The 115,343-nt window shown below is 57.9% G+C and carries 107 protein-coding genes, 2 tRNA genes and 1 pseudogene (2 of these 110 cut by a window edge); 47 read left to right on the forward strand and 63 right to left on the reverse strand.

Translation table 11 applies throughout. The features are described from left to right. Window positions 1–75, forward strand: the 3' end of a protein-coding gene (gene moaB / locus ACQZ63_RS04125; protein WP_113555491.1) for a molybdenum cofactor biosynthesis protein B. Its footprint begins 471 nt before the window's first position; the window shows 75 of its 546 coding nt (coding positions 472–546); its start codon lies beyond the left edge, outside the window; the stop codon is at window positions 73–75. A 44-nt stretch (window positions 76–119) separates the two neighbouring features. Here moaB and ACQZ63_RS04130 read toward each other — a convergent pair whose 3' ends face one another. From ACQZ63_RS04130 to ACQZ63_RS04150, 5 genes are all read right to left on the reverse strand, one after another. Beyond that, on the reverse strand, window positions 120–998 hold the full coding sequence (locus ACQZ63_RS04130) for a dienelactone hydrolase family protein (protein WP_065661349.1): 879 nt from the start codon (window positions 996–998) through the stop codon (window positions 120–122). A 110-nt stretch (window positions 999–1,108) separates the two neighbouring features. Beyond that, window positions 1,109–2,137 (reverse strand): alcohol dehydrogenase AdhP, encoded by a 1,029-nt coding sequence (gene adhP, locus ACQZ63_RS04135; RefSeq protein ID WP_003515167.1) that lies wholly within the window; start codon window positions 2,135–2,137, stop codon window positions 1,109–1,111. 149 nt (window positions 2,138–2,286) lie between these two features. Beyond that, window positions 2,287–2,688 (reverse strand): MAPEG family protein, encoded by a 402-nt coding sequence (locus ACQZ63_RS04140; RefSeq protein WP_003515166.1) that lies wholly within the window; start codon window positions 2,686–2,688, stop codon window positions 2,287–2,289. A gap of 114 nt (window positions 2,689–2,802) precedes the next feature. Then, window positions 2,803–4,308 (reverse strand): IMP dehydrogenase, encoded by a 1,506-nt coding sequence (guaB, locus tag ACQZ63_RS04145; protein ID WP_003515165.1) that lies wholly within the window; start codon window positions 4,306–4,308, stop codon window positions 2,803–2,805. 284 nt (window positions 4,309–4,592) lie between these two features. Beyond that, a complete protein-coding gene (locus ACQZ63_RS04150; RefSeq protein WP_025592523.1) occupies window positions 4,593–5,594 on the reverse strand; it encodes an MBL fold metallo-hydrolase in 1,002 nt (333 codons plus the stop codon). A gap of 193 nt (window positions 5,595–5,787) precedes the next feature. Between ACQZ63_RS04150 and ACQZ63_RS04155 the strand changes: the two genes are divergently transcribed. After that, window positions 5,788–7,185, forward strand: a complete 1,398-nt coding sequence (locus ACQZ63_RS04155) for an MDR family MFS transporter (protein WP_003515163.1) — start codon at window positions 5,788–5,790, stop codon at window positions 7,183–7,185. Here the strand turns inward: ACQZ63_RS04155 and ACQZ63_RS04160 are convergent, their stop codons facing one another. The 3 genes from ACQZ63_RS04160 to ACQZ63_RS04170 form a co-directional block, all read right to left on the reverse strand. Continuing rightward, window positions 7,186–7,926, reverse strand: coding sequence for an RlmE family RNA methyltransferase (locus tag ACQZ63_RS04160; RefSeq protein WP_003515161.1), 741 nt, complete (start codon window positions 7,924–7,926; stop codon window positions 7,186–7,188). Next, window positions 7,923–9,554, reverse strand: coding sequence for a Ppx/GppA phosphatase family protein (locus tag ACQZ63_RS04165; RefSeq protein ID WP_162763581.1), 1,632 nt, complete (start codon window positions 9,552–9,554; stop codon window positions 7,923–7,925). The genes ACQZ63_RS04160 and ACQZ63_RS04165 overlap by 4 nt, the downstream gene beginning before the upstream one ends. A gap of 166 nt (window positions 9,555–9,720) precedes the next feature. Further along, window positions 9,721–9,797 (reverse strand) — tRNA-His (locus ACQZ63_RS04170). A gap of 361 nt (window positions 9,798–10,158) precedes the next feature. Between ACQZ63_RS04170 and ACQZ63_RS04175 the strand changes: the two genes are divergently transcribed. Continuing rightward, on the forward strand, window positions 10,159–13,905 hold the full coding sequence (locus ACQZ63_RS04175; RefSeq protein WP_448799089.1) for an ATP-binding protein: 3,747 nt from the start codon (window positions 10,159–10,161) through the stop codon (window positions 13,903–13,905). A gap of 85 nt (window positions 13,906–13,990) precedes the next feature. Beyond that, window positions 13,991–15,649: an ABC transporter permease gene (locus tag ACQZ63_RS04180; RefSeq protein ID WP_162763582.1), complete on the forward strand. Its 1,659-nt coding sequence runs from the start codon at window positions 13,991–13,993 to the stop codon at window positions 15,647–15,649. 311 nt (window positions 15,650–15,960) lie between these two features. Here the strand turns inward: ACQZ63_RS04180 and ACQZ63_RS04185 are convergent, their stop codons facing one another. The 5 genes from ACQZ63_RS04185 to ACQZ63_RS04205 all read right to left on the reverse strand — a co-directional run bounded on the left by ACQZ63_RS04185 (window position 15,961) and on the right by ACQZ63_RS04205 (window position 21,699). Beyond that, window positions 15,961–16,773, reverse strand: a complete 813-nt coding sequence (locus ACQZ63_RS04185; protein ID WP_003515157.1) for an ABC transporter permease — start codon at window positions 16,771–16,773, stop codon at window positions 15,961–15,963. Between the two features lie 4 nt (window positions 16,774–16,777). Then, window positions 16,778–17,686 carry an ABC transporter permease subunit gene (locus ACQZ63_RS04190; protein WP_003515156.1) on the reverse strand — a complete coding sequence of 303 codons (909 nt, stop codon included), beginning with the start codon at window positions 17,684–17,686 and terminating at the stop codon, window positions 16,778–16,780. An 11-nt stretch (window positions 17,687–17,697) separates the two neighbouring features. Then, window positions 17,698–18,855 carry an ABC transporter ATP-binding protein gene (locus tag ACQZ63_RS04195; protein WP_013635505.1) on the reverse strand — a complete coding sequence of 386 codons (1,158 nt, stop codon included), beginning with the start codon at window positions 18,853–18,855 and terminating at the stop codon, window positions 17,698–17,700. Window positions 18,856–19,034: 179 nt separating this feature from the next. Then, the gene (locus ACQZ63_RS04200; protein WP_113555493.1) at window positions 19,035–20,132 is read right to left on the reverse strand and encodes a polyamine ABC transporter substrate-binding protein; all 1,098 of its coding nucleotides are present in this window, start codon (window positions 20,130–20,132) and stop codon (window positions 19,035–19,037) included. 151 nt (window positions 20,133–20,283) lie between these two features. Beyond that, window positions 20,284–21,699, reverse strand: a complete 1,416-nt coding sequence (locus ACQZ63_RS04205; RefSeq protein ID WP_448799090.1) for a helix-turn-helix domain-containing protein — start codon at window positions 21,697–21,699, stop codon at window positions 20,284–20,286. 254 nt (window positions 21,700–21,953) lie between these two features. On the opposite strand from ACQZ63_RS04205, the gene aceA reads away from it, so the two are divergent. Next, window positions 21,954–23,243 (forward strand): isocitrate lyase, encoded by a 1,290-nt coding sequence (gene aceA / locus ACQZ63_RS04210; RefSeq protein ID WP_111782803.1) that lies wholly within the window; start codon window positions 21,954–21,956, stop codon window positions 23,241–23,243. Between the two features lie 83 nt (window positions 23,244–23,326). Continuing rightward, window positions 23,327–23,584 (forward strand): SMc00767 family acetate metabolism repressor, encoded by a 258-nt coding sequence (locus ACQZ63_RS04215; RefSeq protein WP_003515151.1) that lies wholly within the window; start codon window positions 23,327–23,329, stop codon window positions 23,582–23,584. Between the two features lie 6 nt (window positions 23,585–23,590). On the opposite strand, the gene ACQZ63_RS04220 is transcribed toward ACQZ63_RS04215, so the two are convergent. Then, entirely contained in the window at window positions 23,591–24,463 is an 873-nt protein-coding gene (locus ACQZ63_RS04220) for a LysR family transcriptional regulator (RefSeq protein ID WP_003515150.1), read from the reverse strand. Window positions 24,464–24,546: 83 nt separating this feature from the next. Here ACQZ63_RS04220 and ACQZ63_RS04225 point away from each other — a divergent pair, with 83 nt between their 5' ends. Then, the gene (locus ACQZ63_RS04225) at window positions 24,547–24,894 is read left to right on the forward strand and encodes a hypothetical protein (protein ID WP_003515148.1); all 348 of its coding nucleotides are present in this window, start codon (window positions 24,547–24,549) and stop codon (window positions 24,892–24,894) included. Window positions 24,895–25,003: 109 nt separating this feature from the next. Here ACQZ63_RS04225 and ACQZ63_RS04230 read toward each other — a convergent pair whose 3' ends face one another. Beyond that, window positions 25,004–26,185 (reverse strand): BaiN/RdsA family NAD(P)/FAD-dependent oxidoreductase, encoded by a 1,182-nt coding sequence (locus tag ACQZ63_RS04230; RefSeq protein ID WP_111800669.1) that lies wholly within the window; start codon window positions 26,183–26,185, stop codon window positions 25,004–25,006. A gap of 129 nt (window positions 26,186–26,314) precedes the next feature. Between ACQZ63_RS04230 and ACQZ63_RS04235 the strand changes: the two genes are divergently transcribed. The 7 genes from ACQZ63_RS04235 (at window position 26,315) to ACQZ63_RS04265 (ending at window position 35,250) form a co-directional block, all read left to right on the forward strand. Beyond that, window positions 26,315–27,751 (forward strand): glutamine synthetase family protein, encoded by a 1,437-nt coding sequence (locus ACQZ63_RS04235; RefSeq protein WP_013635499.1) that lies wholly within the window; start codon window positions 26,315–26,317, stop codon window positions 27,749–27,751. Window positions 27,752–27,761: 10 nt separating this feature from the next. Beyond that, the gene (locus ACQZ63_RS04240; RefSeq protein WP_003515145.1) at window positions 27,762–29,048 is read left to right on the forward strand and encodes an NAD(P)/FAD-dependent oxidoreductase; all 1,287 of its coding nucleotides are present in this window, start codon (window positions 27,762–27,764) and stop codon (window positions 29,046–29,048) included. Window positions 29,049–29,074: 26 nt separating this feature from the next. Beyond that, window positions 29,075–29,425 (forward strand): hypothetical protein, encoded by a 351-nt coding sequence (locus ACQZ63_RS04245; protein WP_113555495.1) that lies wholly within the window; start codon window positions 29,075–29,077, stop codon window positions 29,423–29,425. A gap of 137 nt (window positions 29,426–29,562) precedes the next feature. Further along, window positions 29,563–31,038, forward strand: coding sequence for a glucose-6-phosphate dehydrogenase (zwf, locus tag ACQZ63_RS04250; protein ID WP_038489859.1), 1,476 nt, complete (start codon window positions 29,563–29,565; stop codon window positions 31,036–31,038). 10 nt (window positions 31,039–31,048) lie between these two features. Next, window positions 31,049–31,747: a 6-phosphogluconolactonase gene (gene pgl / locus ACQZ63_RS04255; protein WP_019564290.1), complete on the forward strand. Its 699-nt coding sequence runs from the start codon at window positions 31,049–31,051 to the stop codon at window positions 31,745–31,747. A gap of 123 nt (window positions 31,748–31,870) precedes the next feature. Beyond that, complete coding sequence (gene edd, locus ACQZ63_RS04260; protein WP_003515140.1) at window positions 31,871–33,691, forward strand: phosphogluconate dehydratase; 1,821 nt, start codon at window positions 31,871–31,873, stop codon at window positions 33,689–33,691. A 194-nt stretch (window positions 33,692–33,885) separates the two neighbouring features. Beyond that, entirely contained in the window at window positions 33,886–35,250 is a 1,365-nt protein-coding gene (locus tag ACQZ63_RS04265; protein WP_113555496.1) for a bifunctional metallophosphatase/5'-nucleotidase, read from the forward strand. A gap of 21 nt (window positions 35,251–35,271) precedes the next feature. On the opposite strand, the gene ACQZ63_RS04270 is transcribed toward ACQZ63_RS04265, so the two are convergent. The 6 genes from ACQZ63_RS04270 to ACQZ63_RS04295 form a co-directional block, all read right to left on the reverse strand. Next, entirely contained in the window at window positions 35,272–35,628 is a 357-nt protein-coding gene (locus ACQZ63_RS04270; RefSeq protein ID WP_034501827.1) for a hypothetical protein, read from the reverse strand. Window positions 35,629–35,881: 253 nt separating this feature from the next. Further along, window positions 35,882–36,970, reverse strand: coding sequence for a sn-glycerol-3-phosphate ABC transporter ATP-binding protein UgpC (locus tag ACQZ63_RS04275; protein WP_113555497.1), 1,089 nt, complete (start codon window positions 36,968–36,970; stop codon window positions 35,882–35,884). A 21-nt stretch (window positions 36,971–36,991) separates the two neighbouring features. Further along, window positions 36,992–38,647 (reverse strand): beta-galactosidase BglA, encoded by a 1,656-nt coding sequence (gene bglA / locus ACQZ63_RS04280; protein ID WP_113555498.1) that lies wholly within the window; start codon window positions 38,645–38,647, stop codon window positions 36,992–36,994. A gap of 36 nt (window positions 38,648–38,683) precedes the next feature. After that, window positions 38,684–39,844: a carbohydrate ABC transporter permease gene (locus ACQZ63_RS04285; RefSeq protein ID WP_065703830.1), complete on the reverse strand. Its 1,161-nt coding sequence runs from the start codon at window positions 39,842–39,844 to the stop codon at window positions 38,684–38,686. A gap of 1 nt (window position 39,845) precedes the next feature. Beyond that, a complete protein-coding gene (locus tag ACQZ63_RS04290) occupies window positions 39,846–40,859 on the reverse strand; it encodes a carbohydrate ABC transporter permease (RefSeq protein ID WP_003515131.1) in 1,014 nt (337 codons plus the stop codon). Window positions 40,860–40,965: 106 nt separating this feature from the next. Beyond that, window positions 40,966–42,327, reverse strand: coding sequence for an ABC transporter substrate-binding protein (locus ACQZ63_RS04295; protein WP_080799378.1), 1,362 nt, complete (start codon window positions 42,325–42,327; stop codon window positions 40,966–40,968). 275 nt (window positions 42,328–42,602) lie between these two features. On the opposite strand from ACQZ63_RS04295, the gene ACQZ63_RS04300 reads away from it, so the two are divergent. Further along, a complete protein-coding gene (locus ACQZ63_RS04300; RefSeq protein ID WP_013635488.1) occupies window positions 42,603–43,628 on the forward strand; it encodes a LacI family DNA-binding transcriptional regulator in 1,026 nt (341 codons plus the stop codon). 9 nt (window positions 43,629–43,637) lie between these two features. Here the strand turns inward: ACQZ63_RS04300 and folD are convergent, their stop codons facing one another. From folD to motA, 29 genes are all read right to left on the reverse strand, one after another. Continuing rightward, window positions 43,638–44,537 (reverse strand): bifunctional methylenetetrahydrofolate dehydrogenase/methenyltetrahydrofolate cyclohydrolase FolD, encoded by a 900-nt coding sequence (gene folD, locus ACQZ63_RS04305; protein WP_003515126.1) that lies wholly within the window; start codon window positions 44,535–44,537, stop codon window positions 43,638–43,640. A 77-nt stretch (window positions 44,538–44,614) separates the two neighbouring features. Continuing rightward, window positions 44,615–46,390 (reverse strand): GumC domain-containing protein, encoded by a 1,776-nt coding sequence (locus ACQZ63_RS04310; protein WP_113555499.1) that lies wholly within the window; start codon window positions 46,388–46,390, stop codon window positions 44,615–44,617. A 113-nt stretch (window positions 46,391–46,503) separates the two neighbouring features. Further along, window positions 46,504–47,178, reverse strand: coding sequence for a WecB/TagA/CpsF family glycosyltransferase (locus tag ACQZ63_RS04315; RefSeq protein ID WP_019564297.1), 675 nt, complete (start codon window positions 47,176–47,178; stop codon window positions 46,504–46,506). 177 nt (window positions 47,179–47,355) lie between these two features. After that, complete coding sequence (locus tag ACQZ63_RS04320; RefSeq protein ID WP_003515123.1) at window positions 47,356–47,892, reverse strand: hypothetical protein; 537 nt, start codon at window positions 47,890–47,892, stop codon at window positions 47,356–47,358. Then, a complete protein-coding gene (locus ACQZ63_RS04325) occupies window positions 47,892–48,260 on the reverse strand; it encodes a hypothetical protein (protein WP_003515122.1) in 369 nt (122 codons plus the stop codon). Before ACQZ63_RS04325 ends, ACQZ63_RS04320 begins: the two co-directional genes overlap by 1 nt. A 29-nt stretch (window positions 48,261–48,289) precedes the next feature. After that, window positions 48,290–48,847, reverse strand: a complete 558-nt coding sequence (locus tag ACQZ63_RS04330; RefSeq protein WP_003515121.1) for a rod-binding protein — start codon at window positions 48,845–48,847, stop codon at window positions 48,290–48,292. Window positions 48,848–48,962: 115 nt separating this feature from the next. Further along, on the reverse strand, window positions 48,963–49,382 hold the full coding sequence (locus ACQZ63_RS04335; RefSeq protein ID WP_003515120.1) for a hypothetical protein: 420 nt from the start codon (window positions 49,380–49,382) through the stop codon (window positions 48,963–48,965). 15 nt (window positions 49,383–49,397) lie between these two features. Then, window positions 49,398–50,153: a flagellar biosynthetic protein FliR gene (gene fliR / locus ACQZ63_RS04340; RefSeq protein WP_003515118.1), complete on the reverse strand. Its 756-nt coding sequence runs from the start codon at window positions 50,151–50,153 to the stop codon at window positions 49,398–49,400. Next, the gene (flhA, locus tag ACQZ63_RS04345) at window positions 50,150–52,237 is read right to left on the reverse strand and encodes a flagellar biosynthesis protein FlhA (RefSeq protein ID WP_003515116.1); all 2,088 of its coding nucleotides are present in this window, start codon (window positions 52,235–52,237) and stop codon (window positions 50,150–50,152) included. Before flhA ends, fliR begins: the two co-directional genes overlap by 4 nt. Before the next feature lie 159 nt (window positions 52,238–52,396). Further along, on the reverse strand, window positions 52,397–52,663 hold the full coding sequence (locus tag ACQZ63_RS04350; RefSeq protein WP_003515115.1) for a flagellar biosynthetic protein FliQ: 267 nt from the start codon (window positions 52,661–52,663) through the stop codon (window positions 52,397–52,399). Between the two features lie 49 nt (window positions 52,664–52,712). Then, on the reverse strand, window positions 52,713–53,183 hold the full coding sequence (gene flgD, locus ACQZ63_RS04355) for a flagellar hook assembly protein FlgD (protein ID WP_003515114.1): 471 nt from the start codon (window positions 53,181–53,183) through the stop codon (window positions 52,713–52,715). After that, complete coding sequence (gene flbT, locus ACQZ63_RS04360; protein ID WP_097171503.1) at window positions 53,174–53,623, reverse strand: flagellar biosynthesis repressor FlbT; 450 nt, start codon at window positions 53,621–53,623, stop codon at window positions 53,174–53,176. The genes flgD and flbT overlap by 10 nt, the downstream gene beginning before the upstream one ends. After that, a complete protein-coding gene (flaF, locus tag ACQZ63_RS04365; RefSeq protein WP_003515112.1) occupies window positions 53,620–53,964 on the reverse strand; it encodes a flagellar biosynthesis regulator FlaF in 345 nt (114 codons plus the stop codon). Before flaF ends, flbT begins: the two co-directional genes overlap by 4 nt. Window positions 53,965–53,998: 34 nt before the next feature. Next, entirely contained in the window at window positions 53,999–55,102 is a 1,104-nt protein-coding gene (locus tag ACQZ63_RS04370; protein ID WP_003515111.1) for a flagellar hook-associated family protein, read from the reverse strand. 3 nt (window positions 55,103–55,105) lie between these two features. Next, window positions 55,106–56,584, reverse strand: coding sequence for a flagellar hook-associated protein FlgK (gene flgK, locus ACQZ63_RS04375; protein ID WP_003515109.1), 1,479 nt, complete (start codon window positions 56,582–56,584; stop codon window positions 55,106–55,108). A 22-nt stretch (window positions 56,585–56,606) separates the two neighbouring features. After that, on the reverse strand, window positions 56,607–57,887 hold the full coding sequence (locus ACQZ63_RS04380; protein WP_003515108.1) for a flagellar hook protein FlgE: 1,281 nt from the start codon (window positions 57,885–57,887) through the stop codon (window positions 56,607–56,609). A gap of 104 nt (window positions 57,888–57,991) precedes the next feature. Then, a complete protein-coding gene (gene rem / locus ACQZ63_RS04385) occupies window positions 57,992–58,663 on the reverse strand; it encodes a transcriptional activator Rem (protein ID WP_003515107.1) in 672 nt (223 codons plus the stop codon). A gap of 282 nt (window positions 58,664–58,945) precedes the next feature. Continuing rightward, complete coding sequence (locus ACQZ63_RS04390; protein WP_448799091.1) at window positions 58,946–59,524, reverse strand: lytic transglycosylase domain-containing protein; 579 nt, start codon at window positions 59,522–59,524, stop codon at window positions 58,946–58,948. Then, entirely contained in the window at window positions 59,460–60,815 is a 1,356-nt protein-coding gene (gene fliK, locus ACQZ63_RS04395; RefSeq protein ID WP_113555500.1) for a flagellar hook-length control protein FliK, read from the reverse strand. The genes ACQZ63_RS04390 and fliK overlap by 65 nt, the downstream gene beginning before the upstream one ends. Continuing rightward, on the reverse strand, window positions 60,812–62,089 hold the full coding sequence (gene motC / locus ACQZ63_RS04400; protein ID WP_113555501.1) for a chemotaxis protein MotC: 1,278 nt from the start codon (window positions 62,087–62,089) through the stop codon (window positions 60,812–60,814). The genes fliK and motC overlap by 4 nt, the downstream gene beginning before the upstream one ends. Continuing rightward, window positions 62,086–63,369: a MotB family protein gene (locus ACQZ63_RS04405; protein ID WP_113555502.1), complete on the reverse strand. Its 1,284-nt coding sequence runs from the start codon at window positions 63,367–63,369 to the stop codon at window positions 62,086–62,088. Before ACQZ63_RS04405 ends, motC begins: the two co-directional genes overlap by 4 nt. Further along, the gene (locus ACQZ63_RS04410; RefSeq protein ID WP_019564304.1) at window positions 63,366–64,016 is read right to left on the reverse strand and encodes a hypothetical protein; all 651 of its coding nucleotides are present in this window, start codon (window positions 64,014–64,016) and stop codon (window positions 63,366–63,368) included. Before ACQZ63_RS04410 ends, ACQZ63_RS04405 begins: the two co-directional genes overlap by 4 nt. Before the next feature lie 251 nt (window positions 64,017–64,267). Beyond that, complete coding sequence (locus ACQZ63_RS04415) at window positions 64,268–65,560, reverse strand: flagellin N-terminal helical domain-containing protein (protein WP_019564305.1); 1,293 nt, start codon at window positions 65,558–65,560, stop codon at window positions 64,268–64,270. Window positions 65,561–65,866: 306 nt separating this feature from the next. After that, on the reverse strand, window positions 65,867–66,304 hold the full coding sequence (locus ACQZ63_RS04420) for a hypothetical protein (RefSeq protein WP_113555503.1): 438 nt from the start codon (window positions 66,302–66,304) through the stop codon (window positions 65,867–65,869). Window positions 66,305–66,309: 5 nt separating this feature from the next. Continuing rightward, window positions 66,310–67,392 (reverse strand): flagellar biosynthesis protein FlhB, encoded by a 1,083-nt coding sequence (flhB, locus tag ACQZ63_RS04425; protein ID WP_003515096.1) that lies wholly within the window; start codon window positions 67,390–67,392, stop codon window positions 66,310–66,312. Window positions 67,393–67,518: 126 nt separating this feature from the next. Next, window positions 67,519–68,562 (reverse strand): flagellar motor switch protein FliG, encoded by a 1,044-nt coding sequence (gene fliG / locus ACQZ63_RS04430; protein WP_003515095.1) that lies wholly within the window; start codon window positions 68,560–68,562, stop codon window positions 67,519–67,521. Between the two features lie 27 nt (window positions 68,563–68,589). Then, a complete protein-coding gene (gene fliN / locus ACQZ63_RS04435) occupies window positions 68,590–69,129 on the reverse strand; it encodes a flagellar motor switch protein FliN (RefSeq protein ID WP_003515093.1) in 540 nt (179 codons plus the stop codon). A gap of 64 nt (window positions 69,130–69,193) precedes the next feature. Then, entirely contained in the window at window positions 69,194–70,153 is a 960-nt protein-coding gene (locus ACQZ63_RS04440; RefSeq protein WP_162763583.1) for a FliM/FliN family flagellar motor switch protein, read from the reverse strand. Then, complete coding sequence (motA, locus tag ACQZ63_RS04445) at window positions 70,150–71,022, reverse strand: flagellar motor stator protein MotA (protein ID WP_003515090.1); 873 nt, start codon at window positions 71,020–71,022, stop codon at window positions 70,150–70,152. Before motA ends, ACQZ63_RS04440 begins: the two co-directional genes overlap by 4 nt. Before the next feature lie 184 nt (window positions 71,023–71,206). On the opposite strand from motA, the gene ACQZ63_RS04450 reads away from it, so the two are divergent. The 21 genes and pseudogenes from ACQZ63_RS04450 (at window position 71,207) to ACQZ63_RS04550 (ending at window position 91,612) form a co-directional block, all read left to right on the forward strand. Then, a complete protein-coding gene (locus ACQZ63_RS04450; RefSeq protein WP_003515087.1) occupies window positions 71,207–71,986 on the forward strand; it encodes a DUF1217 domain-containing protein in 780 nt (259 codons plus the stop codon). A gap of 1 nt (window position 71,987) precedes the next feature. Beyond that, window positions 71,988–72,722, forward strand: a complete 735-nt coding sequence (gene flgF, locus ACQZ63_RS04455; RefSeq protein WP_111790171.1) for a flagellar basal-body rod protein FlgF — start codon at window positions 71,988–71,990, stop codon at window positions 72,720–72,722. An 11-nt stretch (window positions 72,723–72,733) separates the two neighbouring features. Continuing rightward, complete coding sequence (fliI, locus tag ACQZ63_RS04460) at window positions 72,734–74,140, forward strand: flagellar protein export ATPase FliI (protein WP_003515084.1); 1,407 nt, start codon at window positions 72,734–72,736, stop codon at window positions 74,138–74,140. Window positions 74,141–74,143: 3 nt separating this feature from the next. Continuing rightward, window positions 74,144–74,716, forward strand: coding sequence for a hypothetical protein (locus tag ACQZ63_RS04465; RefSeq protein ID WP_013635475.1), 573 nt, complete (start codon window positions 74,144–74,146; stop codon window positions 74,714–74,716). 238 nt (window positions 74,717–74,954) lie between these two features. Then, window positions 74,955–75,347 (forward strand): flagellar basal body rod protein FlgB, encoded by a 393-nt coding sequence (flgB, locus tag ACQZ63_RS04470; protein ID WP_003515082.1) that lies wholly within the window; start codon window positions 74,955–74,957, stop codon window positions 75,345–75,347. Window positions 75,348–75,350: 3 nt separating this feature from the next. Then, complete coding sequence (gene flgC / locus ACQZ63_RS04475; protein WP_003515081.1) at window positions 75,351–75,770, forward strand: flagellar basal body rod protein FlgC; 420 nt, start codon at window positions 75,351–75,353, stop codon at window positions 75,768–75,770. Further along, window positions 75,767–76,102, forward strand: a complete 336-nt coding sequence (locus ACQZ63_RS04480) for a flagellar hook-basal body complex protein FliE (RefSeq protein WP_003515080.1) — start codon at window positions 75,767–75,769, stop codon at window positions 76,100–76,102. The genes flgC and ACQZ63_RS04480 overlap by 4 nt, the downstream gene beginning before the upstream one ends. Window positions 76,103–76,224: 122 nt before the next feature. Further along, window positions 76,225–77,013 (forward strand): flagellar basal-body rod protein FlgG, encoded by a 789-nt coding sequence (gene flgG / locus ACQZ63_RS04485; RefSeq protein WP_003515079.1) that lies wholly within the window; start codon window positions 76,225–76,227, stop codon window positions 77,011–77,013. A 20-nt stretch (window positions 77,014–77,033) separates the two neighbouring features. Then, window positions 77,034–77,522: a flagellar basal body P-ring formation chaperone FlgA gene (gene flgA / locus ACQZ63_RS04490; RefSeq protein WP_013635474.1), complete on the forward strand. Its 489-nt coding sequence runs from the start codon at window positions 77,034–77,036 to the stop codon at window positions 77,520–77,522. Continuing rightward, window positions 77,519–78,640, forward strand: a complete 1,122-nt coding sequence (locus ACQZ63_RS04495) for a flagellar basal body P-ring protein FlgI (protein WP_003515077.1) — start codon at window positions 77,519–77,521, stop codon at window positions 78,638–78,640. Before flgA ends, ACQZ63_RS04495 begins: the two co-directional genes overlap by 4 nt. Next, window positions 78,637–79,173: a MotE family protein gene (locus ACQZ63_RS04500; protein ID WP_003515063.1), complete on the forward strand. Its 537-nt coding sequence runs from the start codon at window positions 78,637–78,639 to the stop codon at window positions 79,171–79,173. The genes ACQZ63_RS04495 and ACQZ63_RS04500 overlap by 4 nt, the downstream gene beginning before the upstream one ends. Further along, window positions 79,170–79,886, forward strand: coding sequence for a flagellar basal body L-ring protein FlgH (gene flgH / locus ACQZ63_RS04505; protein WP_003515062.1), 717 nt, complete (start codon window positions 79,170–79,172; stop codon window positions 79,884–79,886). The genes ACQZ63_RS04500 and flgH overlap by 4 nt, the downstream gene beginning before the upstream one ends. A 28-nt stretch (window positions 79,887–79,914) precedes the next feature. After that, entirely contained in the window at window positions 79,915–80,415 is a 501-nt protein-coding gene (locus tag ACQZ63_RS04510) for a flagellar basal body-associated FliL family protein (protein ID WP_013635471.1), read from the forward strand. Further along, window positions 80,412–81,149 carry a flagellar type III secretion system pore protein FliP gene (gene fliP / locus ACQZ63_RS04515; protein ID WP_003515060.1) on the forward strand — a complete coding sequence of 246 codons (738 nt, stop codon included), beginning with the start codon at window positions 80,412–80,414 and terminating at the stop codon, window positions 81,147–81,149. The genes ACQZ63_RS04510 and fliP overlap by 4 nt, the downstream gene beginning before the upstream one ends. Window positions 81,150–81,522: 373 nt before the next feature. Next, complete coding sequence (locus ACQZ63_RS04520; RefSeq protein ID WP_080799401.1) at window positions 81,523–82,755, forward strand: flagellin N-terminal helical domain-containing protein; 1,233 nt, start codon at window positions 81,523–81,525, stop codon at window positions 82,753–82,755. Window positions 82,756–83,153: 398 nt separating this feature from the next. Then, the gene (locus tag ACQZ63_RS04525) at window positions 83,154–84,386 is read left to right on the forward strand and encodes a flagellin N-terminal helical domain-containing protein (RefSeq protein WP_080799404.1); all 1,233 of its coding nucleotides are present in this window, start codon (window positions 83,154–83,156) and stop codon (window positions 84,384–84,386) included. A gap of 254 nt (window positions 84,387–84,640) precedes the next feature. Continuing rightward, complete coding sequence (locus tag ACQZ63_RS04530; protein ID WP_080799407.1) at window positions 84,641–85,876, forward strand: flagellin N-terminal helical domain-containing protein; 1,236 nt, start codon at window positions 84,641–84,643, stop codon at window positions 85,874–85,876. 397 nt (window positions 85,877–86,273) lie between these two features. Further along, a complete protein-coding gene (locus ACQZ63_RS04535) occupies window positions 86,274–88,076 on the forward strand; it encodes a hypothetical protein (protein ID WP_448799092.1) in 1,803 nt (600 codons plus the stop codon). 89 nt (window positions 88,077–88,165) lie between these two features. Next, a pseudogene (locus tag ACQZ63_RS04540) lies at window positions 88,166–88,297 on the forward strand (transposase); the annotation flags it as partial. A gap of 352 nt (window positions 88,298–88,649) precedes the next feature. Beyond that, window positions 88,650–89,525 (forward strand): HamA C-terminal domain-containing protein, encoded by an 876-nt coding sequence (locus ACQZ63_RS04545; RefSeq protein WP_162763584.1) that lies wholly within the window; start codon window positions 88,650–88,652, stop codon window positions 89,523–89,525. Next, the gene (locus ACQZ63_RS04550) at window positions 89,522–91,612 is read left to right on the forward strand and encodes a DEAD/DEAH box helicase (RefSeq protein ID WP_162763585.1); all 2,091 of its coding nucleotides are present in this window, start codon (window positions 89,522–89,524) and stop codon (window positions 91,610–91,612) included. Before ACQZ63_RS04545 ends, ACQZ63_RS04550 begins: the two co-directional genes overlap by 4 nt. Window positions 91,613–91,732: 120 nt before the next feature. Here the strand turns inward: ACQZ63_RS04550 and ACQZ63_RS04555 are convergent, their stop codons facing one another. From ACQZ63_RS04555 to ACQZ63_RS04595, 9 genes are all read right to left on the reverse strand, one after another. Next, on the reverse strand, window positions 91,733–92,356 hold the full coding sequence (locus ACQZ63_RS04555) for a recombinase family protein (RefSeq protein ID WP_113555508.1): 624 nt from the start codon (window positions 92,354–92,356) through the stop codon (window positions 91,733–91,735). 121 nt (window positions 92,357–92,477) lie between these two features. Next, window positions 92,478–92,840, reverse strand: coding sequence for a MarR family winged helix-turn-helix transcriptional regulator (locus ACQZ63_RS04560; protein ID WP_162763586.1), 363 nt, complete (start codon window positions 92,838–92,840; stop codon window positions 92,478–92,480). A gap of 330 nt (window positions 92,841–93,170) precedes the next feature. Continuing rightward, window positions 93,171–93,476 carry a hypothetical protein gene (locus tag ACQZ63_RS04565; protein ID WP_113555510.1) on the reverse strand — a complete coding sequence of 102 codons (306 nt, stop codon included), beginning with the start codon at window positions 93,474–93,476 and terminating at the stop codon, window positions 93,171–93,173. A 44-nt stretch (window positions 93,477–93,520) separates the two neighbouring features. Continuing rightward, the gene (locus ACQZ63_RS04570; protein WP_113555511.1) at window positions 93,521–94,120 is read right to left on the reverse strand and encodes a virion core protein, T7 gp14 family; all 600 of its coding nucleotides are present in this window, start codon (window positions 94,118–94,120) and stop codon (window positions 93,521–93,523) included. Beyond that, window positions 94,113–94,586 (reverse strand): hypothetical protein, encoded by a 474-nt coding sequence (locus ACQZ63_RS04575; protein ID WP_162763587.1) that lies wholly within the window; start codon window positions 94,584–94,586, stop codon window positions 94,113–94,115. The genes ACQZ63_RS04570 and ACQZ63_RS04575 overlap by 8 nt, the downstream gene beginning before the upstream one ends. An 833-nt stretch (window positions 94,587–95,419) precedes the next feature. Beyond that, window positions 95,420–95,890 (reverse strand): hypothetical protein, encoded by a 471-nt coding sequence (locus ACQZ63_RS04580; RefSeq protein WP_162763588.1) that lies wholly within the window; start codon window positions 95,888–95,890, stop codon window positions 95,420–95,422. An 878-nt stretch (window positions 95,891–96,768) separates the two neighbouring features. After that, window positions 96,769–97,938 (reverse strand): SH3 domain-containing protein, encoded by a 1,170-nt coding sequence (locus tag ACQZ63_RS04585; protein ID WP_113555514.1) that lies wholly within the window; start codon window positions 97,936–97,938, stop codon window positions 96,769–96,771. A 111-nt stretch (window positions 97,939–98,049) separates the two neighbouring features. Beyond that, window positions 98,050–99,750 (reverse strand): DUF6538 domain-containing protein, encoded by a 1,701-nt coding sequence (locus tag ACQZ63_RS04590; protein ID WP_448799094.1) that lies wholly within the window; start codon window positions 99,748–99,750, stop codon window positions 98,050–98,052. Window positions 99,751–99,835: 85 nt separating this feature from the next. Then, window positions 99,836–99,910, reverse strand: a tRNA-Thr gene (locus ACQZ63_RS04595). A gap of 155 nt (window positions 99,911–100,065) precedes the next feature. On the opposite strand from ACQZ63_RS04595, the gene ACQZ63_RS04600 reads away from it, so the two are divergent. The 10 genes from ACQZ63_RS04600 (at window position 100,066) to ACQZ63_RS04645 (ending at window position 106,969) form a co-directional block, all read left to right on the forward strand. Further along, entirely contained in the window at window positions 100,066–100,332 is a 267-nt protein-coding gene (locus ACQZ63_RS04600) for a hypothetical protein (RefSeq protein WP_013635467.1), read from the forward strand. A 102-nt stretch (window positions 100,333–100,434) separates the two neighbouring features. Next, window positions 100,435–101,727 carry a UDP-N-acetylglucosamine 1-carboxyvinyltransferase gene (gene murA / locus ACQZ63_RS04605; protein ID WP_013635466.1) on the forward strand — a complete coding sequence of 431 codons (1,293 nt, stop codon included), beginning with the start codon at window positions 100,435–100,437 and terminating at the stop codon, window positions 101,725–101,727. 115 nt (window positions 101,728–101,842) lie between these two features. Beyond that, window positions 101,843–102,283 carry a DUF2948 family protein gene (locus ACQZ63_RS04610; RefSeq protein WP_038489814.1) on the forward strand — a complete coding sequence of 147 codons (441 nt, stop codon included), beginning with the start codon at window positions 101,843–101,845 and terminating at the stop codon, window positions 102,281–102,283. A 131-nt stretch (window positions 102,284–102,414) separates the two neighbouring features. After that, the gene (gene hisD, locus ACQZ63_RS04615) at window positions 102,415–103,713 is read left to right on the forward strand and encodes a histidinol dehydrogenase (RefSeq protein WP_065658353.1); all 1,299 of its coding nucleotides are present in this window, start codon (window positions 102,415–102,417) and stop codon (window positions 103,711–103,713) included. A 3-nt stretch (window positions 103,714–103,716) separates the two neighbouring features. Then, window positions 103,717–104,190 (forward strand): UPF0262 family protein, encoded by a 474-nt coding sequence (locus ACQZ63_RS04620; RefSeq protein ID WP_003515052.1) that lies wholly within the window; start codon window positions 103,717–103,719, stop codon window positions 104,188–104,190. Between the two features lie 2 nt (window positions 104,191–104,192). Next, complete coding sequence (locus ACQZ63_RS04625) at window positions 104,193–104,681, forward strand: arsenate-mycothiol transferase ArsC (protein ID WP_013635463.1); 489 nt, start codon at window positions 104,193–104,195, stop codon at window positions 104,679–104,681. 210 nt (window positions 104,682–104,891) lie between these two features. After that, window positions 104,892–105,110 (forward strand): translation initiation factor IF-1, encoded by a 219-nt coding sequence (gene infA / locus ACQZ63_RS04630; protein ID WP_003493814.1) that lies wholly within the window; start codon window positions 104,892–104,894, stop codon window positions 105,108–105,110. A gap of 34 nt (window positions 105,111–105,144) precedes the next feature. Beyond that, a complete protein-coding gene (locus ACQZ63_RS04635; protein ID WP_113555517.1) occupies window positions 105,145–105,768 on the forward strand; it encodes a Maf-like protein in 624 nt (207 codons plus the stop codon). Window positions 105,769–105,771: 3 nt separating this feature from the next. Then, the gene (yacG, locus tag ACQZ63_RS04640) at window positions 105,772–105,999 is read left to right on the forward strand and encodes a DNA gyrase inhibitor YacG (RefSeq protein WP_013635461.1); all 228 of its coding nucleotides are present in this window, start codon (window positions 105,772–105,774) and stop codon (window positions 105,997–105,999) included. Window positions 106,000–106,147: 148 nt separating this feature from the next. Further along, entirely contained in the window at window positions 106,148–106,969 is an 822-nt protein-coding gene (locus ACQZ63_RS04645) for a DUF6030 family protein (RefSeq protein WP_113157263.1), read from the forward strand. Between the two features lie 27 nt (window positions 106,970–106,996). On the opposite strand, the gene galE is transcribed toward ACQZ63_RS04645, so the two are convergent. From galE to mscL, 3 genes are all read right to left on the reverse strand, one after another. Further along, window positions 106,997–108,028, reverse strand: a complete 1,032-nt coding sequence (galE, locus tag ACQZ63_RS04650; protein ID WP_113555518.1) for a UDP-glucose 4-epimerase GalE — start codon at window positions 108,026–108,028, stop codon at window positions 106,997–106,999. 326 nt (window positions 108,029–108,354) lie between these two features. Beyond that, window positions 108,355–109,521, reverse strand: coding sequence for a pyridoxal phosphate-dependent aminotransferase (locus tag ACQZ63_RS04655; protein WP_113555519.1), 1,167 nt, complete (start codon window positions 109,519–109,521; stop codon window positions 108,355–108,357). A gap of 152 nt (window positions 109,522–109,673) precedes the next feature. Beyond that, window positions 109,674–110,102 (reverse strand): large conductance mechanosensitive channel protein MscL, encoded by a 429-nt coding sequence (gene mscL, locus ACQZ63_RS04660; RefSeq protein ID WP_003515034.1) that lies wholly within the window; start codon window positions 110,100–110,102, stop codon window positions 109,674–109,676. Window positions 110,103–110,318: 216 nt separating this feature from the next. On the opposite strand from mscL, the gene ACQZ63_RS04665 reads away from it, so the two are divergent. Beyond that, window positions 110,319–113,828: a hybrid sensor histidine kinase/response regulator gene (locus ACQZ63_RS04665; protein ID WP_113555520.1), complete on the forward strand. Its 3,510-nt coding sequence runs from the start codon at window positions 110,319–110,321 to the stop codon at window positions 113,826–113,828. A gap of 55 nt (window positions 113,829–113,883) precedes the next feature. Here ACQZ63_RS04665 and ACQZ63_RS04670 read toward each other — a convergent pair whose 3' ends face one another. Further along, a protein-coding gene (locus ACQZ63_RS04670; protein ID WP_025592442.1) for a methyl-accepting chemotaxis protein crosses the window boundary here: on the reverse strand, window positions 113,884–115,343 show its 3' portion. It continues 388 nt past the right edge of the window; the window shows 1,460 of its 1,848 coding nt (coding positions 389–1,848); its start codon lies off the right edge, out of view — the gene reads right to left on this strand; its stop codon occupies window positions 113,884–113,886.

Genomic DNA, 115,343 nt, shown 5'->3' on the forward strand with positions numbered 1-115,343 from the left:
CACCTGCCCTGCAATTTCGTTGAGATCATGCCCCGGCTTGATGAGCATTTGAAACGCGGGGCTGGCGGCGTCTAGAGCGGGATTTCAGGGGTTGTCCGCCACAGCGGACCAAAACCCCATCACGCCAGATATTTTTTGAAGAACTCCGTCGTCCGGCCCCAGGCGAGATCGGCCGCGGCCTTGTCGTATCGCGCCGAGGATGTATCGTTGTTGAAGGCGTGGTTGACGCCGTCGTAAACGAAGATTTCGAAGGTCTTGCCGTTTTCCTCCAGCGCCTTTTTATACGCGTCGATACCGGCATTGATGCGCTCATCCAGACCGGCATACTGTAACAGCAGGGGCGCCTTGATAGCAGGCACATCGGCCGCCGGCGGTTGCTGGCCGTAATAGGCAACACCGGCATTCAGGCCTGCCGATTTGGTGGCGAACCGGTTGACCAGCCCGCCGCCCCAGCAGAAACCGACCGCACCAACCTTGCCGTTCGCACCCTGCCTTGCAGCGAGCCACACCCGACCGGCTTCGGCATTGGCGACTGTTGCGTCCATATCGAGGCCGCTGAACATCTCCCGTGCCTTATCCTCGTCCGAAGGCGTGCCGCCCTGCGGCGACAGAAAATCAACCGCAAGCGCCCTGAACCCCGCAAGCGCCACGCGTCTTGCCACATCGCGGATATGGTCGTTCAGGCCCCGGTTTTCATGGATGACGATGACCGAGCCAATGGGGCCGGAAACCGATTTCGGCGTGACGAGATAGCCCTTCATCTCGCCACCGGGGGCGGGATAGGTCACCTCTTCCGCAACGATACCCGCATCATCAGGCGCGACGATTGCCGCACGGGCGCTGTTGGCCGAAAGAAGCGGCGCGATTGCGGCAGCAGCTGCGCCGGACCCGGCAAGCAGGCTGAGCTTTTCCATGAATTTGCGGCGATCGAGGCTGAGATGGGTATATTCATCGTAAGCGTCGATCATGGCCTGCGTAATCTTCGGCTTGTCGTCCATCGCTCTCTTCTCCCTGAACGCGCAGATGCACAGGGAGGATAGCGCAGATCGTCGCCCGGTGAACAAGCGGCGGCACACTTTTGCGTGAGCGCCGCCGCTGGTCATCTGTCTCAGGCGGCAAGGTCCACGACGATACGGCCGTCGATCTTGCCCTCTTCCATGCGACGGAAGATGTCGTTGATGTTTTCGAGTTTGTCCCAGGAGAAGTGAGCGGCTACCTTGCCTTCACCAGCGAAGGAAAGCGCCTCCTCCAGATCCTGCCGCGTGCCGACGATGGAGCCACGCACCGTGATGCGCTTCAGCACCGTTTCGAAAACCGGAATGGAGATGAAGCCCGGCGGCAGGCCAACAAGTGCCATCGTGCCCTTGGAGCGCAGGAAACCGTAGGCCTGCTCCATGGCTTTGGGCGAAACCGCCGTCACGAGCGCGCCGTGGACGCCGCCGGTCGCCTTCTGCACCTGTTCCACCGCATCCGGCGCCCGACCGTTGACGGTGAAATCCGCGCCCAGCTTTTTCGCAAGCTCCAGCTTGTCGTCATAAATATCGGCGGCAACGACATGCATGCCCATGGCCTTGGCATATTGCACGGCCATATGACCAAGCCCGCCAATGCCCGATATGACCACCCATTCGCCGGGCCTCACTTCGGTTTCCTTGAGACCCTTGTAGACGGTGACACCGGCGCAGAGCACGGGTGCAGCGGGGCCGAATTCCAGATTGTCGGGAAGTCGGCCAACGAATTTCGGATCGGCAAGCCCGTATTCCGCAAAGCTGCCATTGACGGAATAACCCGAGTTCTTCTGACTTGGGCAAAGAGTTTCCCAGCCGGTACGGCACGGAATGCAACATCCGCAGGCGGTATAAAGCCACGGCGTGCCGGCGCGGTCGCCTTCCTTGATGCCGGTCACGCCAGCGCCGATCTTGGCGACGTAGCCGACGCCTTCATGGCCGGGGATGAATGGTGGATTGGGTTTGACCGGCCAATCGCCCGTTGCGGCGTGCAGGTCCGTGTGGCAAATGCCGGTCGCCTTGTAATTGATGAGAATTTCACCCGGGCCGGGATCCGGTATCGCCACTTCCTCGATGGTCAGCGGTTTGCCAAATGCGCGGACAACCGCGGCCTTCATTGTTTTAGCCATGACATACTCCCTAATCTCTGCTCGCCTGAAATTGTCGACGGCGAGGCAGAGACTACCGGGGATGGGGCGTCACGGAATTGACCCATCGCAAATCGCAGCATTTTAGAGGCGCGATTGTCTCACTTATGAAGCAACCTTACGGTGCCATCTCACTCCAGCGCCAACCAGATGGCGAGCCAGCCCCAGAGGCAGACGAGAAGCGCGAAACCAATCGCGAACAATGGCGCACGATAACGCAGACGGTTGCTGGTGACGTGAACGAAGGAGTGCGCATAACGGGAAATCACGAACAGCCAGGCCAGAACGACGGTAACGATATTGTCCGCGTCGGTAATATAAAGCAGCAGGCAGACGGGGTGGAAGAGAACCGGAAGCTCGAACTGGTTGGCAATGTTTCGGTTGACCAGATAGCTTTCGCGCCCTTCCTGTCCCGTATCGCGATATCTGAGCGCGGTATCACGGTCCGTCAGCGTGTATTTTTTGCGGCGGTAAAGCAGTAGGGCGTAAAGAACGAACACGAGAAATGCATGGGCTATCATCGGCCAGAACATTGCGGTCGTTGGTGACATGCTTTCTCCTCCAATCACAATAACGCTCCCCGATCCGGCATGAATCGGGGAGCGCCAAATACTGAGACTATGTTGTTGCGGATTCGGCTCGAAAGATCAAACCGCGCCGGGGTAGTTCGGGCTTTCGCGGGTGATCGTCACGTCATGGGCGTGGCTTTCGCGCAAGCCCGCGCTGGAAATGCGCACGAACGTGGCGCGCTCCTGGAATTCCTTGATCGTGCCGCCGCCGACATAACCCATGGCAGCCTTCAGGCCACCGGCCAGCTGGTGCAGGACGCCGGAGACCGGACCCTTATAGGGAACCTGACCTTCGATACCTTCCGGAACGAGCTTCAGCGTGTCGCGCACTTCCGCCTGGAAATAACGGTCGGCGGAGCCGCGCGCCATGGCGCCAACGGAACCCATGCCGCGATAGGCCTTGAAGGAACGGCCCTGATAGAGGAACACTTCGCCCGGGCTTTCATCCGTGCCGGCCAAAAGCGAGCCGATCATGACGGCGGAGGCGCCGGCGGCAATAGCCTTCGCCAGATCGCCCGAGAACTTGATGCCGCCATCGGCGATGACAGGAATATCTGCAGCATTGGCCACTTCGACCGAGGCCATGATCGCAGCAAGCTGCGGAACGCCAACGCCGGCGACGATACGGGTGGTGCAGATGGAACCGGGGCCGATACCGACTTTGACGCCATCGGCGCCGGCATCGATCAGTGCCTTGGTGCCGTCAGCGGTCGCAACATTGCCGGCGATGATGCGAACGGAGTTCGACATCTTCTTGACCACCGAAACGGCATCGAGCACGCGCTGCGAATGGCCATGCGCGGTATCGACGACCAGAAGGTCAACACCGGCATCGATGAGGCGTTCTGCGCGCTCGATGGCATCGGCACCGACGCTGATGGCGGCAGCGGCGCGAAGACGGCCCTGCGCATCCTTGGTGGCGTTGGGGTTGAGCTGCGACTTCTCCATATCCTTGACGGTGATGAGGCCGACGCAATTGCCCTTTCCATCCACCACCAGCAGCTTTTCAATGCGGTGCTTGTGCAACAGACGGCGCGCTTCCTGCTGATCGACGCTGCTTTCCTTGACCGTAACAAGGTTTTCGCGGGTCATCAGTTCATAGATCTTCTGCTGCGGATCGGATGCGAAACGCACGTCGCGGTTTGTCAGAATGCCGACGAGACGGCCATTCTTGTGGCCGCCTGCACCGCCGTTTTCAACCACCGGAATGCCGGAAATGCCGTGCGCCTTCATCAAAGCCTGTGCTTCTGCCAGCGTGGCATCCGGGCCGATGGTGACCGGGTTGACGACCATGCCGCTCTCGAACTTCTTTACCTGCCGGACTTCTTCGGCCTGTTCGATGGGGGTAAGGTTGCGGTGGATGACGCCGATGCCGCCGGCCTGCGCCATGGCGATCGCAAGGCGGCCTTCCGTGACTGTGTCCATGGCGGAAGAGAGGATCGGCAGGTTGAGATCGATATCACGGGCAATGCGGGTGGCGATATTCGTCTGTCCCGGCATAACCTCGGAATGTCCGGGTTGCAGCAACACATCGTCAAATGTGAGAGCGTCCAAACCAGTGGGTGTTTGAATGATGCGTGCCATGACCAAATTCCTTCATAATGAAAATGCGTGGCCGTCCCGGAACGAAAAGTTCACCCCGGCGCCCTGCAAGGATTGCTTGGAAGTTGGCGAGGGCTGGTAACACGTTCATGACAGGAAGGAAATAGAAAAAACCCGGAATGACCTTCCGGGCTTATTCTGTTGCTGCGTTGCAGCAGGCGTTAAAGAGCGTCCTGTGGATCCCTGTTCCGCACGACGCGCTTTAACTGCTTGTTTTTACGCATGTCGTTATCGCAAAACCGCTTAACGCTTTTGCGCGATATGCATCAGATGTCGAACTGGTAGGACTTCGGCACGAAACGGTACCCCGTATCCAGCTTTTCCGCGTAACCGACAGCCGGGAAAGGCATGTGATAGCCGAGGAACGGCAGCCGGTCCGTGGCGATCATGTCGTAGACCTTCTTGCGGGTTGCAGCGGCGGCCGCCTTGTCCATGTCGAACTTCACTTCCCAATCCGGCTTTTGCAGCGACAGGACGAAATGGTTGGCCGTATCAGCCGTCAGGATCAGCTGCTTGCCTTCCGATTCGACACGGAAGATCATGTGGCCCGGCGAATGGCCAAACGCCGCAATGCCGGTGATGCCGGAAACCACGTCAGCGCCGTCGCCGATGAAGGTCGCCTTTTCCGCCAGCGGTTTGACGTTGGCGATGACGCCCTTCTGGCCGCCTTCGGCAGGCGTGCCAACCCGCTTCTCGTCCGTCCAGAAATCATATTCCGCCTGGCCGAAAACATAACGCGCCTTGGGGAAGGCCGGCGCGCCCTTTTCCATCAATCCGCCAATGTGGTCTCCGTGCATATGGGTCAGCACCACCACGGTCACGTCGTCAGGAGAGTAACCGGCAGCCGCCATGCCTTCGATAAGACGGCCATTACCAGCGCCACGGCCGGACTCGCCGAAACCCGTGTCGAACAGCACGAGGTCCGTGCCGGTATTTACGAGAACCGGCGAGAAGGAATTGACGAATTGCTCCTTAGGCAGAAAATTGTCTTCCAGCAGCTTGCCGACGGTTTCCGCCGACTGATCGGTGCCGAAGGTCTCGCCCGGATTGGGCGCGGCGCGCGCGCCGTCTTTCACGACAAGCACTTCGAAATTACCAAGCTTGAAGCGATTGGTTTCAGGCGGCATGGCGTGTTTAATCTCCATGGAAGTTTGCGGCTGGTTCGTCTGCGCCGTTGCGGTGCGCGCCATCAGAAGCGGCGCGCCGAGAACGCTTGCTCCCGCCACACCGATAAGGCCGCGTCTGCTCATGCTCAAGGATTGAGTCATCATTTTTCTCCCGATTCTCGCCAATGTCACTTTGCCCAACGGACAATAGAGCGAGAAAGTTGCAAGAAAACCGGCCTCACGCAGGTTTGATCGGAACTTCAGAAATTGATAATTAACGTGTTGGCAAGTCGGCCCATCAGGCGTAGGAGGAACTGCGATACCATTGTCGCAGCGGAGAGCCGCAGGCAGCCTCATGAACCGCATCATTCCCCTGATCCTGGCAGTCGCTCTCTTCATGGAGCAGATGGACTCCACCGTCATCGCCACATCGCTTCCGGCCATCGCGGCCGATCTCCACGTGGGTCCGATCACGCTCAAGCTCGCACTGACGGCCTATATGGTGTCGCTGGCGATTTTCATTCCGATCAGCGGCTGGATGGCCGACAAATACGGCGCGAAGAAAATCTTCCGTTTCGCCATCGGCGTCTTCGTCGTCGGTTCGATCTGCTGCGCAGTCTCGTCATCGGTATTCGAATTCGTCGTTTCGCGCTTCCTGCAAGGCATGGGCGGGGCTATGATGACGCCTGTCGGCCGCCTCGTCCTCCTGCGGACGACGCAACGCAGCGAGCTGGTTTCCGCCATGGCGCTTTTGACGATACCGGCGCTTGTCGGGCCTCTGACCGGCCCGCCGATCGGCGGCTTCATCACCACCTATTTTTCATGGCACTGGATTTTCCTCATCAACGTGCCCATCGGCGTCATCGGCATCTGGCTGTCGACGATCTTCCTGCCGGAAATCGAGACCACCAATCCGCCACCGATGGACGGCAAGGGTTTCGTGTTATCCGGTCTTGCAGCATCGGGCGTGGTTTTCGGCGTGTCGGTAGTCAGCCTTCCGGCACTGCCGCCCGCCATCGGCATCGCCTCGACGGTCATCGGTTTCATCTGCGGCTTTCTTTATGTGCGCCACGCGGCAAACCACCCTGCCCCCATTCTGGATTTCCGCATTTTCCGCAACCCGACATTCCGGGCGGCCACCGTTGGCGGCACCGCCTTCCGCATTTCCACGGGCGCCATTCCCTTCCTGATGCCGTTGATGTTGCAGATCGGTTTCGGGCTCAACCCGTTTCAGTCAGGCATGATCACCTTTGCCGGGGCAATCGGCGCGATCACCACGAAATTCATGGCCAAGCGGGTCTTTGCCGCAACGGGGTTCAGATCAACGCTGATCGGAGCCGGCATCGTCGGAGCCTTCACGACGCTCGCCAACAGCTTCTTCACGCCGGAAACGCCTTACCCACTTATCATGATCTGCCTGGTCACGGCGGGCTTTGCCCGTTCCTTCTTCTTTACCGGATCCAACGCGCTCAGCTATTCCGATATAGACGACAGCCAGGCAAGTCAGGCAACTTCGATGGCATCCGTGCTGCAACAGATCAGCCTTGCGCTCGGCGTGGCTTTCGCAGCCGCCATCCTGGAAGTCAGCAGCATGTTATCCGGCTCGCATCTGCAGCTCGCCGATTTCCACGTTGCCTTCACCATCGTGGCGCTCGTTTCGCTGTTTGCAATCGTGCCGATCATCCGCATGGACGCGCAAGCGGGCGCGGCCGTTTCCGGCCACCGCGGCAAGGTCTCGCAACCGGCAGAGTGATTAGTCTTCGTCCGCCTCATCCACGTGCATAACGGACTGCGTTTCGGCTGTCCGGCCCTTGAAATGCTTGGCGAGCAGGAACATTTCGACCGATTCCGAGCGCGAGGACGCCGGCTTGATATGCAGGACCTGCTTGAAGTTCTTCTTCAGCATGTCGAGCAATGCCTTTTCCGTGCCGCCCTGGAAGGTCTTGGCGAGGAAATGGCCGCCTTCCGCCAGCACCTGAACCGCGAAATCGGCCGCGACTTCGCAAAGATGCATGGTGCGGATGTGGTCCGTCTTCTGGTGGCCCGTGGTTGGTGCCGCCATGTCGGACAGTACCAGATCCGGCGTGCCGCCAACGGCCTCCATCAACTGGTCCGGTGCGGTCGGATCGAGGAAGTCGAGCTGCAGGATCTTCACGCCGGGGATGGGATCGATTTCGAGAAAATCGATAGCGGCGACGCGGATATCATCCTCCGTGGAATCGGTAACCTTAGAAGCGATCTGCGACCAGCTTCCGGGTGCCGCACCAAGGTCGATGATGCGGGTGGCGCCCTTCAGGATTTGGTGCTTGTCGTTGATTTCCAGAAGCTTGAAGGCGGCGCGGGCGCGATAGCCTTCAAGCTTTGCGCGCTGCACATAGGGGTCGTTGATATGACGTTCCAGCCAGCGGCGCGATGAGGCCTTGAGCTTGGTCTTCTTGACCTTCTGACCGATCTTTCGGCCGGTGCGATTGGTGCTTGTGGGCGCCTTGCTCATGTCAAACCTTCCGTTCTGTCCTGCCGTGCCATCTGCATGCGCCTTATCCGGTTACGCCGCCATGCGCCGTCATCCGCCATCATATCCGTCAACAGGCCTTCGCGCAGCCCGCGATCGGCCACACGCATGCGCCGCGCCGGCCAGCGACGGCGAATGGCCTCGAGGATGGCGCAGCCGGCCAGAACCAGATCGGCCCTGTCAGGACCGATGCAGGCATTGGCGGCGCGGCCGGCAAAATCCCATGCCAGAAGCTTGTCCTGCATCGCCGTCACCTCGGTATCTGAAAGCCAGAGGCCATCCACCTTGCGGCGATCGTAGCGCGGCAGGTCGAGGTGAACGCCCGCAAGCGTCGTCACCGTACCCGAGGTTCCGATCAGGTGAAAATCCTCGTGATGCGCAAGCGGCGCCAGAGGCGGGCACTGGAAGGCATCCAGCAGCCCTTCGACTTCCCGCACCATGGCGGCAAACACATCCGGCGTCACATCGCGGCCGCCATGGCGTTCCGAGAGGGTAACAACGCCGACCGGCAACGATGTCCAGTGGGTGATGTGGTTGGCGAGCCGGTTGGAACGGTTTTCGCCGACCTTGATGACCGCGATTTCCGACGATCCACCGCCTATATCGAACAGCACCACCGAACGGGCTTCACGCCCGACCAGGGAGGCGCAACCCGAAACGGCGAGACGCGCTTCCGTCTCGCGGCTGATGATCTCAAGCTTGAGCCCGGTTTCCCGGGTAACCCGCTCCAGAAACTCCTCGCCATTGGTTGCTGCCCGGCAAGCTTCGGTGGCGATGAGGCGCATACGCCTGATCGGGCGTCCAGCAAGTTTCGAGGAGCAGACCTTGAGAGCCTCCACCGCGCGATCCATGGCATCGTCTGAAAGACGGCCGGTCGATACCAGCCCCTCGCCCAGCCGGACGATGCGCGAAAAGGCATCGACGACCCGGAACTGGCCGGGCCGTGTCGGCTGCGCGATCAGCAGTCGGCAATTATTGGTTCCGAGATCGAGCGCCGCATACATGTCCGTTGCGAATTCGGAGCCATGCTCGTGATGGCGGGCGCCGTGACGGGCGGACATTTCGGATTGTTGCCGGTGCGGTTCCTGAGCCGTCCCATTGGCGCGACCGTTCTGCTTACCGACATGTCGGGGCGCATGGGAGGGAACCAGCGGGCGACCCTGCGGATCGCGGCTGCGCGGATCACGGTGAGCCCGCTTGCGGTTACGCGACTTGCGACCACCGGCAGGCGGCACGGAGGATGGATTGGTGGCATCCGTTGCGACGACAGCCTCTGGCTGTTCACTGGCAGCAGGCGGCGTCTGATGGGAGGTGCCTTTGCCACGGGAACGCCGACGCCGCTTTCTTTTGCGCGGTTCGGCATCCGGCTCGAGAGCCGATACATAGGGGGAACCGGCCGGAACATCCGCGGCAACATCATGCAACAGCACAGCAACGTCACGGGGTTTACCGTCACGCCTGTTTTTCTTGCCACGACGGGATCGCTTCGCTTTCCCTTTGTTTGCCACCGACGCCCCTTGTTCCGACGGCTTTGGGCCGTTTCCGGGGTCGATCACTGTCTTGTCCATTTCGCCGCGCACAAGCGTAGACGCTATGCTGCTGGCTTTCATAAGGTTTCGTTGGGCGGACAATACCAGCGCAAGAGATTTTAGCCAAATGGTTTTTGGAAGGGAGGAAACCGCACAGTCGACGCGCAGCAAAGACATGCGTTTGCGATAACCCAAATCGGGTTTGAAATCGCTGCAATGATTTTCAGGAATTTTAGGAAATTGGAGATGGTACGGTTGGGGGGTCTCGAACCTCCGACCTCAGGTGCCACAAACCTGCGCTCTAACCAACTGAGCTACAACCGCACATCAAACGCCGAACCGGCGCCACGGGGGGTGACATAAAAGGTGTTTTCGCTATTTGCAAGTCCTTCAGCGAATTTTGCGAAAAAAGGCTTGGAAAGGCAAGCCGTTTTCATGGCGCCAGAGCTGGCAACAGTCGATAGCCGGGTATACCGCTTGCAATCTGGAACGGGGCCAGAACGGGTCTCGCCGGGCCTGTTCATGTTAACTCTATTTGGCGATTCATTCAGGCGGCGGTGGACCGCGCCGCCCTGTGAAGTTATTTAAAATTCTGTTAACGTGGTGCCTCAGCGGGTTTACGTTTCAGCTTCATGAGGAAGCCGAAAGCCTCGCAAGGTCCGGTAGTGCCAGAATAGGTTTCGACATGCCCGCCGTCCAGTATCCCTTTATCGATATCGCAGTGCATGAACGGGTGCGCGAAGGTTTCGGGCGCGGCGAGGCGATGGCTTTGTTCTCGCTCGATCTTCAGAGCGCGCTCTGGGCCAATGGGCGCGGTGCAGCGCTGTTCGGCACGCCGATGGTCTATGATTTTCTGGAACAGGGGCCCAAACGGCAGGACGTGACCTTCCGGCAGCTGGCCGCGACGGCGGCGCGTCTTTCGAAGACCGGCGACAGCCTGTCGTTTACCATTCGTATCAATGCGGGCTTCCGCAGCCTTGCCGTTACCGCCAAGGCGGAAATCATCGAGGCCGAACCGGGCCAGCCTGCTATTCTGTTTTCCGCCCTCACCGATCAGACCGCACCTGACACGGCGGAATGCGCAAGGCGCATGATTGAAGGCTTTGACGATCCCGATATCCATATCGCTGTCATCAATGGCGATAACGAGGTCGTTGCCGCTTCGGCCAAGTTTGCGTCGCTCGGCATCACGCCGCATACGGCAAAGACGCTGGTTAGGATGGCCGCAGGTCAGGCTGGCCACCTCGTCAAACGGCCCGTGCCGACCGGCAAGGGTTACATGCCCGCCGCCGCCGGCCAGATCACGACATCGCCAGAACTCAATCTGTTGTTCGTGGTCGAAACCGCGCTCGGGACACTCGATCCCGTTAACGGCTTTGCCGAAGACAAGCCGCAAGAAGCACCGGCCGCCGCCCAACCGGCTTTGCCGGTTGCCGAGACCGCGCCTGTTGCCGCAACGGCCGCCTCGTTCGATTCCGTGCTCGACGCCGTCGCCGGGATAGAAGATGTGGAGGACGTGCCGGAACTGCCTTCCGACGTCGAAGACGAAGTGACGGTGGAACAGGATGAGGAAACCGTCCTGCCATTGCTTGCAGCAGAAGAAGAAACGGATGCTCCGGCGGATGTCCCGCTGGAGGATGCCGATACGGCTGCGAATGCGGCTATGACGGACGATATTGCCGATCTCTTCGAACTGGATGCGGATGAGGCAGAGGTTCCGGCAGCTGGTCAGGCTTCCAGCGAAGACCATACCGAACAGGCCCCGGACGTGGAGCGCGCAGAGGCGGAAGATGAGGTCGCTGAAACAATAGCGGCGCAGGACGCTGCACCCGTTGAAGAGGATCTCCCGGCGGTCGTGGAACCGACCGACGAACCCCGGCCTTTTGTCTTCAACGCCGGTGCGCGTGCATCCCGTTTCGTCTGGAAAATCGATGCCGAGGGCCGCTTCAGCTCGATCTCGCACGAATTTGCGGAGGCTGTGGGCGCGAAGGCGGCAGCTGTCGAAGGCATGAGTTTTGCCGATGTGGCGGCACTGTTCAATCTCGATCCGGAAGGCAAGATTCGCGAGCTTCTCGGCCGCCGTGATACCTGGTCTGGCAAGACGATCTATTGGCCGGTTGAAGGCACGTCTCTCATGGTGCCGATCGATCTCGCCGCCCTTCCCACCTATACGCGCTCGCGCGAATTTGACGGTTTCCGTGGTTTCGGCATCGTGCGGCTGGCCGATGCCGCAGAGGATCCGCACGCTACCGGCCTCACCTTCCTGCACGGCGAAGACACCCTTCAAACTGAGGTTTTGCCGCAGCCGGCTGCCGAGGATGAAGACGAGGAATTGCTGGCTTTTCTCGATGAGCTCGATGAGGAAACCCCGGCCGCTGAAGATGCGCCAGCCGAGATTTCGGACGAAGAGCGGCCCCACGATTACAGCCCGCCGGAATTCGAAGTGCCGGCCTTGGAAATCGTACCGACCCCGAAACCAGAGCCGGAGCCAACCTACTCCGACAAGGTCGTCCATCTGGAAGAGCGCCGCTGGCGCTCCCGCGAGGGCCTGACCGCAGGCGAGCAGGCCGCCTTCCGCGAAATCGGCCGGACGCTGGCACCCGTAGATGCCGTTTCAGACGAAGGCCCGAAGGCGGAAGAAGACGCTCCTTCTACCGATCCCGATGCACAGCATATCCAAGACGATATCGACGCGGTAACGCAGGTGGACCTGCCGCCCGTGCTGGAAGAAGACGTTAATGTCGCAGAACCGGCTGAGGAAGACGATCTCTTCGCGGACTATGTTCGCGGCGAACGTCCTGCGGCCACTAACAAGCCTGCCGATGAAATCCAGATCGAAGAAAAGACAGTCGCCTTCACCGAGGTGGTACCGGCGGCCGATATCGCCGCTGCGATGGTTAGCCCACCGCTGCGCCCCGCCGATGCGCTGAGCGCCGAAACGCTGGACCAGATGCCCGTGGCACTGCTGGTGCATGCCGGTGACAGGCTGATCCATGCCAATCCGGATTTCCTGCGGCTGACGGGCTACGGCTCTCTTGATGAATTGGACGAGGTCGGTGGACTGGAAGCCCTGCTGCAACGGCAGGAGCTTGAGGATATGCCTGATAACGAAGGCGGCATGGTCGTCGTCAGCGCCGAAAATGACATCATTCCGGTCAAGGCACGGCTGCAGTCCATCCGCTGGGAAGACACCAAGGCGCTGATGCTGTCGCTGGTTCCGCTGGAAGAAAAGCAGGCACCGGTTACGGCAGCCAACGAGAATACGTCAGCGGCCGAAACCGCGAATGCCGACACAGGCAGCGTTTCCGTATTGCAGGGCGAAGTCGAAGAACTGCATTCCATTCTGGAAACGGCAACGGATGGCGTGGTGCTTTTGGGAGACGACGGCGAAATCCGTTCGCTCAATCGCTCCGCCAGTGCGTTATTCAACTACGACAATGGCGAAATCGCAGGAAAGCCCTTCGTTACCCTGTTTGCGCATGAGAGCCAGCGCGCGGTGCTGGACTATCTTTCCGGCCTTGCCAATAACGGTGTCGCCAGCGTGCTGAACGATGGCCGCGAGGTGATTGGCCGCGAGGCATCCGGCGGTTTTCTGCCGCTGTTCATGACGATCGGGCGGCTCAAATCCTCGCACGGCTATTGCGTGGTCATCCGTGACATCACCCAGTGGAAGCGCACGGAAGAAGAGTTACGCAACGCCAAGCGCGCGGCGGAAACCGCCAATGCGCACAAGACCGATTTTCTTGCGCGTGTCAGCCACGAAATCCGCACGCCTCTCAACGCCATCATCGGCTTTGCGGACATGATGGCGACCGAGCGTTTCGGGCCGATCGGTCATCCGCGTTATGTGGAATATTCCAATGATATCGGACGTTCGGGCCGGCATGTGCTCGATATCGTCAACGACCTCCTGGACATCTCCAAGATCGAAGCCGGGCAGATGGATGTCGATTTCATCGCGGTTCCGCTGAACGAGACGGTGGCCGAGGCGGTCTCGCTGGTGCAACCGCAGGCCAACAATCAGCGTGTCATCATCCGCACGGCGCTTTCGCAATCCGTTCCACAGATCGTTGCCGACCTGCGCTCTATCAAGCAGATCGTGCTCAACATCCTGTCGAACGCCATCCGCTTCACGCCATCAGGCGGCCAGATCGTGGTTTCCACCGCCTATGAGGCCAATGGCAGCGTCGCGCTGCGTATCCGCGACACCGGCATCGGCATGACCCGGGCTGAGCTGGAACAGGCCATGAAGCCGTTCCGGCAGGTGGCGTCATCGGGCAAGCGCGTGCGCGGCGATGGCACCGGGCTCGGCCTTCCCTTGACCAAGGCGATGGTGGACGCCAACCGTGCGAACTTCTCCATCACCTCGACACCGAACGAGGGAACGCTGGTGGAAATTACCTTTCCGTCGCAGCGGGTTCTTGCCAACTGAGGCCATGCGGGCGTAGCAATGCGGAAACCGCCGGCTAAACGGACAGCCGGTTGAGGCTTTCGCAGGACATCAGGCTGGCATTTCCATGACGGTTTCCATTCCGGCAACAAGACGCGTTTCATTGTTGCCCATCACGGCGATCATCGTTGCAGCCATCGCCGCCATGCCTGTTCTGGCGGTCTTCTGGCTGGCGCTGACCGGCAGCACGGAAGGATGGCAACACCTTCTAGCCAATGTTCTGCCGCGCGCCGGGTTGCGCACCTTCCTGCTGCTGGCGATGACGGCCGCAACGACGGCATTGTTCGGCATTGTCTGCGCCTGGCTCGTCACCACATTCGAATTCCCTTTGCGGCGGGTATTATCGGCGGCACTTGTCCTGCCGCTCGCCATCCCCTCGTATCTGGCAGCCTATGCTTTCGGCGAGTTCCTCGATTTCACCGGCCCGGTACAAAGCGCCCTTCGCGCCGCCTTCGGCTATCACAGCATCCGCGACTACTGGTTTCCGGACGTACGCTCGCTTGGCGGCGCCGTGGTGGTTCTGAGTTCGGTGCTTTACCCTTATGTCTATCTCTCGGCCCGCGCCGCCTTTTCCATGCAGGGACGGTTTGCGGCCGAAGCTGCGCGGACACTTGGTGCGAAACCGCTTGGCGTATTCTTTTCCGTTCAATTGCCGATGGCGCGGCCGGCGATCGCTATCGGTCTTTCGCTGGTTCTGATGGAAACGCTGAACGATATTGGCGCTGTCGAATATCTCGGTGTCCAGACGCTGACTTTCACGATTTACGAGACCTGGCTCAATCGCGGCAATCTTGCCAATGCGACACAGATCGCCGCCGTCATTCTGCTCATCGTTGGTGCGTTGATCTTCATCGAACGCAATGCCCGCGAAAAACAGCGCTTTGCCGCTCCAAAAGCCACGACCATGGCGCAACGCCACCGGTTGAAAAGCCTTCGCGGCTGGCGGCGCTGGTCTGCAAGCCTCTTCTGCATCGTTCCCGTGGCGAGTGGTTTCCTCATTCCCGTCATCGTTCTTGGCGGTTACGCCGCAAAAAGGCTGGATGCGCTGTTTGCGCCGAAGCTGCTGAAAGCACTCGGTCACAGTCTCGAGGTCTCGCTTTCCGCCGCCTTCGTCACCCTGATTGCGGCTTTCGTATTTTCCTATGCCATCCGCACCGAGCGCTCGCGCACGTCAAAGGTGGCCGCGCGACTTGGCTCCATGGGATATGGCGTGCCGGGAACGGTGCTCGCCATCGGCGTGCTCATTCCCCTGGCCGGTCTCGACAATCACGTCGACGGGTTTGTCCGCTCCCACTTCGGATTTTCGAGCGGCCTGCTGCTGTCAGGCACTGCCTTTGCCATCATCTACGCCCATTCGGTGCGCTTCATGACCATGGCGGAGGGAACGCTTGATGCCGGGTTCCAGAAGCTCTCGCCGCATATTGACATGGCCTCGCGAACGCTTGGGCGCAACCGGTTGCAGACACTGTTCAAGGTGCTGTTGCCGAATATGCGGCCTGCGGCGCTGACAGCCTTTCTTTTGGTACTGATCGAATCCATGAAGGAGCTGCCGGCGACGATCCTGCTGCGGCCCTTGGGCTTCAACACGCTCGCCACGCTGGTCTATGAAGACGCGTCCCGCTCAAGGGTGCAGGATGCCGCCGTGCCGGCGATCATCATCATCATTGCCGGGCTTATCCCCGTGCTTCTCGTGTCGAAATCGATGGATCATCCGGAAAACCGCTGAAGGCAACCCGCATGGCGACAAAAAGAAAGGCGGCCTCTCGGCCGCCTGTATTAGTTGTGCTTTTTTAACGAGAGAAAGGGGGACAACCTCGCCATATGGAAATTATCAATCCCGGCTATCTAAAGTTTGACAGCCCTGCGTTGGGATTTACTTTCCGCCAACTCCTATTAACAAGCGGTTAAAACCAAAATCGATCAATTACCGACGATAATTCCTATTTTGAGACCGTAAAAGTCAAAAACTAAATTACAGGTTTCTAATTTTATCGACGCCTCAACAGTAACGCGTAGAAATCGGAGAGGAATATTCGATCAGTTGCGCGCGGCTGCGTGTTCGTCCTTCATCCGCTGGAGTTCCGTGCGTTTGGAGGCGATGGAAGCGACAATCACGCCGATTGTGACAAGCCCGATAAGGATCGTGCAGATGGCGTTGATCTCAGGTGTGACACCGAGACGAACCTGCGAATAAATCTTGATCGGCAGCGTCGTCGCACCTGGACCAGTGGCGAAACTTGCGATCACGAGATCATCGAGCGACAGCGTAAACGCCAGCATCCAGCCGGCGATGACGGCCGGGAAGATCAGCGGCAGGGTAATTTTGAAGAAGGTCTTGACCGGCGGGCAACCGAGATCGAGCGCTGCTTCCTCGAGGCTGCGATCAAAGGTCAACAGACGCGACTGCACGACGATTGCCACATAACACATGGTGAAGGTGGTGTGGGCGATGACTACCGTCCAGAAGCCGCGATCCACCCCAACAGCCACGAACAGCAAAAGCAGCGACAGACCGGTAATGACCTCCGGCATGACGAGCGGCGCATAGATCATGCCCGAAAACAGCACGCGTCCCGGAAAGCGCGCAAAGCGCGTCAGAGACAGCGCCGCCAGCGTTCCGAGGATGGTGCCGATGGTGGCGCTCAAAATACCGACACGAAGCGTCACCCAGGCTGCATCCATCAGCCCCTGGTTCGACCACATGGACTTGTACCATTGCAGCGAAAATCCGCCCCAGACGGTGACCAGCTTAGAGGCATTGAAGGAATAAACGATCAGGATGATGATCGGGATATAGAGAAAGGCAAAACCGAGGGTCAGGACGGTGATGTCGAATTTTCCGCGTTTCATGGCCTCACCCGACTTTCTTCTGCTGGTTCTGGAAGATGGCGATGGGCACCACCAGCAACAGTAGAAGCAGCACCGCAACGGCGGATGCCAGGGGCCAGTCGCGGTTGCCGAAGAATTCCGTCCAGAGCGTCTTGCCGATCATCAGCGTCTGCGCACCGCCAAGCAGATCGGGAATGACGAATTCGCCGGTTATCGGGATGAAACAGATCATCGACCCGGCCACCACGCCCGGAAGCGACAGCGGGAAGGTAATCTTCCAGAAGGCTTTCCAGGGCGGGCAACCCAGATCGGCCGCCGCTTCCAGAAGCGTATTGTCGAATTTTTCCAGCGCCGAATAAAGCGGCAGCACCATGAACGGCAGATAGGAATAGACGATGCCGATGAAGATCGCCGTCTCGGTGCGGAAGATATTGACCTGCTGGTCCGGCCCCAGAAAACCGAGCCATTGGAACAGCACCGTCAGCAGACCTTCGGGCTTCAGAATACCAATCCAGGCGTAAACGCGGATCAGGAACGAGGTCCAGAACGGCAGGATGACCAGCATCACCAGCGTGGGGCGGATGGATGACGGCGAACGCGCCATGGCAAGAGCCATGGGATAACCGATCAGCAACAGCAGGAAGGTGGAGATGAATGCGATGCGCAGCGACGAGAGATAGGCGTCGATGTAGAGCGGGTCTTCCGTCAGAAACAGGTAGTTTTCGAAATCCAGCTGCGAGAAGAATGCGCCAAGCTTCGAAAACCCTTCGAAGACTGGCGTATAGGGCGGCATGGATATCGCCGTATCCGAAAGCGATATTTTGAAAATGATAAAAAAGGGCGCTGCGAAAAACAGCATCAGCCAGAAATAGGGAACGGCGACGACCAGCCATCGCCAGGGACTTTGCCGGTTTTCAGGAGTGGTGATCGCCATAAAAGCCTCCCTCAGTGCGTTAGCACAAGACCGGAATCCTGTTTCCAGTTCAACCACACCATATCGCCGAAGGTGATCGGGCGATCCACGAGACGCGAGACATTCGCCTGCGCTGCACGGATGACACGGCCATCGGCAAGCTTGACGATGAACACCGAGAAGTCACCGAGATAGCCGATATCCCAGACTTCGCCATAAGCGGAATTGACGGCGCTGTCGGTGGGTTGATCGAGCGAGATGCGGACCTTTTCCGGGCGGATGGCGAAAGCCACCCGGCTTCCGGTGACAGCGGCACATTCCTGCTCCACGGCAACTGTCAGCCCGTCGCAATCGAGTGTCACCAGTCCCGGCTTGCCGATATCGGACGCGTTAGTGACGACGTTGGCGTCGAAAATATTGATGTCGCCGATGAAATCCGCCACGTAACGGCTGTTCGGCGCCTCGTAGATCTCGGCAGGCGTTGCCACCTGCACCACAATGCCCTTGTCCATGACCGCGATCCGGTCCGACACCGTCATTGCCTCTTCCTGGTCATGGGTGACGATCAGGAAGGTGAGGCCGAGATTGGTCTGGATGTCCATCAGCTCGAATTGGGTTTCCTCGCGCAGCTTCTTGTCGAGTGCACCGAGCGGTTCATCCAGCAAAAGCACCTTCGGCCGCTTGGCAAGCGAGCGGGCAAGCGCCACGCGCTGCCGCTGGCCGCCCGAAAGCTGGCTCGGCTTGCGCTTGGCAAACTCGCTGAGCTTGACGAGCCGCAGCATTTCCTCGACCCGCGAGGATATTTCTGCCTTGGGCAGACCGTCCTGCTCCAGACCGAAGGCAATGTTCTTCTCCACCGACATATGCGGGAAAAGGGCGTAGGACTGAAACATCATATTGGTCGGGCGCTTGTAGGGCGGCACGCCGGAAATATCCTTGCCCTGAAGGAGAATACGCCCATTGGTCGGTTCCTCGAAACCGGCCAGCATGCGCATCAGCGTGGTCTTGCCGCAGCCGGAAGGACCGAGCAGCGAAAAGAACTCCCGTTCGTAAATATCGAGCGTCAGATTATCGACGGCGACGAAATCGCCAAACCGCTTGGTGACGTTTTCAAACCGGATGAAGGGAACCGCATCGGGATTGTCCCAAGGGCTAAATTTGCGTTTGACCGGCCCCAGAGTTTTCGCCATTCACCCTACCCTCAAATCCCGTTGATTTTGTAGATTTGAGCATCGGATTTCCCGAAAACCGCGTCACACTTTTCGGTCCGATGCCATGAGGCGGGCAGCGCCGGCAGGTTGCGTGACCTGCCGGCAAGGTATCAGAGAAACAGGCCCGCCGGCCGTTTCTCAACCAGCGCGCGGAGCTATCAGCTACCGGTCTTTATCTGCGTCCAGACACGGTTCAAGACGCGCTGTTCCTTCGGTCCGTAGGGTGAGATGGTGAAGAGCTTCTTCATCGTCTCGGCATTGGGGTAGACCGCCGGGTTCTTGGCAACCGACGGATCCATCAGCGCCTGCGAGGCAAGGTTGCCGTTCGCATACTGAACATAGTTGGACGCCTTGGCGATGACTTCCGGGCGCATCAGGTAATTTATGAAAGTGTGAGCTTCCTCGACATTCTTGGCATCCGCCGGGATGGCAAGGTTGTCGAACCACATATAGGTGCCTTCCTTCGGGATGACGTAGTTCACCTCGACGCCGTTCTTGGCTTCTTCGGCACGCTTTTTCGCCTGAAGAATGTCACCCGACCAGCCGATCGTGATGCAGCTGTCGCCATTTGCCAGCTCGTCGATATAGGCGGAGGAGTTGAAGGTCTTCACAAAGGGACGGATCTTCGAATAGACGGCACCGCCCGCTTCCAGATCGGCCGTTTCCTTGCTGTCCGGGTTCTTGCCGAGGTAATTCATCGCGATGGCGAAGGTCTCGTCCGATGCATCGAGAATATTGATGCCACAGGATTTCAGCTTTTCGGCATTTTCCGGCTTGAAGAGAATATCCCAGCTGTCGACCGGAACATCACCGAGAGCCGCCTTCACCTTGGCGACGTTATAGCCGATACCTGTTGTGCCCCACATGTAGTTCACGGCATACTCGTTACCGGGGTCGTATTTCGCCAGACGCTCGGAGACATCCGGCCACATGTTCTTCAGATTCGGCAACTTGGACTTGTCGAGTTTCTGGAAAACACCGGCATTGATCTGGCGGGCAAGGAAGGGGCCAGTCGGCACCACCACGTCGTAGCCGGAGCTGCCGGCCAGAAGCTTCGTTTCCACGAGTTCGTTGCTGTCGAATACATCGTAAACGACCTTGATGCCGGTTTCCTTGTTGAAATCGGTAAGGATCGATTCGTCGATATAATCCGACCAGTTAAAGACGTGAACGACCTTCTCCTGGGCCATTGCCGAGCCTGCAGCAACGAGCGCCGTCGTGAGAGCCAAAGTGAAACGGAGCGAACGGTTTTTCATGATTTCTCCTGTTAACGCATCCTCGTGACGGAAGCGTGATCCCCTTTTTTAGTGAGACTAGAAAGGAAAACAAAAGGGAGCAAGCGGGAAATGTGCAGCACAGCATTTTCAACCGAATGTGTTCCACCGGAAAAAAAGTGATGCGAAACCTCTACTGGAAGTCGAAAACACTAAGACCGGTCACCATTTCGTCCAGGCCGAGCGGCCTCGTCAGCGGGGCCTCCGCCCGCGACAGACAGCCCTGCCTTTCACACAGCCGGCACGAGGGACCAATGGCAATGGTCGGCCCACCTGCGCCGGCAGCTCCATAAACCGTCTCCCCGGCCTGGGCGAGATCGCAGCCCAGAAGCACGGCCGTTCGCCGCACCCTTTCGCCGAAACCGGCCTGCGGGCCTTCAAGCGTGCGCGACACAGTCAGGAAGGCGTCACCGTCAGGCATCTCCACCGGCTCCACCAGCACCTGCCCCGGCTGGGCAAAAGCTGCGTGGATATTAAGACGCGGACAGAGGCCGCCAAACCGTGCCCTCGGGAAACCACCGGCGCCCGCAAGACGGAAACGGTTGCCGGCATTGTCAGTCTCCATCAAAAAGAACGGGATTGCCGCAGCCGTCGGCCTTTGTAGGCTGACGAGCCTGTTGGCGGCCTGCTCGAACGACACATTGAAGCGTGATCGCAGGACATCGAGATCGTATTTCGCGCGCTGGGCGGCACTCAAAAACGCACCATAGGGCATCATCAGGGCATGGGCGGCATAACGCGCCAGCTCGAAGCGGGCGATGCGCCGTGCCTCCTCCCCCTTCAGGCCAAGCGTCTCCAGCTCAGCGCCAATCTCCTCTCGAAGCGCCAGAAGACAGGTTTCCATCGCCATTTCCCTGAGCTGATCCGGCTGCGACAGGCGCTCGGACAAAAACAGCCGCATGGAATGGCGGTCATAACGCCGCCGCAGATTGGGCATGGCATGGACCGGCAGAGTTCTGACCACGATACCGTGGTTTTTCTGAAGCCATGCGCGAAGGCCCGCGGCGAGATCTTCGCCCGCCGACAATTGCTTGTGGAGTTCTTCTGCCGCCGCATCGATGGAATGGACATAGGCCGGCCGGTTTTCAAAGACGTGCCGCACCTCGTCTATCGGCAGGCGGGTGGAGGAAAGCGCCGTCTCATGTCCTTCGCGCGCCAGAAGATCCGAGAGGTCGGAAAGGCGCTGCGCCTGTTCCCGATACGCCCTGTACAGCTTGACGACGCCACTTGCCGCATTGGGCGCGGCATCTGCCACCTCGATCAGCTCCTGCGGCGACGGCACCTCGCCCACCAAGAGCGGATCGGCGAAGACCTCTCGCAATTGCCCGGCGGAACCGGCACTCTCGCCTTGCAGGTCGTCCAGACCCACCTTGTAGACTGAAGCGAGCTTCAAGAGCAGCTGCACGGTCAGCGGCCGCTGATTGCGCTCGATGAGATTGAGGTAGGAAGGCGAGATTGCCAGCGCCTCGGCCATGGCCGTTTGCGTCAGGGCCAGACCATTGCGAATACGACGTACGCGCGGGCCAGCAAAAATCTTGTTTTCCGACACAGCCTCAACCTCACATCGAAAGACTCATACAAGTCTGTTACAAAATCGCCGGGCATGAGGCTTTTACAAAATTTACAATTTTACAGCTCCACCCTGTCATTCACACTACAGCATAACCTCTTTCAAGTCACTGTTTTTATGTTTCTTCTGGCGCTCAAACTCATGAAAATGTAAATGTAGTCACATCGAAATGCGCTTCACACAGTTGAAGACAGCACGTTTCTGAAACTGCATTTGTAATGGGAGAGAGAAGTATGACGGATTTTTACAAACTTGTTCCGGGCGCACCGCGGGGACGCTTCGACGGCATTGAGCGCACTTATACCGCCGCCGACGTGGAGCGGTTGCGCGGCTCCGTTGAAATCCGCCATTCGCTGGCCGAGATGGGTGCCAACCGGCTGTGGAAGCTGATCAACGAAGAGAATTTCATCAATGCGCTCGGCGCGCTTTCCGGCAACCAGGCCATGCAGATGGTTCGCGCCGGGCTGAAGGCGATCTATCTTTCCGGCTGGCAGGTTGCGGCAGATGCCAACACGGCCTCCGCCATGTATCCGGACCAATCGCTCTACCCCGCCAATGCGGCGCCAGAGCTTGCAAAGCGCATCAACCGCACCTTGCAACGGGCAGACCAGATCGAGACGGCAGAGGGCAAGGGCCTTTCGGTCGACACGTGGTTCGCGCCGATCGTTGCCGATGCGGAAGCAGGTTTCGGGGGACCGCTCAACGCCTTCGAGATCATGAAGGCATTCATCGAGGCCGGTGCAGCCGGTGTTCACTATGAAGACCAGCTGGCATCTGAAAAGAAGTGTGGCCATCTCGGCGGCAAAGTTCTGATCCCCACGGCCGCGCATATTCGCAACCTGACGGCGGCACGACTTGCAGCCGACGTCATGGGCGTGCCGACGCTGGTCATCGCCCGCACCGATGCGGAGGCAGCCAAGCTTTTGACCTCTGACATTGACGAGCGCGACCAGCCCTTCGTCGACTACGATGCCGGCCGCACCGTAGAGGGCTTCTATCAGGTGAAGAACGGTCTTGAACCCTGCATCGCCCGTGCGGTGGCCTATGCGCCCTATTGCGATCTGATCTGGTGCGAGACCTCCAAGCCAGATCTCGAGCAGGCGCGCAGGTTTGCCGAGGGCGTGCACAAGGTGCACCCCGGCAAGAAGCTGGCTTACAATTGCTCGCCGTCGTTCAACTGGAAAAAGCACCTCGACGACGCGACGATTGCCAAGTTCCAGCGCGAACTCGGGGCGATGGGCTACAAGTTCCAGTTCATCACGCTGGCCGGCTTCCACCAGCTGAATTACGGCATGTTCGAACTGGCGCGCGGCTACAAGGAGCGGCAGATGGCGGCCTATTCCGAGCTTCAGGAAGCGGAATTCGCGGCCGAGGTTAACGGCTACACCGCCACCAAACACCAGCGCGAAGTCGGCACCGGCTACTTCGACGCCGTGTCGCTGGCAATCTCGGGCGGCACGTCTTCGACCACCGCCATGAAGGAATCCACCGAGCACGACCAGTTCCGCCCGGCGGCGGAATAAACTGGAAAACTGCCCTTCCCTTGAACGGGAAGGGCTTGCAAATCGCATCAAGAACCCCAACCAATAAAGAGAGGAGAAATGCCATGAATGCCCATAACCCCATCAAGACCCACGTCAAGGAACGCGCCGAGGAGCAGTCCTCCGCCATGACGCAGGATCAACAGGTCGCCATCCGCATGCTGGCCAACGATCTGCACCGCCTCAACCAGGCCGTCATGAAGGCAGTTGAGGCCGGTGTTTCCGTTGAACTCGTCCGCTCAGCCCGCCATCACGGCGGGGGCGGCAACTGGGGCGATCTCCTGATCCCGGTCATCGTCGCGCAGGGAAGTGCTGCGGCGTGACACCGCTCATGCCGGACGGCTTTTTCGTCCGGCGTACAAATCGGAATGTCGCTTGATGAGACGCGTCATCCGGTCCGCCACCGTCCGTATATCGCGGCGGTGGCGATCGTCATTGTTCATGACGATCCACTGATTGTGACGAAGCGCTTCGATTTCGTCACCCTCACGCATCAGCCCCGCATCGGCATCGCCCACGAAACACGGCAGCACGGCAACCCCTGCCCCGGCCAGCGTGAGATCGAGCAGTGCCGTTGGCCTGTTGACGGTCACCACGATATTGTCCCGCCGGTTTTCATGCGGCCAGCGCAGGTAGGCGGAAATGGCGTTTTCTTCCGCCACCGCCAACCACCGGTCTGAAACGGAGCTGGCGGCGTTGCGCAACCTGTAGGGCGCATAGGCCACCTCCCCCGTCTTGATGGCAGCGAGGTTGCGTTCCTCGGGCTCGAAAGCGCGAATGCCGATGTCGTTTTCACGGTGCGCCAAAGACGCCCTTTGTTCGGCGATGAAAAGATCGATGCGGAAATCGTCGCGATCCGTGCAGATGGCGGAGAAATTTACTGCAAGCAGCCAGGCATTCCAGGTGCCGACGGCAATGCGCACGACGGAAGAGGCCGACGACGCCTTTTGCCATCCCTCGATATCCTTTGCCGCGTTTTCCATCGCCTGAAGGCGGTCAAACAGCGCGCGGCCATCCGGTGTCAGCGCGTATCCCGTCTGGCTGCGCTGGAACAGCGCCTTGCCGATACGTTCCTCCAGTTCGACCATGCGTCGCCCGATAGTCGCAGGGCTCAAACCCGTCAGCGCCGCAGCACCCGTCAGGCCGCCGCTGCGTGACACATCGAGGAAAAGTTGGTATGAATCCCAAGTGACGTTTTTCATTTATGAAAAACGTAGCGCATTTTCTTGCGCAGATAAATCAAAAAACGGCGTGCATCATGGCCCTCCGCAACATGGAGAGTGACATGCACGTATTTTATTCAGCATTGGCCATCATCGAAAACCAGACTCCGCGCACGCGGCGGGAAGCCATCCGGCAGGAAGAGAAATTCTATGCCGATATGGCCGAGGCATCCTGGCCGTGGCGGCTGTTTATCGCGGTTGCTGCAAGGGCGAAAGCGAAGAGCCTGACCTTAATAAAAAAGGGCGATCAGGGCAGCCACGGCACCGGCTGCGATTGCAGTCAGGCGAAAGGCCAACTGCCTGCTCTCGCTTTCGGCGCGGGCGATGGCAATGGCGCGAGGGCGGCGATGTGCGGATCTGTTCATGCGCGGGCTCCTGACGAAAAACTCAACCGACCCATGCCCTGTTAAGAGCCTCCAGCATGACATCATGTACAGCGGAACCACAACGAGATTCGGCTTTGCTGGCATTCTGTCAGGATGACCCGTGCCCATTAACAAGGTGTTAATACGAGCGGTTTCAGGCGAATTCACCTGCTGCCTGACCGGAGGCCCAGGCCCACTGGAAATTATAACCGCCCAGCCAGCCGGTCACGTCAACACATTCGCCGATGAAATAGAGGCCCGCCACGGTTTTCGCTGCCATGCTGCGGGAATCGAGGCCGGTCGTATCCACGCCGCCAAGAGTGACTTCCGCCGTGCGATATCCCTCGGAACCGGCTGGCTTGATCTGCCAGTCCTGCACCTCATTTGCCAAGGTCGCCAGAGCCTTGTCTGACATATCGGCAAGGTTGCCGGTCAGCCCCGATTTTTCCACGACATGCTGCGCGAGCCGTTTCGGCAGGATTTCCGCAAGAGCGGTCTGGGCCGACTGGCGGCCGTTCTTCTGTTTCGCTTCCTTTAGCAAGGCGACGATATCGCGCGCAGGCTCCAGTTTCAGGCGGATCGTATCGCCCTCCCGCCAATAGGAGGAGATTTGCAGGATTGAGGGGCCGCTCAGGCCCCGATGGGTAAACAGCAGTGCTTCGTTGAAAGCCGTTTTGCCATGGGAAATTTCGGCTGGCACGGCAACACCGGCAAGGGGGCTCAGCTTTTCCAGTGCCGCAGGATCAAGCGTCAGCGGCACGAGGCCGGGGCGCGTCTCGATGAGCGACAGGCCAAATTGCTCGGCGATCTGGTAGGCAAAACCGGTCGCACCCATTTTCGGGATCGACTTGCCGCCCGTTGCGACCACAAGGCTTTCCGCCTCGATGACGCCGCCGGAGGTCGTCACGCGAAACCGGCCGCCATCATGGGCGACATCAGAAACGGCGGTTTCGAGCCTCAATTTCACCTTTGCAGCCTGCATTTCGCCAAGCAGCATGCGGATGATGTCCTTGGCGCTATCGTCGCAGAAGAGCTGCCCAAGCGTCTTTTCATGCCAGGCGATACGATGTTTTTCGACCAGAGCGATGAAATCGCGCGGCGTGTAACGGGCAAGTGCGGATTTGGCGAAATGCGGGTTGGCGGAGAGATAATTCTTCGGCCCGGCGTGGATGTTGGTGAAATTACAGCGGCCGCCGCCGGAGATGCGGATTTTCTCGCCCGGCGCCTTGGCATGGTCGAGGATAATAACGGAGCGGCCGCGCTGGCCGGCACGGATGGCGCACATCATGCCGGCAGCCCCCGCCCCCAAAATCAGCACGTCACATTTGTCTGCCATAGTTGTTTTCCGTTTGCTTCTCCCTTTCCTCTTTTCGAAGTGTCGCCGGTTGTCAATGGCGCTTTCCCCCTCGCCAATTGCCAAACTCCGGTTATGATGGCGCCAGTCGAAACACAGACCCGGTGATACATGCCCCCGAAGAAAACCATGCTCCGCCCGAAGAAACAGGCAACCATGGCAAAGAAACCTCCCCTCGACCTTTCCTCTACCCGTGGCGTTTCCTCCTGGCGCGAAGCTTCGCAATGGTTGAGGGCGCGCGGTATCGAGGATATTGAATGCATAACACCCGATCTTGCCGGGGTTGCGCGTGGCAAGATGATGCCGACGGCGAAATTTACGGGCGACACCTCGCTTGCCCTGCCCTCCGCCCTCTATCGCCACACGATCTCGGGCGAATATCCGGATGAGACGGCAAACTTCCGCTATGAGCCGCGCGACAGCGACCTGAAGCTTGTGCCTGATCTTTCCACGCTGTCCGTGGTGCCATGGGAAAGCGACCCGACCGCGCAGGTGATCTGCGATGTCGTGGATGCCGAGGGTAATTTCGTTCCCTATACGCCGCGCAACGTGCTGAAAAACGTGCTTTCGCTTTACACGGAAAAAGGCTGGAAGCCGGTCGTCGCGCCGGAAATCGAGTTCTACCTCGTCGCCATGAATGACGACCCTGACTATCCGCTGCATCCGCCCAAGGGCCGCTCCGGACGCTCCATCGTCGGTGGGCAGAGCTATTCCATCGCCGGCATCAACGAGTTCGACGAACTGATCGACGATATCTATCACTTCTCCGAAAAACAGGGCCTCGAGATCGATACCCTGATCCACGAGGAAGGCCCGGCCCAGCTGGAAATCAACCTGCGCCATGGCGATCCGATCGAACTTGCCGACCAGGTGTTCCTGTTCAAGCGCACGATCCGTGAGGCAGCATTGAAGCATGGCATCTACGCCACCTTCATGGCCAAGCCCATGCAGGGTCAGCCGGGTTCGGCCATGCATATCCATCAGTCGGTGGTGGAGATCGACAGCGGCCGCAATATCTTCTCCAACAAGGACGGCGGCCCGTCCAAGGAGTTCTTCGCCTTCGTCGGCGGCATGCAGCGTTATGTTCCGAACGCGCTGGTGATGCTTGCTCCTTACGTGAATTCCTATCGACGCCTGACGCCTGACATGGCTTGCCCGGTCAACAATGCCTGGGGTTACGACAATCGCACGACGGCTTTCCGCGTGCCGATTTCCAGCCCGCAGGCAAGGCGTGTCGAAAACCGCCTGCCGAGTTCGGATGCCAATCCCTATCTCGCGCTTGCCGCCTCGCTTGCCTGCGGCTGGCTCGGCATCGTCAACAATATCGAGCCGACCGAACCGACCGCTGATACGGCCAATGAAGGCTCCATCGACCTGCCGCGCGGGCTGCTGGAAGCCGTGGCGCTGCTGGAAGGCGAAGAACAGTTCGAGCGGGTGTTCGGCCATGAATTCGTCGGCCTTTATGCGGGCCTGAAGCGCGGGGAATTCGAGACATTCATGCAGGTCATCAGCCCATGGGAGCGGGAATTCCTGCTTCTCAACGTGTGAGGTCTGAAGCATGACGTGGCAAAGCCCGATAGCGCCGGGGATTTCCTGGTATCAGGCAAGCGCCCAGGAGCGGCCGCAATATCCGGCGCTCGACGGGTCGAAAGCAGTGGACGTCGCGGTCGTCGGCGGCGGCTATACCGGGCTTCAGGCCGCCTTTAATCTTGCCGCCAACGGTGTCTCCGTCGCCTTGATCGAGGCGCATCGTTTCGGCGACGGCGCATCAGGCCGCAACGGCGGGCAATTCGGCACCGGGCAGCGCTCGTTTCCCGACGAGATGGAAGACGAGATCGGCTTCGAGCAGTCCAAGGTACTGTTCGATATCGCCGAGGATGCCAAGCACTACGTCCTCAACTTCGCCCGCGATCACGGCATCGACATGGAGTATCTGCCGGGGCAGCTCTATGTTGCGCACAAGGCTGCTTACGAAGACGATTACCGCAAAAGCGTCGATGCGATGAACAATCGCTACGGCTATCCGCATATTTCCTACATGGAGCGGGCGGACGCACGCAGACGTGTCGGCTCCAGCCATTATTTCGGCGGCACACGCGATACCGGCACCGGCCATATCCATCCGCTGAAGCTACTGGTCGGGCTTGCGAAAGCCGCAAAAGAGGCGGGCGCCGGCATCCATGAAATGACGCCCGCCAAATCCATACGCCAGGCGGGCGGCAAGACCATCATCGAAACGCCCTCCGGCACGCTGACCGCAACGCGGGTGCTGATTGCGACCAATGCCTATATCGGCAATCTGGAACCGGTGACGGCGGCCCATATCATGCCCATCCGCTCCTTCATCGGCGCGACCGCACCGCTTGACGCTTATCCCGACATTATTCCCGGCAAGGAAGCCGTGGCCGATTCCCGTTTCGTGGTGCGCTATTTCCGCAAGACGGTCGACAACCGGCTGCTGTTCGGCGGGCGCGAGGCCTATACGGCCGATACGCCGCGCGACATTTCCAGCCATATTCGCCGGCAGATCGCGGAAATCTATCCCGAACTCGGAAATGTCGAGATCACCCATTCCTGGGGCGGCTCCGTCGGCATCACCCTGCCAAGGCGGGTGTTCGTGCGGGAAGTCATGCCAGGGGTCACTTCCATCGGCGGTTATTCCGGACACGGGGTGATGCTGTCGAACTATTGCGGCAAGCTCTATGCCGATCTCGTTCTCGGCAGACAGGATATGCTGGCGCCATTCGCGCGGTTGAAGGTTCCGTCGTTCCCCGGCGGTGCATCGCTGCGGGCACCGCTGCTTTTCCTGGCGCTCTCATGGTACGCGTTGCGAGACAGGTTTTAGGAAATCCGCCCACCTCTGGAGATCTGATGGAAAGACCTAGCGACAGGCTTGTTACGATTGCGACCGGTTACGGGATGGCGGAAACCGCCGTGACGTGTTCGTTTCTGCGCGCCTATGGCATCCACACCACCGTGCCCTCGGCCCATATCGTTTCCGTGAACTGGCATTTGACGGTCGCTTTCGGAGGCATGGAAATCCGGGTGCCGGAGTGGCAGCGGCATGAGGCAAGACTGCTGCTGGACAGTATAGATGCCTCGTACAAGGTCGATGAGCCATCACCGCGATCATGGATGGGGAAAATCGCAGCAATCGTCGTTTTTTTCTTTTTTTCCGTTCCGCCGCCGGCCAAAGGCTTGTTCAAGAACCCTGCTTTCTAGCCGGCATCACTCAATGACAATGGGTACGGGTTTTCGACCCGTGAAACCAAAATTCATAATTTCACATAACTGAGACTGGCATTTTTAAATCGATTAGATTATGGATGCCCCAACCCTTGAAGATCGAGAGTATCGATATGAGCAGTCAGATCATTCCTGTTGAAGCTTTTGATTGTGTCGTTTTCGGCGGCACAGGCGATTTGGCAGAGCGCAAGCTTTTGCCGGCCCTTTATCACCGTCAGGTCGAAGGCCAGTTCACGGAGCCGACCCGTATCATCGGCGCGTCGCGTTCGGTCATGAGCCATGAGGAATATCGCAAATTCGCGCAGGACGCGCTGAAGGAGCATCTGAAGGCGGGCGAATATGATGATGCGCAGGTTGCGCTGTTCCTCAACCGGCTTTTCTACGTTCCCGTCGACGCAAAATCCGGCAACGGATGGGACGTGTTGAAGAAGCTGCTCGATGAGGGCAAGGAGCGCATACGCGCCTTCTATCTCGCTGTTGCGCCCGGCATTTTCGGCGATATCGCCGACAAGATCCGCGAACACAAGCTTATCACCCGCTCGACCCGCATCGTCGTTGAAAAGCCGATCGGCCGCGACCTTGCCTCGGCGCAGGAACTCAACGACACCATCGGCCATGTCTTCAAGGAAGAACAGATCTTCCGCATCGACCACTATCTCGGCAAGGAGACGGTGCAGAACCTGATGGCACTGCGTTTTGCCAACGCGCTTTACGAGCCGCTTTGGAATTCCGCCCATATCGACCACGTGCAGATCACGGTCGCAGAAGCTGTCGGCCTTGAGGGTCGCGCCGGATATTACGATACGGCCGGTGCGTTGCGCGACATGGTGCAGAACCACATTCTGCAATTGCTTTGCCTCGTTGCCATGGAGCCGCCCGCTTCCATGAACGCGGAAGCTGTGCGTGACGAAAAGCTCAAGGTCCTGCGCTCGCTGAAGCCGATCAACACCACCAATGTCGAAAAGCTGACGGTTCGCGGCCAGTACCGCGCCGGCGCTTCCGCAGGCGGCCCGGTGAAAGGTTATCTGGAGGAACTGGAGGGCGGCGTTTCCAACACGGAAACCTTCGTCGCCATCAAGGCCGAAATCGCCAACTGGCGCTGGGCCGGCGTTCCTTTCTACATTCGCACGGGAAAACGCCTTGCGACCCGCGTTTCGGAAATCGTCGTCACGTTCAAGCAGATCCCGCATTCGATCTTCGACGATGCGGCCGGCAAGATCGAAGCCAACAAGCTGGTCATTCGCCTCCAACCGGACGAAGGCGTCAAGCAGTCGCTGCTCATCAAGGATCCCGGTCCGGGCGGCATGCGTCTGCGTCAGGTTTCGCTGGACATGAGCTTTGCCGAAGCCTTCAATGTGCGCAGCCCCGATGCCTATGAGCGGCTTTTGATGGATACCATCCGCTCCAACCAGACACTCTTCATGCGCCGCGACGAAGTGGAAGCGGCATGGGACTGGGTCGATCCGATCCTCAAGAGCTGGGAAGAGCTGGGACAGGGCGTACAGGGTTATACTGCCGGAACCTGGGGTCCGAGCGGCTCGATCGCACTGATCGAGCGCGACGGCCGCACCTGGCACGACGCTGACTGAGGGCGCGGGTATGAGCGAAACAATCCATGTCTTCGACACAGCCGCTGAACTGGCGAAAACCCTGGCGGCGGATGTCGCCGCGCGTCTCGACGCGGCAACGAAAGAATACGGAACGGCAAGCATCGCCGTTTCGGGCGGTTCAACGCCCAAGCTGTTCTTCCAGGCGCTTTCCCATCATGATCTCGACTGGAGCAACATCAGCGTGACGCTGGTGGACGAACGGTTCGTGCCGCCGGAGAGCGAGCGCTCGAACCACCGGCTGGTCAGCGAGAACCTGTTGCAGGACAAGGCGAAGGCGGCCTATTTCGTGCCGCTGTTCCAGCCCGCGGCCTCGCCTGAGGATGCAGCGACGCTTGCGACCGTCAAGACCGAAGCGATCTGCGATCCTTTCGATGTCGTCGTGCTGGGCATGGGAACGGATGGGCATACGGCATCGTTCTTTCCCGGTGGCGACAATCTCTACGAAGCGCTCGACCTTGACGAACCGCGCGGCGTTTTGACCATGGCGGCGGAAACCGCGGGGGAAGAACGGTTGACGTTCAACTTCTCCAGCCTTCACGATGCAGGTTTTCTGGTGCTCCACATCGAAGGTGCAGCAAAAAAGGCGACGCTTGAAAAAGCACAGTCGGGCGAGGATGAGGACGAAATGCCGATCCGCGCCGTGCTGAACCGGGCAGAAACCGCCCTGGATATTTACTGGGCGCCATAACTGGATGCGGTTGCCGCGCAAGCGGCCCCGCGACAGCGCCCGACGACACAAGACGAAAACACGATAACCGGTCCTTCATCTCCCGGAACGCCGGTTCTCGACCAACGAACAGGATGAACGCTCATGTCCGCCGATTCCCGCATTCAGGCCATTACCGCCCGCATCGTCGAACGCTCCAAGCCTTACCGCGAGACCTATCTAGAGCGGCTGCGGCTGCAGGTTTCGAAGGGCGTTCATCGCTCCACTCTCTCCTGCGGTAACCTCGCGCATGGATTTGCTGTCTGTTCCCCCGCCGACAAGGACCTCCTTGCCGGCGACCGGGTTGGTAATCTCGGCATCATCACCGCCTATAACGACATGCTGTCGGCGCACCAGCCCTACGAGACCTTTCCGGCAATCATCCGCGAGGCCGCAGCGCAAGCCGGCGGCGTGGCGCAGGTCGCGGGTGCCGTGCCTGCCATGTGCGACGGCGTAACCCAGGGCCAGCCGGGCATGGAGCTCTCGCTATTCTCCCGTGATGCCATCGCCATGGCTGCCGGCATCGGCCTGTCGCATAACATGTTCGACGCCGCCGTCTATCTCGGTGTCTGCGACAAGATCGTTCCCGGCCTCGTCATCGCAGCGCTTTCCTTCGGTCACCTGCCCTCCATCTTCATCCCCGCCGGGCCTATGACCACCGGCCTGCCGAACGACGAGAAATCCCGTATTCGCCAGCTTTATGCAGAGGGCAAGGTTGGGCGCGCCGAGCTGCTGGAGGCGGAGTCCAAATCCTATCATGGTCCCGGCACCTGCACTTTCTACGGCACGGCAAATTCCAACCAGATGCTGATGGAGATCATGGGTTTCCACATGCCCGGCTCTTCCTTCATCAATCCCGGCACGCCGCTGCGCGACGCGCTGACACGCGAGGCCGCCAAGCGGGCGCTCGCCATCACCGCGCAGGGCAACGAGTTCACGCCTGCGGGCGAAATGATCGATGAGCGCTCGATCGTCAACGGCGTCGTCGGCCTGCACGCGACGGGCGGCTCGACCAACCACACCATGCACCTGATCGCCATGGCGCGCGCAGCCGGCATCATCCTCACCTGGCAGGATATTTCCGACCTGTCGGATACCGTGCCGCTGCTCGCCCGCGTTTATCCCAACGGTCTTGCGGATGTGAACCATTTCCACGCCGCAGGCGGCATGGGCTTCCTCATCAAGCAGCTTTTGAAACAGGGCTTCGTGCATGACGATGTCCGCACCGTCTTCGGACAGGGGCTCGAAGCCTACACCGTGGATGCAAAGCTTGACGAAAACGGCGCAGTGACCCGCGAGCCTTCTCCCGAGCAGAGCCACGACCCGAAGGTTCTCGCCAGCATTGAAACGCCGTTCCAGCCGACCGGCGGTCTGAAAATGCTGACCGGCAATCTCGGCAAATCGGTCATCAAGATCTCCGCCGTCAAGCCCGAACGCCATATCATCGAGGCGCCCGCGATCGTCTTCAACGACCAGCAGGAGCTTCAGGATGCCTTCAAGGACGGCAAGCTCAACCGCGATTTCATCGCTGTCGTCCGCTTCCAGGGCCCGAAGGCCAACGGCATGCCGGAACTGCACCGCCTGACACCGCCACTTGGCGTACTGCAGGATCGCGGCTTCAAGGTGGCGCTGGTGACGGACGGACGCATGTCCGGCGCTTCCGGCAAGGTGCCGGCCGCCATCCATGTCACGCCGGAAGCTTCCGAATGCGGCCCGATCTCGCTCATCCGCGATGGCGACATCATCCGTCTCGACGCCATTTCCGGAACGCTTGAAGTGCTTGTTCCAGCCGCAGAGCTAGCAAAGCGCGAACCGGCGCGCGCCGACCTTTCCGCCAACGAATGGGGCATGGGCCGCGAACTTTTCGCCCCGTTCCGCCGTAATGTCGGCCCTGCCGACCAGGGCGCCAGCGTTCTGTTCCATTGATCGTCCGGAGGCGAAGGCCGGATTCGGCCTCGCCTCCGCACCCTCTTGGCATGACCCGCATAACCCGCGCTGAAAACCGCTTTATTTCCCGTCTCTTAAACGCCAAACTTGTCATGCGGCTGTGATGATCGCCCTATAGGGGCTTCTCAGCCAGCCGCGGGACGATGACGCATTTCAAGATGATGGGGCCAGACATGACGATTTTCTCAAGCAAACGCCGTGACGTGCTGAAGCTTATGGCTGGCACCGCCATACTGCCGCTGATGGCGGTGGCAACGCCGGCGGAGGCGCAGGATGTGGCCCTGCGTGCAATCGTGATTGCCGACCTGCATTCGGCCTATGAGCGCATCGGGCAGCTCCTAGCGGCCATAGAAATGCGCATCGCGGCTGACAAGGCACCCCACATTATTCTTCTGAACGGCGACCTGTTCGAAACCGGCAATGCGGTGGCGACACGGTCGTCCGGCGAAATCGAGTGGACGTTCCTCTCGGCGCTCGCCAGGCTCGCGCCCACCGTCATCAATATCGGCAACCATGAACCGGATATCGATAACGACCTCGCCAATTTCGTCCGTCGTGCCCGCGCGCTCGGCATCACCGTGCTGTCCAACATCATCGACAAGCGCAGCGGCGCACCCTATGCACCGGCCAGTGTGGAGGTAAGTGTGGGCGGACGGCCGGTCGTCGTTGCGGGCCTTGCCACCAACGCGATCAATACCTATCCGAAGGCGACGCGTGAGATGCTGGATGTTCCGCAGCCTGTGGAATGGGCCAAGGCGAATCTGCCTGCAATCGTCAAGCCGGAGGCGATCAACATCGTTCTCAGCCACGCCGGTGTCGTTGCCGACCGCGATATCCTGCCGTTGCTGACCGATGGCACCCTGCTGGTCGGCGGCCACGATCACCTGAACTTCGTGCATGAACAGGGTGCGACGCGCTATGTCCACACGGGCTCGTGGTGCACATCCATGGCCATTGGGACGATCGAAGCTTCTGGCAAGGCGCCGACGATCGAGACCGTCGCCATTGACAGCGACGCCCCCTCCTCCCCGGCGCTCAAAGGCCTGATCGAACAGACACTCGACAAACATCTGACGGCAGAAGAGAAGGCGGTTGTCGGCAAAACGGAAAAGGCGATGACAGTTGACGAGGCCGGACGCCGTGTGGCGCAACTGATCGCCGCAAAAACCGGCGCGGATGTCGGCTTCATAGGCCACACCTCCTTCGGCGCTGGTTTGCCAAAGGGTGATATCCGCCGCTACGATTTCAACGCCTCGCTGCGTTTCGACGGCAAGCTGATGGTGACGGAAGTGGATGGCGAAACGCTTGCGCAAATCCTCAAGCGCTGCAATCAGGACGGCGACATTCCGCTTGCTGACCGCACCGGCGATTATCTTTACGCCATGCCGGAAAAACCGGTCACAAGAGAGCGATACAAACTGGTCTGCAACGACTGGTCCGCCACCAACCAGAAATCCTATTTCGGCCGCAGCGATCTTGCCTTTGCGGAAGTGCCGGATGTGAAGCTGAAGCAGACGGTTCTGGGTGGGCTTTCCTGAAGCCGGAGATTCTCCAGCCCCTCAGAAAGACCGGATATCGAGCTTCCGGTCCTTATGCGCCGGATGCGTGCTGAACACGAAAATGCGGTCGAGTTCCTTTTGCGTCAACATGCGCAGAAAACGAACGTGGATGGTGTTGTTGGCGTTGACGCGCAACATAACGCAGCCGATCTTGGTGATGCGGGCGTCGGGAATATCCAGATAGAACTGGTTCGGAAGATTGTATTTCGTCAGCAGTGCCAGCACTGCCTCGGTCTGGGAAATGCGAATGACGTCGCAACGGCGAGCGGCCATATGCATGACGGCCTTCTCGGTATATTCGATGCGCGCCGCATTCATGGTGTCTTCCATGCGAAACCGGCCTTCGCGGTCGTACATGAAGGATTCTTCCTTGGTCAGGTAACTGTTCTTGATAACACCCGCACTGTTCTGCACGCCCTGACCTCCATGCTCTTTCTACGTCTCCGAGATTAAAACGTAGTCTTTAACAATTCATATCAGCGTCACCTTAAACAGACCGAAGACGGAACATTTTTGGCATTTTTCCACAGCGGCAAAATATCATGAAAAAACCCCGGAACGGGACGTTCCGGGGCATGTTTCCTGAAGCTCGCGGCCATTGTTTCCGCAACTATCTGCGGTAGTTCTTGCCCTCGGCATCAAAGAGGTGGAGCTTTGCCTGCGGTGCCGCAAAACGCAGGGTCTGACCCTTGGCGACGGATACGATGCCCGGCACCTTGACGATGATCGGCTCCTGCCCCTTGGGCGCTTCGAGATAAAGCAGGGTCACTTCACCGAGAGCCTCGACAATCGCGACTTTTCCCTCGAAAAGATAATCGTCGCCGGTGACGATGCTCAAATCCTCCGGCCGGACACCGAAGCTCGCGGCCTTGCCCTGCTCGGTTGCAGGCGTGGGAACGACGATCTTCAGCGTCTTGCCTCCGGCAAGTTCGATCGAAGTCCGCTCTCCGGTTACGGCAATTTTTGCCGCAATGATGTTCATGGCGGGCGAGCCGATGAACCGCGCCACGAAGAGGTTGGCGGGGTTTTCATAAAGTTCCAGCGGCGGGCCGACCTGTTCCACACGACCCGCATTCAAAACGACGATACGGTCGGCCAGCGTCATCGCCTCCACCTGATCGTGGGTGACGTAGATCATCGTCGTGTCTGCCATCTGCTCATTGAGCTTGGCGATCTCGATGCGGGTTGCCACGCGCAGCGCGGCATCGAGGTTCGACAGGGGTTCGTCGAACAGGAACACCTTGGGATTGCGGCAAATGGCACGGCCGATGGCGACGCGCTGGCGCTGGCCGCCAGAAAGAGCCTTGGGCAAACGCTCCAGATATTGCGTCAGCTGCAGGATTTCGGCAGCGGCGCGGACGCGGCGGTCGATCTCCTCCTTATTTTCCTTGGCGATCTTCATGCCGAAGGCCATGTTGTCGTAAACAGTCATATGCGGATAAAGCGCATAGGACTGGAACACCATGGCAATGCCGCGACGCGAGGGCGGGATTTCATTGACCAGCTGGCCGTCGATAAACATCTCACCGCCGGTGATTTCCTCCAGACCCGCAATCATGCGCAGCAACGTCGATTTCCCGCAGCCGGACGGCCCGACGAAAACGATGAATTCGCCCTGTTCGATCTCCAGATCGATGCCGTGCAGGACTTTTACCTGCCCGTATGATTTGCGGATATCCTTGAGAACGAGACTTGTCATGGGTTGTTCCTCCCTGCTCTATCAGGCGTAACGGGCGAAGAAAGCGCCCCATGCCGGAAGTTCTACGCTTCTGCCGTCCACACCGTTTGCAAAGCCGTGGCCTTCGAGAACCTCCCAGTTCCCTTCCGGCAGCGTCGCCTTTGCCGGTGTCGCGGACAGATTGAAGAGGCACAGAACGGTTTCGTTGCCGAGCGTGCGGGTGTAGCTCAGCACGTCGCCCTCCACTGGCTGGAATTCGATGCCGCCCTTGGCAAAAGCGGGATGCTTTTTGCGGAAGGAAAGGAAGCGGCGGTAATGCTCCAGCACGGATGCCTCATTGCCCTGCTGGGCGCTGACGGCACGCTGCTTGTGTTCGGCCGGAATGGGCAGCCAGGTCTTGTCCGAGGTCGAGAAGCCGGCCTGCGCATGTCCCGCATCCCACACCATCGGTGTGCGGCAACCGTCGCGGCCCTTAAATTCCGGCCAGAACTGGATGCCGTAGGGGTCCTGCAAATCCTCAAAAGCAATATCGGCTTCAGTAAGGCCCAGCTCTTCACCCTCATAGATGCAGACGGAGCCGCGCTGCGTCATCAACAACGCCGAGAGCACCTTGGCGAAAGCGTCCTTATCCTCGACATGCTCGCCCCAGCGGCTGACATGGCGAACGACATCGTGGTTGGAGAAAGCCCAGCAGGCCCAGCCTTCCGGCGCCGCCCTGGCAAAATCCGCCTGCACATCGGCAACACGCTGTGGCGTGAGCGCATCCGGCGCCAGGAATTCGAAGGCGTAGCACATCTGCATCTTGTCGTCGCCGGAGGTGTATTCACCGACGATTTCGAGTCCGCGCTGGCTGTCGCCGACTTCTCCGACGGCGGCGATATCCGGAAACTCGTCCAGCACGGCGCGGAAGCGTTTCAGGAAAGCGATGTTTTCGGGGCGGTTCTTGTCGTAGAGATGTTCCTGGAAATTGTAGGGATTGACCGCAGGTGCCGTGGAGGCGTTGCGGCGCTCCGGCGCCAGCGCCGGGTTGTCGCGCAATTCCAGATCATGGAAATAGAAGTTGATGGTATCGAGGCGGAAACCATCGACGCCGCGCTTCAGCCAGAAGCGGGTGATATTGAGCAGTTCTTCCTGAACTTCCGGATTATGCAGGTTCAGATCCGGCTGCGAGGTCAGGAAGTTGTGCATGTAATATTGCATGCGGGTGGGGTCCCACTGCCAGCCGGAGCCGCCGAAGATCGACAGCCAGTTGTTGGGCGGCGTGCCATCCGGCTTGCTGTCCGACCAGACATACCAGTCCGATTTCGGATTGTTGCGGCTGGCGCGGCTTTCCACGAACCACGGATGCTGGTCAGACGTGTGCGACATGACGAGGTCGATCATGACGCGGATGCCCAGACGGTGCGCTTCCGCGATCAACCCGTCGAAATCGGCAAGCGTGCCGAACATCGGATCGACATCGACATAATTCGAGACGTCATAACCGAAATCCTTCATTGGCGAGGTGAAGAAGGGCGAAATCCAGATTGCGTCGGCACCGAGACCGGCAATATGCGCCAACCGGTCGGTGATGCCCTTGAGATCGCCGATGCCGTCGCCATTGGAGTCCTGATAGGAGCGCGGGTAGATCTGATAGATCACGGCGCCGCGCCACCAATCCTTGTTGGGCGTCAAAGCGGAAATCACCGGAGCGGTCATAGTCTCATCCTGTCTGGTATGGGCGTTCATGGATAATCAGCCTCCCTTGACGGAGCCTGAGAGCAGGCCACGCACGAGATAACGTTGAAGGGCAAAGAAAACGCCGAGCGGCACGACAATGGTAACGAAGGCCGAGGCGGTGAGGATTTCCCAGTTGCCGCCGCGCGAACCGAGCAGCGCGTTTAGCGCACCGGTCAGCACCAGCTCATCCTTCTGCGTGCCGAGAAAGACCATGGCGACAAGCAGGTCGTTCCAGGTCCACAGGAACTGGAAGATGGCGAAGGAGGCGAGCGCCGGGAAGGACAGCGGCAGGATGATCTTGACGAAGATTTCGAAATCGCTCGCGCCGTCGACACGCGCACTTTCGATGATCTCTTTCGGCAGGCCGGAAATGTAGTTGCGCAACAGGTAGATGGCGAGCGGCAGACCGAAGGCGGTGTGCGCCAGCCAGATGCCGGCATAGGTCTTGGACGGTACGCCGAAGATATTGCCGATTTCGTTGTAGAGTTTCAGGAGCGGTATCAGCGACATCTGCAACGGTACGACGATCAGGCCAACCACCATCGCAATCAGAAAATTGCGGCCGGAAAAGCTCATCCATGACAGCGCATAGGCGGCAAAGGCGGCGATGAGGATAGGGATGACGGTTGCCGGAACGGCGACTGTCAGCGAGTTGACGAAGGACTGGCCGATGCCTTCCGAGGTCAGGACGGTTCGATAATTGTCGAGTGTGAAGACCGGCGGTGTCGCGACGGAAATATAGACGCGCTTGCCGCGAGAGCCCTCGAAGCTTGAGGCCTTGCTGTATTCATAGGTGCCATCGGTGTTGACGAGCAGCGTTTCCCCGTCGCCGATATCTGCCGCTTCACCGGCTTTGAAGGCCGTCGGCTCCTGCACGCGAACGCCGAAGGCTGCAACCTTGCCCCCCTGTCCGGTTTCAAAAACATTACCTGATATGACGTAGCGGTTCCCGTCCTGCTTCTGCACGGCAGCGTCGGCAAGGCGAACCGCCGCGGTCTGCTCGGAACTGGAAAAGGCCGTCCACCAGCCCGACACGGTGATCTGGTCCTTGTCGCGCAGGGAACTTACGAGAATACCGAGTGTGGGCAGAAGCCAGAGAAGCACGACGACCAGCACGCTGGCATGGACGATGAGGCGCGGCAGGCCGACGCGGCGCAGACGTTTTACGATATCCATCTCAGCGGCCCTCCATCTCACGGTTCGCCTGGCGGATGTTCCAGACCATGATCGGGGTGACGGCCGCCATGATGACGAGCGCTATGACCGCACTTCGGCCACTGTCACCACCGCCGCGGAACATCCAGTCGAACATGAGGTTGGCGAGAACCATGGTGTTCCACTGACCGTTGGTCATGGTCAGCACGATGTCGAAAACCTTGAGAACGAGAATGGTGATCGTCGTCCAGACGACGGCGATAGTGCCCCAGATTTGCGGGACCATGATCTTCCAGAAGATCTGCCAGCCATTGGCGCCATCGATGACGGCCGCTTCGATTGTCTCTTCCGGAATGCCGCGCAGCGCTGCCGACAGGATGACCATGGCAAAGCCGGTCTGAATCCAGATGAGGATGACCATCAGGAAAAAGTTGTTCCAGAAGGGCATGGAAATCCACACCTCCGGGCTGCCGCCGAAAAACTCGACGACGGCGTTGAGGAGGCCGATCTGCACCTGACCTTCAGCGCGATACTCGTAAATGAATTTCCAGATGACGGAGGCACCGACGAAGGAGATCGCCATCGGCATGAAGACGATGGATTTGGCGATGTTGCCCCACCAGATGCGGTCGGTCATGACGGCAATAACGAGGCCGAAGAAGGTGCAGGCGGCCGGCACCACGGCCAGCCAGAGGATGTTGTTGAAGATCGATTGCCTGAAGCCGGCATCGAAAAATGCCCAGCGATAATTGGCAAGACCTACGAATTCGGCGCCGGTCCGGTCATAGAACGAGAGGATGAGCGTCGCGATGACGGGATAGACCAAATAGACGAGAAGAAGGAGAAGAGCGGGGCCGATGAACAGCCAGGGCCTGACCGACGCGCGGCGGTTGAGGTTGCGGGATGCCTGCAACACGTCTCCCGAGCGGACGGGAAAGATTACCTGCAACAGTTTGTCGGATAGCCAATAATAGGCAGCGCAGGCAAAAACGCCGGCCACCATGACGCCGATGGCAGAAACGAGTTGTTGAGCCATGTTCCCTCCCTTGATCCTCTCCGCGCCGCGCTGATTTTATGCGGTCGACGGCCGTTCCGTTGGCAAAGGCCCGGCGGCATCACCGCCGGGCCAAGCTCTGTTGAGGTTACTTCAGGCCGTCCCAGGCCTTCTGGATATCGGCAGCGACCTGATCGGCCGACTTGCCGCCGACGAAATCGATCATGCCGGTCCAGAATGCACCCGCGCCGATCTTGCCCGGCATCAGGTCGGAACCGTCAAAGCCGAAGGTGGTCGCGGAGGTGAGGATTTCACCCTGACGCTTCATCTGCTCATTGGCATAGGTATCGACATTCACACCCTTATACGGCGTCAGGAAGCTGGACTGTGCCATCCAGACTTCATGGGCGATCGGGGTTTTCAGGAAATCGACGAAAGCCTTGGCGGCGGGCGCTTCCTTGGTGATGGTGACGAGCGTGCCGGCGCCCAGAACCGGCTTGCCGAGTTCAGGCTTTGCGGCATAGGTCGGCATATAGAAGAAATCCACATCCGTTCCGACCTTGGTACCATCAGGGAAGAAGGACGGCACGAAGGACGCTTGATGATGGAGGTAGCACTTCGGCGGAATGTCGAAGAGACCCTTCGGGCTGTCGCGGAAGTCGGTGGAGGCCACAGCCGCAACGCCGCCGCTGACATATTTTTCGTTCTTGGCGAATTTGCCGAATTCATTGATTGCCGCAACTACGGCCGGATCGGTGAACTTCACCTCGTTCGTCGTCCATTTCTGATAGACGTCGAGCGGCTGCGTGCGCAGCATCAGGTCTTCCACCCAGTCCGTTGCCGGCCAGCCGGTCGCACCGCCGGAACCGAGGCCGATGCACCAGGGTGTGCCGCCATCGGCAACGATCTGGTCCGTCAGCTTGAACAGGTCTTCCATGCTCTCGGGCACTTTATAGCCCGCTTCCTCGAAGTTCTCAGGTACGTACCAGACGAGCGACTTCACGTCGGCCTTGAAGGGAAATGCAAAGTAAGCCTTGTTGCCGTCCTTGCCCCTGTAGCTGCCGAGATCAACCCAGGACTGGCCAGCGCCGTAATTGTCCTTGACCCAGCTTGCGGTCTCATCGCCGAGCGGAACCAGAAAACCCTTGGCGGCGAGATCGGCCAGAAGACCGGGCTGCGGTAGGATGGCGATGTTGGGCGGAGAACCCGCCTGCGTATCGATGACGATCTGCTGCTCGTAGTTTTCCGAGGAGGAATAGCGGACGTTCACGCCGGTCGCGTCGGAGAAATAGGCCAGCACCGTCTGGAACAGCGCCTCGTCCTCACCGCGCCAGGGCCCGAAAATCGTCAGCGTCTGACCTTTCAGGTCGGCATGGGCCGCCTTGAAGTCTTCGTAGCTTTTCCAGTTGAACTTGGCATCCTGACCGGGCGCGAATTTCAGATCGGCGGCAAAGGCCGAACCCGACAGCAGCACTATAGAAGCCGCCGTCGCCAAAAAGGTCTTCTGCATGTGATTTACCTCCCATCACATAAAAGGCTCAAAGCATCTCCCATAAATCAAAGCGCTTTGGCTGCCTATTCATCTCATTGTCATTGAGAAGGAGTCAAGAGGCTCTTTCGCTGGACATGCCGCATTGTCGTATGAATAGTCATACTTACTTAGAAAGGCGGCTATCGTTTTCGATTGAGAAAACCGGCAGGGACTGGTAAAAAACTAAAGCGCTTTGGGAGTTAGAGGAGAGGCTTTTGCCATTTCCGATGCGCGCGCATGGAGGAAAAACAAACATGAACCTGAAACAGTTGTCGCAACTGCTGGGGATTTCTCAGACAACCGTCAGCAGAGCGCTCAACGGATATCCCGAGGTGAGCGCAGAGACGCGCCGCCGCGTCATGGAAGCCGCCGAAAAGACCGGATATCGCCCGAATGCTGCGGCGCAACGGTTGGCGACCGGCAAGGTCGGCTCCATCGGACTGGTCATGCCGGTTGGCGAGCACCACCGCTCGGATGTGCATTTCGGCGAATTCCTGAGCGGTCTAGGCGAAGAAGCGGCTCGCAGCGGATTTCACCTCGTCATCACGCCCACGGAGCCGGAAAAGGAACGGGAAGCCCTGCGGGGGCTGGCGGCGAGCGGCAGCGTCGATGGCATCTACCTCGCCTATATGAAGAAGAACGACGCCCGCATCGCCATGATGCAATCGCTTTCCCTGCCCTTCCTCGTCCATGGCCGCTCCATCGGCGTGGAAGAGGATTATCCCTTTCTCGACGTGGACAATGAGGCCGCATTTCGCGATGCGACCCAGCTGCTGCTTCAGCTTGGCCACAAGCGGATCGGGCTTCTTAACGGGCCGGAGGGCTACGACTTCACCTTCCGCCGCTGTCTCGGGGTGGAAAAGGCGCTGACGGCAAATGGGCTGACATTGCGCCCGGAACACACAAGACACAGCAGCATGACCGATGAGGAGGGTTATCTCGGCATGGAAGCGCTGTTGTCACAGCCGGAAAGACCAACCGCCATTGTATGCGCGAGTACCGCATTGGCACTCGGCGTGATCCGCTCTCTCAACCAGCGCGGCTTGAAACCGGGCAAGGATATTTCGCTGATTGCCCATGACGATGTGTTGCCGCTGTTGAAGCCCGACAATTTCTCGGTGCCTCTCACCACCACCCGCTCATCCTTGCGGGCGGCGGGGGTGCGTGTCGGGCAGCGCCTGATCAACCGGATCAAGCTTAACCAGACCGAACCTCATCAGGAACTCTGGAAGGCGGAACTTGTCGTCCGCGCCTCCACAGGACCGGCTCCGAAAGAGTAACTACCGATTTCAGAACTTCGGTGCGGTCTTTCCAAGCGCGCGATAGGCGGCGATGACGGTGTTGGCCATCAGCATGGCAATCGTCATCGGGCCTACGCCGCCCGGAACGGGGGTGATGGCAGCGGCGACTGCGCTTGCCTCATCATAGGCGACGTCACCGACCAGCTTCGATTTGCCTTCACCCTTTTCCGGAGCGGGAATGCGGTTGATGCCGACATCGATGACGGTCGCGCCGGGCTTTACCCAATCGCCCTTGACCATTGCCGCGCGACCCACCGCCGCCACGAGAATATCGGCCGTCTTGCAGACGGTGGCGAGATCCTTGGTGCGCGAATGCGCCATCGTCACCGTGGCATTGGCATTCAGGAGAAGCTGGCCCATCGGCTTGCCGAAGAGGTTGGAGCGGCCGATGACCACGGCGTTCAGGCCGGAAAGATCTTCGCCGTGAATGCTGCGCACCAGAAGCATGGCGCCGGCTGGCGTGCAGGAGATGAGGCCGGTTGCGAGATCGCCGGTCGCCAGCTTGCCGGCGTTCAGCACGCTCAGGCCATCGACATCCTTCTCGGGCAGGATCGACTGGATGATCTCATCGGAATTGAAGTGTTTCGGCAAAGGAAGCTGTACCAGAATGCCGTGGATGGAGGGATCGGCGTTCAGTTCGCCGACCAACTTCAGAAGCTGATCTTGAGTTGTTTCTTCCGGCAGCGTGTGCTGAACGGAATTGAAACCGCATTGCTTGGCTGTCTTGCTTTTGGAATTCACGTAAGCGTGGCTGGCCGGATCGTTGCCGACGATGACAACCGCCAGACCGGGCTTCACACCCTGTTCCGCCTCAAGCGTTTCTGCCGATTTGCGGACCGCCTCCGTTACCGAAGCCGCCTTTGCCTTTCCGTCAATCACAACTGCCATGCGTCCTGCTCCTGCTGGATTACGTTGGCCCCGTATGGTGCCGACTTTGCAGGAATGCAAGCAAAAATGCAGCTTCGTCAGGCAGTTTTGCGGTAGTCGTCGCGATGCTCGGCGTAATCGGCGAGGCGCTCCCTCAAGAGCGCCAACTCGCGTCTCAATTCCGCCAATTCCTCGGCTTCGGCCTGCTCGTGATCGAAATGCCCGGCAAGGGCTTCACTGAGCAAGGGCGGCAGCTCCGGTGTCGTCTGGGGGGTATTCCTGACGGTGCGGTTGCCCATCAGAACCTGCCGCACACGCTCGTCCAGCGGAATGTCATCGGTATCGAATCCGCTATCGTTCGCCGCCCCGGCGTAATAGTCCGCGAACTCAGCCTCCGGCTCGAATTCGCTATCCGCGGCCAGTTCTTCAAGATCATCGAACACATCCGGCTCGATCGGCTCGAACTCGGGAAACTGCCCCGATTGCTCAGGCGCTTTTTCGGAGGGCAGAACGTGCGCATCATCAAGGACGAGTGCCTCCTCCTCGTCATGGCGACGGTAGCTCAGGAGATACAGGCTGCCCAACAGGCCGAGCAACGCGCCACCGCCTGCCAGCATAGCGGCTTGTGTGAGGTCGCGCGACAATTCGCCCGGTCCTGCCTTCCTGGTGAGGCGGGTCTCAACGGCGGTTGTGGTGGATGAGGACATGTCCCGACGCTCGCTCGCCTCAAGGTAGGCATTTCGCGCCGTTTCCAGTTCACCCTGCAATCTGGAGAATTCACCGGGCGTGACACCAAGGCTGCTCAGGCGGTCGAGATGTTTCGTTCGTTCGGCGTTCGCGGTTGCAACTTCCTGTGCGACGCGCTTCTCATCGGCGCGCAAGCCATCGACCAGCTGACGCAATGCGGGAGCGACAAGCGCCTGCACGGCGTCTACGGCATTCTGGGCGGCGATGCGGCGGGGATGTTTCGGGCCGTAATCGACCGAGACGCCTGAAAGCGCCATGCTGGCACTTGCATGTCTTTGCCTGATGTCCTCAAGCACAGAGAAAGCAGCGCCTGACGGCAGGGGCTTTGACAATACGTCATTCGGCTTGAGGCCGGTGGCCACCGCCAGATCCGTCTGAAGCGACTGCTGCTGCTGGGTCGTCCCCGCAAGGCTGTCATTGAGGTCGCGCAATTGCTGCTCGAGTTGCTGCACTTCCGCCAGGACGGCCTCGCCGTGGCGCATCTGGAAACCGTTCAAGGCGGCTTCCGCCTCGTCCAACCGGGTGCGCGCCCGCTCCGTCTCGCGCATGGCGGGCGTCATGGTGCCGGCCTTGCCATCCGCCATGACACGCATCGAAAGATAATCCGTAAGCCGCATCGCGGTTTCCGGCGTCGCTGCCTTCGAGGTTACAATCAGCGTGTTTTCATCTGGCGTCAGTTCCAGACGTATCGCCTCGCCCACAGCACCGTTCAATGCTTCACGCGGGGAAAGCGAACGGGTATCCGCCCCGGTCAAAAGGTCGAAAAGCAGGCCAAGTTCGCCCTGATTGCGAACGCCGACCATGTCGGCGGGCTTCAATTTGAGGTCGCCCGTTATACGGTCCAGACCGGACGGAGAAAGCAGGGTGCGGCGGGCCATGGCAAGAAAGCGTGCCGCATCGGGTGCATCGTAGCCGGCCTGGGTAACCTCGACATGCGCCTGCGAAACATATCCGCGAAAACCGGAATCGATGAGCAGCAGCGGAAGTGCAGCCCCCACAACGGTGGCGGCGGCTACGCAACCGGCTGTCAGAAGCCGCAGACAATGTTTGCGAAATTGCGACGCAGGCACGGCAACACCATCCTCATCAGGGCGCGTCGCCATCATATCGGGACTGTGATCAACCATCTGAAGCCGTCTGCCACGCTCGGCGCCGCCCGCAACAGGCGGCTTTCAAAACCTTACGGGAGGTTAAAGGATCGTGGCAAACAAATGGTTAACGCGGGCCTTGCCGACCCGCCTCAGCCCTTGCCGAGCGCGATGTGCCAGGGCTCGGCGCAAAGGCTGTAAAGCCAGCTCATATGCAGCTTGCGAAAGATTTCGGGCATGCCAGCCACTTCGGACGCCAGCACCTTGAACAGGGGACCGACCGCGATGACGAGACGCGCATCGTCGCGATTGATGCTGCGATGCAGCCATTTCTCCTGGTTTTCCGCAAGCATGCCCGCCAGCACGACATCCACCTTCACGCCCGAAGTATCCCGATTCAGCATCACGAAATCATGCCAGGGCGCATGTGCGCGCAGCTTGGCGAGGACCTCTCCGACCTGTGCTGCATCATCCCCCGCAACGCCGATACGTTTCGGCACCGCCATATAGGTCAGAAGTGCCATGACGAAGGCAACGCCATCGATGGTCTCGGGCAGAGGCTTGCCGTTTTCGGCCCGTGCGGCGGCATTCATACCCCTGCCCTGCGGCAGAAGCAGACAGCTTTCCAGAATCTGCCTGTAAGCAATGTCCTTGAGGGACAGCCTGGCATTCTGGATGGTAAGAAACGAGAGCATCGTGTGGCCGTCACAAGCCGAAGCCTGGCCGCTGACCATTTCCAGCGCCCCGTTCCAGTCCAGATCACAGACGCGCAGTCCGTGAATATTCCGTTGCGATCCCGTCCGCGCAAAATCTGCTGCGAAATTCATGCCAGCCCCCGAATGCCACATCCACCGCCGCCAATCCGGCGCATGGTTTGCGGGACAGCAGCTCATGGATCTGTTTATACAGATGCTGGTTGAATTTACCCTGAAGGCAACCGATCGAATATTCCGGAAAATAGAAAGGGGCGATTAACCAGACCGGTGGCCTGCACCGCGCCGCCGTCAGTGGCTTGGGGCCGCTTCTTTTCCGGTGTCGACTTTCTCGCCTTCGACAAGCTTCACCGACCGGGGCGAGCCGTTGCCCTTTTGCTCGCGAATATCGGCCTTCGACAGATAATCGAGCTGCTCGATCAGGACGTCCCCGACCACCTCGTCGCCGAGTTTCTTGTTCAGCCCCTCTCGGATGCGCTGCTTGAAGACATCAGGGTCAAAGGTGGAGATATTGGCGATGTTGACCATGGAAGAACCCGCCAGAAGCGTGAAGAGTTCGTCGGTCATCAATTGCGTTGCGGGCAGTTCGATCTTCGCCATCTTGTCCTTGTCGACACGCAAGGAAATGCGGCTGAGGAAATAACCGTTCACACCACCGTCATTGATGACGGGGATGGTGATGCTTTCGCCTTTGACCAGTTGCAGACTTGCCTTTTTCGCCCCCGCCTCATCTCCCGACGAGGGGGCCGTCGCCATCTGGACGGAGAAATACACCGCGCCGAGCGTGACGGCGCAAACCCAGACGCCGGTGAGAAGAAGCTTCAACATCAGGAGGCTGCGCCGTACATGAACTGTTCCTGGGAATAGGTGCCGTCCGTATCGGCTTCCTGGATCGCGGTCTTGAGAAGATCCGCAACAGCGCGAACCGCATTCAGATGCGCCTCGACGCGGCTGGCATTGGTCGCGAGCTTGGACTTGATGCCCTGCACCTGATCGAGATGTCCGGCGGCGATTTCCTCATGGGGCGTATCGCGGAACAACATCGTCAACTCATAGAGGCAACGGCTTTTATGGGCATTGGAGACTTTGAAATCGAACTGGGGGTCCTTACCGATATTGTCATTCTCATTGTCGATGATCATTTCAAGACGGCCGAGAACGGATTTGATGCGGTGGTCGTTCGACATAAGGTCCATGCTTGTCTCCTCGTTATGATTTATCATGCTCAAGCCTCGTCCGTTTTATCATTGGAAACGCCGAGGACCTGCCTTTCGAACTCCGCCACCATCCGAATTGCAGCATTATGGTCTTTGTCATTCATGGATACGTCGGTAATGCCTTTGCTCTCGGCTTTCCGCAACGCATCCTTGTAGGCCTGTTCTGCAATGCCAACGCCGCCATTTCTGGAGATCGTGTCGGCAAACTGTTCCGCCATCATGCTTTTCCAGATCTCGCCGGCGTTGCCCTTGCCGTAGACCTCCTCGCTGTCTTTCGGCAGCATGTTGGCAACGAAGGTCTGAAGCACGGAAGCCTCATACTTGCGATATGTTTCCGGAACTTCGGTACGGGCAGAGCGGATGTTGGTATTGCCGAGACCTGCCTTCGAGGTGGCGCTGTCAAGCATATCAATGGCAGCGCCAAAGCCCTTGCCCGAATCGGCAAGGCTCGTCGCAGCGAAAGCCGCCTTGTTCGCCTTCAATTTTTCCTGGGCGACCTGCACTTCCTGAGGGTCCGCAGCGCGAACCACATCCATCACCAGATCGCTTATAACCGATATCGCCACGTCCAGAACTCCCGAGCTGACGAACGGGCGGCATTAAAACCGGGGCGTTCGCTCAATCAAGAAACACCGCTGAATACGTCTCTCTGGACGCCCAACGATGCAACAACGGGACAGACTATGGATCGCCAACCTTGCTGGAGGCTGGTGTCCGGGATGCGTTCGTGATTTCTAACAGATCATAGATTGCATTGTCGTCGGCCTCACGATCCTCGAGATCGCGCGCGAGGTGCATCCTGTCCTCCAGCCGGTCGGCCTTGGTCTTTTCCTTCAGCACCTTGTTTTCCTGCAATTGCTGCACGCCGGAGAGCTGACGGTCCTTGACGACAAGGCGGCCGTAACGATCCGAATAGTGCCTGGAGAACGTCTGGTGGACCGGCTCCATGGAACTCATCGCTTCAAGCACGTTCTCCATGGATTGCGCCACTTCGGCACGCACGCGGGTGGTGTCGGCCAGTTCCACCTCGGCCATTTTCTCCATGTGGCGCTGGACCGTTACCAGGCGCTTGAGTTTGGCCGAACGCTTGTCCGAAGCCATGGCGTTTTCTCCAGATCAGAAGCCGATGAAGACCGGGCCGAAACCATCCACGAATTGCCGGATGAGGGCCGCGATCGACAGGTAAAGCATGAAAATACCGCCCGCGAGAACGAAAGGCGTCGATATGAAGTAGACCGGGATTTGCGGCGCCAGCTTGTTGATGAGGCCGACCGCAACGTTGAACATCAGACCGTAAATTACAAAGGGGCTGGCAAGCCGCAGCATGATGGAAAAGGAGGCGCGCAGCGTGTCTGTCAGGGTTATCAGCATCTTCTGGCCGCTGATGAGCGCGCCGACCGGTGTCGTTGCGTAGGAATCGACCAGCGCCCGCAGGACGATATGGTGGAAATCCAGGATGAACAGCACCATGAGCCCACCGAAGGTGATGAAGTTCGATATCTGGTTTTCCTGCACGTCTTCAACGGCATCCGCTCCGCCGGGAGCGCTAAGCCCGATGGATGCGCCGATGAGCGCGCCCGTGAACTGGAAGCCGAGCGTGTAAAACCGCGCGATCAGCCCGTACATCGCGCCAATGACGATCTCGGTGAAGATGAGGCCGACAACGGCGCCCTGGCTTGCGCCGGAGACTTTCGGATAGATCGTATCCCACAGTACCGGCAGAAGCGCCATGGACACCGCAACGCACAGGAGAATGCGTATCTGCGGCGAGATGCGCGAACTGGAAAAGCCCGGCATGGTCATGAAGCAGGCGCCGATACGGCAAATTGCAAGGAACAATGCGATAATTGTCCCTTGCGGGTCGGTTATCATGAAATGGCGCCCAGAATCTTGATCTCCAGCCCCTTGGCCAGTTCCACATGCGAGAGAACCGGCAGGGTCGCAAAGAGTCGTTCGATGATCATGCGCACATAGGACCGTGTTTCCGGCGACGTGACAAGGACAAAGGGTAGTCCGCGATCCATGAATTCACGGATAACTTTCGATGCCTGCTCGGAAAATTCCTCGAGATGGCGGGGATCGATATCGAATTCGACGATTTCGCCCTTTTGATCGCGCTTGAGCGCCTGATGGAAGACCATGTCCCATTTGTTGCCGAGGCGAAGCACACGCAATACGCCATTGTCGGCAAGATCGCCGCAGAGCTGCTGCGACATGCGCACCCGTACATGTTCGACGATCTGCTCGGTCTTGCGCACATGCGGGGCAAGTTCGGCGACCGCTTCCAGAATGAGATGCAGGTTGCGGATCGACACACGTTCGGCGAGCAGCAGTTTCAGCACGGCCTGCAGGCCGGAATAGGACATGTGCGACGAGCAAATTTCGTCGGCAAGCTTCTTGTATTCCGGGTCCAGCCTGTCGATGAGGATCTTGACGTCCTTGTAGGACAGCAATTGCGGCAGATTGTTGCGAATGACTTCGCTCAGATGCGTCAGCACCACAGAGACATTGTCGATCGGGTGGAAACCTTCGCGCTTCAAATCCTCGGTGAATGTCTCGAGAATGGAAACGGCCGGCATGCCGAAGGCGGGTTCGCGGATTTCGTCGCCCGGAATGCTCGGCTTGCGCCCTGCCCCCGTTACGACAAGAACATCGCCAACGCGCAGATTGCTCGACGCGATCGTCGTGCCATGGACACGGATCTGGTAGGCCTTTTCCGGGATCATGATGTCGTCGGAGACCTTGATCTCCGGCACGACGAAGCCGTATTGGGTCGCGAATTTCTTGCGCATCTTGCCGACACGGAAAGCCAGTTCCTGATGCGCACCGAGGAGGCGGGTCGAAACCTGCTTGCCGAGGGCAAGTTCGATTTCGGACGTCTTGAGGACCTGCTTGACGGAGTCCTTTTCCGCTTCGTTGGTCTGGAGAACCTTGTCTTCCTCTTCCTGACGGCGCTGCGCACTTTCCGCTTCGACCTGGCGCGGAATATACCAGCTGCCGAAGGCCATGATGCCGCCCAAAAGCGTGAAGGGCAGGAAGGGCAATCCCGGCATGACGGCAAGAAGCCCCATCAGCATGGCTGCGACCATCAAGGCACGCGGATATCCGCTCAGCTGATTGATGACGGCCTGATCCGTCGATCCCGAGGTGCCGCCGCGCGACACCAGAAGGCCGGCCGCCAGCGACACGATAAGGGCCGGGATCTGCGAAACGATACCGTCGCCGACCGAAAGCTTTACGAAAACATCGGCAGCCTCGCCGATCGGCATGCCGTGGCGGAAGTAACCGATGATGATGCCGCCGAAAATATTGATCGCGGTGATGATCAGGCCGGCGATCGCATCGCCGCGTACGAATTTGGAAGCACCGTCCATCGAACCGAAGAACGAGCTTTCCTCTTCCAGCTCGCGGCGACGGCGTTGCGCTTCCTTTTCATCGATGATGCCGGCGGACAAATCGGCATCGATCGACATCTGCTTGCCGGGAATGGCATCCAGCGTGAAGCGCGCGCCGACTTCGGCGATACGGGTGGCACCCTTGGTGATAACGATGAAGTTGACGGTGATCAGGATCAGAAAGACGATCAAACCGATCACGAAGTCGCCCGACATGACGAGGCTGGAGAAGCCCGCAATCACGCCGCCCGCCGCCGTCGGCCCCTCGTTGCCGTGCGAAAGGATGACACGCGTCGTCGCGATGTTCAGCGACAGGCGAATCATGGTCGCGATCAACAGCACGGTTGGAAAAGACGAGAAATCCAGCGGACGCTGGATCCAGAGCGCCACCATGAGGATGAGGACCGAAAGTGCTATGGAAAAGGCCAGACCGACATCCACCAGAACAACCGGAATGGGCAGGAACAGCACGCAGAGGATCGACACGATGCCCAATGCGAAACCGACATCCCGCATGCTCGGGCTTACCTTGGGCAAGGAAATGACTGGTGGTTGCGCCATAAAATCGTCCTGTCTCTTCATGAGAAGGGCGACGGAAAAGCCGCCGCACGGTTCCGCGGCACCGGTTTTCTAAAATCGCTGACGCAATTCAGCCCGATGCTTCAGCCTATCCCTAGTCGCTGAAGCTTGCGCGAGGATGGCATCCAGACGGGACGGGCGTCAGAAGCCCGACTGAACCCGCGAAAAAACTAGATTGGAAAAAAGGGCGATCTGCGCGCCCACGAACGGGGCGGCAACGCCGAGAACGATCATGATCGTTACGATTTTAGGGACAAAGGTCAGCGTCATTTCCTGAACCTGGGTCAGGGCCTGGATGAAGGCGATGGCGACACCAACGATCATGGCCGCGAGAACGGCGGGACCGGCCGCGACGAGAACCGTCCAGACTGCCGCCTGCATGATATCAAGCGCATCGGCCTCGTTCATCGTCGCATCCTTTATTCCGGAAAGGCGGCATCATGCCGCCTCTTCAATGTCAGGAACCTGCAGGCACGTCCGAATCGGTGCCGCTATCAGGTGTAGTCGCGATCGGACCGTTCGAGAAGGTCACACCGGCCTGCAGCAGCACTTTGTCACCAGCTTCTGTGATGGCGACGACGCCGTCCGAATAGACTTCGACTTCCTTTACCACGCCGGTGACCTTGTCGTCGGCGCTCTTGACCGTTTTGCCAACCAGGTCGGAAGCGCGCGTCAGGGCTTCGGCCTGCAGCATGCTCTTCAGATGGGTGTTGGTCTTGATCGTCTGCTCAACCTGCGAGAAGCTCGCAAGCTGCGACATCTGCTGGCCGGCATCCATCGGGCTGGTCGGATCCTGGTTTTTCATCTGGGCGATGAGAAGCTTCAGGAAGCTGTCGTAGTTAAGCGAGGCCGCGCTTTTGTCGTTGCTGCTCGCCCCGGCATTTGCCCAGGGATTAGAGGCTGCCGACGTGACTGCATCTACCGCCATGGTGCGATCTCCTTGCGAATCTGCTCGATCGTTGCGGGGGTCATTTCCTGATTGTTGAGGATCTTTTCCTCGGTCGGGTACAGGCCACGAATGGCCTTCAGCGCTTCGAAAGCCTTACCCGAGGCAACCAGACCGTCGATACGCTTGAGTTCGGCCAGAATCTCATCATGCTGGAAGCAATTCAGCAGCATGCTCACGGATTTGCGGAACAGGTTCGTCGACTGTTCGCGTCCTTCCGGGTTGATGAGGATCATCTGGGCGATGAAATAAAGCTGTCTGAGCGGCGTCGTCGCCTGCTCCGGCTGCAGGACGTGGTTTTCAAGCAGGAACGTGACATCGTTCAGGAATTCGAGGGCCACCTTGCGATCCACCCGCAAAACCGCGCCGTTGATGAAAATCTTTTCGCCCGATTTCAGCGAGATTCGAAGTGTACTTTTCATTTCAGTCCATCCCTGATGATGGTTGTCACGTCAATTATACCCTGGAAATTCGTCGACTGACGTTTCCGGATCAGTTCGCACTCTTTCAAAATCCAGATCGCGATCGAAATCAGATTTGCCCTGAGTTCCATGGCCAGCTGGTTTTCGGGCTGCTTGAGGTCCTCAATGAAGCGGATCCAGACCCGTCGAGTGTAAAAAAGCGCTTCGATCGTGTGGCGCTGGGAAGAGGAATCCTTTGCCTCCACCAGTAGATCGATCGATTTTGTCAACGCCTGCCGCTCGCGATCCTTCGCGTCTGCGACACCATCCTCCATGATTTCGGCGTAGGAAAACTGGTACATTCATGTATCCTTTATCTGCCGCCACCCCTGTTCATCAGAGGTAGTTTACCAGACTCATTTTTTGCAGACGCGACGTAAGGCTGTAGGCAATTTCAATCTGCTGCTGGAGCAGATCCAGGCGTGTCTTCACCTCGTAGGTATCGATCCCCTCGATATCCAGCAGATGAGTCTCGATGATCTTTTTCTGGGCGGCGAGCGAGTCGTTCGCTTTCGAAACACGGCTTTCGGAAAGGCCGAGCTGGCTCTGCTGCTGGTTCAAACCACTAATGACCGTGCCTATATTGGTCACCGACCTGGTCGCCACCAGTTCGCGAACGTCGCTTGGGACCTTGTCATCAAGGAACGTCATCGCCGTCATTGCTGTCATCGCGAAATAACGCATGCCCTGCGAGTTGCTGTTGGTCGATGTCTCGACCACCTCGTTCTGGCTGATGCGGCTCGTCATGTTCGTGTCGCTCGCCTTCGACCCATAGGTCGTCCAGAAATCGTAATTCTGGCCGGCCGTCAGATCGCTGTGCGGTGGGTTCGTAACCGGCGTAGTACCGTTGAACACGCCTTCGATACGGGTCATGAACGCCGCGGCCTGATCTTTGGACAGGTCGGCAATGTTACCGACCGCAGGTGTCTGTGCCGCCATGAACGCGTTCAGCTCAACCTCATAGGCTGCCTTCAGCGTCGATCCTTCGGCAAAGTAGTCATCGATAGGCTTCACATCCGTATTGATGCCGGAAAACAGAAATTCGCCACTGACTGCCGTATTGGCAAAACCGGTGAAGGTGTTGAACGCATTCGAAATGGTTTTGGCGACCGTTGCCAGCGTTGGTGCTGCGCTGCTGGTATTCGGAACAAGAACCTTCTGAATTTCCTGGGCGGCCTTTGCCATGCCATCAAGTGCCGCCTGAGAGGACTTGAGGCGCTGCGTGGCGATGGAATTGACGCTGACGAGCGAAGAGAGACGATCGACATCGCGATTAAGGTCAAGACTGCGGGCCGTGTTGGCACCCAGCGTCACGCCCAGGTCCGCATGTTTGCCCGTGGTCAGCTCGGTATTGAGGTTCGTCATCTCAAGCTGGGCCTTGAGGATGGTGCTGCGCATGCTGTTCTGCATCGCCAGCGATGAAATGAAGGACGTTTTCATCTATTACCTCACCATATCCATCAGCGACTTGAGCATGTCGTCGATGGTGGTCACCAGCTTCGTGGCGGCCTTGTAGGATTGCTCGATATCCATGAGCAGCGAAAGCTCCTCATCCAGGCTGACGGCAGTATTGTTCGAATAGGAGGTGGCGGAGCGCTCATAGAGCGCGCTTTTCGCTTCGTTTGCCGAAGTTGCGCCGGATCGTTCCTGTTCGAGCCACCCCACCGAGTTGGTGCCGTATTTCAGGATGCTTGTATTCGTATCGATACGTGTCGACGCGGCAAAATTCATGGGCGCGTCAAAAGCAGTGACATAGCTGTCGATCAGTGCGGAAAACCCGGTTCCGCCTGAAGTTGTGCTGTTGATTACATAAGCGGTACCGTTGATACCGCCGTCGCGCAACAATTCCGGGTTTCCACCTTTGGAAATAATTAACGCAGGGTTGACGGTAATGCTCGCAGCGAGCCCGGGAGAGACAACACCGCTTGCCGGAATGGTTGTGGCCGCAGGGGAGCCGTAGGTGAAGAGGCCTGGCATCTTCGGCAGCGTGCTGGTGGGGCTGGCCGGCTTTTCCGCAAACATGGTGATGAGGCCGCGCGCAATTTCGTCGAGCTGGCTCTGCATGGTTGGCGCCAGGTCGTCACGAACCTGCATCAGACCCTGAAGCGAACCTTCCGCTGTCGTGTTGCTGCCGCTGCTCGCCTTGATCGCGACGCCATCAACGTAGATCGCGTTCCCCGTGACCGTCGCGTCGTAGCCCGGCTGCGCCTTGAAAGTAACCTTGCGCGGCACGACTTCGAACAGGGTCGCGCCATCCGCCGTGTAGAGCGCCACGTCGTTGTTTTCACGATTGACGACATTGATCCCGATGATGGACGAAATGTCCTTCAGCAGCGTCTCGCGCTGGTCGAGAGCATCACTTGGATTGCCGCCGATCGCGGTCTGCGCCTTGACCTCGTTGTTGGCTTCCTCGAATTTCGCGAGCAGGCCGTTCAGCTTGTCGACCTGAAGGGACATTTCCTTGTCGGCACGCAGGCGCATCGCCTGCAACTCGGACGAAGCCTTGTTCAGGGAATTGGCGACGTCCACGGCTGATGTAACCGCAGTCGCAGCAAGCGCGGAATCGCTCGGCTTTGAGGCGTAACCGTCAAGGCTCTTCAGCAGTTCCTTCATATAGGTGGCAGGCGAACTCTCGTAATCGTTGCCGCCGAAAAGGCTTTTCATCTCCTCGAGCCCGGTCAGAACGGTTTTCTGGCCGGAAGCGAGGGATGCACTGGAGATCGTCTGCCTCAGGAGGCTCTCATTCTGGGCACGGCCGTTGGCGACAATACTTGCACCTGACATGGTCGTGCCGAGAATGGCGGTTCGCTTGACGTAGTTCGCATTACCCACATTGGCAATGTTTTTCGAAGTAACGTCCGTCTGCTTACCTGTATTGTTGAAGATCGACTGCGCAGTATTCATTGCTGACGTGAGCGACATTCATTTGTCCTCGTGAGAATTACTATCTCTTCAGATTGATCAGGACATCCATCAAATCCGACCCGGTCTGGAAGACTTTCGAATTCGCTGTATAGATACGCTGGGATTCAATCATATCGGTGAGTTCGCTGGCGATATCGACGTTCGAGCCCTCAAGTGCACCCTTCTGGATGTAACCGAAGCTGCCCGTCTGCGGGAAACCGATGGTGACGACGCCCGACTCGTTGCTCGGCAGATAAACGTTGCCGTTCTGAGGGGAGAGGTTGTCGACGCTCGGCACCGTGGCAACCGCCAGCTGGTAGATGTTGCGGCGGCCACCATCCTGATAGACTGCAGTCACTACGCCGTCCTTGCCGATTTCCACGTCCTTGATCTGGCTCGGGCCGTTACCGTTCAGGATCGCGGTGCCGGGCGTGAACTTCGTCGAGAACTGCGACATGTCGGACAGGTCGATACTTATTGCCTGCGGGACGCCGCTGACCGTGTCGTTGATGGTGATCGACTTTTGAGAGGTAGGTGTGAGCTTATTGGTCGCCGGGTCGAATGCCAGCGTGACTGATTCCTTGACAAGGTTCGCTGCTGGGGTCGCCGTGTAAGGGAAGCCGCCATTGGTCGACTGGTCCTGACGATAGACTGCCACTTCCCAGGTATTGGCGCCGGTCTTGGTGTAATAGAAATCGTAGAGAACCTTCGCGCCACCGCTGTCGTACGCCGTCAACGATGTCTTGTTACCGATCGTCGATGTTGCAAGGTTGTCGCTCGGACGCGAGCCCGCCGCAACAGCGGCTTCATCGCGATTGAGGTTGGCCGGGAAGCTGCCCTGCGTGGAGGGCGATGCTGTCAGGCCGAAATTATTGACGTTGACGGCCTCAAGGCCGGTAAAGCCGTTGACGACGGCAGCTGGCGCATTTGCCCCGTAGGGGTAACCCATCAGCTGGAAGCCCGCTGCGTTTTCCAGGTAGCCTTCCGCATTCTTCACGAACGAGCCGGCACGTGTGAGATAAGGCGTGCCGCCACCATCCTGAACCACGAAGAAACCGTTGCCCTGAATGGCAAGATCGGTGCTCGACGTGGTGTAGGACAGGTTGCCCTGCTCTGAAATGCTGTAGCGAACGTTGGACTGCACGCCGCCGGAGGCATAGCTGCCCGACGAAGAGGGCAGAACGAGCGAGGAGAACGACGTCGATGCGCGCTTGTAGCCGGTGGTGCTTGCGTTAGCGATGTTGTCGCCAACGGTTCCCAGCTTGTTAGCCTGTGCATTCATGCCGGACACACCGGTTCGCATAGTGCCGAAAATACTCATTCAAAAACCCTCGTGGTCATCTTCAGGGAGAAGGTAAAGCGTTTGGCTTGCGTGAAGCTGTCTGAAATACCGCGTTTGAAAAAGACTACGCGGATGAATGAATATTATTGCCAATCAATGCTGTAACCGAGGAAACGCTTGGAATCGACCGGATCGTAGCCGAGCTTCTTGCGAAGCTTCTTGCGAAGCTTGCTGATGTGGCTTTCCACGACGTTCTCTTCGACGTCATCATCGAAGATGCCGTAGATGGCATTGAAAATCTGCGCCTTGGAAACGCGGCGTCCGCGATTGGCAATCAAATATTCAAGGATGCGGCGCTCGCGCCGCGGCAAGGCAAAGACCTCGCCACCGACTTCGGGATCACGACCGTCGGAGAAAACCCGGATCGGTCCCGCATCGGTGAAATTCGAGATAACCTGCAGGCGGCGACGGATCGCCGCCGCACGCGCAAGGATTTCACGGGGGTGAACCGGCTTGCGCACGACATCGTCGACGCCGCTGTCGAACAGCGCCAGCGTCGATTCCAGCGATGGCTGGTCGCTGACCGCGATCACCGGTGCCGTCGTGCGATCCCTGATCGCCTTCGGCAAGGAGAAGCTCCGGTCGCCCTGACCGATCAGGAATGCCTCTACGGCCGCCAGATCGCTGTCCGCTGCCGTCGAGACCCACTCCCCGAATTCGACCGGATCGAAACCGGTCGAGGGGATGCCCTCACGCCCAAATAGAGAAGTATAGCCGTCTTTAACGAGCTCGCGCTCATCAACCACTACGATCATTCGTCCGCCTCCGAATCAGTGTGGTGTTTTCCAATGCGGCATTGGTACGAATCGGGGGATTCAGCGACAACTGTAGGAAATCATCGATAGTTATTAATAATTGATTAACCATTTTGTGCCGATTTGATCTATATATAGTGGTTGTTAACCATATACGGTACAAAATTTTTGTGTAAAAATTTCAAAAATCCGAAAAAATCGCTTGCGGCGCCTTTTTTAGGGCTTTCTCTCGCCACATTTCAAATTGCGAGTCCTTGACCGCATAAAAACAATCGATGGTTGTTATCCGTCGCAGAAATTTTTCGCGTTGGCGGTCCATTTTCCGTAGCCCGTCGCCACCAGATTGGCGATCACCCGGCAGACATATTTCTTTTGAGCCGGGTCGTTGTTGGGCCCGGCATGATAGCGGGCGACCGCCATGGTCCAGGTTTCGTGCCTGTTGTGGAGATTGCGCAGGAACATGGCGGCATATTCGACATTGCGGCGCGGATCGAACATTTCACGCGCGGATGTGAAGTTTTCGCCATGGAAATAGTGGTTTATCTGCATGCATCCGAGGTCGATCAGCTTGGCGCCGTTGCGCTTTGCCGTCTCGAAAGTGGTCAATGCCTCCTCGGTGGAGGAGGCAAATACCGGTTTTCCCTCAATATTCATGGCGTTGGGGTCAAGCCGACCCTTGCGACCTGTCTCGGTCAGGCCGACAGAATAGAGAATTCCCTCCGGCACGCCGTATTTCCGGGCGGCGGACTGAATTTCCCTTTCACAGACACCTGACGTTGCCGAAGCGGAGGCGTTTTCAGAGGTAAACGCCGTTGTCAGCAGAAGTGCGGGCAGAGCCAAGAGCGCTATCCATGCCTTCATTATGCACCCCCAAATTATCACCATTGCCCTGCCGTCCGCCCCGTGTGCCGGACTCGTCACGGTTGCGCCCTGCGGCGGCCTGTTGGCCCTGCTGCTGCGCCTGCTGATTTTGCTGATTGTTGGCTTGTGTGCCCGTTTGGTCACTCTTGTCAGAAGAAGCAATGCTGATCGTGATGTTATCGACCGTCAGACCCTGCGCCTTGAGGCCCTCGAGGATGCTCTTGCTGTCCTGCTGAAGCTTTTTGTAGGCGGCCACGTTCTCCACCGTCATGTGAACGGCAAGCTCATCGCCGGCAAGACGCAACGACATCGTCACCGATCCCAGCTCGATCGGCGTCATGTGCAGCTTCAGCGTATGGACGACTTTGCCGGTGCTGCTCTGGGCCGCCTCATTGGACAGCGACGAGCCGGGCTGCATGGCGCTAACCCATTCAGAATCATTGGCGATGAGGCCGGTCAGAGCCGAGGCGTTGGATGAAGGTGCCAGACCAATGAACCGCCGCGAATCGAGAACGGTAATCGTCTCGGTCGCCTTGCCACTGCTTTCCCGGGCATCGAACTCGACGCGGCCATCCCGCTGAACCGTACTCATATCGAGAGCGCGGGCCGTGCCGGAACGAGGAGATGCGAAGCGGAATGCCGAGGCGTCGCCTTCAGTGCCCGATCCGGATCCGGCTTCGTTTCCGGCAAGCTCGGTCCGTGCGTGCATGTCCTTCGCCAGAGGCTCAGCCTTGCCCCTGACAGTTTCGACCTTTTCGGATTTGACATCGGCCTTGCCGGCAATCGCCTGCGCAATTTCCTCAAGGGGCGTCTTGGCTGTCACGATTTCGCCGACATTGGCCGTGAGCGTCTGGAGCTCTGCCAGCTTCGGATCGATTGCATCCGCCGCCGTCTGGCTCTCCTTGTCGGCGTCCTTGACCTTCTTGCCAGGTTTGCCGTTTTCAGGCGATGTATGCGCCGTCTTAATCGCATTCTGAAGTTCCGCCAGCGCCTCGTGACCATGGCCTTCTCCGGAATGGTCCTTGACGATCACGTTCAGGAAGCTCGGGGGCCGCTTGACCGGCACATCCGTCTTTTCCGCATCGTCATCCGGTTGAGCATGCTGCTCCTCAGCCGATCCCGCTTCCTGCTGATGACGCGAATGCGGTGCCTGCGGCGGGCGCTCTTCCCTGACCGTCGCGAGAGTGTCGCCGAAACTTCCGCCTTTGGCGTCGTCCCTCACACTGGCGCTGCCAGCGCGCGGATCGTTATATGGCGCATTCACTATCGCGTTGATGGTTGCGTCGATCATGGTGCCCCCTCGCCTTTCTTCAAAAGGCTGTCGATTTCATCGAGCTTACTGCGGCCGCTCGTCACGAGTTGCCGGACGTTCTCGCCCTCATCCTCAGCCTTGTGGTTTTCAACTCTCCATATGCCCTTGGTCTCTGCACTGGCCGCCTCATTCGCGGGCGCGCCCGACCCGGCCCCCTGCCCTGCCGTGACACCGGGATCGGCGCCAGGCTGCGGGGAAGGCGGACGAACCACCTGGTCGGCGATTGCCCTTGCCGCGTCCCGCAGGGCCCTGTCGCGATCCGAAAGCTGGGCCTCGGGAATTTGCCCGATTGTTTCAATCGCGCTCACCACATCGGGCGTGCCGATATTGGAAAGGCTTTCATAGAGATTTGCCTGAACTTGCGGCTGGTCCGGCATATCCGGCGACAGCGCTTTCGCCTTCAACGCCGCCATGCGCGCCAGCGAATCCTTGCCGCTGATCGCCGCGAGACGGGACAGGCGCAGATAAGCTTCCTTCTGCCTCTCCGCGTCCATCATGGCGAATGTTTCCTCTATCGTGTCGTGCCCGATGGAATCGACACGTTTGACCACAAGTGAGACCAGAAGGTCCGCGAACTGGCTGGCATAGGGCGAATGCAGGAACCGCCGCGCGTAACGCTGTGCATATTCAACGCCACGTCCGGCATCGCCGTCTTCAACGGCGATAGCAAGCGAGCGGCGGAGTGCAGCCTCCTCCACGATGGTACCGGGCGCTTCGAGCCGGGCTATGTCATAGAAACCGAGGGCAGCCACCGGATCGCGGGGGATCGTCACATTGCCGCCGATCAGTGCAAGATAGGCGCCAATTCTCGTGCCGCGATACTCGGGCACCATGGCCGCGATGCTCTGGGCGACCAGCGTTCCCTTGCCGGACAGATATTTGCGCAGAATATCGGCGACGCGGCTGTCGAAATTGCCGTCAACATCCCGCGCGACGAGAAATTCGAGCGTGGCCGGATTGCCGCCGCTCATCGCGTAGACAAGCGCCGCATCGACATTGCGCGGATCCTTGAAGATCGCCGAAGGTGCGCTCTTCAGCCGCTCGTCGATCGTCTGGAGTAGAAACCGCTGCATTTCGGTTGCCGAATGGTCTCCCATGGTGACCGAATCCTGCACGAACTGCAGGGAGCGCAACATGGCATAGGGCATGAGGTTGTCTTGCGATTGCGCAAAAACCTTCGCCGGTTCGGCACCGAGACCACACAGTGTCGCCGCAAGAAAAACCCAACGTTTCGAGGATTTCGTCACACTCACCCCCGATCGGCCTCAAGCAGGATTTCGATACGGCGGTTCGCATTCGCCAGCGGGTCTGCCGGCACCTGCAATCTGCGGTCGGCAAAACCCGAAACCTGTTTCACCCGCTCTTCCGACAGGCCGCCGCGAACCAGCATGTAATAGGCGCTATGCGCGCGGTCCATGGAAAGCCGCCAATTGTCATTGGCCTCACCCTTGAACTGGCGTCCATCGGTATGGCCGCGGATCACCACGCTGCCGCCACGCTCCTGAAGCAACTTGCCGATCTTCTCCATGGCCAGAACCATTTCGCCGCGGGGCACAGCCGATCCGACATTGAACATCGGCGTTTCCGTCTGGTCGGAAATGGTCAACAGCAATCCGCCTTCGGCGGGCGTCACCACCAGACCTTCGGCGAGCTTGCCGCTGATGCCGGATATCTGCTTCTCGATCTCTTGGCGCAGCTCTTTGGCCTCTTCCTTCTGCGCAGCAGTACCTTGCTGCTGCTCCGGCTGAGGCTGCGTAAGTGCTGCCTGCTCGGCGGCACCCGGCCGCTGCTGCGGCACAACGGCGGCGACTTCCATGGCCTTGCCGTGATCTGAACCATCGGCTGGCTGCTGAGACGATTTAGCCGCAACCGCTTCATTATCCTTGGCAGCGTCCTGCTGCTTGTTCTCGGCAGATTGCTGCTGTTCGACCGGATTTTGCTGCTGGTCCGCACGTGTGATCTTCACCTGCTGGGTCCAGAAATCGGGATCGAAGGGATCGCGGTAAGCCTCACCGCCGCTCGCACCCGTCGCCGGGCCGGAATCGGCAGCACCACCTTCGCCCTTGGCGCTGACATTGGCCTGTTGCCCGACCTGCTGGGCAATTTCCGCCAGAACGGAATAGGGATTCTCGAAAAAGTCCGCTTCGGAGAAGTTCGACTGCTCCCCGGTCTGCGAGGTCAGGTCTTCACCTGTCGCAGCGGCCGAACCCTGGGTGACCTTTTCCGCCTTTATGTTGGACTGGTCTTTCTTCTCGACGCCCTCTTCCTTGTCCACGGGTTTTTCCAGCCCCTTGGACGAGGGTTTCTCATCGGACAGCTTTATCGGATTGAAATAGCTGGCGACCGAGGCCTTGGTTTCCTCGTTTGCGGCATTGACCAGCCACATGACGAGGAAGAACGCCATCATGGCCGTCATGAAGTCGGCGTAAGCGATCTTCCACGCGCCGCCATGGGCGCCATCGTGCCCGCCCTTGTGGCGTTTGACGATGATGATCTCGTTCTTGCCGTGGTGGTGATTTTCGCCTTCACTCATTTCATCACCTTGCGAAGACTGGACGCCCAGGCGGACATGCGCGTGACGAACACGCTTTCACCCAACTCAACGGAGAGATCGATATCTGCCGTCTCGGTAAATTTCATCGTCTCTTCTTCAAAGCCCGGCTGCGTCTTCAGCTGCTCAAACAAATCTTTCGGGCCTTTCACGACAAGGGTCACGGCCTCGCCATCCGGCATGGAAGCACGAACGACATCCGCAAGCGCCGAAACCGCCTTCAGCGACAGCTCTTCGGTCAGAACCGGGGCAAGGATATTGGCGGTCTGTTCGCTGAGATTGGTGGCGATCGCATCGATGCCTTCACGCAGTCTCAGCGACAGGAAAACGGCAATTTCTTCCAGATAGACGGAACGTAAGCCTTCGAGTTCTGCGGCATGAGCGGCAAGAAGCTCCTCGCGCTCGGCCTGCATTTTCTCCGTGATCTCGCGGGTCGCATCCTCGTGACCACGGGCATAGGCGGCCTGTTTTTCGCTTTCGACGTCGAGCGGCTCGAATTCATCGAAACCGGACGCAATATCGCCAAAACCGGAAATGCCGTCGACATCCGCCAACGGTTCGCCGAACGTGAGTCCCGCGGGCTGCACGTCACCGAAATCCTTGAGATATCTTGCAATGGATGCGCTCATGCCCGCCCCCGGCAAAAGAGGCCAAAGGGGCGAGACATGTTTCGTTGCCTGCGATCAAAGCCGTTTGGCGGCACCACCGTCATCCTTGCTACCCTGCCCGTCTCTTCAATTGTTTCCGGCCGGATCACGCCATGCGAACCACCCGATATTGCCCCGACGTTAGGTGTTCAAACTTGTGCGAGGATGAAGGCGGGCCCCGTTTTCAGAAACCTTGCAACCAACTCCCCCGAACCCGCCGGACCGACGCCGGTTTACTTGAAGAGCTGAAGGATGTTCTGCGCGTTGGCATTGGCGATCGAAAGCGCCTGGATGCCGAGCTGCTGCTGTGTCTGCAGAGCCTTCAGCCTGGTCGATTCCTCGTTCATATCCGCATCCACGAGACGGCCGATACCCTTGTCGATCACGTCCATCAGGCTCGAGACGAAGTTTTCCTGCATGTTGATGCGGCTCTGTAGTGAGCCGAGGCTGGAGGCCGTACTGGTCATGGCTTCGAGCTGCTTGTCGACAAAACTCATCATCACATCGATGGCATCGGAAGCGGTGTAGTTCGTGGTGCCACCGGAAAAACCGCTCATGGCTGCCGCCACGACATCGAGATTGTCGAGATCGAGCGTGGAGACGGAAAGACCGAGGGATCTGGCAACGGAGGTCGGCGCACCGGTCGTGTCATAGAACCAATCGTTGCTGCCTGTGTCCCGATAGGCCGCCGCGACGGTGGTGGTGCCGCTCGAAGGGTTGGTCGCCGTCACCTTGACCCAGGTATTCTCGGACAAACGAAGATAATTCACCGTTCCGTTGCTGTAGACGCTCGGGTCGGCATTCGTATCCGGCGTCGCCGCATTCAGCGTGCCGATTTCCGCGTCCGTCAATTTCTTGACGACGTAACCCGCATTGGTGGTCACGCCGGCTGTCGTCGATGTTTGGGTGATCTGTTGTTCCGTCTTCGCGACAAAAACGGCGCTCTTGTCGAGAATACCGAGTTTTCCGCCGCTGAGGTCGAAAAGCACGGCACTGCCGTCCAGCACATAGTCAACCGTGGTGACGCCGACATTGCCCGAACCGGTGCGCGTGAAGGACGCGACGACCTTTTTGGTGATGGGTTCTACAACCGGCGGCGTGCCACCATTGCTGATGCTGGCCTGCAGCCAGTTCTCGCCGGAGAAGGAGGCAGATTCCGACGTGCTCTTCAGCTGTTCCTGAAGCTGCTTGATTTCGTCCTGGATCTTGCCGCGGTCAGCCCCGACGCCATAGGCGGCGACAAGCTTTTCCTTGATTTTCTTGACGACCTCGATCGAGTTCGCAAGGGCGTCATAGGCCGTATCAACCTTGGCGGCGCCCAGTCCCAATGCATCCTGCACGGCCGAGAGCGCTGCATTGTCGGAGCGCATGGTTGTGGAGATAGACCAGTAGGCGGCATTGTCCGCCGCCGTTTCGACACGGTAGCCGGACGACACACGCGCCTGCGTCGTCTCGAGATTCTTGTCGATCATGCGCAAGGTTTGCAGCGCGGCCATCGCCGCCGCATTGGTCAAAATGCTGGTCATTGGGTCCACCCAATTGGTACTGTCAGGAAAAATCCGGCGCTGCGCCGAAAACGAGCAGAGGCATCATGCGCATCAGCGATGGTAAAAAGAGCCACCGCGACCTGCCGTTCGTTAACAAATCGTTAATTCGATAGGTACCAAACAACAACGCTGATTTGCAAGGCGTTCCTTGCCTTCACAGGCCGGTTTTGCATAAACCGACACGCTTCAGGCAAGGTCGGGTGAAAAAGTGCCCGAATCAAGCCATCGCGCCCGCGAATTCGGAAGGCGCAATGGATAATATATGAAAATGTCCGCTGGACTGGTTCAGGCAGCTTCGCCCTGGCGGGTCGACACGAATCGGGCAGCCGTCAGGCTCTGACGGAGAAATTCGGTGTTCTCGTCCGGATTTTCCGAAGGGTTCTGAAACGAAACATGATTGATCTCGACCGCAGCATGCTCGTTGGCCAGAATCAATTGCGCATAAACCGTCGCGCCGTGCGGTTTCAGTTCGAGATCGAGGACGATCTCCGGCGCCCCTTCCCATTCGAGCCTGTATTCGCCACCGGCACCGAAATTGATCGTGCCCGGATGATAATAAAGCTCCGCGGCCGACGAGACGAGGTCGGCAATGCTGCCGTAGCACTCGAATCTGAGCAATGAAATCAGGTCGGCCGGATCGAGCAGGCGCAGTTCGGTGGCGATCGGGTTGATCGCCTCTGCGACGATCATTTCCCGCTTTTCAGAATAGGCGGATTTTTTCATTGGTTTTATTGAACCCGTATTTTCGATGACTTCATGGCGTAAACCCGATGAACGAGCTCAGCTACAGCCTTGTAAAAAGCTGGTGGAATCACACTATCGATCGAGACTTGCGCAAACATGGAGCGTGCGAGCGGCGGATCTTCAAAAACGGGGATATTATTTTTTTCCGCAATCTCGCGGATTTTCAATGCGATAAGGTCCTGACCCTTGGCAACGACGACAGGCGCGTCGCCTTCTTCGCGAACGTAACGCAACGCCACTGCAAAGTGTGTCGGGTTGGCAATCACCAGTGTCGCGCGCGGCACATTGTCGATCATGCGGCGGCGGGCGCGGTCACGGGCGACCGAACGCTGACGGGCTTTGACCACCGGGTCGCCCTGCGATTGCTTGTACTCTTCCTTCACCTCATGCTTCGTCATTTTCAGCTGGCTGAACCAGTGGTGGCGCGTCCACAAAAGGTCTACGGCGGCAAGCAGCGCGGTCGAAAAGAGAATCACGACCATCATCTTTTTGGTGAGCTCGACAACCCTGACGAAAATAACCTGCGGGTCGGAGAACATCAGGTCGATGAGACTGTAGAAATCGCCGCGCAGAGACAGGAACATGATGATCGAAACGATCAAGATCTTGAACAGCGATTTGCCGAATTCCACAAATCCCTGCTTGCTATAGATGCGGCCGAACCCCTTTGCGGGCGAGATGCGCGACCATTGCGGACGCACCCTCTCAAGCACCGGCGACGGCAGGTTCTGGAAAAACGAGGAGGCAAGGCCGAAGACGATGAACATGATCATGGCCGGCATGAGCAGATAGGCCATGGACGTGCCGAGGAAATAAAGCAGCGACAGGGCATCCGGCCTGGTGCTGAGGTTCCATTGTTCGGGCTGGCCGAACAGGTCCTTCAGCGTTACGCCGAGGCGACCGGCGCCGTCGGGCAAAAAGAAAACCAGATAGCAGTAAAAGGCGAGCGACGAAGCAAAGATCGGCACCTCGCGGGAAAAGGGAAGATTGCCCTTTTCCGCCGCATCACGGAGTTTTTTCTCCGTTGGGTCTTCTGTTTTACTGTCCTTGTCCTGATCGTCTGCCAAGGCACGTTCCCGGGATAAAAAAAGGCCCGCCGATCGCGGCAGGCCGTCATTCCGAAACTAGCGCCCGAGACCGGCCATCGCAATGGCCGGCATTACCTGTAAGGCGGGTTATCAACCGGCTTCCGCTCAGGCTGCTGCGGATTGTTCCTCTGTGGAGGCTTCCTTCAGCTGAATCTGACCGGAATTGGCCAGCCGGATCGCTTCCTGCGCCACGGCGCGCCGTGCAATCGCCACTTCGCGGGTGTTGATGGAAGCCTGCGGCACGGCGAGGTCCGATTCGATCATGCGGCGCTGGCGCGGGCTGATGCTGGACAGCACACATTCCTTGATTTCCATGGTTGCGCCACGCAGCGCCATGGTGAGAACGTCCGCCGAGACATCGTTGAGCAGCAGGACGCGGCTGCGCTGCGGCATGAACATGAGATCGTCGAAGAGGAAGATCTTCGGCTTGACCTTGTTGGCAGCTTCCTTGCTGAGCGTTTCGAGCGAGCTGAGCAGCGTATCGACCTGCGGCTTTTCCATTTCGTTCATCAGGTCGGCAACCTTCGTGGAGCCGCCCGCATTGCGCTCTGCTTCGATCTCGTTGATGAGGTTTACCACACGCTTCTCGATGATCTGGGCAGCCGTGGGGCTGACTTCCTTCATGTTCACCGTGCGGTTCATGATATCGGCGCGCTGCTCTTCGGGAATGGTCAGAAGGACCTTGGCACCGAAGGACGAGGGCAGCATGGAGAGGATATAGGCGATGGTCTGGGGATGCTCGCGCAGCAGGAACTTGCCGACGAATTCCGGCTCCGCTTCCTGCAGGCGATCCCAGATCGACGCTTCATAGGCCTGGAAGGCTGCACGACGGCCGAGAAGGCTGTCCACCTCCTCGGGTGTCAGGCCCTCTTCGAGAATGCTTTCGATCGCCTTGGCATTGTCCATCAGACCCGTTCCTTCCGTGAACAGGTCTTCGAACTCCGCCACGATCTGGGCGAGTTCGTCAGGGGGAATGACACGCAGCGTCTGGGCCGAGGAAATGATCATCTGCAATTCGTGCTGCGTGAAAAATTTCAGCAGCTTGCCGGCGACGCCCTTGCCCATGGCAAGAAGCACCGCGGCCGCCTTGTCGGCCTGAGACAACGGCTTCCCTGCCAGCGGGTTACCGAAATCCTCGAAGTCCATCATGGTCTTTCCTCTCCGTCCCCACAGGGATCAGGCTTTTCTCGTACTCATTACTTCAATCAATTTTACGCCGAAGCGCGTATCGTCGTCTTCAAGTACCGTTATTTCACCGCGCGCAATACGGCGGCCATTCACCATGATCTCGACCGGTTCACCGATCTTGCGGTCAAGCGCGATCGTTGCACCCTCTTCAAGGCTCATCAGACCCGAGACGAGCATGCGGCTGGTGCCGAGAACGATCTGGACATCGATCGGGATATCCATGATCAGGTCCATATTGTCGGACAGGCCACTGCCGAGCGGCGCCTTGATGCCCGCGACCTGTGGGGTGGCCGCGAAATCGTTCATAGCAAAATCGCCCGCTCCGCCACCGAAGGCGGAAAGGTCGCTGTCGGCGGAAGCGTCGTCAACGCTCCCGAAATCCCCAAAGTCGCCAAAGTCGGACAGCGAACCTTCCGCATCCGTCTTGAGGACGCCACGCAGATCGCCGATAGCCTGGTCGAGCTCACCGCCATCTTCAAGCGACGGCAGCGCCATATCATCGGTCACAGGTGTTTTCTTCGTAGCCATGCGCTGATTATTCCCTTTGAAACTTGCGTCAGCCTGCCCAGAACCCAAAAAAGGTGGACAGGTTTTAACCCATCAGATGTCGCAAGATCTCGTCGTCCGTGCTGACATTGTTCTTTACCCGAACCATGTAGCGGTCGCCGGACTTGCCGAATTCACAATTATAGAGCTTGGAGCCGTTGGCGCTGACCTCGACGCCGATGTCGTCCTGCTTCAGATCCTGAAACGGAATGACGTCGCCGGCCACCAGCCTGGAGATCGTCCGCAGGGTCAAGGTTTCGAGCTTGATCCGCGCCTCAAGCGTTACCTGCGATCTCTTCACCTGCTCAGAGATCAAATCCACCCATTCCGCCTGCTTCTTCAGCGCCTGGGCTGAAGCCTTGGGAGCGGCGATGGAGGTCTTGAGCAGGGGCCGCTGCGGCACGATCAGCGCGAATTCCGAAGAAACCTTGCCGATGGCGATCTTCATGCGGACTGTCACGCCGTAGAGGCCGGCGATCATCTCCTCGAAGGCGCTTTTTCCATTGGCCGTAAAGGGCGGGTCGATCGTCGCCTCGAAACCGCCCGGCGCGTTGACGCCCGACCGCAGGACACCCCCGATGCGCCCGAGAACCATGGCCGCCAGGTCGAGTTCGATGTGGGACAGGTTGCGCTCGTCCGGCTCGCCGATGGTGTCGGCGGCGGCGCCCAGCATGCGCTCCATGAGCGCGATGACGAAGCCGTTGCCGACCGCCATCATGAAATTGGGGCACCAGTTGCGCAGAGAACAATCCGCAACCGAGAAATTGCCGCCGATATTGGCGATGAGATCGGTCATCAGCCCCGATTCGGAGCCGATATATTCGACGTCTATCGCAATGCCGGTCTCGCTGTGAAAGATATCAGGCAGGAATTCGCTGTAGAGATGGCCGATATCGGAACCGACCTTCGCGATTGTCTTGCGGTCGGAAAGCCCGCCGGTAAGTTTCGCGAGCAGCGACGTGTCGATGACGGGTGCTCTTTGCTGTGCAGCTTTAGCCATGGTCATGCCGCCTTGTTTTCGCCGCCGGGGTTCATCATCTCCTGTTCAACGGCGTCGATGGACGGCCGCTCGTAGTTGGAGATGGTCTTGCGCCCGTATTCAAGCGCGACCTGCGGCACCGAGCCGTTCATGTAGGCGATCAGCGTCTGCTTGACGATGATGTAGAGGCGGTGCTGCTTGGTGCGGACGATCTTGACCTGCGAAGCGAGCGGGTTGCAGATCGAATAGGACAGGATGATGCCGAGCATGGTGCCCACCAGTGCGGCGCCGATGAGGCCGCCCAGCACTTCCGGTGATTCGTTGATCTTGCCCATGGCCTTGATGACGCCGAGAACCGCCGCGACGATACCGATGGCGGGGAAGGAATCGCCCATGGTGGTGATCGCGTGGTAAGGTTTCAGCTTGTCGTGCAGGATGGTCTCGATTTCCTCGTCCATCAGTGCTTCGATTTCGTGGCTGCGCGCGTTGCCGATGATGATGAGGCGGACGTAGTCACAGATGAACGACGTCAGCTCCTTGTTTTTCAGCACCGAGGGTGCGCTCTGGAAGATCGAGGATTCTTCCGGATTGTCGATATGCGCCTCGATCTCGTTGCGCGATTTCGTGCGCAGGTCGCGCATCAGCGAATAAAGTACGCCGAGTACGTCGAGATAGTTGCGCTCCTTCGGGACCGAGTGCTTGAAGGCCTCGCCGAGCGCCTTGCCCGAATCCTTCACGACCTTCATCGGGTTTGCCATGATGAAGCCGCCGAGGCCGGCACCGCCGATAATCAACAATTCGAACGGCTGAACCAGCACGTCCAGATGGCCGCCCATCGCCATGTAGCCGCCGATGATGCAGCCGAAGGTGATTATAAGTCCAATTACAATATTCATTGATCGACCACGCCCGAACAGTGTTCCATGCCGCCATCTCTAGAAAATGTGGCTTGCGTGAACCTGTCCGCGGAGCCTCTGTCCCTCGTCACTGCAGCCAGTTTCGCACAAGCAACATCCGGCATTATCCCGACAAAGGCGGACGTGCGCCTTGGTATCGGGATCAAACGAGAGCGGCGGTTCAGTGACTTCCACCTACACCAGCTACAGACTGATCAGTCAGGACATCGGCAAATCGCTTGAGCGTGTGTCGAAGCAACCCGACGTGGCGCGCGAAACCGAATATTACCGGTCGAAGATCGGCAGCGTGAAATCCGTCGACGACTTCATGGCCGATACCCGTCTTTACAATTATGCGCTGAAAGCTAACGGCCTCGAGGATATGGCGTATGCGAAAGCCTTCATCCGCAAGGTGTTGACCGAAGGCACGGCTGACAAGAACGCCTTCGCCAACAAGCTTTCCGACAGCCGCTATTCGGACCTTGCGAAATCGCTCGACTTTGCAAGTCTCGGTGCAGCGGCAACTGCGACCGAAGCGGCCCAGTCCGGCATCATCAGCAAATACACCCGCCAGACGCTGGAGCAGGAGGCGGGCGGCGACAATAACGGTGTTCGGCTTGCTCTTTACTTCGAGCGCAAGGCACCAACGATCAAATCGGGTCTCGATTTTCTAGCCGACGACGCGCTCGCGCAGGTGTTCCGCACCGCCTACAACCTGCCTGACGAAATTGCGGCAGGAAGCGTCGAAAAACAGGCCGCGCTCATCGAAAAATCCATCAATATCAAGGATCTGCAAAATCCTGAAAAGGTCGGCAAGCTGCTCGAGCGTTTCACCATCATGTGGGAAATGCAAAATCCCTCCACGACCTATGATCCTCTGGCCGTTTTCGGCTCCTCCAGCGGCTACGGCATTTCCCCGGACCTGCTGATCTCCATCAACTCCCTGAAACTCGGAGGCAAATGATATGCAATCCGGACTATACGTCGCCCTTTCCTCGCAGATTGCGCTGGAGCGTCGTCTCACCACCATTTCCGACAATATGGCGAATGCGAACACGGTGGGTTTCCGCGGTTCCGAAGTGAAATTCGACGAAATGGTCGCCAAGAACCACAATGACATGAATGCCAAGGTGGCGTTCGTATCGCAGGGTAACGACTATCTCTCCACCCGTCAGGGCGCCTTCGAACAGACTGGCAATAGTTTCGATTTCGCCATCAAGGGCGATGCCTGGTTCGCGATGGACACGCCAGACGGCCAGATTCTGAGCCGCGACGGGCGTTTCACCATGCGCCCGGACGGCGCGCTCATCTCCTCAAGCGGTTATCCGGTTCTCGACGCCGGCGGCGGTCCCATCCAGCTCAATGCGAATGGAGGCCCGATCACCGTCAGTCTCGATGGCGCTATCAGGCAGAACGACAACATCGTCGCCACGCTCGGCATCTTCCAGGCGGATTTCTCGAAAGGCTTCCTGCGTCATCCCAATAGCGGCGTGAAGCCCGTGGCCCCGCCGACGCCGGTCGTCAACAATCACGAGGTCGGCGTCGTTCAGGGTTATCTAGAGCAGTCGAACGTCAACGGCATTTCCCAGATGACGCAGCTCATCCAGGTCAACCGGGCCTTCGAGAGCATTTCGTCGTTGATGCGCGATAGCGAATCCACTTTCGGCGATGCCATCAAGACGCTTGGCGGCGCACGTTAAGGAACTGAGCGATGACAATGCCGGAATCCACGCTCACGGTCGAGGCGATTTCACCGAAGCTCGCCCAGCTGGCCAGCCTTGCCGGACACTATGCCGATCCGGAGTTTTCGGTGGCGCCGGGCGGCCATGTCCGCACCATCGCCGCCGGACACTACACGGTTTCCGGCCTGTCGCGGCATGTGAGGCTGGGCGAGTTCGTCGCCCATCGCAGCGCGACCGGTATCCATCTCGGCGAAGTTGTGCGCGTGGAACCCGATATCTGCTACGTCTGCCCCATCGAACCGGGCGAGCCGATTGGCATTCACGACACCGTCATCCGCAAGGGTGCCTTCCGCGTTGCGCCTGACGACAGCTGGTGCGGCCGCACCATCAATGCGCTTGGCGAACCCATCGATGGCAAGGGTCCGCTTGCATCAGGTACGGAGCGCCGTCCGATTTCCAGCAATGCACCGCCGTCGATGACGCGCAAGCGGGTGGAGACGCCTTTCAAGACGGGTGTCCGGGCAATCGATATTTTCTCGCCTCTCTGCCTTGGCCAGCGTCTCGGCATTTTTGCGGGGTCAGGCGTGGGCAAATCCACGCTGCTATCGATGCTTGCCAAGGCCGATGCCTTCGACAAGGTCGTCATCGGGCTTGTCGGCGAGCGCGGTCGCGAAGTGCGCGAGTTCATCGAGGATACGATGGGCGAGAATATGGGCAAGTCCGTCGCCGTTGTCGCGACCAGCGACGAAAGCCCGATGCTGCGCAAGATGGCGCCGCTTTCGGCTGTCACCATTGCCGAATATTTCCGTGACAGGGGCGACAACGTCCTTCTTATCATCGACAGCGTGACCCGTTTTGCCCATGCGATCCGCGAAGTGGCGGTCGCTTCGGGTGAACCGCCGGTGGCACGCGGCTATCCGGCCTCGGTCTTCACCGAATTGCCGCGCCTTCTGGAGCGGGCGGGACCCGGCGCCGAAGGCAGCGGTACCATCACCGCCATCGTCTCCATTCTGGTGGACGGCGACAACCACAACGATCCGATTGCCGATTCGACCCGCGGTATTCTCGACGGCCACATCGTGCTGGATCGCAGCCTTGCAGAAGAAGGCCGCTATCCTCCGATCAATCCTCTGGCCTCGATCTCGCGTCTCGCCAAGAAGGCATGGACACCGGATCAGGAAAAGCTGGTGTCGCGTCTGAAAGCGCTGGTGCACCGCTTTGAGGAAACGCGGGATCTGCGCCTCATCGGCGGTTATCGACCCGGCACCGATCCCGATCTCGACATGGCGGTGAAACAGGTTCCGATCATCTATGAAACGCTGAAACAGCTTCCGAATGAACCCGCGGCGCAGGACGCTTACGCCGATCTGGCGACCGCGTTGCGCGGTGGAGTGCAAAATAATCAGCCACAGGTAAACCCGAGAATGAGAGGCTGACCCGTGAAAAAGAAACAGATCGACAAGATCGACGATAGCGACCTCGAGAACGTACAGCCGCAGCCTCCCTTCTTCACGCCCGACCGTATTCTGGCGTGGACGGGAATAGGACTTGCCGCCGCCGCCGCATTTTTCCCCTGGTACGTGTTCTTCAACGAGGACAAGTTTGGAATGAGAGTGGCAGACGGCGACCGCACGCGCGACCTGCCCCATACCGGTCCGCGTGAAGTCTTCAGCGTTTCGCCCCTGGCCATGACCAATCGCAACAAGGAAGACGCGCCAGCCCCCGGCGAATTGCCGGACATGCTGACGACGGCGACGGTCAGCGAAAAGGGTAAGGAAAAGCAGAACAATCTCGCCGCAGGGCTTGAAGACCAGCCCTTCCCCGGCCAGACCTCCTTCCGCCTGCTGCATGTCTCCAACGGCCGCGCCCTCATCGAGGACGGATCGGGCATGTATATGGTACGGGTGGGCTCCACATTGCCCGACAATGCGCGCCTGACCAAAATCGAGCAGCGCGACGGCGAGTGGATGATAGAGACTTCTTCCGGTAAAACCTATCATCCCGAGAAGTAGCCAGACCGGCACTCTGCTGAAGTCTGCTGCCGTCGCCGGATCCAGTCCGGCAGGACGGAGACGTCTTCGCAATTCACTATTCGATCCCATGGCGTGCCGCATTTAACGGCGCGCCATTTTTGTTTTCGCAATCGCCTTCGGGATCAGATTCTCCAGTGCTTCCGCACCTACGCGCCTCACCGCAAGTCTGACGCAAGATTAGCACCGTAGGTTCGGGCCATACGAGATGGAGAAGTCTATGCAACCGATTCAACTGTTCGATCTGGCCTCCCGCCAAGCGGAATGGCTGAGCGTGCGGCAGGAAGTCGTGGCGACCAACATCGCCAACGCCAACACACCCAAGTTTCACGCCAAGGATGTCAGTCCTTTCGAAGCGGTCATGCAGGCCACCAGCCAGCAGGTCGGCATGGCAAAGACCCATCCCGCCCATTTCGGTGCTAGCGAGCTCAGCGAAAATATCGCGGTGCGCGACAACCCGATCAATAACGAGATCGGCATGCAGGAGTCCGGCAATTCGGTCGCGCTTGCCGAGGAAATGACCAAGACCGGCGAGATCAAGCGGCAATACGACCTGAACGCCAGTCTCGTCAAATCCTTCCATCGCATGATGCTGATGACGGTAAAGAGGTAAACCATGGATCCCTTGAGTGCGGCGAGCAAGATCGCGGGCAGCGGCCTGGAAGTGCAGTCCACCCGACTGCGTATCGTTTCGGAAAACATTGCCAACGCAAGATCGACCGGCGACACGCCTGGCGCCGACCCCTATCGCCGCAAGACCGTGACATTCGGCTCCGAGCTTGACCGCGTAAGCGGCGTGCAGCGCGTGACGGTAAAGAAGCTTGGCGTCGACCGCGGCGATTTCGTCCATGAATACGACCCCGGCAATCCGGCCGCCGACACCAGCGGCATGGTCAAGATGCCGAACGTCAACGTTCTGATCGAAATGGCGGATATGCGCGAAGCCAACCGCAGCTACGACGCCAACCTCCAGGTCATCCGCCAGACACGCGACCTCGTCGCCTCCACCATCGACCTTCTGAAAGCATCGCAATGATCGACGGCATCAAACAACTCGGTTCCCTCTCGCTCACGCGTGGCACGAGCAACGTCTCTTCGCTGACCGACAGCATTTTCGGCAGCCAGCAGACGACGCCCGCCCAGCAGACGGGCGCAAGCTTCGCAAGCGTTCTCGGCAATATGTCGACGGATGCGATGAACAACCTGAAGAAGGCGGAAGTGGCCTCCTTCGAAGGTATTCAGGGCAAGGCAAACACACGCGAAGTGGTCGATGCCGTGCTTTCGGCCGAGCAGTCGCTGCAAACGGCCATCGCGTTCCGCGACAAGATCGTGTCGGCCTATCTCGACATTACCAAGATGCAGATCTAGAGCGCGTCCGGTTTGAAGCCAATCGTTGGCCGCGCTCTAGGCCTTTGTTTTTAAGCAATTTCCGGACGTAGAACCGCTCCGCGCCTTTACTGGAAATGCTCTAGCCCTGCAGGAAAAATGACATGAGAGCTCTTGCCATCGCTGCCACCGGTATGGACGCCCAGCAGACCAATCTGGAAGTCATTGCCAACAACATCGCCAACATCAACACCACCGGCTACAAGCGCGCGCGTGCAGAGTTTACCGATCTTCTGTACCAGACCGAACGCATGCAGGGTGTGCCGAACCGTGCCAACCAGGCGATCGTGCCTGAGGGAGCGAATATCGGCCTCGGCGTGCAGACTTCCGCGGTGCGCAACATCCACACCCAGGGCAACCTGATCGAAACCGGCAACAAGCTCGACGTGGCAATCATCGGCCAGGGCTGGTTTCAGATCGAGGCGGCCGACGGTTCGACGCTCTACAGCCGCGCCGGCGCCTTCAACAAGAATGCTGACGGCAACCTCGTGACGGTTGATGGCTACAATGTCATCCCGAACATCAATATCCCGACCGACGCGCAGGACATCACCATCACCCGCACGGGTCAGGTGACCGCCCGCATCGGTAACGCTGCGGATTTCACTGAACTCGGCCAGTTGACCATCGCCAACTTTGCCAACGAGGCGGGTCTGAAGCCGCTCGGCGACAACCTCTTTTCCCAGACGCCGGCCTCCGGCGCCGCCGTTATCGGCGTGCCTGACGATCCGAGCTACGGCTACATCAAGCAATCCTACCTCGAAGGCTCGAACGTCGATGCCGTCAAGGAAATCACCGACCTCATCACGGCGCAGCGCGCCTACGAGATGAATTCCAAGGTCATCACCACCGCTGACGAAATGGCTTCGATTGTCAGCAAGAACCTGAAGTAAGAACGGAAAGGCAGGCGGACATGAGGTTTGGCCGGAAACATAGCAGCTGCAGAACGGCACTCGTCCGTATGTGCCTTGCGTCTGCCTTTTCACTGGGTGCCATGGCACCCGCTTTTGCACAGGCACCGACGGCGCTGGTTCCTACTCGCACGATCTATCCGGGCGAGACGATCACGCCCGAACAAGTGAAGCCGGTGGAAGTGACCAACCCCAACATTTCCGCTGGTTACGCGAGCGATATCAGCGAAGTGGAAGGCATGATCTCCAAGCAGACATTGCTTCCCGGCCGCACAATCCCCATTGCAGCGCTTCGTGAACCGTCACTTGTGGTGCGCGGCACGAGCGTCAAACTCGTTTTCCACATCGGCAACATGACGCTGATGGCATCCGGAACGCCCATGAGCGACGGCTCGCTCGGCGAGGTCGTAAGGGTACGCAACATCGATTCCGGCGTGATGGTCAGCGGTACCGTCATGAAGGACGGAACCATTCAGGTTATGGCGAAATGAAAGTGCTTCGTATCCTCTGTGCGGCTCTGGTCATTTCGGCCCTGCCCTTCATCTCGACGCCGCCAGCCCAGGCAGACACGTCCCGTATCAAGGATATCGCATCCCTGCAGGCCGGACGCGACAACCAGCTGATCGGATATGGTCTCGTCGTGGGCCTACAGGGCACCGGCGACAGCCTGCGCTCTTCACCCTTCACCGAACAGTCCATGCGCGCCATGCTGCAGAACCTCGGCATCACCACGCAGGGCGGCCAGTCCAATGCCAAGAACATCGCCGCCGTGATGGTGACGGCCAACCTGCCGCCATTCGCCAGCCCCGGCAGCCGTGTAGACGTGACGGTCAGCTCGCTCGGCGACGCCTCCTCGCTTCGCGGCGGCAACCTCATCATGACATCGCTTTCCGGTGCAGACGGGCAGATCTATGCGGTCGCTCAGGGAGCACTGATCGTCAACGGCTTTTCGGCCCAGGGCGACGCAGCGACATTGACGCAGGGCGTCACGACCTCGGCGCGCGTGCCGAACGGCGCGATCATCGAGCGGGAACTGCCGTCGAAATTCAAGGATTCGGTCAATCTGGTCCTTCAGCTGCGCAATCCCGATTTTTCGACCGCGGTGCGCGTCGCAGATGTCGTTAACGCCTTTGCCCGCGCCCGTTACGGCGATGGCATCGCCGAACCGCGCGATTCGCAGGAAATCTCGGTGCAGAAGCCCCGCACCGCCGACCTGACGCGGTTGATGGCGGAAATCGAAAACCTGACGGTCCAGACGGATACGCCGGCGAAAGTCGTGATCAACGAGCGCACGGGCACGATCGTCATCGGCGCGGATGTGCGTATTTCCCGCGTGGCGGTGAGCTATGGAACGCTGACCGTGCAGGTGACGGAATCGCCGCAGGTCATCCAGCCGGCGCCCTTCTCGCGCGGCGAGACGGCGGTGCAACCGCAGACGGATATCATGGCACTGCAGGAAGGCAGCAAGGTCGCCATCGTCGAAGGCCCTGACCTTCGCACGCTGGTTGCCGGTCTCAACAGCATCGGGCTCAAGGCGGACGGCATCATCGCCATTCTGCAAGGCATCAAATCCGCCGGCGCCCTTCAGGCGGAGCTCGTGCTGCAATGATGGAACTTCAGAAGAAAACTGCTTTCAGGAACGGCTTTACCCGGTTCGCGGCCATTGCCTCGCTGCTTTTCCTGCTGCCCGCCGCCGGCGCCGAAAGCCAGCAAAACGTGGTGTCCGAACTCAGCACGCAGGATGAAATCCAGAAATTCTGCACCAATATTGCCGATGCGGCCCGCGACCAGCGCTATCTCATGCAGAAGCAGGAGCTGGAAAAGCTTCAGGCTGACGTCAACGAGCGCATTTCCGCGTTGCAGGACCGCAAGGCGGAATATGAGGACTGGCTGGCACGCCGCAATCATTTCCTCGAGCAGGCGAAAAGCAATCTGGTCGATATCTACAAGACGATGAAGGCGGATGCCGCAGCACCGCAGCTCGAGAAGATGCATGTGGAAATCGCGGCTGCCATCATCATGCAGCTTCCGCCGCGCCAATCGGGCCTCATCCTCAGTGAAATGGATGCTCAGAAAGCCGCAATCGTCGCCGGCATCATGTCGCAGGCAATCGACAAAAACACTTCGAAGGATCCTTCATGACCCCGCGTCTTCCGGCCCTCCTCCTGCCGCTTGCCCTGCTTGCCGGCTGCCAGAACAACCAGACCCTGAAGGAAATCGGCAACGCTCCCGCGATGAGCCCGATCGGCAGCGGCCTGCAATTCAGCCAGACGCCGCAGATGGGCATGTATCCGAAGCAGCCAAAGCACATGGCGAGCGGCTATTCGTTGTGGAGCGACAGCCAGGGTGCGCTGTTCAAGGATCTACGTGCGCTTAACATCGGCGACATCCTGACCGTCAACATCCAGATCAACGACAAGGCCGATTTCGACAACGAAACCGAGCGCAACCGTACTAATTCCAGCGGCCTGAACTGGAAGGCAAAGGCGGAAATCTTAGGTTGGACGCCGGAGGCAGATTCCAACATCAAATACGGCTCCGATACAGACACCCAGGCCAAGGGCAAGACCAAGCGTTCCGAAAAGCTGACGCTGATGGTGGCGGCCGTGGTGACCGGCATTCTCGAAAACGGCAACCTCATCATCAGCGGTTCGCAGGAAGTGCGCGTGAATCACGAAATCCGCATCCTCAACGTCGGCGGTATCGTCAGGCCGCAGGATGTCGATGCGCAGAACATGATCTCCTACGAGCGCATCGCCGAGGCGCGCATCTCCTACGGTGGCCGCGGCCGCCTGACGGAAGTGCAGCAACCCCCGGTCGGTCAGCAGGTCGTCGACCTGTTCTCGCCGCTCTGACGCCGACATGCGAAAGCGGGACTGACCCATGGAAAACGAACAGACTGAGGGCAAGAAAAAATCCTCGCCGATGGTCATGACCATCGCTGGCGTTGCAATCCTCACCCTGCTGGGTGCGGGCGGCGGCTGGTTCGTGGGCGGCATGGTCGCCCCGAAGATCGCCGGCGCCGAGGCGCATGCCCCGGCTGCCGCTGGCGAACATGGCGAGAAGAAGGGCGAGGGCATCGATAAAATCCCGGCAGAGGCGAACGGTATCGTCCAGCTCGATCCCATCACCACCAACCTTGCATACCCCTCCACGAACTGGGTGCGGCTTGAAGTGGCGCTGATGTTCAAGGGTCCGGTAGAGGTCAATCTCGCGGAGGATATCCATCAGGATATCATGGCCTACGTCCGCACCGTTTCCCTTCAGCAGCTGGAAGGCCCGCGCGGCTTTCAATATCTTAAGGATGACATTCAGGAACGAGTTGACCTGCGCTCTCAAGGGCGCGTATCCAAGGTCATGTTCCGGACCTTTGTCATCGAATGATTCGATTTCTTGTTACCATCGCTGTTCTTCTGGCTTTGCCGGGCCTTGCCAACGCCCAGCAATTTCCGACCGATCTGTTCAATACACAGATAGACGGATCCGTCGCCGCATGGATCATTCGCACCTTCGGCCTTTTGACGGTCTTGTCAGTCGCGCCGGGCATCCTGATCATGGTCACAAGCTTTCCGCGCTTCGTGATCGCCTTCTCCATCCTGCGCTCCGGCATGGGGCTTGCCTCGACCCCGTCGAACATGATCCTCTTGTCGATGGCGATGTTCATGACCTTCTACGTCATGTCGCCGACCTTCGATAAAGCCTGGACAGACGGCGTGCAGCCGTTGTTGCAAAACCAGATCAACGAACAGCAGGCCATTGGGCGCATCGCCGAACCCTTCCGCACCTTCATGAACGCCAATACGCGCGACAAGGATCTGAAGCTGTTCGTCGATATCGCCCGCGAGCGCGGACAGGTCGTGATGACCGACAATGTTGTCGACTACCGCGTGCTCGTTCCGGCCTTCATGCTTTCGGAAATCCGGCGCGGTTTCGAGATCGGTTTCCTAATCATCCTGCCGTTTCTGGTCATCGATCTCATCGTCGCCACCATCACCATGGCCATGGGCATGATGATGCTGCCACCCACCTCGATTTCCCTGCCGTTCAAGATCCTTTTTTTCGTGCTGATCGACGGCTGGAACCTGCTGGTCGGCAGCCTTGTGAGATCGTTCAACTGACGGCAATTGTGCCGAAATAATCTTCGTTAATCCTGTTTGTTAACCCCGCAGCCCCACGGCTGCGGGGTTTTTGCGTTTTAACCCTTTAGTTACCGTTTTTGCTAGGGGTCGGATAACTATAATTTTAAATTAAAAACTTACCAATTAAATATACTTCGCAGTAACCATAAGTATTTTCTAGTACTTCTTAATCCTCAAATTAACAATTGGACAATTCTTTGCTGCCAAGTTCTCCCTACACACAACGGGTTTGGTTTCCAGAGACAAGTAATTCGGAACCGAGTGGCATGAAGCCGAAACGTTGTGACCGGTAATACAAAGTCCGGAATGTCCCCAACTCCAGTATCTCGTAAAAACAAGGGACACATTTATTATGGCAAGCGTTCTCACAAACATTAACGCAATGTCTGCTCTTCAGACGCTGCGTTCGATTTCTTCCAACATGGAAGACACCCAGAGCCGTATTTCCAGCGGCATGCGCGTTGGTTCGGCTTCCGACAACGCCGCTTATTGGTCTATCGCGACCACCATGCGCTCGGACAATGCCTCGCTTTCCGCTGTTCAGGATGCAATTGGCCTCGGTGCCGCCAAGGTCGATACCGCTTCGGCGGGTATGGATGCGGTTATCGATGTTGTAAAGCAGATCAAGAACAAACTGGTCACTGCTCAGGAATCTTCTGCCGACAAAACGAAGATTCAGGGCGAAGTCAAGCAGCTTCAGGAGCAGTTGAAGGGCATCGTTGATTCCGCTTCCTTCTCCGGTGAAAACTGGCTCAAGGGCGATCTTTCCACGACGACAACCAAATCAGTGGTTGGCTCCTTCGTTCGTGAAGGCGGTACCGTATCGGTCAAGACCATCGATTACGCTCTGAATGCTTCCAAGGTTCTGGTGGATACCCGCGCAACGGGCACCAAGACCGGCATTCTCGATACTGCTTATACCGGCCTTAACGCGAACACGGTGACGGTTGATATCAACAAGGGCGGCGTGATCACCCAGGCCTCCGTCCGCGCCTATTCCACGGACGAAATGCTCTCCCTCGGCGCAAAGGTCGATGGCGCAAACAGCAACGTTGCTGTTGGCGGCGGCTCCGCCTTCGTCAAGGTCGACGGCAGCTGGGTTAAGGGTAGCGTCGTCGCTGCGGCCTCCATCACCGCATCAACACCAGTCGCTGGCAAGTTTGCCGCCGCTTACACCGCCGCTGAAGCTGGTACTGCAGCTGCTGCCGGTGACGCCATCATCGTCGACGAAACCAACAGCGGCGCCGGTGCGGTAAACCTCACCCAGTCGGTCCTGACCATGGATGTCAGCTCGATGAGCTCGACGGATGTCGGCAGCTACCTCAAGGGCGTGGAAAAGGCTCTCACCAGCCTGACGAGCGCTGGCGCTGAACTCGGCTCTATCAAACAGCGCATCGATCTGCAGGTTGATTTTGCTTCCAAGCTGGGCGACGCTCTCGCAAAAGGTATTGGCCGTCTCGTTGATGCTGACATGAATGAAGAGTCCACTAAGCTTAAGGCTCTTCAGACGCAGCAGCAGCTGGCTATCCAGTCGCTCTCCATCGCAAACAGCGACTCGCAGAACATTCTGTCGCTGTTCCGTTAAGACATGACATTCCCCTAACCCTTCCAGGGCTGGGGCTACAATCCAGATCAGGTGCGCGGGGGCTGACCAAGCACTTGGTGGAATAATGCAGTAGATGGCTGGAGGCTGAACCAGCCATGCACGTGAAAGGCCGCATCTTTTGACGAAGATGCGGCCTTATCATTATCTTAAGGTCCTTACGATACGCGCGCGCACGCAAGGGTTGATAAATAAAATCAAAAGATGCTGATTTTTGCTGCGGCTTAGGGCTTCATTAACCAAAGAGAGATTAGCTAAGGCCATCGAAACGGCGGGCTAACCTTTAAAAATCAGCAGGTTAGCGAGCATGATGCTGCACGCCGTTCCCGGTGAAACCGGAATGTCCCTTCTTTAATCAGCCATTCAAGGGGCACTATATTATGACGAGCATTCTCACCAACGCTGCAGCCATGTCGGCTCTCCAGACCCTGCGCACAATCGGCCAGAACATGGAAAATACCCAGGCCAGCGTTTCTTCAGGCCTGCGGGTTGCCTCAGCTTCCGATAACGCAGCCTACTGGTCGATCGCAACCACCATGCGCTCCGACAACGGCGCCCTCTCCGCAGTGCAGGACGCACTCGGCCTCGGCGCTGCCAAGGTCGACACTGCTTCGGCGGGTATGGAATCGATCATCGATGTCGTGAAGCAGATCAAGAACAAGCTGGTTGCAGCGACCGAAGACGGCGTTGACAAGGCCAAGATCCAGGGCGAGGTCAAGCAGCTTCAGGACCAGATCAAGGGTATCATTGATTCCGCTTCCTTCTCCGGTGAAAACTGGCTCAAGGGCGATCTCTCGACAACGACAACCAAAACTGTCGTCGGATCCTTCGTTCGTGAAGGCGGTACCGTATCGGTCAAGACTATCGGTTACACTCTGGATGCTTCCAAGGTTCTGGTGGATACCCGCGCAACGGGCACCAAGACCGGCATTCTCGATACCGCATACACTGGCCTTAATGCCAACACTGTGACAGTCGACATCAACAAGGGCGGCGTCATCACGCAGGCCTCCGTCCGCGCCTATTCCACGGACGAAATGCTCTCCCTCGGCGCAAAGGTCGATGGCGCAAACAGCAACGTTGCTGTTGGCGGCGGCGCAGCCTTCGTCAAGGTCAATGGCAGCTGGGTACAGGGTAGCGTCGTCGCTGCGGCCTCCATCACCGCATCAACACCAGTCGCTGGCAAGTTTGCCGCCGCTTACACCGCCGCTGAAGCTGGTACTGCAGCTGCCGTAGGTGACGCCATCATCGTCAACGAGACCAACAGCGGCACTGGCGCGGTCAACCTCACCCAGTCCGTGCTGACCATGGACGTCAGCTCGATGACCCTGACCGATGTCGGCAGCTACCTCAAGGGCGTGGAAAAGGCCCTCACCAGCCTGACGAGCGCGGCCGCCGAACTCGGCTCTATCTCCATGCGTATCGGTCTTCAGGAGGACTTCGCTTCTAAGCTTTCCGACTCGATTGACAAGGGTATCGGACGTCTCGTTGATGCGGACATGAACGAAGAGTCCACTAAGCTGAAGGCTCTGCAGACCCAGCAGCAGCTGGCAATCCAGTCGCTCTCCATCGCAAACAGCGACTCGCAGAACATATTGACGCTGTTCCGTTAATCGCAACGGCACCAAAAATCAGGCCGCGCTTTTTCGAAAGCGCGGCTTTTTTATTTTTTGTATTGCCGCATTTATTAATTTTTCCAACACCTGCTTTAGCCTTTTGTTAACCAGTCGCAACTTACAACAATCCCATCGAAACGATTGGTTAACCAAGACGAAGAAAAGGTTGACAGGCATCACGCCGCACTTTCGTTCCCCGGCGGTATCCGGAATGTCCCTTCTTTAATCAGCCATTCAAGGGGCACTATATTATGACGAGCATTCTTACAAACACCGCAGCCATGTCAGCTCTTCAGACGCTGCGTTCCATCGGCCAGAACATGGAAAATACCCAGGCCAGCGTTTCTTCGGGCCTTCGTGTTGCGACAGCTTCCGATAACGCAGCCTACTGGTCGATCGCAACCACCATGCGCTCCGACAACGGCGCCCTCTCCGCAGTGCAGGACGCCCTCGGCCTCGGCGCTGCCAAGGTCGACACCGCTTATGCAGGTATGGAATCAGCGGTTGAAGTCGTAAAACAGATCAAGAACAAGCTGGTTGCCGCAACCGAAGACGGCGTTGACAAGGCCAAGATCCAGGGCGAGGTCAAGCAGCTTCAGGACCAGCTCAAGGCCATCGTTGATTCCGCTTCCTTCTCCGGTGAAAACTGGCTGAAAGGCGACCTCTCCACAACGACAACCAAGTCTGTCGTCGGATCCTTCGTTCGTGAAGGCGGTACCGTATCGGTCAAGACTATCGGTTACACTCTGGATGCTTCCAAGGTTCTGGTGGATACCCGCGCAACGGGCACCAAGACCGGCATTCTCGACTCCATTTACACCGGCCTCAACGCTAACACTGTGACAGTCGACATCAACAAGGGCGGCGTCATCACACAGGCCTCCGTCCGTGCCTATTCCACAGACGAGCTGCTCTCCCTCGGCGCACAGGTCGATGGTGCCAACAGCAACGTTGCTGTCGGCGGTGGCGCAGCATACGTCAAGGTCAACGGTGCGTGGGTACAGGGTACCGTCGTCGCCGCGGCCTCCATCACTGCGTCCACACCAATCGCTGGTAAGTTTGCCGCAGCCTACACCGCCGCTCAGGCTGGTACCGCAGCTGCCGTAGGTGACGCCGTCATCGTCAATGAAACCAACAGCGGCACTGGCGCGGTTAACCTCACGCAGTCGGTCCTGACCATGGACGTCAGCGCCATGACCTCGACTGATGTCGGCAGCTACCTCAAAGGCGTGGAAAAGGCCCTCACCAGCCTGACGAGCGCGGCCGCCGAACTTGGTTCGATCAAAATGCGCATCGATCTTCAGGAGGACTTCGCTTCCAAGCTTTCCGACTCGATTGACAAGGGTATCGGACGTCTCGTTGATGCCGACATGAACGAAGAGTCTACCAAGCTGAAGGCTCTGCAGACACAGCAGCAGCTGGCAATCCAGTCGCTCTCCATCGCCAATACCAGCTCCGAGAATATCCTGTCGCTATTCCGCCAGTAAGCGGCGCCCGTTGGCTACGGGCGGTTTCGTCCCGCTCTGGCAGCAACAGAATATTCGGAAATGGAAACCGCGCTTCGCAAGAGGCGCGGTTTTCACATTTACCGAGACCAGTGCAGAATGCGCGAAAAAGCAAGCCAACATCGTGGACAAGACCCACCGGCACGTTGCGTAAATTTCTGATTTTATTGGGGAAAATGGTGCTGCTAGAGAGATTTGAAGTTTCTCAAATCTGCCATATGTATTCGTAAAAACAAAAGCTTATGAGGTGCTCGCTGTTTTGCACTGTAGCACCTTACTGTAGCATTTACCAGACTGTATAAATTGTTAGCAAATTCCCGCCTTCAAGACCTCTCAATTTTGGAAGGCGCCCAGTTGGAGCAGTGGATAAATCCTGTAGTTGCGTTCGCCTATCCTTAGAGCCTTCGATGAGATTATTGACGAATTCGAAAAATTTCCTCCGAGGGTCACGGACCTACTGTCCTACCAGCGCACCCGAGATGAGCTACAAGACATCTTAATTCGTTTTCTCGTGTCGATGGATAGCTCCGGTGAAGGTGCTTACATGCCTGAGTTAGGCGGGCTGGAGCAAGATGGGCAGGCTCGCGAGTTAATCGCGGACCTCCCGGAAGGCGGAAGGCCGCTTGAGCCAGATGACCGTTACATGTGCGCGAGATTTATCAAGCATCTCATGCGAACAAGGCCGGAGTTCAGCACCCACCTAGCAAGATTAGCATCGATCGCGCTGTTAACAGAAGTCGTCGAAGATTTCGTAAAGCCTACGCATGTTGAGGAAAACGTTGAACTTACCATTGCGCTAGATGCACCTATAGCATTGGATTTTCTCGGATGTTCTGGAACGGCCTTTCAAGAAGACATACAGGCGATAGTGAGACCGTTACAACGGATTGGCGTGAAATTCATTGTGTTTCCAATAAGCTGCGTTGAAATGCAGCGAAACCTTCGTAGCATGCTGGCGCTTCCACCTGAGCAACGGCGTGGATACACCCACAACGCGCTAATCAAGCGTGAGGTAAGCATCGATTTTGTTCAAGCAGTTGCCAATAATCCTGAGCGCGCGCTTGAAAATGCGGGCATATTAGTAAGGCCGATTGCCTTAGACGCTTTTCCTCATTCCCACCGATATTTCACAATGGAGCAATACGAAGATTTGTTTTCGTCAATCACGTGGGGCAACCTCGTGGCGGCTAGAGAGCACGACGCAACTTGCACAGCTCTGATTATGCGTCTACGCGAAGCTCAACATAGCAGTGATATTTTCAAGTGCCGATACATAATGGTTACTAGAAACTCGGCATTTGTCCGTCACGCGCGAAAATATTGCCTTCAAAGTCGGATGATTAATCAGGTCCAAGAAGGGCCTATTATGTACCAGCGCGAACTTGCGACGTTAGCGTGGCTTCGCACCGGCCTCGGTGTGGAGGAGACGATACCTCGCGGTCATCTCATCACTGTTTGTGATCGCGTTTTACAAGTGCGGCCTGAGGTAAGAAATGCCGTTGCTGCTCAGCTTGCAAAAATAACTCCGGCCCGCCTTGAGCAGTTGAACCTTCTTATGCAAGACGCGCGGAGCGTCCAAAAACTAGCAGATCAAACGCTTAACGATGAGAGAGTAGTGACGGCTGACAATGTCGAACACCTGCTGGATGTGATGCGCGAAGCTACGGCAGAAGAGCTAAAAGAACGCCATGCCGCTGAACTAGAATCTGCGCATTCCGCAGCTTTGGAGGCCCAAACAACTGCGAGCTTGCAAATATCCGAGCTGGAGCAGCAACTGGAAAACGCGCGGCGAGAAAAACTCGAACAAGAAATTCGCTTGGGGAAACAACTCGAAAACCTAGTTCAGACCTTCAATTCAAGAGCCACGATCGTTCAACGTGTTGTAGTCACGGCAATGCTGTTTTTCGGACTGTTGGCGACAGTAAATTATTTCACCCACTATCTTGAAGGGTTCGTCTTTTGGACCGTCCTTGGCATAGTTTTGGGAACGATCGGCCTTGTAAGGACTGCTTACGGGCTTCTTGAATACCCAATGCCGGGGTTGAAAACCCTCATCAATAAGATGGCGCATCGTTTTCTTGAGCAGCAAGCACTCAAGCTGCACATCCCCGTGGACGTAATACACCAGAATGTGCGGGTGTCGGGTGATAGGCTAGTTCTGGAAAAGACTGAACCAGCGTAACCTTGTTTTTCGCCCGCTGTGTCCGTTGACCTGCCACTGCGAATTTCCTCCAGATTGGATTAGAGTCCGGCCTATCAAAGGACGGACGTATGAAGAAGCAGAGAGCTACGGAAGAGCAGATTATTGCGGTGCTGAAGGAGCAGGAGGCTGGTACACCGGTCTCGGAGCTTTGTCGCAGGCACGGCGTCAGCGATACCCGCATTTATAAATGGAAGGCTGAACTGCCCGCCATTCGCAGGCTGGTGGATCAAAGGCCTACCTATGGCTAACGGCGAGCCGCCGATAAGCCTGTCGTCAGCGCCAAGCGGGTCAACCTGAACTGACTGTGCAAATTGTGGCCGGTCACAAACCGCAAAGTGTTGCTGCGAGCGTCTATCTAGGGGGCTATCTCCCGAACAATTGACGCAATGTGTGGAGGCCGTGCAGTTGCCTCGAAAGCGGGCCGAAAAATCGGTCGGTTATGGAATAAGATAGGAACCGACTCCGCATTTGCCCGCTCGATATGGTTTAGTTCGCGGGACGCCACAAGTAATCGTTGTTAAACCATTCACTCATTAGATTATCGTTGTTAGAGTGAGCGAAAAACAACGGGGTCTCATGCTGTCTCCTTACGATACGAAACCTAAGCCTCTTTTCACTCGGCTGGCGACTGTCGGAGGCGCGGAAGAGCAGGCCTACTGCGTGGGCTTCGAACTTGAGAAATGGCGTTGCGACGCTTTTGCAGACCATATGATAGAATGGATCATCGACTACGCCCTTAAATCGGATGAGATTAAGACACTTTCCCACGGCAATAGCTACTTGCGATTACGGCAAGCAGCAGCACGTATTTATAAAAGTGAAGCATATGAAAGACGTGGTGAAATTGGGGAGATATCGTTGCATGCCATTTGCCGCGAATATTTCGGAACAATTCCGTTTGCTCCAAGAGTTTTCTATCTCACGTCTTCGAATGAAGTCGTAAAATCTTTCGACATGGTTCATGTTCGCTACAAAGATGAGAGTGTCGAGCTTTGGCTCGGAGAGGCAAAATTCTTTAAGGACCGTGATAGTGCCATAGCTAATGCTGTAGCCTCAGTTAAGAAGCACATAGACCAGGGTTTCTTGAAAAACGAAAAACTTATCCTTGGTCCGCAGGTCTCGACAGATATTCCTCACTACGAAAAAATTAGAGAGATTCTTTCAGAAGAGGCCCCTCTAGATGTCCTCTTTCAGAAATCAATTTTTCCAATTCTCATTGCGGCTGACAGCTCCTCAACTACATCGCATAATCAATTCGGACAGGCCTATGAGTCCGACATTTCCGAAGAACTAATTGCTCTTTCGGAGGCCATCAAAGCATCTGGACTGAGATCGAAGATAAAAATCTTACTGATCTATGTACCTTTAGGATCAAAAGATGCTCTGGCAACTGCGTTCGACAAACGTTTGAAGGGATTGACGCCTTGAGCACCCCAATAGCGGATTGGAGACGCATTTCTACCCTGCAAGGAGATGCTTTGCGTGGCGAGGTCTTTAGGGCAATTGGGAGCGCATCTCGTCGTATTCAGATTGGCGAGCAGGATGACCCTGCAATCTTGGAAGTTATTCCGAGACTGGTGGAGTTGTTGAATAATAGATATGACGAGCTTTCTTCGTTCAATGAGATAATAAGCGGGTTGGCTAGAGCTAGCGGCCTATGGAATTACATAGATAAGGAAACAGCAGATGTCGCAGACTCCTTAGTAGCTGAAGCTGCCACGTCTGACGAGCTCGGCGGTATTACTTTTCATCGGGAACAAGTAGTCGCTCTTAATGCACTAGCCAGTGGGAAGAATCTCATACTAAGTGCACCCACGAGTTTCGGTAAAAGCTTGTTGATTGACGCGTTACTTGTCACGGGACGATACAAGCGTGTGGCCATCGTTTTACCAACAATCGCTCTCTTAGACGAATTTCGGAGGCGCTTGTTGGGGCGTTTCGGGCATCGCTTCCAACTCATTATGCACCCTTCCGATTCTCCCGGGACCGGCCCTGTTATTTTTCTTGGCACGCAAGAGCGACTGATTCACCGTGAAGACATCGGCTACTTAGATTTGGTCGTTGTAGATGAATTCTATAAACTCGACCCTTCTAGAAAGGACGAGCGAAGCGTTGCTCTGAATGCTGCCGTCTATCGACTTCTCAAGCGGTCCAAGCAGTTCTTTTTTCTTGGACCAAACATCGACAATGTTGCAATATCGGACAACATTCGATGGCGCTTCGAGTTCCTAAAGACACGGTTCTCGACAGTCGCGGTCGATACACTCGATCTTCAGGCTGAGCCGAACAAGCGTCAGCGCCTTATCGATGAGATTGGTGAGGACAACAACTGGCCCGCCCTCGTTTTTGTCTCGTCGCCTGATAGGGCAAACAGTCTGGCTGCCGAGCTCGCTGAGGAAATGGCGGTCTCAGACGTCAGCTCGGGATTTGCAGAATGGTTACAGGTCAACGTAGGTCCGAACGGGTTACTTGGCCGCACCGTGTATTACGGCTTTGGAGTTCACCATGGCCGGGTTCCGAGAGCTATAGCCGCTAAGATGGTGAGGATGTTCAACGAGCAAAAGCTACCAGTTCTTTTTTGCACTTCGACCCTTATTGAAGGCGTCAACACCGCAGCGAAAACTGTGATGATTTTCGATAAAAAAATAAATCGTGTTGATTATGATTTTTTCACTTTCGCAAATATTCGAGGCAGAGCGGGTCGGTTGGGCCAACACCAGATAGGTCGAGTTCTGGTTTTCAACGAGGTACCCGAACAAGAGGAGCTGGAGGTTGCACCTACAGTATTCAACGAAGATGATGACTTGCCCGATGAGTACATTGTCTATGTTGAAGATAGACCTGATAGCTCTAAGGCTGAGGAACGTGTTCGCGATCTTCGTATGCGGCTTGGACTTGATGAAGCACAGCTGCGCCTTCTGTCGCCGATTGGCTTGGAAAGAGCAGCAGAGCTTAAAGGATTTACTGAGGCGGCCTTCAAGGATGGTGCCGATTTAGTTTGGGAAGGAATTCCGACTTACAAGCAAATCAAGGCATGCATTGAAGTGATCTGCCGCATCCAGAGGCCACATTCGTTCGGGGCGTGGTCCGCACCTCAGCTCACCTTCTATATCGACCAGCTTCGAAGATCGAAGACTCTCCGTGCCTTTCTTCTAGCTAGAGACGAGGACTACACAGGAAAACCCGAAGGCCACGACGCGATTTTCAAGTTTTTGCGTGCTTGTGAGTATGGTCTTCCGCAATTTTTCAATGCCGTCGAAATGTTTGTTCAACAACTTGATCCACTAGCTGACTACCAGTTGTTTATAGGGAGCTTGAGTAGCTGGTTTAGAGCGGAAGTTCTGAAGGAATTGGATGAAGAGGGTATTCCCGTGCAAATCGCGGAGCGTTTCTATGCCGACGGAGATAGCAAGAATAGACTTATAGAAAAGCTCAAAGACGCGAGTTCTTCCTCTGAAGACAAACTCACCGACTTCGAAAAGGAGTGGTTGGCGGATGTCTTGCTCGGCGATTAACGATGGCCGGTGAGTGTGGCGCGATGACGTGGCGGCTTCACGTGCTACCTACTGCCCAGTATAGCAAAGCGCATGCTGAGAAAAAAACATAATGCCTCCACTTGGAAGCAAGCGCGAAAATCACGCAACAGACGGTGAAGATTTTTTTGCAAGCCGGGACAGTGTAGACCGGGAACACCCGGTAGCTGCTACGATACTATTCCAACTCATGCCGCTATCCAGCATCTTCCGAATCGCAGCATTGCGTTCGGTGTCTTCCGGCCTGCCTCTGTAGAGACCATCTTCCTTCGCTTTGGCGATACCCTGAGCCTGCCGCCGTCTACGGTCTTCGTAGTCTTTGCGGGCGATAGCAGCCAGCATGTCCAGCATCATTCCATTGATGGCGTCAAGCATCCGGCTTTGAATGTCGTCTTTGTTTCCATCGGCAAGCATCCATGAGGTGGGTAAGTCGAGCGCCACGACCCTCACGCGGCGAGTACGTATCTCAGTCTTCAGTCTTTCCCAGTCCTCGGCGTTCAAGCGGCTCAAGCGGTCAACCTGTTCCACCAGCAACACGTCACCGGCATGACAATCACCTAGCAACCGGAATAGCTCGGGACGCTTAAGCGATGCCCCACTTTCATTCTCCAGATAGGTCGCAGCGATCTTAAGCCCGCGCTCCTCAACGAACCGAAGCAAATCGTCCTTCGCGCGGCTGGCGTCTTGGTCCTTGGTGCTGGCTCGAAGGTATGCGCGGATATGCATGAAAACCACCTAAGTTCGTTTTAAGTGGTTCCCTTATTATCGGTTCGTTTTGAATTGTCAATCAGACTTATCGAACCAGCGAATATCAGGTTCTCATGAGGTGTACTTAAATGAAACCACCTCAAACCCTGATCTCGACATCTCCTCTACGCCATACGGCCAGCAAGCGCTCAAGGAACGTGCGTCCCTTCGAGGTCAATTGAAGGACCGTTATACGGGCATCATGCGGTGCTGGTTGCTGTTCGACAAGATCGAGACCGGGAGCACCGTGCCGGTTGATAGCTGTCAGCGCAATGACGTTTCGAGACATCCCCGGCTGGCTAATATCCATGACGCGCAATAGCTCGGCCTGTGATATCCCCGGCTTCATTGCAATGAGGAGGAAGACAGCCGCCATTTGCATCGGCATTTCTGGGTGTATTTCTCGGAACGTCTCAATCAAATGAAAGACGCTGAAGGCGTCTGCTTTATCAGCCATTTCCATCTGGCACCTAATCCCATCAGTTGAATTTGTATTTATGATGCAACCATTTACGGCGAGGTCAAGAGTCCCTCATCTGATTGTGAAAGCCCGAGGGCCGAGGGGGGAATGCCGGGTTCCTTATATCTGATCTTGGGTCTCAGATTTTTTCACCCAACATTCCCGGCTCACTGAAAGAGAGAAGAGGCGAGCTTGCGTTCAACGTCCGCACGGTATGTGGCGTCTGCGGTACGTTCGGGGGTGGCGTGATTTAATAGTGTTTACGCCCCGATTGCATAAGCTGCCCGGGAGCCGTAAACGCTTCTGTAACCGCACCGCGGAACGAGCGGAAAGTTACCTACCGCCCTGAAGACGCTTGATAGCAGCGGCCTGTAACTTTGCTCGGTCAGCATCCGTGATGAGGGCAACGGGGCCGATAATGTCGCCCAGGTTGTCGATGACGCTTTCCCTGAATTCAATGCCGTGCGCCTTTAGCACTGACCGCGCATCGCCGTCTGCATCAGCCGGAAGGTCATAAATCGAGCATATGTCTTTCGCGACTATGTATGGAATGCCGTCAACTTCGACGCTGCGGAATTTCAGCGCTGGCTTACCATTGTGGAAATCGACGGTCGTGGTCACGATACGTGGGTATGTCATGTGCTTTTTCTCGTAGTTGTTGGTGGAATTTTAAAGGGCGGCAATCAACCGACACGCCAAAGCGGACGGCTCATGAACTTGCTGAATGAAGACTGAGGTAAGACGGGAAGGTCTGGGTCGTTGCGCTGACGCCATGCCGCATCACTGTGTGATTTCAGCCCTGCCCCTGCGATCCTCAAGCCAGCGTCCCAGAAGGACGGCTTAGCGGCACGCTGAACCGAGTTGATGCGGTCCTCAGTGTTGGCGCGGATGCCCTTCATTTCGTTGTTGAGCTGCGTCATGCTCCATTCGGTATTCTGATCGATGCGGTCGTTGGCCTCAGCGGCTCGGCCGTCAAACTCCCTCAAGAGGGCATCGACCGACAGGCCGGTTACGCCCGCCTCACCGGCTGCTGCTGACGCTGTTGCTTTGGCAGCCCTCGCCTCGCGGGTGTTGTCGATCTTCTCGGCGGCTGCTGCCTCCTGTTCCTGCAACATGCGCTGTTGCGTTTGGAACATCTGATCGCGGGCATCCTGGTTCGCCCTTGCCGCGTTCTCGCGGTAGAGCTGGTTCTGTTGCTCGGCGGCTGCGACTTGCGCTTGCTGATTGACCACCTGAGAGGCAGCCGCAATGCCGAAGCCGATCATCGATAGCGGGTCACACATTCCTAATCCTTGCGAACTCATAGAAGGGCAGGTTTCCCGGCCCGGGCGAGTTGATCGTTCTCAGAAACTTGAAGCCAAGCCAACGAAGCCACAGGAGGTGGACAGTGTTGCGCTGGTCTACAGCGTTAGCGAGAACGGGAAATTCTTCGTGGAAGGTTTCCACCCAGAGCTTTGAGCGCCTGAGGAACCTCGTTTTGTTTGTCTTGATCTCATCGCTTCCGAGGAGCCAGATGTAGCCCAGTTCGGGTTCATTGGAGGGACAGACGCCAAACATGGCGACTGCATTGTCCTCTTCATTGACCACCGAAACGCATTGACGGGACAGCTTAAGGCCGTCCTCAAGAGCCTGCTCGGCACTGGGGGAACCAGCGGCAAGCAGCTCTCGAAGATCGTCAGGGCGAAGTCTAGGGGCTAGATAGGTCACGTCCTCGGGGCGGGAGTAACGTGTTTCCAGTCCCGCGCCCACTAGGCAGCACTCCGCGAGAGTCCGCGCCACTCGCGGTAGCGGACAAAGCGTGGGCCGTGGGCTTCTCCCTCAGCAACGGTAATCGCCGCTGCTTTCACAAGATCACGGATGAGGAGGCGCGGGTATGGCCGCTCACCGTCCCAGACCTCAAGCGGGCCATTCAATCCGAGAGAGGCAAGATGACGGCAGGCCGCTCCTGTTGGGTTTAGGGTCGCCGGAATAATCGTGGCACCAGCGAAGGAGACAGAATAATATTGCCCCCGCATTCCACGTTTGCAGGGCCGGATGTTGATGCGGTGCGGACCACTCGCGGGGGGAGTTGGCGTAGCTTCGCCGCCGCCTTGGTCAAGGTCGTTATCGTGCATAAATATTTCTCATTGTGTGGTGGAGACTGAGTTTCGTGGGCGGTAGAAACAGAGAGGCCCCCCGTCAGCAACGAAGCGACGAGAGGGCCTAGGTCCACCACGACCACGAGAACAATGACCAGCTACTAGCCGATCAACGCACTCTCAGATATTGAGCGTCTAAAGAGACTGTGCGTGGATATTAAAGGAGACCTGAAGGTTATATAGAAAGGTCTCTGCGGTTCTATTGGAGGTGGGTTGAAGGTGTTATTCCACCATCATCCATCATGAAGGAAATGTAGGGTCATCCTGATTCCATCAATCCCCTCTACTCCCTTTCATTGGTCTTCTGCCCTTCGGGCTTCTCCTTAAGGGTGGGGTAATTGGTCGGGCAGAATTGGGTATCCCTCCGTTCGTCCTACCTAAAGTGGGCGGTAATTATAGGTTGTATTTGAATCTCAATACAGCCGATTGCTTTTGGTCCTTCCCTTAAGGGCGTGGTAATTGCCGGAGCGTCTGACGTCTTCTGCGTCTCGACAGATATTTTCGTAGCCTCGCGGTCTCCCTCAGCTTCAACCGCAAAGCATCAACAACGAGTGCCTCTCTGCCTTCCACGGCTCTACCATCGAAAGGCGCAAGGCCTTGCCTCAGTGCCTCAGCAACGCTCGTCTGAGGCTGTGTTTCGTGGTGATACTTTCTAAAGATGGTGACCATCAGCCGGTCAGCCATCGCAGCTCTACGGCCTGTCGAGAAATGGCAGATAGCGCGAGCCTGATCTTCATTAAGATAGTATGCATCGCCGTCCCTGTGCATGAGGCCACAATTTGCGAGAACGTTACGGAGCAGCTTCATGGTGCCGGTTCGAATATTGATAGGGCGGCGCATGCCGAGGACAAAGGCTAGATCAAGATCGAGAATACGCGGCTCTCCCGCGATGATGTGAAGAGGGATTTCAGACATGGTGCATGTTTCCATGAATGGTAGGAAGAAGGCCCCGCGCTTGGTCGCGAGCAGGGCCGTGGTGGTCACACAGCGGCGGGAGGCGTAGCGCTCTCAATTGGCGCTACCGCTTGAACAGGCCGCGCTCGACGCTCGATAACCCAGTGCCTCCATTTCCCAGACGGCCACTCGTACCAATCTTCCCGGCCCCAAGCGAATTCGTGGTTAGGAGTGAAGACGTAGAAAGCACCGGGAAGGCGGCAGACGATTTCGATGGAAAGACCGATTAGAGGCAGCTTGATTTTCATGTGATGGCGTCTCGAAAATGGAGTTGATTTGCGCTGTTCCGGCCAGAACGATGACGCTTAGACTCCAGCGAGATTCTGCCGTCAATAGATTAAAATCATTATTTTTCAATAACTTAATTCACATGTAAGTAGGTTGACGGTAGGCGATTGAAAGCGTTCTGAAAATCGCTGTGACGCGTGGATAGGTTTTTTTCTCCCTCACGATGAGGAGAAGGTGACGACCGCCAGATCGCGGAGATCACTGGCAAACGGCACAACAACGTTAGAGCTGAAATCGAGAAGATGGCGGAAGACCTTTCACTGGATTTTCAGTAAAAGACTGAGGCGTCTAACGGCAGGCGTTCATCGAAGATGCACTACCTCCCTAAGCGCGACACACTCATCCTCGTCTCGGGCTACTCGGCCCGATCTCTGGCAGGGCTTACCACCAGCATCTTGCACAATAGAGCGCAGCGAGCTACTGTCCACACACCCACACCATTAGCTGTGAGGCCCCTTTGCTAGAGGGTTAGAAATAGGGTCACGGCGAGGCGCGCCGTGGCCTTTCCCTTGACGATAAAGCGGGCGACTGCACTATCTGCGGAGGTTGCCTTAGTCTGCGCAGCACACGCTCTTAACATACGTGTTCCCGACCGTCATGAATGCGTCATCTGGAACTGCCTGCTGCTCTTTCAACTTCTTGAGTAATTCCGCCGCCTGATCTGGTGGTAAGGTCTTTTGAAGGGCAACGGCGTACCACTTATTCGTAGCGAGATAGGCGGTTAGAGGGAGGCGAGATGCAGCCACAAAGGCGGCGGCCTCCGCGTAATTATCGAAGCTCTTGATTTGGATGTATCGGTTCTCAAAGGGCTGGGTCAAAAATTGATCCACCTTAACCCAATTGTGGTGCAGATAACCTTCTTTGCCCTTCGTCCTCACTTTGTACCAACGCTCACCAACCGACAGAATCTCTACGCGGTCCCGGTTCTGCAATCCAAGAAGCTTTTCCGAGGATTGATCCTCTCCTGCCCTCAGGAACTCTTTACCTTTAGGAACGCGCACAAAACCGCTTCTAGCCAAGGGGATTTGGAAACGTGCATCGTCGTTAGCGATCCTAAAGCTAGGCAGCGCCTTGCTTTCCCGCGTGTCGCCTTTATCGGCCGCCGCCCACTTTTGGTCTGAAGGCGTTCCGCTGCCCAAATCCAAGTTCGTGACGCGGTACTGAGCCATTTCGCTCTTCGAAAGATAGCGCATATCGTCTTTTTCGTACCGAAGAGACAATTGCAGCAGAGCTGGATCGACTCCCATCTCAGACAAATAGCTTATGGTCTCGGCTGTTTGATGCTGGATGTATGACACTGCGTCATCGACCGAAATGGCGGCAGCGTCCGAGAATGATGACTTATGTACGCCTATCGATCCAGTCTCTGCCGCACGGACCACGCCGCCCATGAATGCGAGAGCACACGCGGAAGCACACTCAAGGCCCCGCGATTGAAATGTGGGGAGGCCAAGGGTACGGATGAGGCGGCCAAGTTCTATCGCTTTGGAAGGGTTTCCCCCGGGAGAATTGAAGCTGACTATCGCGGCTTTGTCGCCAACGCTTTTAGCTAATTGCAAAAACTGGCCGAAATTCTCAGAAGGCTCGAACACGCCCGATACGAGGATGATGGATTTTCCAGCATCCACAGGCTCGACAGAAAATGTGAGAGCCGAGGCGGGGTTGCTCAGCAAGAAACAAACGAACGCAAAAGTTACCGCGAAACAAGACGTCGTTTTCATATGCTGCACTACCCTCAAGATACCCCCTACCAGTATATTCAGCCGTGCGTGTTGAGCTAGAGCGAAACGATACGCCTCAAATGATTCTCGCCATCAGCGAAAATCGGCTATCTACCGGCCCATAAGGGTAGACAGATCAAGTCCCTCGTACTTCAACTTCTGCATTTCGTCATTCAACAATTGCAACCCATACAAGCCGTTTCCATATCTCCCCGCCATGCCTTTCTCAGCATGGCCTTGAAGCGCATTCATGAAATCGCCTGGAATGCGACTGTTGCGGCAGGCATCCTCGAAGTTGTGCCGGAAGCTGTGAAACGAAATCTTGCCGTGCTTGATGTTGACAGCCCTCAGCGTGTTGCTGAACTTAGTTGAATAGGAAGTGGAATAAGTACCGTCAGTAGATTTCGGCAACTCAGGGAACAGGCGAGAAAAGCCCCGCTTCCGTTGCCGCTCTACGAATCTTAGGAAACCGAGGTCCACCAGCGTCTTATGAATTGGCACACGCCTGAAGGATGCTGCCGTCTTCAAGTTGAGGTCTTCGCCGTCATCGGTTACCTGAATGAAGGGTATACCGCCCTCAACGCGTATATCTTCAAGACGGAGCTGAATGATTTCCCCAGAACGGCAACCGCTAAACAGACCGACCAAGGGCACCCAGTAGATACCACTGTCAACCGGTAACAGGTCACCGGGAGTGTTGTGATACCGCAGGCTTTTACAGCCGACGAAGAGCGGAGAGCTGAATATCTTTTGCAGTTCTTCAATCGAGAACGGCAAACGCTCTTCCCGCGCCTTCCCGCTTATCTTTACATTCATGCCGTCGAAGGGATTGGCAGCTACGTCATCGTGATTGACTTTCGCCCAGTTCCAGAAAGCTCGCAGGAAGCCGAGAACCTTATTGGCGTTCTTGCTACTCATTGGAGCGATCCCCAGAGCTTCCGCTTGAGCCGCTGCCTCCTTGATTGGCAACCCGCCGATTGCCTTAATCTTCGTCCAGTTGGGGGGCAGCTTGAGGAGAATGGTTTTGAACTGTCGAGCGTCAGCTTTGCGGTATTCGTTGGCTGGTCGATCCCCTGCAACGAGGGCAAAGCGCTCCGCCCACAGACGATTAGCCGCTAGCGTCGAGGTGGTCCATTCCCCACCAGCGCGGCCCTTTTCCTTCGCCCATTCGTCAATCAATGTCGAAAGAAGAGGCGTTGCATTGACGGGCTTTACAGCTTCCAACTGAGGAGTCTCAATCGGGTCACCGTTGTTTCGTTGACGGCGCAAACCTGCTGCCTTTATCGAGACACGTTGCAACTCACGAACAAGAAAGACCCAACTTGGAGAGGATGGCTCAAGCCGTAGATTAACAGTTGACCACGTCAGAACCTCCTCGGCCTCTCCAATCATAAACTCACTTAGATGCCCCCTCGCCCAGTCACCTCGGTTTATCGCCTCGATAGCTTCTAGCTGGTCGGCATCCTCATCGAAGTCTCGATCTTCAAACCCGCTCAAACGGATTTCCTCATCCTCCTCAAGCAGATGGATGAAATACACTTGGCCGATGTGCTTGATTTGCGCGTCTGTCAGTTCCGCCAAAGCAGGCTCTCGGTCGCGTGTAAGTTGGCGTCGATGCTCTTCGAAGCGCTCATCAACTTCCGCTGACGCCTTGCGCAGTTTTCGCAACGCATCCTGATAATCGCTTGTCTTGAGAGAAAAGGTTTCCTCCCGCTTCGGGTAGGTACCTTGAATGTCTTTCGGGATCGAACACCGGAAATGGTAGACGTTACCACGGCGCATCAAACGAGGAGGAAGGGGCATATCACTCATGGCTCCGCTGTAGCAGTGTGCTGTAGCGAACAAAACCCTAAGCCGTTGATTTTACGATATCCTATTGATTTCTTTAGGATATTAATGGTGCTGCTAGAGAGATTTGAACTCTCGGCCTCTCCCTTACCAAGGGAGTGCTCTACCCCTGAGCTATAGCAGCATCCGGTGCCGAAGCGTTTGCTTCAGCATCAAGCGTGGCGGCCTATTGCCATAGGTTTTTGACGAGCGCAAGTCGCAAAACGATATTCTTCAACAAGCGGGGCAAAAAAGCGTTCCCCCTGTTGAAAAACGTATTTTTCGGATATTGCTGAATTTATGAACGAACATCATGACAAACAGGCAAAGGCGGCGGTTTCCGTGAACGCCTCAGAAGACCCCGTTGCCCTTGCGGCAAGCGGCAACGCGCAGGCAGGTCCCGGCGAGAAGGCGCGGCAACGCGAGGCGGAGCGCAAGGCGCGGGCAGCGAAGAAGCTGCGTGAAAACCTGCAGAAGCGCAAACAGCAGGTTCGCGCGCGCCGGGCCGGCGATGCGGATGAGACGATTGGCCTGCCTGCCGCAAAAACGGACGAATCATCCTCATAGAGAATTCACCAGCATCATTTGAAACGCCGCGGAAACTCGTCTAGGGACGCGCATTTCCGCAAGGCATGATTAAGAAAGGCGGGCACAGGCCCGTAGGGACGCATGGATCGCATCAGAATTACGGGTGGTAACAAGCTCAACGGCATCATTCCCATCTCCGGCGCGAAAAACGCCGCCTTGCCGTTGATGATCGCTTCGCTTCTGACCAGCGACACGCTAACGCTCGAAAACGTGCCGCATCTGGCGGACGTCGAGCAGCTCATCCGTATTCTCGGCAATCATGGCGTCGATATTTCGGTCAATGGTCGTCGCGAAAGCCAGGGCGAAGCCTATTCCCGCACGGTCCACTTCACCTGCCGCACCATTGTCGACACCACCGCACCTTACGAGCTGGTTTCCAAGATGCGCGCCAGCTTCTGGGTCATCGGCCCGCTTCTGGCCCGTGAAGGCCGTGCGCGCGTTTCACTGCCCGGCGGCTGTGCCATCGGCACACGTCCGGTGGACCTGTTCATCGAGGGCCTGCAGGCGCTTGGCGCAACGATGGAGATCGATGGCGGCTATATCAACGCCAGCGCTCCAAAGGGCGGCCTTATCGGCGCTGTTTATACCTTCCCGAAAGTCTCCGTCGGCGCGACGCATGTGATGCTGATGGCCGCGAGCCTTGCAAGAGGCACCACCGTCATTCACAACGCCGCCCGCGAACCGGAAGTCGTCGATCTAGCGCACTGCCTGATTGCGATGGGCGCGAAGATCGAGGGCGCTGGCACCTCCACCATCACCATCGAGGGCGTCACCTCGCTTTCCGGCGCACGCCACCGGGTGCTGCCTGACCGTATCGAGACCGGCACCTATGCCATGGCCGTGGCCATGGCTGGCGGTGATGTGGTGCTGGAAGGCACGCGTGCATCGCTGCTCGACAATGCGCTGGACACGCTGCGGCTTGCCGGAGTGTCGATCAGCGACACGGAGACCGGTCTGCGCGTCGTGCGCAACGGCAACGGCATTCAGCCCGTCGATATCGTCACCGAACCCTTCCCCGGCTTCCCGACCGACCTTCAGGCGCAGTTCATGGCGCTGATGACCCGGTCGCAGGGTGTATCCCACATTACCGAAACCATCTTCGAAAACCGCTTCATGCATGTGCAGGAACTGGCCCGTCTCGGCGCGAAGATTTCGCTCTCCGGGCAGATGGCCCGTATCGAAGGCGTTACCCGCCTGAAGGGTGCGCCTGTCATGGCAACCGATCTGCGCGCCTCGGTGTCGTTGGTCATTGCGGGCCTGGTGGCGGAAGGCGAGACCATGGTTTCGCGCGTCTACCACCTCGATCGTGGTTTCGAACGGCTTGAAGAAAAGCTCACCCGCTGCGGTGCGCTGGTCGAACGCGTCAGCGATTGATCCTTTCATCGCCGCTCATTCGTTTTCTCCCCGTTGCAGAGCGGGCCGCGACTGCCTATTTCCTGTACAAGGAATAGACATTGCGGGCGCGGCCCCGCGGAAAAGGAAGAAAACGATGAGCGGCCTGAAATTGCTCGCGCTGGATACTGAAGATCTCTCCGTCATTTCGACGCACATGCAGGACAGCGTCTTCAAACTGAAGGACGTTGCATTCGAGGCAAAGCAGGGCCAATTTACACTTTCCGCCAATCGTTTCGTCTGGGAAAGCGCGAATAAGAAGAACCTGCCGCCGGAGCGATGCCGCAGCGTGGTTTTCCTGAAGCGGGTCTCCGCCGTCCGCTCGCACGGCATCAATCGCAGTGATAGGGAACAGGTGCTTTCGCTCCTTGCAATCCGCTTCGTGCAGAACGGCGAAGGTCCTGATGGCGCCGTCGAACTGACGCTTTCGGGCGGTGGCGCTATCGCACTCGATGTCGAATGCATCGAGGCGCAGCTGACGGATGTGAGCGGCGCCTGGGAAACTGCCGCCAAACCGCATCATCCCGATAGCGAATAAGCTCTCCACGCCATTGCAACGGTTGCCTTTCGTCACTGTTTCGATTTATGCCACATACCAGAGCCGCATTTTTCTGCGGTGAGTTCGTGCACCTCGCGGGATCGCCGCGAGGAAAATGAGAGGGTAATGGCGTGGCAATCTGGCTGGAGCGGGCATCGGCTGATTTCGAACAGAAATTCGCTGCCTTCCTGACAACCAAGAGGGAAGTTTCGGAAGACGTCAACGCGACCGTTCGCGACATCATCGATGACGTCCGCAATCGCGGCGATGCGGCCCTTGCCCACTACTCCATTAAATTCGACGGCATCGATTTCTCGAAGGTCTCGATGCGGGTGACAGCGGAAGAGATCGATGCGGCCGTCGCAGCCGTTGACAGAAGTGTCATCGAAGCTCTCGAACTCGCAGCCCGGCGCATTGAAAAACACCATGCGCGGCAGATGCCGAAGGACGATATCTACGAAGACGAGATCGGCGTGGGCCTCGGTTCACGCTGGACGGCGATCGAAGCTGTCGGCCTTTATGTGCCCGGCGGCACCGCGAGCTATCCAAGCTCCGTCCTTATGAATGCCGTCCCGGCCAAGGTTGCCGGTGTAGAGCGTATCGTCATGGTCGTGCCGGCGAATGGCGGCGTGATAAACCCCGCCGTTCTTGCCGCCGCGCGCATCGCAGGTGTTGAGGAAATCTACCGCATTGGCGGCGCACAGGCCGTGGCTGCACTCGCCTACGGCACGGAAACAATCACGCCTGTCGCCAAGATTGTCGGCCCCGGCAATGCCTATGTGGCGGCCGCGAAACGGCATGTCTTCGGAACTGTCGGCATCGACATGATCGCCGGGCCCTCCGAAGTGCTTGTCATTGCCGACAGGGACAACGATCCGGACTGGCTGGCCGCCGATCTTCTGGCGCAGGCGGAGCATGACCGTGGCGCGCAGTCCATCCTCATCACCGACAATGCCGAACTCGGCAAGGCGGTGGAGGCGGCGGTGGAACGGCAGCTGAAGCGGCTGTCGCGCGCCGAGACGGCAGCGGCGAGCTGGGCGGATTTCGGTGCGATCATTCTCGTCGAAAAGCTCACCGATGCCATTCCCTTGGCCAACCGCATTGCGGCCGAGCATCTGGAGCTTGCCGTTGACGATCCGGATGCGCTGATGGCGCATATCCGCAATGCCGGCGCGATCTTCGTCGGGCGCCATACGCCTGAGGTGATCGGCGATTATGTCGGCGGCTCCAACCACGTTCTGCCGACGGCGCGCTCAGCGCGCTTCTCTTCCGGCCTTTCGGTGCTGGATTTCGTCAAGCGTACCTCGATCCTACGTCTCGGGCCTGAGCAGCTGCGGCAGCTTGCGCCGGCGGCGATCACCCTTGCCCGTTCGGAGGGGCTGGACGCGCATGCGCGCTCCGTCTCCATTCGCCTCAACCCGGAAAGTTAAGAGATGGCTTCAGGCGATTTCCGGCTCTGCGATGTGGTTCTGGACGATAGCATCGGCCGGTCCACGCCGGACGTGGAGCATGAACGCGCCGTCGCCATTTTCGATCTGATCGAGGAAAACACGTTCGAACCATTCGGCCATGAGGGCGGCCCATACCGGCTGCACATATCGCTGGTCGATGCCAAGCTGGTTTTCTCGATCAAGACCGAAGACGAGAAGGATGTCTCGACCCATATCCTGTCGCTGACGCCGTTCCGCCGCATCATCAAGGATTATTTCCTGATCTGCGAAAGCTATTACGAGGCGATACGCTCCTCCACTCCAAGCCAGATCGAGGCGATCGACATGGGCAGGCGGGGCATTCACAATGACGGCTCGCAGACTTTGATGGACCGGCTTTCCGGCAAGATCAAAATCGATTTCGATACTGCGCGCCGTCTCTTCACCCTTGTCTGTGTGCTTTATTGGCGGGGTTAGAGATGAGAGATCCCGCCACGGCTCCAAATGGGGGACAGGCTCCCAAATCGGTCCTCTTCATGTGCGGTATGAACTCCATCCGTTCTCCCATGGCCGAGGTCATCGCCAAACGACTGGTGGCACCCGGCATCTACATCCAGTCGGCCGGCGTGCGGGCGGGCGAGCGTGACCCCTTTGTGGATGCGGTGCTGGAAGAACAGGGATTTTCGCTCGGCAAACACAAACCGCGCACATTGGACGAGATCGAGGATGATTTTTTCGATCTGATCATTACATTGACACCCGAAGCTCATCACGCAGCACTTGAACTGACACGCTCGAACTCACTCGACGTTGTCTATTGGCCAACCATGGACCCAACCGTCATCACCGGCACGCGGGACCAGATTCTCGATGCCTATCGCGAGGTGCGGGACCATCTTGCCAGGCTGATTGCCGAACGCCTGCCAGGTAGGCCGCAGCCGGCGGCGGATACGCTTTCAAAAGACTGAGGTTGAGTGTCCGTTTCGATCGGACCAGATACTTCAAACGCCGCACAGGACAGGCATTTATTCGATCCGCACCTCTCACCTGGCGAAAATCGGTTCCGATTTTCGCCGTGATGCTTTAGAGGTTCACAAATGTGCCGGGATTGTGTAGTTTCCGCGCAATTTTCCCGGACACGACAGGTCCGGCACTATCAACAGGAAGAAAACCCTTACATGACAAAAGAAGAAGTCCTCGAATTCCCGGGCATCGTAACCGAATTGCTGCCGAACGCAACATTCCGCGTGAAGCTTGAGAACGAACACGAAATCATCGCCCACACTGCCGGCCGCATGCGCAAGAACCGTATCCGTGTTCTGGCGGGCGACAAGGTGCTGGTCGAAATGACGCCTTACGACCTGAGCAAGGGCCGCATCACCTATCGCTTCAAGTAATCCGTTTTCGGCATTCGGAAGCCCGGGCAGCGCAATGACCAACTCAAAACAAAAGCTCGTTCTGGCATCCGGTTCGCCGCGGCGTCTGGAACTGTTGCATCAGATCGGCATCGAGCCGGCACGTCTGATGCCGATGGATATAGACGAAACGCCCGTAAAGCTTGAGCATCCGCGCACGCTGTGCCGTCGCCTGTCGCTACAGAAGGCCGAGGCTGCGCATGCGGCGCTGAAGAGCGAGCAGACGTGGAAAGACGCCTATGTTCTCGGCTCCGACACCGTGGTGGCCGTGGGTCGCCGCATTGTCGGCAAGGCGGAATATACCGAAGAGGCTTCCGCAGCGCTGCATCTTCTCTCGGGGCGCAGCCATTGGGTCTATACCGGCATCTGCCTTGTGACGCCCGGCGGCAAAATCCGTCAGAAGGTTGTGGAAACCAAGGTGCGTTTCAAACGCCTTGCCACGCGCGAGATCGACGCCTATATCGCCTCCGGGCAATGGCGCGGCAAAGCCGGGGCCTATGGTATCCAGGGCATTGCCGGCTCATTCGTGCAGAAACTGACCGGCTCCTACACCAATGTCGTCGGCCTGCCGCTGTATGAGACCATGTCGCTTCTTTCCGGTGAAGGATTCGAGGTGACGTCGGGCTGGCTCGAAGGATAGACCATGACAAAATCATCTCCTGAAGGTGCGGGAAATGTTACGCCGCTTCGGAAAACGAAGCCATGTCCGGAGTGCGGGCGGCCCTCGACACGGGAAGACTATCCGTTCTGTTCGGATCGCTGCCGCTCGCTCGATCTCGCCCGCTGGCTGAACGGTTCCTACGCCATTCCTGTCGCCGACGACGAAAGCAGCGCGGACGAGCAGGACTCGTTCAAAAATTCCTCCGAATAACGTTGCGCCGCCGGAAAATCCGGCGGTGGAATACAGAATATTTTTAATGACCTTCAGCTCGCAGTATATTCACCGGGTTACCGACAGCCCGAAAGCCATATCAAAAACCGGTTGACGCCCCTCCCCCGGCAGCCATTAGGGTTCCCCGATGGACGCAAGCCTGCAAAAAAGAGTAAGGCCTGGCGCGCTGCTGTTTGCGGTGCTGGCAGTTTGTCTTGCCATATTGGCAACGGTGCTGCTTGCCAATGACAAGAAACATCTCAAAAGCCTGCTGAGCTATCTCAACCTTGAGCCTGCCACACGCTCCGCCGAGCAGCCAGCCCGGATGAAGCCCGTCAAGCGGCAAAAGGTTACCGCCCAAAAGCTCAATCTACCGCCGCATCTACTGAAATTCGAGCAAGGCGGCGACAGGGCATCCTTTGCCCGCGACTTCGTTCTGTCCGGCAAGGACCTCTGCGACCGCTTTACCGCGGCGGGCTTTTCCAACCCGCAAGGCTGGCACGCAAGCCCGGTGAAGATCCGCAATTTCGAATGCATGGCCGATCTTGTGGTCGGGGACACGGCGAACGCGTCGGAACGTGCATCGCTTTTTCTCGACATCAGAGGCGAGGCGTCCGACGAGGTTCGCTCTATCAGGATGAAAGTGGTTGCGCCGCAGACACCTGATGGTGCCGTTATTCTGACGAAGCTTGAGGACGCGTTGGCGATGATCATCGAGCAGACCCGCTGGGCGGACCTTGCCAGCATGCTTGAGCCGGCACGCAGGCTGCAACCCTATCAGGCAGAGCATTTCGGTATTTCGGTCTCCCTAAAGCCGGAGCCGTCTGCGCCACATCGGCTGAACCTGATTTTGCTGGCAACGGAACAATTGCCGGGACTGAAGCTCACGCGCAGCTATTTCGACAGCGAGAAATGGCTTCCCGCCGCCACTCTTTCGGATCGACCGGTCCTCTATTTTTCCGTCAGGTAGAACCGCATCCCGAAAACCAACGGCTGCTCAGCCTATCGCTGCCAGTTTATGCCGCCCAGGCAGAATCCTGTCGCTTCGCTGGGCTTGACGTTTAGCCTCCCACTGAAGGGCCGTGCGAACGATGGTTGTGAGATCATTGAAACGCGGCGACCATCCGAGTTCCGACTGGATACGGCTCGAATCCGCAACCATCGCGGCAATGTCGCCGGCGCGGCGGGGACATTGGATAACCGGGAAATCGTTTCCAGATTCCCGCTGCACGGCGTGCAGCACGTCCAGTACCGAATAGCCGACGCCATAACCGCAATTGAGCGTTCGTGTGCCGCCACCAGCACGCAGATGCGCCATGGCGAGCATATGCGCGTCGATCAGATCGCTGACATGGATATAGTCGCGAACGCCGGTGCCGTCAGCGGTCGGATAATCGGTTCCGTAAACCTCAACCTTGTCGCGCCGGCCGGTTGCCGCTTCGCACGCTACCTTGATGAGGTTCGCCACACCCGTGGGGGACGGACCGGCACGGCCCTTCGGGTCGGCGCCGGCAACATTGAAATAACGCAGCGCCACATAGTTGAAATCATGCGCCTGCACGACATCGCGCAACATGATTTCTGAGGCGAGTTTCGACAGGCCGTAGGGATTTTCCGGGCTGAGAACTGCCGTTTCCGGCACCGGGCCATCAAAGGGTTGGTTCCCATAGACCGCGGCAGTTGAAGAGAAGATGAAATTGCGGATACCATGACCGACTGCCGCCGCAACAAGGGCGCGGGTTGTGCCGGTATTGTTTTCGTAATATTCCAGCGGCTGGCTGATCGATTCAGGGACGCTGACGGAGCCAGCGAAGTGGAAAATGGTCTCGATCTGGTTGTGTTCGAAAATCTGGCCGAGCAAGTCGCGATCGGCGACGTCGCCGAGATAGAAACGCGCCGCTGGCGCGACCGCCCAACGTGATCCGGTCGAAAGACGGTCGACAACAACGACGTCTTCACCGGCGTCGAGCAAAGCCCACACCATGTGGCTTCCTATATAACCGGCCCCACCGGTGACCAGAACAGCCATGACATTACTTCCCTGTTTGCTTTTGTTGCGTCCATCAAAGCCAATAATTCTTCATCATTGATTACTTGCACAGCAAATACCCCACCTATCCCTTGCCCCTATGAAAAGGTGGCTTACGATTGGTTAGCGCAATGAAGTGTGTTTTATTTATTAGATGAAAATGTTCTCATAAATGGAACACAAGGCGCATAGCACAGAAAAGCCTGCACGTCGATTGGTACGCCGTGAGGTTGTAGTTTTAGCGGCTCGCCATGATTCTTTTGGCAGAAAATCTGCCTGCCGCGGCCAAATTCGGCGCGGCAGGGCGGGCTATCGCAGGATTGCGGTTATCTGCCGAGAATATAGGACGCAAGCCGATCGGCTGCGTCTTCGATCTGCTTTGGGTTGCGCAGGAAGCAGGCACGGAGAAACAGCTCTCCGCCTTGGCCGAAGGCGGTGCCCGGCGCGAGGCCGACGCCGGTCTTGTCAACGATATCCAGAGCCGTGGCGCGGCTGTCGGTCACGCCGTCCACCTTGAGGAAGGCATAAAGAGCGCCATCCGGCTTCAATGTTTCCACGCGGTTCGTCGCGATCAGCGCATCGCAGAGAATGTCGCGGGATGTCAGAGCGCGTTCGTAGTTCTCGCGGACGAAACCGTCACCATGGTCGAGAGCCGCGACTGCGCCGCGCTGCATGAACTGCGCCACGCCGGAGGTGGAATATTGAATAAGGTTCTCGATCACCTGGCCGATTGCGGGCGGCGCCACAAGCCAGCCAACACGCCAGCCCGTCATGGACCAGTTCTTCGAAAAAGAATTGGCGAAGACGATTTTGTCATCCGGTTCCATCACGTCGAGGAACGACGGCGCACGGGTGCCGGTATAGTGATAAAGTGCGTAAATCTCATCCGCCACGATCCAGAGGTCGTGCTTGCGGGCGAGTGCCAGAACATCGCGAAGATTGTCTCGCGTTGCGGTCCAGCCGGTCGGGTTGGACGGCGTGTTGATAAAGAGCGCCTTCGTCTTACCGGTGATCGCACTTTCCAGCTTGCCGATATCGAGATCCCAGCGACCATCGTGGAAATCGATGCCGGCTGCGACCGCCTTTGCGCCCGCCACGCCGATGGCGGCAACAATATTGGGCCAGGTGGGCGTGAGATAGATCATCTCGTCGCCCGGCGAGGTCAGCGCCTGCACGGCAAGCGCAATCGCCTGCATGCCGGAACCTGTTACGTAAAAATGATCTGCGGATAGAGAGGCTGAAAAGTGACGCTCGTAGTAGCTGCTGAGCGCCTGGCGCAATTCGGGAATGCCGCGTTGCCAGGTATAGAAGGTCTCGCCATTGTTGAGCCCGTCGATGGCCGCCTTGTTGATGAAGTCAGGGCTTGGCAGATCGCCTTCGCCGACCCAAAGCGGCAGAAGATTGTCCCGTCCCCGGGCATAATTCACGACCTCGACAATGCCGCTCTCGGGAGCCGCCAGAGAGCGCGCACTCAGACTGTTCAAAATGGACATTAAAGACACTCCGTTTGGTGTCTTCTTATCGCATCGAACGGGCGATATGCATGATATTCCGTGCAACAGTCATGGATTTTCTTTATGGATGAATGCCCGGCGAGAGGAAGCTGACCCATGGTCAGCAATATCGCGCCGGGACAATCTAAGCTTCAGCGCGTCTTCAGCAGATCGCGGATTTCGGTGAGAAGCTTGACGTCTTCCGGCGGCGGAGCCGGTTCCGACTTTTCCTCGATCTTTTTCCGGTCGACAGAAGCGCGAAGCTTGTTGACCCCTTTGACCATCAGGAAAATGATCCAGGCGAGAATGAGGAAGTTGATGAGGACCGTGAGAAAGTTACCATAAGCGAAGACAGCGCCCTGATCGCGCGCGGCGGCAAGCGAGCTTGCGGTGACGCTGGAACTGAGTGGCAGGAAGTAGTTCGAAAAATCGAACCCGCCGAAAATCGCACCGACGATCGGCATGATAAGATCGTTGACGACGGAATCGACGATCTTGCTGAACGCCGCCCCGATAATAACACCCACGGCCAGATCCATGACATTGCCACGGGCAATGAAGGTTTTAAATTCGTTAAGCATCAGATGGTCCCTCTCCTGCTTCGCGAGCTGAAGCTATGTGACTGTCCCTACGGGTTCAACCATATAGATTCCCTGTCCCATTTGGAATTCGTCAAGATTGCATTTATTAGGCTTTTTGCACGGTCGTCTTGAACTTTATGATCAGACCGCGCTCATTCTCAACGGCCCGGAATTCGCCTATGCTCGTTTTCAGGGATTGTTGCATGGGGAGGATGCGTGCTTCCTGGGTGGATCATATTCGGTTCGGCCTTCGCTTATGTCTTGCTGCTGTTTGCGGTTGCAAGTTATGGGGACAGGAACAGCCGGAAAAGAAACGCTCCCAAAAAGGGGCGGCCGTTCGTCTATGCGCTTAGCCTGGCGATCTATTGCACCTCCTGGACCTATTTCGGCGGCGTCGGGCTTGCGGCGGACAAGGGGCTGGAATTCCTCGGCATCTATACCGGGCCGATCCTTGCCTTCACCATCGGCATGCCGATCATTCGCCGGATCGTGGAGCTTGCCAAAACCGAAAAGCTGACGTCGGTTGCCGATTTCATTGCCGCCCGCTACGGCAAGAACTCCACCGTGGCGATGATTGTCGCCATCATCGCGCTTGTCGGCGCCATTCCCTATATCGCGCTGCAATTGAAGGCCGTTTCCAGTTCGGTGGCGACGATGGTCGATCCCGGCGATTACGGCATTGGCAGCGGCAACCTCTATTTCCTCGATCTGCCGCTGCTCGTCACCATCGTCATGGCGGGCTTCGCCGTCATGTTCGGCACCCGGCATACCGACGCCACCGAACACCAGGACGGGCTTATCCTGGCGATTTCAATGGAATCGCTCGTCAAGCTCGTGGCCATGTGCACCGTCGGCTTTTACGTTCTGTTCGTCCTCTTCGACGGCCCCTCGCATTTGTGGGAACTTGCGTCGGGCAATGAACGGGCCATGCGGGCCATATCCTATCACACGCCCATCAGCCGCTGGATCGTGATGACCCTGCTTTCCGGTTTCGCGATCATCCTGTTGCCGCGCCAGTTCCATGTCACCGTGGTTGAAAATCGCACGCCGGAAGAGCTGCGCATGGCGGGATTCCTGCTGCCGCTTTATCTGATTGCGATCAACATCTTCGTGCTGCCGATAGCGCTTGCCGGAATTTTGACGCTCGGCGCCAATGGCAACGCCGATCTTTACGTCCTGCAATTGCCGCTTGCGCATCAGATGCCGGTCGTTTCGCTGATTACCTTCATTGGCGGATTTTCAGCGGCGACCGCCATGGTGATCGTTGCCTCGGTCGCGCTGTCGATCATGATTTCCAACGACATCGTCATGCCGATCTTTTTGCGGCAGAAGCTCTTGAACCGCTCGCCGCACCGGGACAACTTTGCCAAAACGCTTCTCAACATCCGCAGAACAGCGATCTTTGCGGTGATGCTTCTGGGCTACGGCTATTACCGTGCGGCCGATAGCGCCACCGGGCTTGCCTCCATCGGCCTCCTGGCATTTGCCGCCATCGCCCAGATGGCACCTGCCCTTTTCGGCGGGTTGTTCTGGCGGCGCGCCAATGCGCGCGGTGCGATTGCCGGTTTGAGTTCAGGCTTTTTTGTCTGGGCCTACCTGCTGTTTCTGCCAAGCTTCGGCGGGCCTGATAATTCGGAGGTCGCGGCCACCGTTCTCGGCTTCCTGTTTTCTGGCAGTACGGTCTTCAACGGTCCCGAGGCCGACCCATTTGTGAACGCGGTCATCCTCAGCCTGCTCGTCAACAGCATGGCTTTCGTGCTTGGCTCGCTTTCACGCAACCCGCGACCCGTGGAGCGCATCCAGTCCGGCATCTTCGTGAAGCGCCATTCGAAATCACAATTCGCCACGCGCGGCTGGAAAACCCGCGTCAGCGTCGGCGATCTCAAAAGCGCGATTGCCCGTTATCTCGGTGAAGAGCGCATGCTGCGCTCACTGGCGACCTATGAAAAGACGGCGGGCAGGAAGCTCAATGACGATCAGCCCGCCGACATGGCGCTGATCCATTTCTCCGAACAATTGCTGGGCAGCGCCATCGGCTCCTCCTCAGCCCGTCTCGTGCTTTCGATCATTCTCCAGAAGGCGGAGGACACCAGCGCCGACACGGCCTGGCTGCTGGATCAGGCAAGCGAGGCGCTGCAATATAATCAGGACATGCTGCAAACGGCGCTGGCGCAGATGGACCAGGGCATCGCCGTTTTCGACAGCTCGCAGCAGCTGACGATCTGGAACCGGCGCTTCCGCACCCTTCTCGATCTACCTGAGCAATTCGGGCAGGTGGGGCTGCCGCTGACGGACATCGTTTCCATGCTGCAGGAGCGCGGCGACATGCCGCCGGGCGACACGGAACAGCTGATCACCAGTTTCCTGACCATGGACCTGCCTTTCTCGCTGGTGCTTGGCGGCGGCGAGCGCATCATCGAAGTGCGCTCCAACACCATGCCGGACAAGGGTATCGTCGCCACCTTCACCGATATCACGCAGAGAGTGGCGAGCGATCAGGCACTGAAACAGGCCAATGAAACGCTGGAGCAGCGGGTGGCGGAGCGCACCGTGGAGCTTACCCGCGTCAACCGCGAACTTGCGGAGGCAAGGGCATCCGCCGACGAGGCGAACATCGGCAAGACACGGTTTTTCGCTGCCGCTGGCCACGATATCCTCCAGCCGCTGAATGCCGCGCGGCTTTATTCCTCCTCGCTGGTCGAGCGGCTTGGCGCCTCGGGGGAAAGCGATCTCGTCCAGAACATCGATTCGGCGCTCGAGTCGGTGGAGACCATTCTCGGCGCGGTGCTCGATATTTCCCGCCTCGACACCGGTTCGATGAAAGCGCGCATGACATCGGTGCCGCTGAACGAGCTGCTGAAACGCATCGAAACCGATTTCGCGCCTATGGCGCAGGAAAAGAACCTCGATCTCGTGGTCATGCCCACCTCGCTCACCGTCCGCTCTGACCCCAACCTGTTGCGGCGGCTGATACAAAACCTCGTCTCCAATGCCATCAAATACACGCTGAGTGGCAAGGTCATCGTTGGCGCGCGCCGCCGGGGAGGCGATGTCGTCATTCAGGTGACGGATTCCGGTATCGGCATTCCCGCATCCAAATTCCGCACGGTTTTCAAGGAATTCGCCCGGCTGGATGAGGGTGCAAAAACGGCCTCCGGCCTCGGACTTGGCCTTTCCATTGTCGACCGGCTGTCGCGCATGCTGCACCATCCGGTACAGCTGATTTCCACACCCGGAAAAGGTACGACATTCCGTATCCACCTGCCGCGCGAGGCAGACCGCCTGACGCCAGCCAAGGCCACTGGCGGGATCGCCAATCCGGTGGCGAGCGACCGGCTTGCCGGCATCAGGGTACTCTGCATCGACAACGAGCCGAAAATCCTCGAGGGCATGACGTTATTGCTGACGGGATGGGGCTGTGAGGTGTTGCCCGCAGGTTCGGTGGCCACACTCGAAGAACCGTTCCTGACAATGTCAGCGGCGCCGGATGTCATCATTGCCGATTATCATCTCGACGACGGCGACGGTATCAGCGCCATCCGCCTGATCAGGGCATTCTACGGCAAAACGATCCCTGCCCTGCTTGTGACGGCGGACCGCAGCCCGGAAGTGCGCAGCGATGCGGAAAAATATGGGATTTCCGTCCAGCATAAGCCGGTCAAACCGGCGGCGCTGCGGGCCTATATCAACCAGATATCCAGCACGGCCCGCGCGGCGGCAGAATAAAAAAACTCCCGGACCTTGCGATCCGGGAGCTCTTCAACTTTCTAAAATTCTACTTTCAGGCTGCGCGGCTCAGTCGATCCTGGCCAGTCGCCGAGCCCTGCTCCATCTGAAAACGCTGAACCAGATCGAGCAACGCTTCCACTTCGCCCGACAGCACCCGGCTGGCTGCGCTCGACTGTTGGGCAAGCGCCGCGTTCTGCTGGGTCATCTGATCCATCTGGTTGACGGACCCGTTGACATTGTGGAGCGCGGAGGACTGATCCTGCGTCGCCGTCGCGATGGTTTCGACATGCTGGCTGACGGCGACGATCTGATGGCTGATGGCTGAAAGGACCGTGCCCGCTTCCTGCACCAGCTTCGATCCGGAGCTCACCTCATGCGTTGACTGGTTGATGAGCTGCTTGATTTCACGTGCCGCGTCCGCGGAGCGTTGTGCAAGTTCACGCACTTCCTGCGCCACGACCGCAAAACCTTTGCCCGCCTCGCCCGCACGCGCAGCCTCGATGCCGGCATTGAGGGCGAGAAGGTTGGTCTGGAACGCGATGTCATCGATGACCTCGATGATCTGCTCGATCTTGCGCGAGGCGTCTTCGATACGGCCCATGGCGTCCACGGCATTGCTGACGACCGAACCGGAACTGTCGGCGCTCTGTTTGGTGATGCGGACGGCCTCGTTGGCTTCGCGCGCCCGCTCGGCCGACGATCTGACCGTTGCGGTGATTTCCTCGACAGCGGCTGCCGTCTCTTCCAGCGAGGCCGCCTGATTCTCCGTGCGCTTCGACAGATCGACCGACGATTGCTCGATTTCAAAACCGCTATGCTGGATGACCAGGGTGCGCTCGCGGATTTGCCCCAGCGCATCGCGCAGGTTGAGAAGGGATTCGTTGAAGTCCGTGCGCAGACGATCCAGACGGCCGTTAAAGGGTGTCTCGATCGTGCGGCTCAGATCACCGCGCGAAAGCCTGCCGAGGCCGGACGCGATCTCGCTGACTGCGAATTCGATCTGGCCGTCCAGCTCCTGCTTCTCGGCATCGTTGCGGTGACGCTCCGATTCCGCCACGGACCGTTCCTCGGCGCTTTTGCCCTCGATCGCGAGTTTCTCAAGCGCATTCTCGCGGAATATCACGAGAGCGCGGGCGATGTTGCCGAATTCATTGGTATTGGTGGCATAGGGGATCGGCGTATCGAGATTGCCGTCCGAAAGGGACTTCACCGCATCGGTAAGCTTGCCTAGAGGCTGCAGGGTGCGCCGGATGACGAAATAGGCGAGCAATCCCACGCCGACCATGGCAACTGCGCCACAGATCAGCATCAGGTCGCGCAGGCCGAAAATCTGGGCTTCGTAGACGGCCATGGGAACGCCCACGAAAAGAATACCGACGGTTGCTCCGGACTTGTTGAGAACCGGCATGTATCCGGTCATGTAATTGGTGCCGAAAAGCGTGGCGGCGCCGAAATACCCCTCACCCTTGGAAACCTTTTCAAAAGCGGGATGGTCGGTGGCGAGCTTCGTGC

This window comes from Agrobacterium sp. CG160-95 (assembly GCF_053521725.1).

Excerpts from the sequence above, each read along its gene's own strand:
- ACQZ63_RS04130 (WP_065661349.1), bottom strand. The coding sequence starts at position 998 with ATGGACGACAAGCCGAAGATTACGCAGGCCATGATCGACGCTTACGAT.
- adhP (WP_003515167.1), bottom strand. The coding sequence starts at position 2,137 with ATGGCTAAAACAATGAAGGCCGCGGTTGTCCGCGCATTTGGCAAACCG.
- ACQZ63_RS04140 (WP_003515166.1), bottom strand. The coding sequence starts at position 2,688 with ATGTTCTGGCCGATGATAGCCCATGCATTTCTCGTGTTCGTTCTTTAC.
- guaB (WP_003515165.1), bottom strand. The coding sequence starts at position 4,308 with ATGGCACGCATCATTCAAACACCCACTGGTTTGGACGCTCTCACATTT.
- ACQZ63_RS04150 (WP_025592523.1), bottom strand. The coding sequence starts at position 5,594 with ATGACTCAATCCTTGAGCATGAGCAGACGCGGCCTTATCGGTGTGGCG.
- ACQZ63_RS04155 (WP_003515163.1), top strand. The coding sequence starts at position 5,788 with ATGAACCGCATCATTCCCCTGATCCTGGCAGTCGCTCTCTTCATGGAG.
- ACQZ63_RS04160 (WP_003515161.1), bottom strand. The coding sequence starts at position 7,926 with ATGAGCAAGGCGCCCACAAGCACCAATCGCACCGGCCGAAAGATCGGT.
- ACQZ63_RS04165 (WP_162763581.1), bottom strand. The coding sequence starts at position 9,554 with ATGAAAGCCAGCAGCATAGCGTCTACGCTTGTGCGCGGCGAAATGGAC.
- ACQZ63_RS04175 (WP_448799089.1), top strand. The coding sequence starts at position 10,159 with ATGCCCGCCGTCCAGTATCCCTTTATCGATATCGCAGTGCATGAACGG.
- ACQZ63_RS04180 (WP_162763582.1), top strand. The coding sequence starts at position 13,991 with ATGACGGTTTCCATTCCGGCAACAAGACGCGTTTCATTGTTGCCCATC.
- ACQZ63_RS04185 (WP_003515157.1), bottom strand. The coding sequence starts at position 16,773 with ATGAAACGCGGAAAATTCGACATCACCGTCCTGACCCTCGGTTTTGCC.
- ACQZ63_RS04190 (WP_003515156.1), bottom strand. The coding sequence starts at position 17,686 with ATGGCGATCACCACTCCTGAAAACCGGCAAAGTCCCTGGCGATGGCTG.
- ACQZ63_RS04195 (WP_013635505.1), bottom strand. The coding sequence starts at position 18,855 with ATGGCGAAAACTCTGGGGCCGGTCAAACGCAAATTTAGCCCTTGGGAC.
- ACQZ63_RS04200 (WP_113555493.1), bottom strand. The coding sequence starts at position 20,132 with ATGAAAAACCGTTCGCTCCGTTTCACTTTGGCTCTCACGACGGCGCTC.
- aceA (WP_111782803.1), top strand. The coding sequence starts at position 21,954 with ATGACGGATTTTTACAAACTTGTTCCGGGCGCACCGCGGGGACGCTTC.
- ACQZ63_RS04215 (WP_003515151.1), top strand. The coding sequence starts at position 23,327 with ATGAATGCCCATAACCCCATCAAGACCCACGTCAAGGAACGCGCCGAG.
- ACQZ63_RS04220 (WP_003515150.1), bottom strand. The coding sequence starts at position 24,463 with ATGAAAAACGTCACTTGGGATTCATACCAACTTTTCCTCGATGTGTCA.
- ACQZ63_RS04225 (WP_003515148.1), top strand. The coding sequence starts at position 24,547 with ATGCACGTATTTTATTCAGCATTGGCCATCATCGAAAACCAGACTCCG.
- ACQZ63_RS04230 (WP_111800669.1), bottom strand. The coding sequence starts at position 26,185 with ATGGCAGACAAATGTGACGTGCTGATTTTGGGGGCGGGGGCTGCCGGC.
- ACQZ63_RS04235 (WP_013635499.1), top strand. The coding sequence starts at position 26,315 with ATGCCCCCGAAGAAAACCATGCTCCGCCCGAAGAAACAGGCAACCATG.
- ACQZ63_RS04240 (WP_003515145.1), top strand. The coding sequence starts at position 27,762 with ATGACGTGGCAAAGCCCGATAGCGCCGGGGATTTCCTGGTATCAGGCA.
- ACQZ63_RS04245 (WP_113555495.1), top strand. The coding sequence starts at position 29,075 with ATGGAAAGACCTAGCGACAGGCTTGTTACGATTGCGACCGGTTACGGG.
- zwf (WP_038489859.1), top strand. The coding sequence starts at position 29,563 with ATGAGCAGTCAGATCATTCCTGTTGAAGCTTTTGATTGTGTCGTTTTC.
- pgl (WP_019564290.1), top strand. The coding sequence starts at position 31,049 with ATGAGCGAAACAATCCATGTCTTCGACACAGCCGCTGAACTGGCGAAA.
- edd (WP_003515140.1), top strand. The coding sequence starts at position 31,871 with ATGTCCGCCGATTCCCGCATTCAGGCCATTACCGCCCGCATCGTCGAA.
- ACQZ63_RS04265 (WP_113555496.1), top strand. The coding sequence starts at position 33,886 with ATGACGATTTTCTCAAGCAAACGCCGTGACGTGCTGAAGCTTATGGCT.
- ACQZ63_RS04270 (WP_034501827.1), bottom strand. The coding sequence starts at position 35,628 with ATGTACGACCGCGAAGGCCGGTTTCGCATGGAAGACACCATGAATGCG.
- ACQZ63_RS04275 (WP_113555497.1), bottom strand. The coding sequence starts at position 36,970 with ATGACAAGTCTCGTTCTCAAGGATATCCGCAAATCATACGGGCAGGTA.
- bglA (WP_113555498.1), bottom strand. The coding sequence starts at position 38,647 with ATGACCGCTCCGGTGATTTCCGCTTTGACGCCCAACAAGGATTGGTGG.
- ACQZ63_RS04285 (WP_065703830.1), bottom strand. The coding sequence starts at position 39,844 with ATGGATATCGTAAAACGTCTGCGCCGCGTCGGCCTGCCGCGCCTCATC.
- ACQZ63_RS04290 (WP_003515131.1), bottom strand. The coding sequence starts at position 40,859 with ATGGCTCAACAACTCGTTTCTGCCATCGGCGTCATGGTGGCCGGCGTT.
- ACQZ63_RS04295 (WP_080799378.1), bottom strand. The coding sequence starts at position 42,327 with ATGCAGAAGACCTTTTTGGCGACGGCGGCTTCTATAGTGCTGCTGTCG.
- ACQZ63_RS04300 (WP_013635488.1), top strand. The coding sequence starts at position 42,603 with ATGAACCTGAAACAGTTGTCGCAACTGCTGGGGATTTCTCAGACAACC.
- folD (WP_003515126.1), bottom strand. The coding sequence starts at position 44,537 with ATGGCAGTTGTGATTGACGGAAAGGCAAAGGCGGCTTCGGTAACGGAG.
- ACQZ63_RS04310 (WP_113555499.1), bottom strand. The coding sequence starts at position 46,390 with ATGGTTGATCACAGTCCCGATATGATGGCGACGCGCCCTGATGAGGAT.
- ACQZ63_RS04315 (WP_019564297.1), bottom strand. The coding sequence starts at position 47,178 with ATGAATTTCGCAGCAGATTTTGCGCGGACGGGATCGCAACGGAATATT.
- ACQZ63_RS04320 (WP_003515123.1), bottom strand. The coding sequence starts at position 47,892 with ATGTTGAAGCTTCTTCTCACCGGCGTCTGGGTTTGCGCCGTCACGCTC.
- ACQZ63_RS04325 (WP_003515122.1), bottom strand. The coding sequence starts at position 48,260 with ATGGACCTTATGTCGAACGACCACCGCATCAAATCCGTTCTCGGCCGT.
- ACQZ63_RS04335 (WP_003515120.1), bottom strand. The coding sequence starts at position 49,382 with ATGGCTTCGGACAAGCGTTCGGCCAAACTCAAGCGCCTGGTAACGGTC.
- fliR (WP_003515118.1), bottom strand. The coding sequence starts at position 50,153 with ATGATAACCGACCCGCAAGGGACAATTATCGCATTGTTCCTTGCAATT.
- flhA (WP_003515116.1), bottom strand. The coding sequence starts at position 52,237 with ATGGCGCAACCACCAGTCATTTCCTTGCCCAAGGTAAGCCCGAGCATG.
- ACQZ63_RS04350 (WP_003515115.1), bottom strand. The coding sequence starts at position 52,663 with ATGAACGAGGCCGATGCGCTTGATATCATGCAGGCGGCAGTCTGGACG.
- flgD (WP_003515114.1), bottom strand. The coding sequence starts at position 53,183 with ATGGCGGTAGATGCAGTCACGTCGGCAGCCTCTAATCCCTGGGCAAAT.
- flbT (WP_097171503.1), bottom strand. The coding sequence starts at position 53,623 with ATGAAAAGTACACTTCGAATCTCGCTGAAATCGGGCGAAAAGATTTTC.
- flaF (WP_003515112.1), bottom strand. The coding sequence starts at position 53,964 with ATGTACCAGTTTTCCTACGCCGAAATCATGGAGGATGGTGTCGCAGAC.
- ACQZ63_RS04370 (WP_003515111.1), bottom strand. The coding sequence starts at position 55,102 with ATGAAAACGTCCTTCATTTCATCGCTGGCGATGCAGAACAGCATGCGC.
- flgK (WP_003515109.1), bottom strand. The coding sequence starts at position 56,584 with ATGTCGCTCACGTCAGCAATGAATACTGCGCAGTCGATCTTCAACAAT.
- ACQZ63_RS04380 (WP_003515108.1), bottom strand. The coding sequence starts at position 57,887 with ATGAGTATTTTCGGCACTATGCGAACCGGTGTGTCCGGCATGAATGCA.
- rem (WP_003515107.1), bottom strand. The coding sequence starts at position 58,663 with ATGATCGTAGTGGTTGATGAGCGCGAGCTCGTTAAAGACGGCTATACT.
- ACQZ63_RS04390 (WP_448799091.1), bottom strand. The coding sequence starts at position 59,524 with ATGAAGGCATGGATAGCGCTCTTGGCTCTGCCCGCACTTCTGCTGACA.
- fliK (WP_113555500.1), bottom strand. The coding sequence starts at position 60,815 with ATGATCGACGCAACCATCAACGCGATAGTGAATGCGCCATATAACGAT.
- ACQZ63_RS04405 (WP_113555502.1), bottom strand. The coding sequence starts at position 63,369 with ATGAGTGAAGGCGAAAATCACCACCACGGCAAGAACGAGATCATCATC.
- ACQZ63_RS04410 (WP_019564304.1), bottom strand. The coding sequence starts at position 64,016 with ATGAGCGCATCCATTGCAAGATATCTCAAGGATTTCGGTGACGTGCAG.
- ACQZ63_RS04415 (WP_019564305.1), bottom strand. The coding sequence starts at position 65,560 with ATGACCAGCATTTTGACCAATGCGGCGGCGATGGCCGCGCTGCAAACC.
- ACQZ63_RS04420 (WP_113555503.1), bottom strand. The coding sequence starts at position 66,304 with ATGAAAAAATCCGCCTATTCTGAAAAGCGGGAAATGATCGTCGCAGAG.
- fliG (WP_003515095.1), bottom strand. The coding sequence starts at position 68,562 with ATGATGGACTTCGAGGATTTCGGTAACCCGCTGGCAGGGAAGCCGTTG.
- fliN (WP_003515093.1), bottom strand. The coding sequence starts at position 69,129 with ATGGCTACGAAGAAAACACCTGTGACCGATGATATGGCGCTGCCGTCG.
- ACQZ63_RS04440 (WP_162763583.1), bottom strand. The coding sequence starts at position 70,153 with ATGACCATGGCTAAAGCTGCACAGCAAAGAGCACCCGTCATCGACACG.
- motA (WP_003515090.1), bottom strand. The coding sequence starts at position 71,022 with ATGAATATTGTAATTGGACTTATAATCACCTTCGGCTGCATCATCGGC.
- flgF (WP_111790171.1), top strand. The coding sequence starts at position 71,988 with ATGCAATCCGGACTATACGTCGCCCTTTCCTCGCAGATTGCGCTGGAG.
- fliI (WP_003515084.1), top strand. The coding sequence starts at position 72,734 with ATGACAATGCCGGAATCCACGCTCACGGTCGAGGCGATTTCACCGAAG.
- flgB (WP_003515082.1), top strand. The coding sequence starts at position 74,955 with ATGCAACCGATTCAACTGTTCGATCTGGCCTCCCGCCAAGCGGAATGG.
- flgC (WP_003515081.1), top strand. The coding sequence starts at position 75,351 with ATGGATCCCTTGAGTGCGGCGAGCAAGATCGCGGGCAGCGGCCTGGAA.
- ACQZ63_RS04480 (WP_003515080.1), top strand. The coding sequence starts at position 75,767 with ATGATCGACGGCATCAAACAACTCGGTTCCCTCTCGCTCACGCGTGGC.
- flgG (WP_003515079.1), top strand. The coding sequence starts at position 76,225 with ATGAGAGCTCTTGCCATCGCTGCCACCGGTATGGACGCCCAGCAGACC.
- flgA (WP_013635474.1), top strand. The coding sequence starts at position 77,034 with ATGAGGTTTGGCCGGAAACATAGCAGCTGCAGAACGGCACTCGTCCGT.
- ACQZ63_RS04495 (WP_003515077.1), top strand. The coding sequence starts at position 77,519 with ATGAAAGTGCTTCGTATCCTCTGTGCGGCTCTGGTCATTTCGGCCCTG.
- ACQZ63_RS04500 (WP_003515063.1), top strand. The coding sequence starts at position 78,637 with ATGATGGAACTTCAGAAGAAAACTGCTTTCAGGAACGGCTTTACCCGG.
- flgH (WP_003515062.1), top strand. The coding sequence starts at position 79,170 with ATGACCCCGCGTCTTCCGGCCCTCCTCCTGCCGCTTGCCCTGCTTGCC.
- ACQZ63_RS04510 (WP_013635471.1), top strand. The coding sequence starts at position 79,915 with ATGGAAAACGAACAGACTGAGGGCAAGAAAAAATCCTCGCCGATGGTC.
- fliP (WP_003515060.1), top strand. The coding sequence starts at position 80,412 with ATGATTCGATTTCTTGTTACCATCGCTGTTCTTCTGGCTTTGCCGGGC.
- ACQZ63_RS04520 (WP_080799401.1), top strand. The coding sequence starts at position 81,523 with ATGGCAAGCGTTCTCACAAACATTAACGCAATGTCTGCTCTTCAGACG.
- ACQZ63_RS04525 (WP_080799404.1), top strand. The coding sequence starts at position 83,154 with ATGACGAGCATTCTCACCAACGCTGCAGCCATGTCGGCTCTCCAGACC.
- ACQZ63_RS04530 (WP_080799407.1), top strand. The coding sequence starts at position 84,641 with ATGACGAGCATTCTTACAAACACCGCAGCCATGTCAGCTCTTCAGACG.
- ACQZ63_RS04555 (WP_113555508.1), bottom strand. The coding sequence starts at position 92,356 with ATGCATATCCGCGCATACCTTCGAGCCAGCACCAAGGACCAAGACGCC.
- ACQZ63_RS04560 (WP_162763586.1), bottom strand. The coding sequence starts at position 92,840 with ATGGAAATGGCTGATAAAGCAGACGCCTTCAGCGTCTTTCATTTGATT.
- ACQZ63_RS04565 (WP_113555510.1), bottom strand. The coding sequence starts at position 93,476 with ATGACATACCCACGTATCGTGACCACGACCGTCGATTTCCACAATGGT.
- ACQZ63_RS04570 (WP_113555511.1), bottom strand. The coding sequence starts at position 94,120 with ATGTGTGACCCGCTATCGATGATCGGCTTCGGCATTGCGGCTGCCTCT.
- ACQZ63_RS04580 (WP_162763588.1), bottom strand. The coding sequence starts at position 95,890 with ATGTCTGAAATCCCTCTTCACATCATCGCGGGAGAGCCGCGTATTCTC.
- ACQZ63_RS04585 (WP_113555514.1), bottom strand. The coding sequence starts at position 97,938 with ATGAAAACGACGTCTTGTTTCGCGGTAACTTTTGCGTTCGTTTGTTTC.
- ACQZ63_RS04590 (WP_448799094.1), bottom strand. The coding sequence starts at position 99,750 with ATGAGTGATATGCCCCTTCCTCCTCGTTTGATGCGCCGTGGTAACGTC.
- ACQZ63_RS04600 (WP_013635467.1), top strand. The coding sequence starts at position 100,066 with ATGAACGAACATCATGACAAACAGGCAAAGGCGGCGGTTTCCGTGAAC.
- murA (WP_013635466.1), top strand. The coding sequence starts at position 100,435 with ATGGATCGCATCAGAATTACGGGTGGTAACAAGCTCAACGGCATCATT.
- ACQZ63_RS04610 (WP_038489814.1), top strand. The coding sequence starts at position 101,843 with ATGAGCGGCCTGAAATTGCTCGCGCTGGATACTGAAGATCTCTCCGTC.
- ACQZ63_RS04620 (WP_003515052.1), top strand. The coding sequence starts at position 103,717 with ATGGCTTCAGGCGATTTCCGGCTCTGCGATGTGGTTCTGGACGATAGC.
- ACQZ63_RS04625 (WP_013635463.1), top strand. The coding sequence starts at position 104,193 with ATGAGAGATCCCGCCACGGCTCCAAATGGGGGACAGGCTCCCAAATCG.
- infA (WP_003493814.1), top strand. The coding sequence starts at position 104,892 with ATGACAAAAGAAGAAGTCCTCGAATTCCCGGGCATCGTAACCGAATTG.
- ACQZ63_RS04635 (WP_113555517.1), top strand. The coding sequence starts at position 105,145 with ATGACCAACTCAAAACAAAAGCTCGTTCTGGCATCCGGTTCGCCGCGG.
- yacG (WP_013635461.1), top strand. The coding sequence starts at position 105,772 with ATGACAAAATCATCTCCTGAAGGTGCGGGAAATGTTACGCCGCTTCGG.
- ACQZ63_RS04645 (WP_113157263.1), top strand. The coding sequence starts at position 106,148 with ATGGACGCAAGCCTGCAAAAAAGAGTAAGGCCTGGCGCGCTGCTGTTT.
- galE (WP_113555518.1), bottom strand. The coding sequence starts at position 108,028 with ATGGCTGTTCTGGTCACCGGTGGGGCCGGTTATATAGGAAGCCACATG.
- ACQZ63_RS04655 (WP_113555519.1), bottom strand. The coding sequence starts at position 109,521 with ATGTCCATTTTGAACAGTCTGAGTGCGCGCTCTCTGGCGGCTCCCGAG.
- mscL (WP_003515034.1), bottom strand. The coding sequence starts at position 110,102 with ATGCTTAACGAATTTAAAACCTTCATTGCCCGTGGCAATGTCATGGAT.